This window comes from Geobacillus sp. FSL W8-1251, assembly GCF_038005945.1.
Taxonomy (GTDB): Bacteria; Bacillota; Bacilli; order Bacillales; family Anoxybacillaceae; genus Geobacillus; species Geobacillus stearothermophilus.
Genome location: NZ_JBBOUF010000001.1, coordinates 823,874 through 937,379 on the forward strand (window position 1 = coordinate 823,874; position 113,506 = coordinate 937,379).

116 protein-coding genes, 1 tRNA gene, 8 pseudogenes, 2 riboswitches and 1 other annotated feature (2 of these 128 cut by a window edge) are annotated in these 113,506 nt (G+C 50.4%); of the genes and pseudogenes, 36 read left to right on the forward strand and 89 right to left on the reverse strand.

Annotation, left to right across the window (positions count from 1 at the left end; genetic code table 11):
- The 12 genes and pseudogenes from NSS88_RS04190 to NSS88_RS04245 form a co-directional block, all read right to left on the reverse strand.
- Window positions 1-427 carry the 5' end (the start) of a Cof-type HAD-IIB family hydrolase gene (locus NSS88_RS04190; RefSeq protein WP_049624222.1) on the reverse strand. The gene continues 434 nt to the left of window position 1, outside the view, so 427 of the gene's 861 nt are visible here — the first part of the coding sequence; the start codon lies at window positions 425-427; its stop codon lies beyond the left edge, outside the window.
- 266 nt (window positions 428-693) lie between these two features.
- The gene (locus NSS88_RS04195; protein WP_049624221.1) at window positions 694-2,130 is read right to left on the reverse strand and encodes a glycoside hydrolase family 1 protein; all 1,437 of its coding nucleotides are present in this window, start codon (window positions 2,128-2,130) and stop codon (window positions 694-696) included.
- A gap of 33 nt (window positions 2,131-2,163) precedes the next feature.
- Window positions 2,164-3,825, reverse strand: coding sequence for a lactose-specific PTS transporter subunit EIIC (locus tag NSS88_RS04200; protein ID WP_061580648.1), 1,662 nt, complete (start codon window positions 3,823-3,825; stop codon window positions 2,164-2,166).
- A gap of 25 nt (window positions 3,826-3,850) precedes the next feature.
- Window positions 3,851-4,171: a PTS lactose/cellobiose transporter subunit IIA gene (locus NSS88_RS04205; protein ID WP_049624219.1), complete on the reverse strand. Its 321-nt coding sequence runs from the start codon at window positions 4,169-4,171 to the stop codon at window positions 3,851-3,853.
- Between the two features lie 202 nt (window positions 4,172-4,373).
- A pseudogene (locus NSS88_RS04210) lies at window positions 4,374-4,841 on the reverse strand (IS982 family transposase); the annotation flags it as partial.
- A 409-nt stretch (window positions 4,842-5,250) separates the two neighbouring features.
- Window positions 5,251-5,574 carry a PTS sugar transporter subunit IIA gene (locus NSS88_RS04215; protein ID WP_081106630.1) on the reverse strand — a complete coding sequence of 108 codons (324 nt, stop codon included), beginning with the start codon at window positions 5,572-5,574 and terminating at the stop codon, window positions 5,251-5,253.
- Window positions 5,575-5,617: 43 nt separating this feature from the next.
- Window positions 5,618-6,571 (reverse strand): 1-phosphofructokinase, encoded by a 954-nt coding sequence (gene pfkB / locus NSS88_RS04220; protein WP_049624218.1) that lies wholly within the window; start codon window positions 6,569-6,571, stop codon window positions 5,618-5,620.
- Window positions 6,572-6,585: 14 nt separating this feature from the next.
- Window positions 6,586-7,446: a tagatose bisphosphate family class II aldolase gene (locus NSS88_RS04225; protein ID WP_049624227.1), complete on the reverse strand. Its 861-nt coding sequence runs from the start codon at window positions 7,444-7,446 to the stop codon at window positions 6,586-6,588.
- Window positions 7,447-7,472: 26 nt separating this feature from the next.
- Window positions 7,473-7,991, reverse strand: coding sequence for a galactose-6-phosphate isomerase subunit LacB (lacB, locus tag NSS88_RS04230; protein WP_049624217.1), 519 nt, complete (start codon window positions 7,989-7,991; stop codon window positions 7,473-7,475).
- Between the two features lie 14 nt (window positions 7,992-8,005).
- On the reverse strand, window positions 8,006-8,434 hold the full coding sequence (gene lacA, locus NSS88_RS04235; RefSeq protein WP_049624216.1) for a galactose-6-phosphate isomerase subunit LacA: 429 nt from the start codon (window positions 8,432-8,434) through the stop codon (window positions 8,006-8,008).
- A gap of 21 nt (window positions 8,435-8,455) precedes the next feature.
- Window positions 8,456-9,208, reverse strand: coding sequence for a DeoR/GlpR family DNA-binding transcription regulator (locus tag NSS88_RS04240; protein WP_049626027.1), 753 nt, complete (start codon window positions 9,206-9,208; stop codon window positions 8,456-8,458).
- Window positions 9,209-9,790: 582 nt separating this feature from the next.
- Window positions 9,791-10,957 (reverse strand): IS256 family transposase, encoded by a 1,167-nt coding sequence (locus tag NSS88_RS04245; protein WP_055358127.1) that lies wholly within the window; start codon window positions 10,955-10,957, stop codon window positions 9,791-9,793.
- 223 nt (window positions 10,958-11,180) lie between these two features.
- On the opposite strand from NSS88_RS04245, the gene NSS88_RS04250 reads away from it, so the two are divergent.
- Window positions 11,181-12,368: an IS701 family transposase gene (locus NSS88_RS04250; protein ID WP_033015014.1), complete on the forward strand. Its 1,188-nt coding sequence runs from the start codon at window positions 11,181-11,183 to the stop codon at window positions 12,366-12,368.
- A 68-nt stretch (window positions 12,369-12,436) separates the two neighbouring features.
- On the opposite strand, the gene NSS88_RS04255 is transcribed toward NSS88_RS04250, so the two are convergent.
- The 9 genes from NSS88_RS04255 to murB form a co-directional block, all read right to left on the reverse strand.
- Window positions 12,437-12,931 (reverse strand): GNAT family N-acetyltransferase, encoded by a 495-nt coding sequence (locus tag NSS88_RS04255; protein WP_015374232.1) that lies wholly within the window; start codon window positions 12,929-12,931, stop codon window positions 12,437-12,439.
- A 25-nt stretch (window positions 12,932-12,956) separates the two neighbouring features.
- Window positions 12,957-14,084: an o-succinylbenzoate synthase gene (menC, locus tag NSS88_RS04260; RefSeq protein ID WP_055358051.1), complete on the reverse strand. Its 1,128-nt coding sequence runs from the start codon at window positions 14,082-14,084 to the stop codon at window positions 12,957-12,959.
- Window positions 14,081-14,920 (reverse strand): GNAT family N-acetyltransferase, encoded by an 840-nt coding sequence (locus tag NSS88_RS04265; protein ID WP_055358050.1) that lies wholly within the window; start codon window positions 14,918-14,920, stop codon window positions 14,081-14,083. Before NSS88_RS04265 ends, menC begins: the two co-directional genes overlap by 4 nt.
- A complete protein-coding gene (locus NSS88_RS04270) occupies window positions 14,895-16,064 on the reverse strand; it encodes a M20 peptidase aminoacylase family protein (RefSeq protein ID WP_049626376.1) in 1,170 nt (389 codons plus the stop codon). The genes NSS88_RS04265 and NSS88_RS04270 overlap by 26 nt, the downstream gene beginning before the upstream one ends.
- A 116-nt stretch (window positions 16,065-16,180) precedes the next feature.
- A complete protein-coding gene (locus NSS88_RS04275) occupies window positions 16,181-16,606 on the reverse strand; it encodes a threonine/serine exporter family protein (protein ID WP_061580681.1) in 426 nt (141 codons plus the stop codon).
- A 12-nt stretch (window positions 16,607-16,618) separates the two neighbouring features.
- Complete coding sequence (locus tag NSS88_RS04280) at window positions 16,619-17,362, reverse strand: threonine/serine exporter family protein (protein ID WP_061580683.1); 744 nt, start codon at window positions 17,360-17,362, stop codon at window positions 16,619-16,621.
- A gap of 839 nt (window positions 17,363-18,201) precedes the next feature.
- Complete coding sequence (locus NSS88_RS04285; RefSeq protein ID WP_055358048.1) at window positions 18,202-18,828, reverse strand: VC0807 family protein; 627 nt, start codon at window positions 18,826-18,828, stop codon at window positions 18,202-18,204.
- Between the two features lie 45 nt (window positions 18,829-18,873).
- Window positions 18,874-19,410 (reverse strand): diacylglycerol/lipid kinase family protein, encoded by a 537-nt coding sequence (locus NSS88_RS04290; protein ID WP_235468447.1) that lies wholly within the window; start codon window positions 19,408-19,410, stop codon window positions 18,874-18,876.
- 97 nt (window positions 19,411-19,507) lie between these two features.
- Window positions 19,508-20,422 carry a UDP-N-acetylmuramate dehydrogenase gene (gene murB, locus NSS88_RS04295; protein ID WP_015374224.1) on the reverse strand — a complete coding sequence of 305 codons (915 nt, stop codon included), beginning with the start codon at window positions 20,420-20,422 and terminating at the stop codon, window positions 19,508-19,510.
- A gap of 523 nt (window positions 20,423-20,945) precedes the next feature.
- Here murB and NSS88_RS04300 point away from each other — a divergent pair.
- Entirely contained in the window at window positions 20,946-21,548 is a 603-nt protein-coding gene (locus NSS88_RS04300; RefSeq protein WP_235468445.1) for an IMEF encapsulin system ferritin-like cargo protein, read from the forward strand.
- Between the two features lie 15 nt (window positions 21,549-21,563).
- A complete protein-coding gene (locus tag NSS88_RS04305; protein ID WP_055358046.1) occupies window positions 21,564-22,418 on the forward strand; it encodes a family 1 encapsulin nanocompartment shell protein in 855 nt (284 codons plus the stop codon).
- 170 nt (window positions 22,419-22,588) lie between these two features.
- Here NSS88_RS04305 and NSS88_RS04310 read toward each other — a convergent pair whose 3' ends face one another.
- Window positions 22,589-23,053 carry a hypothetical protein gene (locus NSS88_RS04310; protein WP_011230416.1) on the reverse strand — a complete coding sequence of 155 codons (465 nt, stop codon included), beginning with the start codon at window positions 23,051-23,053 and terminating at the stop codon, window positions 22,589-22,591.
- A 136-nt stretch (window positions 23,054-23,189) separates the two neighbouring features.
- On the opposite strand from NSS88_RS04310, the gene NSS88_RS04315 reads away from it, so the two are divergent.
- Window positions 23,190-23,543 (forward strand): 2Fe-2S iron-sulfur cluster-binding protein, encoded by a 354-nt coding sequence (locus tag NSS88_RS04315; protein ID WP_049626477.1) that lies wholly within the window; start codon window positions 23,190-23,192, stop codon window positions 23,541-23,543.
- A 129-nt stretch (window positions 23,544-23,672) separates the two neighbouring features.
- Window positions 23,673-24,209, forward strand: coding sequence for an HD domain-containing protein (locus NSS88_RS04320; RefSeq protein ID WP_013146000.1), 537 nt, complete (start codon window positions 23,673-23,675; stop codon window positions 24,207-24,209).
- A 169-nt stretch (window positions 24,210-24,378) separates the two neighbouring features.
- On the opposite strand, the gene NSS88_RS04325 is transcribed toward NSS88_RS04320, so the two are convergent.
- The 5 genes from NSS88_RS04325 to asnB all read right to left on the reverse strand — a co-directional run bounded on the left by NSS88_RS04325 (window position 24,379) and on the right by asnB (window position 30,763).
- Window positions 24,379-24,624, reverse strand: coding sequence for a gamma-glutamylcyclotransferase family protein (locus NSS88_RS04325; RefSeq protein WP_310794013.1), 246 nt, complete (start codon window positions 24,622-24,624; stop codon window positions 24,379-24,381).
- Window positions 24,578-24,730 (reverse strand): hypothetical protein, encoded by a 153-nt coding sequence (locus NSS88_RS04330; protein ID WP_023633957.1) that lies wholly within the window; start codon window positions 24,728-24,730, stop codon window positions 24,578-24,580. Before NSS88_RS04330 ends, NSS88_RS04325 begins: the two co-directional genes overlap by 47 nt.
- A gap of 200 nt (window positions 24,731-24,930) precedes the next feature.
- Window positions 24,931-25,971 carry a ribonucleotide-diphosphate reductase subunit beta gene (locus tag NSS88_RS04335; RefSeq protein WP_055358094.1) on the reverse strand — a complete coding sequence of 347 codons (1,041 nt, stop codon included), beginning with the start codon at window positions 25,969-25,971 and terminating at the stop codon, window positions 24,931-24,933.
- Between the two features lie 74 nt (window positions 25,972-26,045).
- Window positions 26,046-28,328 (reverse strand): ribonucleoside-diphosphate reductase subunit alpha, encoded by a 2,283-nt coding sequence (locus tag NSS88_RS04340; RefSeq protein ID WP_061580682.1) that lies wholly within the window; start codon window positions 28,326-28,328, stop codon window positions 26,046-26,048.
- A gap of 130 nt (window positions 28,329-28,458) precedes the next feature.
- Window positions 28,459-28,654: riboswitch (cobalamin riboswitch) on the reverse strand.
- 201 nt (window positions 28,655-28,855) lie between these two features.
- Entirely contained in the window at window positions 28,856-30,763 is a 1,908-nt protein-coding gene (gene asnB, locus NSS88_RS04345; RefSeq protein WP_049625525.1) for an asparagine synthase (glutamine-hydrolyzing), read from the reverse strand.
- 286 nt (window positions 30,764-31,049) lie between these two features.
- Here asnB and NSS88_RS04350 point away from each other — a divergent pair, with 286 nt between their 5' ends.
- A complete protein-coding gene (locus tag NSS88_RS04350) occupies window positions 31,050-31,940 on the forward strand; it encodes a C39 family peptidase (protein WP_341083230.1) in 891 nt (296 codons plus the stop codon).
- A gap of 128 nt (window positions 31,941-32,068) precedes the next feature.
- Window positions 32,069-33,655, forward strand: a complete 1,587-nt coding sequence (locus tag NSS88_RS04355) for a multicopper oxidase family protein (RefSeq protein WP_049625050.1) — start codon at window positions 32,069-32,071, stop codon at window positions 33,653-33,655.
- Window positions 33,656-33,850: 195 nt separating this feature from the next.
- Here NSS88_RS04355 and copZ read toward each other — a convergent pair whose 3' ends face one another.
- The 8 genes and pseudogenes from copZ to NSS88_RS04395 all read right to left on the reverse strand — a co-directional run.
- Window positions 33,851-34,054: a copper chaperone CopZ gene (gene copZ, locus NSS88_RS04360; RefSeq protein WP_033015735.1), complete on the reverse strand. Its 204-nt coding sequence runs from the start codon at window positions 34,052-34,054 to the stop codon at window positions 33,851-33,853.
- A gap of 21 nt (window positions 34,055-34,075) precedes the next feature.
- Window positions 34,076-36,472 carry a heavy metal translocating P-type ATPase gene (locus NSS88_RS04365; RefSeq protein ID WP_064213583.1) on the reverse strand — a complete coding sequence of 799 codons (2,397 nt, stop codon included), beginning with the start codon at window positions 36,470-36,472 and terminating at the stop codon, window positions 34,076-34,078.
- Between the two features lie 15 nt (window positions 36,473-36,487).
- Window positions 36,488-36,799: a metal-sensing transcriptional repressor gene (locus NSS88_RS04370; protein ID WP_013523213.1), complete on the reverse strand. Its 312-nt coding sequence runs from the start codon at window positions 36,797-36,799 to the stop codon at window positions 36,488-36,490.
- A gap of 148 nt (window positions 36,800-36,947) precedes the next feature.
- Entirely contained in the window at window positions 36,948-37,499 is a 552-nt protein-coding gene (locus NSS88_RS04375) for an NADPH-dependent FMN reductase (protein WP_049625055.1), read from the reverse strand.
- A gap of 136 nt (window positions 37,500-37,635) precedes the next feature.
- Window positions 37,636-39,078: a glycoside hydrolase family 1 protein gene (locus tag NSS88_RS04380; protein ID WP_014195217.1), complete on the reverse strand. Its 1,443-nt coding sequence runs from the start codon at window positions 39,076-39,078 to the stop codon at window positions 37,636-37,638.
- Between the two features lie 115 nt (window positions 39,079-39,193).
- Window positions 39,194-39,394, reverse strand: coding sequence for a hypothetical protein (locus tag NSS88_RS04385; protein WP_094239759.1), 201 nt, complete (start codon window positions 39,392-39,394; stop codon window positions 39,194-39,196).
- 30 nt (window positions 39,395-39,424) lie between these two features.
- Window positions 39,425-40,615, reverse strand: a pseudogene (locus tag NSS88_RS04390) (FAD-dependent oxidoreductase); the annotation flags it as partial.
- A gap of 7 nt (window positions 40,616-40,622) precedes the next feature.
- Window positions 40,623-41,003 (reverse strand): annotated as a pseudogene (locus NSS88_RS04395) (electron transfer flavoprotein subunit alpha/FixB family protein); the annotation flags it as partial.
- 214 nt (window positions 41,004-41,217) lie between these two features.
- Here NSS88_RS04395 and NSS88_RS04400 point away from each other — a divergent pair.
- Window positions 41,218-41,532 carry a hypothetical protein gene (locus tag NSS88_RS04400; protein WP_049625046.1) on the forward strand — a complete coding sequence of 105 codons (315 nt, stop codon included), beginning with the start codon at window positions 41,218-41,220 and terminating at the stop codon, window positions 41,530-41,532.
- Window positions 41,533-41,691: 159 nt separating this feature from the next.
- Here the strand turns inward: NSS88_RS04400 and NSS88_RS04405 are convergent.
- Window positions 41,692-41,946 (reverse strand): annotated as a pseudogene (locus tag NSS88_RS04405) (IS982 family transposase); the annotation flags it as partial.
- Window positions 41,940-42,077: pseudogene (locus NSS88_RS16710) on the reverse strand (IS982 family transposase); the annotation flags it as partial. The pseudogenes NSS88_RS16710 and NSS88_RS04405, both read right to left, overlap by 7 nt.
- A 184-nt stretch (window positions 42,078-42,261) precedes the next feature.
- Between NSS88_RS16710 and NSS88_RS04410 the strand changes: the two are divergent.
- A complete protein-coding gene (locus NSS88_RS04410) occupies window positions 42,262-42,534 on the forward strand; it encodes a DUF3986 family protein (RefSeq protein ID WP_033026638.1) in 273 nt (90 codons plus the stop codon).
- Between the two features lie 358 nt (window positions 42,535-42,892).
- On the opposite strand, the pseudogene NSS88_RS16715 reads toward NSS88_RS04410, so the two are convergent.
- Window positions 42,893-43,090, reverse strand: a pseudogene (locus NSS88_RS16715) (IS1634 family transposase); the annotation flags it as partial.
- 414 nt (window positions 43,091-43,504) lie between these two features.
- On the opposite strand from NSS88_RS16715, the gene NSS88_RS04420 reads away from it, so the two are divergent.
- The 3 genes from NSS88_RS04420 (at window position 43,505) to NSS88_RS04430 (ending at window position 46,782) form a co-directional block, all read left to right on the forward strand.
- The gene (locus tag NSS88_RS04420; RefSeq protein WP_050367390.1) at window positions 43,505-44,680 is read left to right on the forward strand and encodes an ISL3 family transposase; all 1,176 of its coding nucleotides are present in this window, start codon (window positions 43,505-43,507) and stop codon (window positions 44,678-44,680) included.
- A 129-nt stretch (window positions 44,681-44,809) separates the two neighbouring features.
- Window positions 44,810-45,298 carry a PH domain-containing protein gene (locus NSS88_RS04425; RefSeq protein WP_055357889.1) on the forward strand — a complete coding sequence of 163 codons (489 nt, stop codon included), beginning with the start codon at window positions 44,810-44,812 and terminating at the stop codon, window positions 45,296-45,298.
- Entirely contained in the window at window positions 45,295-46,782 is a 1,488-nt protein-coding gene (locus NSS88_RS04430; protein ID WP_011886990.1) for a PH domain-containing protein, read from the forward strand. Before NSS88_RS04425 ends, NSS88_RS04430 begins: the two co-directional genes overlap by 4 nt.
- Window positions 46,783-47,022: 240 nt before the next feature.
- Here NSS88_RS04430 and NSS88_RS04435 read toward each other — a convergent pair.
- Window positions 47,023-47,095, reverse strand: a tRNA-Val gene (locus NSS88_RS04435).
- A gap of 252 nt (window positions 47,096-47,347) precedes the next feature.
- On the opposite strand from NSS88_RS04435, the gene NSS88_RS04440 reads away from it, so the two are divergent.
- Window positions 47,348-47,971 (forward strand): HD-GYP domain-containing protein, encoded by a 624-nt coding sequence (locus NSS88_RS04440; RefSeq protein ID WP_233434087.1) that lies wholly within the window; start codon window positions 47,348-47,350, stop codon window positions 47,969-47,971.
- Between the two features lie 251 nt (window positions 47,972-48,222).
- On the opposite strand, the gene metC is transcribed toward NSS88_RS04440, so the two are convergent.
- Entirely contained in the window at window positions 48,223-49,401 is a 1,179-nt protein-coding gene (gene metC / locus NSS88_RS04445) for a cystathionine beta-lyase (protein ID WP_121650154.1), read from the reverse strand.
- 3 nt (window positions 49,402-49,404) lie between these two features.
- The gene (locus tag NSS88_RS04450) at window positions 49,405-50,508 is read right to left on the reverse strand and encodes a methionine biosynthesis PLP-dependent protein (RefSeq protein ID WP_049624138.1); all 1,104 of its coding nucleotides are present in this window, start codon (window positions 50,506-50,508) and stop codon (window positions 49,405-49,407) included.
- A gap of 199 nt (window positions 50,509-50,707) precedes the next feature.
- Window positions 50,708-50,818, reverse strand: a riboswitch (SAM riboswitch).
- A 193-nt stretch (window positions 50,819-51,011) separates the two neighbouring features.
- On the opposite strand from NSS88_RS04450, the gene NSS88_RS04455 reads away from it, so the two are divergent.
- The 3 genes from NSS88_RS04455 to NSS88_RS04465 are packed head-to-tail and all read left to right on the forward strand — an operon-like array spanning window position 51,012 to window position 52,734.
- On the forward strand, window positions 51,012-51,740 hold the full coding sequence (locus NSS88_RS04455) for an alpha/beta hydrolase (RefSeq protein ID WP_341083248.1): 729 nt from the start codon (window positions 51,012-51,014) through the stop codon (window positions 51,738-51,740).
- 38 nt (window positions 51,741-51,778) lie between these two features.
- Window positions 51,779-52,303 carry a YjcG family protein gene (locus NSS88_RS04460; RefSeq protein ID WP_049624140.1) on the forward strand — a complete coding sequence of 175 codons (525 nt, stop codon included), beginning with the start codon at window positions 51,779-51,781 and terminating at the stop codon, window positions 52,301-52,303.
- Window positions 52,300-52,734 (forward strand): GNAT family N-acetyltransferase, encoded by a 435-nt coding sequence (locus tag NSS88_RS04465; protein ID WP_033015695.1) that lies wholly within the window; start codon window positions 52,300-52,302, stop codon window positions 52,732-52,734. The genes NSS88_RS04460 and NSS88_RS04465 overlap by 4 nt, the downstream gene beginning before the upstream one ends.
- Window positions 52,735-52,851: 117 nt before the next feature.
- On the opposite strand, the gene NSS88_RS04470 is transcribed toward NSS88_RS04465, so the two are convergent.
- The 3 genes from NSS88_RS04470 to NSS88_RS04480 all read right to left on the reverse strand — a co-directional run bounded on the left by NSS88_RS04470 (window position 52,852) and on the right by NSS88_RS04480 (window position 53,701).
- Window positions 52,852-53,109: a stage VI sporulation protein F gene (locus NSS88_RS04470; RefSeq protein ID WP_033015693.1), complete on the reverse strand. Its 258-nt coding sequence runs from the start codon at window positions 53,107-53,109 to the stop codon at window positions 52,852-52,854.
- 126 nt (window positions 53,110-53,235) lie between these two features.
- On the reverse strand, window positions 53,236-53,388 hold the full coding sequence (locus NSS88_RS04475) for a YjcZ family sporulation protein (RefSeq protein WP_080986155.1): 153 nt from the start codon (window positions 53,386-53,388) through the stop codon (window positions 53,236-53,238).
- A 76-nt stretch (window positions 53,389-53,464) separates the two neighbouring features.
- Complete coding sequence (locus NSS88_RS04480) at window positions 53,465-53,701, reverse strand: hypothetical protein (RefSeq protein WP_015374185.1); 237 nt, start codon at window positions 53,699-53,701, stop codon at window positions 53,465-53,467.
- A gap of 128 nt (window positions 53,702-53,829) precedes the next feature.
- Here NSS88_RS04480 and NSS88_RS04485 point away from each other — a divergent pair, with 128 nt between their 5' ends.
- Window positions 53,830-54,150: a thioredoxin family protein gene (locus NSS88_RS04485; RefSeq protein WP_049624141.1), complete on the forward strand. Its 321-nt coding sequence runs from the start codon at window positions 53,830-53,832 to the stop codon at window positions 54,148-54,150.
- 139 nt (window positions 54,151-54,289) lie between these two features.
- Here NSS88_RS04485 and NSS88_RS04490 read toward each other — a convergent pair whose 3' ends face one another.
- From NSS88_RS04490 to NSS88_RS04540, 11 genes and pseudogenes are all read right to left on the reverse strand, one after another.
- A complete protein-coding gene (locus NSS88_RS04490) occupies window positions 54,290-54,460 on the reverse strand; it encodes a hypothetical protein (protein WP_183084369.1) in 171 nt (56 codons plus the stop codon).
- Window positions 54,461-54,480: 20 nt separating this feature from the next.
- A complete protein-coding gene (locus NSS88_RS04495) occupies window positions 54,481-55,341 on the reverse strand; it encodes a DUF421 domain-containing protein (RefSeq protein ID WP_049626174.1) in 861 nt (286 codons plus the stop codon).
- A 12-nt stretch (window positions 55,342-55,353) separates the two neighbouring features.
- The gene (locus tag NSS88_RS04500) at window positions 55,354-55,560 is read right to left on the reverse strand and encodes a DUF1657 domain-containing protein (RefSeq protein ID WP_011230357.1); all 207 of its coding nucleotides are present in this window, start codon (window positions 55,558-55,560) and stop codon (window positions 55,354-55,356) included.
- A gap of 12 nt (window positions 55,561-55,572) precedes the next feature.
- A complete protein-coding gene (spoVAE, locus tag NSS88_RS04505) occupies window positions 55,573-55,929 on the reverse strand; it encodes a stage V sporulation protein AE (protein WP_033015689.1) in 357 nt (118 codons plus the stop codon).
- Window position 55,930: 1 nt separating this feature from the next.
- On the reverse strand, window positions 55,931-56,944 hold the full coding sequence (spoVAD, locus tag NSS88_RS04510) for a stage V sporulation protein AD (RefSeq protein WP_049626173.1): 1,014 nt from the start codon (window positions 56,942-56,944) through the stop codon (window positions 55,931-55,933).
- Window positions 56,944-57,423, reverse strand: a complete 480-nt coding sequence (gene spoVAC, locus NSS88_RS04515; RefSeq protein WP_033015685.1) for a stage V sporulation protein AC — start codon at window positions 57,421-57,423, stop codon at window positions 56,944-56,946. The genes spoVAD and spoVAC overlap by 1 nt, the downstream gene beginning before the upstream one ends.
- Window positions 57,424-57,434: 11 nt before the next feature.
- A complete protein-coding gene (locus tag NSS88_RS04520) occupies window positions 57,435-57,911 on the reverse strand; it encodes a YhcN/YlaJ family sporulation lipoprotein (RefSeq protein WP_049624146.1) in 477 nt (158 codons plus the stop codon).
- Between the two features lie 97 nt (window positions 57,912-58,008).
- Window positions 58,009-58,215, reverse strand: coding sequence for a DUF1657 domain-containing protein (locus NSS88_RS04525; RefSeq protein WP_033015681.1), 207 nt, complete (start codon window positions 58,213-58,215; stop codon window positions 58,009-58,011).
- A gap of 159 nt (window positions 58,216-58,374) precedes the next feature.
- A pseudogene (locus NSS88_RS04530) lies at window positions 58,375-58,577 on the reverse strand (holin).
- Between the two features lie 27 nt (window positions 58,578-58,604).
- Window positions 58,605-58,835, reverse strand: coding sequence for a hypothetical protein (locus tag NSS88_RS04535; RefSeq protein ID WP_049624147.1), 231 nt, complete (start codon window positions 58,833-58,835; stop codon window positions 58,605-58,607).
- A gap of 273 nt (window positions 58,836-59,108) precedes the next feature.
- Complete coding sequence (locus NSS88_RS04540) at window positions 59,109-59,438, reverse strand: spore coat protein regulator protein YlbO (RefSeq protein WP_047817949.1); 330 nt, start codon at window positions 59,436-59,438, stop codon at window positions 59,109-59,111.
- A gap of 154 nt (window positions 59,439-59,592) precedes the next feature.
- Here NSS88_RS04540 and NSS88_RS04545 point away from each other — a divergent pair, with 154 nt between their 5' ends.
- Both NSS88_RS04545 and NSS88_RS04550 read left to right on the forward strand, forming a co-directional pair.
- A complete protein-coding gene (locus NSS88_RS04545) occupies window positions 59,593-60,309 on the forward strand; it encodes a hypothetical protein (RefSeq protein WP_049626172.1) in 717 nt (238 codons plus the stop codon).
- A gap of 102 nt (window positions 60,310-60,411) precedes the next feature.
- Entirely contained in the window at window positions 60,412-61,179 is a 768-nt protein-coding gene (locus NSS88_RS04550) for a hypothetical protein (RefSeq protein ID WP_033015674.1), read from the forward strand.
- Between the two features lie 473 nt (window positions 61,180-61,652).
- Here the strand turns inward: NSS88_RS04550 and NSS88_RS04555 are convergent, their stop codons facing one another.
- Window positions 61,653-62,003: a DUF1360 domain-containing protein gene (locus NSS88_RS04555; protein WP_033015715.1), complete on the reverse strand. Its 351-nt coding sequence runs from the start codon at window positions 62,001-62,003 to the stop codon at window positions 61,653-61,655.
- Between the two features lie 505 nt (window positions 62,004-62,508).
- Complete coding sequence (locus tag NSS88_RS04560) at window positions 62,509-63,687, reverse strand: RNA-guided endonuclease InsQ/TnpB family protein (RefSeq protein ID WP_011231306.1); 1,179 nt, start codon at window positions 63,685-63,687, stop codon at window positions 62,509-62,511.
- Between the two features lie 13 nt (window positions 63,688-63,700).
- On the opposite strand from NSS88_RS04560, the gene NSS88_RS04565 reads away from it, so the two are divergent.
- The 3 genes and pseudogenes from NSS88_RS04565 to NSS88_RS04575 form a co-directional block, all read left to right on the forward strand.
- Window positions 63,701-63,964 carry a hypothetical protein gene (locus NSS88_RS04565; RefSeq protein WP_049625205.1) on the forward strand — a complete coding sequence of 88 codons (264 nt, stop codon included), beginning with the start codon at window positions 63,701-63,703 and terminating at the stop codon, window positions 63,962-63,964.
- Between the two features lie 179 nt (window positions 63,965-64,143).
- The gene (locus tag NSS88_RS04570; RefSeq protein ID WP_152908477.1) at window positions 64,144-64,647 is read left to right on the forward strand and encodes a hypothetical protein; all 504 of its coding nucleotides are present in this window, start codon (window positions 64,144-64,146) and stop codon (window positions 64,645-64,647) included.
- A 74-nt stretch (window positions 64,648-64,721) separates the two neighbouring features.
- Window positions 64,722-65,402: pseudogene (locus NSS88_RS04575) on the forward strand (glycosyltransferase); the annotation flags it as partial.
- Window positions 65,403-65,605: 203 nt separating this feature from the next.
- On the opposite strand, the gene NSS88_RS04580 reads toward NSS88_RS04575, so the two are convergent.
- Entirely contained in the window at window positions 65,606-66,016 is a 411-nt protein-coding gene (locus NSS88_RS04580) for a CotO family spore coat protein (protein WP_049626048.1), read from the reverse strand.
- 119 nt (window positions 66,017-66,135) lie between these two features.
- Entirely contained in the window at window positions 66,136-66,912 is a 777-nt protein-coding gene (fabI, locus tag NSS88_RS04585) for an enoyl-ACP reductase FabI (RefSeq protein ID WP_055358270.1), read from the reverse strand.
- Window positions 66,913-67,110: 198 nt separating this feature from the next.
- Between fabI and NSS88_RS04590 the strand changes: the two genes are divergently transcribed.
- Together NSS88_RS04590 and prpE are read left to right on the forward strand one after the other, a co-directional pair.
- The gene (locus NSS88_RS04590; RefSeq protein WP_055358271.1) at window positions 67,111-68,286 is read left to right on the forward strand and encodes an FtsW/RodA/SpoVE family cell cycle protein; all 1,176 of its coding nucleotides are present in this window, start codon (window positions 67,111-67,113) and stop codon (window positions 68,284-68,286) included.
- 146 nt (window positions 68,287-68,432) lie between these two features.
- Window positions 68,433-69,170: a bis(5'-nucleosyl)-tetraphosphatase PrpE gene (gene prpE / locus NSS88_RS04595; protein ID WP_341083281.1), complete on the forward strand. Its 738-nt coding sequence runs from the start codon at window positions 68,433-68,435 to the stop codon at window positions 69,168-69,170.
- Between the two features lie 394 nt (window positions 69,171-69,564).
- On the opposite strand, the gene NSS88_RS04600 is transcribed toward prpE, so the two are convergent.
- The 4 genes from NSS88_RS04600 to NSS88_RS04615 form a co-directional block, all read right to left on the reverse strand.
- Complete coding sequence (locus NSS88_RS04600; RefSeq protein ID WP_341083284.1) at window positions 69,565-70,479, reverse strand: RluA family pseudouridine synthase; 915 nt, start codon at window positions 70,477-70,479, stop codon at window positions 69,565-69,567.
- Between the two features lie 156 nt (window positions 70,480-70,635).
- On the reverse strand, window positions 70,636-71,451 hold the full coding sequence (locus tag NSS88_RS04605) for an NAD kinase (protein ID WP_033015662.1): 816 nt from the start codon (window positions 71,449-71,451) through the stop codon (window positions 70,636-70,638).
- Entirely contained in the window at window positions 71,448-72,086 is a 639-nt protein-coding gene (locus NSS88_RS04610) for a GTP pyrophosphokinase (RefSeq protein WP_033010443.1), read from the reverse strand. The genes NSS88_RS04605 and NSS88_RS04610 overlap by 4 nt, the downstream gene beginning before the upstream one ends.
- Window positions 72,087-72,230: 144 nt before the next feature.
- On the reverse strand, window positions 72,231-72,608 hold the full coding sequence (locus NSS88_RS04615; RefSeq protein ID WP_055358026.1) for a UPF0738 family protein: 378 nt from the start codon (window positions 72,606-72,608) through the stop codon (window positions 72,231-72,233).
- Window positions 72,609-72,743: 135 nt separating this feature from the next.
- Here NSS88_RS04615 and NSS88_RS04620 point away from each other — a divergent pair, with 135 nt between their 5' ends.
- The 4 genes from NSS88_RS04620 to spxH all read left to right on the forward strand — a co-directional run bounded on the left by NSS88_RS04620 (window position 72,744) and on the right by spxH (window position 75,356).
- Window positions 72,744-73,334, forward strand: a complete 591-nt coding sequence (locus NSS88_RS04620) for a CYTH domain-containing protein (protein WP_033010440.1) — start codon at window positions 72,744-72,746, stop codon at window positions 73,332-73,334.
- Window positions 73,331-73,954 (forward strand): lytic transglycosylase domain-containing protein, encoded by a 624-nt coding sequence (locus NSS88_RS04625; protein WP_049625211.1) that lies wholly within the window; start codon window positions 73,331-73,333, stop codon window positions 73,952-73,954. Before NSS88_RS04620 ends, NSS88_RS04625 begins: the two co-directional genes overlap by 4 nt.
- 102 nt (window positions 73,955-74,056) lie before the next feature.
- On the forward strand, window positions 74,057-74,470 hold the full coding sequence (locus NSS88_RS04630; protein ID WP_033015658.1) for a globin domain-containing protein: 414 nt from the start codon (window positions 74,057-74,059) through the stop codon (window positions 74,468-74,470).
- Complete coding sequence (gene spxH, locus NSS88_RS04635) at window positions 74,463-75,356, forward strand: ClpXP adapter protein SpxH (protein WP_033015657.1); 894 nt, start codon at window positions 74,463-74,465, stop codon at window positions 75,354-75,356. The genes NSS88_RS04630 and spxH overlap by 8 nt, the downstream gene beginning before the upstream one ends.
- 334 nt (window positions 75,357-75,690) lie before the next feature.
- On the opposite strand, the gene NSS88_RS04640 is transcribed toward spxH, so the two are convergent.
- Window positions 75,691-77,058 carry an ISLre2 family transposase gene (locus NSS88_RS04640; protein WP_341083290.1) on the reverse strand — a complete coding sequence of 456 codons (1,368 nt, stop codon included), beginning with the start codon at window positions 77,056-77,058 and terminating at the stop codon, window positions 75,691-75,693.
- A gap of 446 nt (window positions 77,059-77,504) precedes the next feature.
- Here NSS88_RS04640 and NSS88_RS04645 point away from each other — a divergent pair, with 446 nt between their 5' ends.
- Complete coding sequence (locus tag NSS88_RS04645; protein WP_033015654.1) at window positions 77,505-77,702, forward strand: hypothetical protein; 198 nt, start codon at window positions 77,505-77,507, stop codon at window positions 77,700-77,702.
- Window positions 77,703-77,715: 13 nt separating this feature from the next.
- Here NSS88_RS04645 and pepF read toward each other — a convergent pair whose 3' ends face one another.
- The 4 genes from pepF to mecA form a co-directional block, all read right to left on the reverse strand.
- A complete protein-coding gene (pepF, locus tag NSS88_RS04650; protein WP_033015653.1) occupies window positions 77,716-79,539 on the reverse strand; it encodes an oligoendopeptidase F in 1,824 nt (607 codons plus the stop codon).
- Entirely contained in the window at window positions 79,539-80,867 is a 1,329-nt protein-coding gene (locus NSS88_RS04655) for a competence protein CoiA (RefSeq protein ID WP_033015650.1), read from the reverse strand. Before NSS88_RS04655 ends, pepF begins: the two co-directional genes overlap by 1 nt.
- 189 nt (window positions 80,868-81,056) lie before the next feature.
- Window positions 81,057-82,565, reverse strand: coding sequence for a cardiolipin synthase (gene cls / locus NSS88_RS04660; RefSeq protein ID WP_049626046.1), 1,509 nt, complete (start codon window positions 82,563-82,565; stop codon window positions 81,057-81,059).
- Window positions 82,566-82,661: 96 nt separating this feature from the next.
- Complete coding sequence (gene mecA, locus NSS88_RS04665) at window positions 82,662-83,342, reverse strand: adaptor protein MecA (RefSeq protein ID WP_033015647.1); 681 nt, start codon at window positions 83,340-83,342, stop codon at window positions 82,662-82,664.
- A 210-nt stretch (window positions 83,343-83,552) separates the two neighbouring features.
- On the opposite strand from mecA, the gene NSS88_RS04670 reads away from it, so the two are divergent.
- Entirely contained in the window at window positions 83,553-84,212 is a 660-nt protein-coding gene (locus NSS88_RS04670; protein ID WP_049626045.1) for a TerC family protein, read from the forward strand.
- A 50-nt stretch (window positions 84,213-84,262) separates the two neighbouring features.
- Here NSS88_RS04670 and spxA read toward each other — a convergent pair whose 3' ends face one another.
- Window positions 84,263-84,661 (reverse strand): transcriptional regulator SpxA, encoded by a 399-nt coding sequence (gene spxA, locus NSS88_RS04675; protein WP_011230318.1) that lies wholly within the window; start codon window positions 84,659-84,661, stop codon window positions 84,263-84,265.
- Window positions 84,662-84,959: 298 nt separating this feature from the next.
- Between spxA and NSS88_RS04680 the strand changes: the two genes are divergently transcribed.
- Window positions 84,960-85,142 (forward strand): hypothetical protein, encoded by a 183-nt coding sequence (locus NSS88_RS04680; protein ID WP_049626044.1) that lies wholly within the window; start codon window positions 84,960-84,962, stop codon window positions 85,140-85,142.
- 87 nt (window positions 85,143-85,229) lie between these two features.
- Here the strand turns inward: NSS88_RS04680 and NSS88_RS04685 are convergent, their stop codons facing one another.
- Genes NSS88_RS04685 through opp3C form a run of 3 tightly spaced genes read right to left on the reverse strand, consistent with a single transcriptional unit; the run spans window position 85,230 to window position 88,263 of the window.
- Entirely contained in the window at window positions 85,230-86,165 is a 936-nt protein-coding gene (locus NSS88_RS04685) for an ABC transporter ATP-binding protein (RefSeq protein ID WP_033015644.1), read from the reverse strand.
- Window positions 86,158-87,219, reverse strand: coding sequence for an ABC transporter ATP-binding protein (locus NSS88_RS04690; RefSeq protein ID WP_049624938.1), 1,062 nt, complete (start codon window positions 87,217-87,219; stop codon window positions 86,158-86,160). Before NSS88_RS04690 ends, NSS88_RS04685 begins: the two co-directional genes overlap by 8 nt.
- Before the next feature lie 21 nt (window positions 87,220-87,240).
- Complete coding sequence (gene opp3C / locus NSS88_RS04695) at window positions 87,241-88,263, reverse strand: oligopeptide ABC transporter permease (RefSeq protein ID WP_049624937.1); 1,023 nt, start codon at window positions 88,261-88,263, stop codon at window positions 87,241-87,243.
- A gap of 260 nt (window positions 88,264-88,523) precedes the next feature.
- Here opp3C and NSS88_RS04700 point away from each other — a divergent pair, with 260 nt between their 5' ends.
- Window positions 88,524-89,960 carry a DDE-type integrase/transposase/recombinase gene (locus NSS88_RS04700; RefSeq protein WP_341082940.1) on the forward strand — a complete coding sequence of 479 codons (1,437 nt, stop codon included), beginning with the start codon at window positions 88,524-88,526 and terminating at the stop codon, window positions 89,958-89,960.
- Window positions 89,961-90,202: 242 nt separating this feature from the next.
- Here NSS88_RS04700 and opp3b read toward each other — a convergent pair whose 3' ends face one another.
- Together opp3b and NSS88_RS04710 are read right to left on the reverse strand one after the other, a co-directional pair.
- Complete coding sequence (gene opp3b, locus NSS88_RS04705; protein ID WP_049626098.1) at window positions 90,203-91,135, reverse strand: oligopeptide ABC transporter permease; 933 nt, start codon at window positions 91,133-91,135, stop codon at window positions 90,203-90,205.
- Window positions 91,136-91,262: 127 nt separating this feature from the next.
- Window positions 91,263-92,915 carry a peptide ABC transporter substrate-binding protein gene (locus NSS88_RS04710; RefSeq protein WP_049624936.1) on the reverse strand — a complete coding sequence of 551 codons (1,653 nt, stop codon included), beginning with the start codon at window positions 92,913-92,915 and terminating at the stop codon, window positions 91,263-91,265.
- A gap of 434 nt (window positions 92,916-93,349) precedes the next feature.
- Here NSS88_RS04710 and NSS88_RS04715 point away from each other — a divergent pair, with 434 nt between their 5' ends.
- Together NSS88_RS04715 and trpS are read left to right on the forward strand one after the other, a co-directional pair.
- Entirely contained in the window at window positions 93,350-93,724 is a 375-nt protein-coding gene (locus NSS88_RS04715; RefSeq protein WP_049624935.1) for a DUF3899 domain-containing protein, read from the forward strand.
- A 50-nt stretch (window positions 93,725-93,774) separates the two neighbouring features.
- Window positions 93,775-94,008: a binding site (T-box leader), on the forward strand.
- Window positions 94,009-94,058: 50 nt separating this feature from the next.
- Entirely contained in the window at window positions 94,059-95,045 is a 987-nt protein-coding gene (trpS, locus tag NSS88_RS04720; protein WP_033015631.1) for a tryptophan--tRNA ligase, read from the forward strand.
- A 61-nt stretch (window positions 95,046-95,106) separates the two neighbouring features.
- Here the strand turns inward: trpS and NSS88_RS04725 are convergent, their stop codons facing one another.
- The 5 genes from NSS88_RS04725 to NSS88_RS04745 all read right to left on the reverse strand — a co-directional run bounded on the left by NSS88_RS04725 (window position 95,107) and on the right by NSS88_RS04745 (window position 99,438).
- On the reverse strand, window positions 95,107-95,847 hold the full coding sequence (locus NSS88_RS04725; RefSeq protein WP_049624649.1) for a YjbA family protein: 741 nt from the start codon (window positions 95,845-95,847) through the stop codon (window positions 95,107-95,109).
- An 85-nt stretch (window positions 95,848-95,932) separates the two neighbouring features.
- Complete coding sequence (locus NSS88_RS04730) at window positions 95,933-96,139, reverse strand: hypothetical protein (protein ID WP_033015628.1); 207 nt, start codon at window positions 96,137-96,139, stop codon at window positions 95,933-95,935.
- Between the two features lie 136 nt (window positions 96,140-96,275).
- The gene (locus tag NSS88_RS04735; protein ID WP_049624650.1) at window positions 96,276-97,079 is read right to left on the reverse strand and encodes a DUF2268 domain-containing protein; all 804 of its coding nucleotides are present in this window, start codon (window positions 97,077-97,079) and stop codon (window positions 96,276-96,278) included.
- 144 nt (window positions 97,080-97,223) lie between these two features.
- On the reverse strand, window positions 97,224-98,462 hold the full coding sequence (gene fabF, locus NSS88_RS04740; RefSeq protein ID WP_049624651.1) for a beta-ketoacyl-ACP synthase II: 1,239 nt from the start codon (window positions 98,460-98,462) through the stop codon (window positions 97,224-97,226).
- A gap of 43 nt (window positions 98,463-98,505) precedes the next feature.
- Entirely contained in the window at window positions 98,506-99,438 is a 933-nt protein-coding gene (locus NSS88_RS04745; protein ID WP_049624652.1) for a beta-ketoacyl-ACP synthase III, read from the reverse strand.
- A gap of 258 nt (window positions 99,439-99,696) precedes the next feature.
- On the opposite strand from NSS88_RS04745, the gene NSS88_RS04750 reads away from it, so the two are divergent.
- Window positions 99,697-99,948 (forward strand): hypothetical protein, encoded by a 252-nt coding sequence (locus tag NSS88_RS04750; RefSeq protein WP_033015622.1) that lies wholly within the window; start codon window positions 99,697-99,699, stop codon window positions 99,946-99,948.
- A gap of 165 nt (window positions 99,949-100,113) precedes the next feature.
- Here NSS88_RS04750 and NSS88_RS04755 read toward each other — a convergent pair whose 3' ends face one another.
- Window positions 100,114-100,854 (reverse strand): alpha/beta hydrolase, encoded by a 741-nt coding sequence (locus NSS88_RS04755; protein WP_049624653.1) that lies wholly within the window; start codon window positions 100,852-100,854, stop codon window positions 100,114-100,116.
- A gap of 133 nt (window positions 100,855-100,987) precedes the next feature.
- Between NSS88_RS04755 and NSS88_RS04760 the strand changes: the two genes are divergently transcribed.
- Window positions 100,988-101,176 (forward strand): YjzD family protein, encoded by a 189-nt coding sequence (locus NSS88_RS04760; protein WP_049626102.1) that lies wholly within the window; start codon window positions 100,988-100,990, stop codon window positions 101,174-101,176.
- A gap of 262 nt (window positions 101,177-101,438) precedes the next feature.
- Here NSS88_RS04760 and clpB read toward each other — a convergent pair whose 3' ends face one another.
- From clpB to argC, 9 genes are all read right to left on the reverse strand, one after another.
- Window positions 101,439-104,027, reverse strand: a complete 2,589-nt coding sequence (gene clpB / locus NSS88_RS04765) for an ATP-dependent chaperone ClpB (protein WP_049626103.1) — start codon at window positions 104,025-104,027, stop codon at window positions 101,439-101,441.
- A 107-nt stretch (window positions 104,028-104,134) separates the two neighbouring features.
- Complete coding sequence (locus NSS88_RS04770) at window positions 104,135-104,314, reverse strand: YjzC family protein (protein WP_011230299.1); 180 nt, start codon at window positions 104,312-104,314, stop codon at window positions 104,135-104,137.
- Between the two features lie 184 nt (window positions 104,315-104,498).
- Entirely contained in the window at window positions 104,499-105,437 is a 939-nt protein-coding gene (gene argF / locus NSS88_RS04775; RefSeq protein ID WP_341083317.1) for an ornithine carbamoyltransferase, read from the reverse strand.
- The gene (locus tag NSS88_RS04780; protein ID WP_339240234.1) at window positions 105,434-108,562 is read right to left on the reverse strand and encodes a carbamoyl phosphate synthase large subunit; all 3,129 of its coding nucleotides are present in this window, start codon (window positions 108,560-108,562) and stop codon (window positions 105,434-105,436) included. Before NSS88_RS04780 ends, argF begins: the two co-directional genes overlap by 4 nt.
- On the reverse strand, window positions 108,555-109,619 hold the full coding sequence (locus NSS88_RS04785; protein WP_339240232.1) for a carbamoyl phosphate synthase small subunit: 1,065 nt from the start codon (window positions 109,617-109,619) through the stop codon (window positions 108,555-108,557). The genes NSS88_RS04780 and NSS88_RS04785 overlap by 8 nt, the downstream gene beginning before the upstream one ends.
- Window positions 109,620-109,707: 88 nt before the next feature.
- Entirely contained in the window at window positions 109,708-110,868 is a 1,161-nt protein-coding gene (locus NSS88_RS04790; protein ID WP_049624660.1) for an acetylornithine transaminase, read from the reverse strand.
- Between the two features lie 3 nt (window positions 110,869-110,871).
- Window positions 110,872-111,651 carry an acetylglutamate kinase gene (argB, locus tag NSS88_RS04795; RefSeq protein ID WP_049624661.1) on the reverse strand — a complete coding sequence of 260 codons (780 nt, stop codon included), beginning with the start codon at window positions 111,649-111,651 and terminating at the stop codon, window positions 110,872-110,874.
- 12 nt (window positions 111,652-111,663) lie between these two features.
- Complete coding sequence (gene argJ / locus NSS88_RS04800) at window positions 111,664-112,896, reverse strand: bifunctional ornithine acetyltransferase/N-acetylglutamate synthase (protein WP_121678243.1); 1,233 nt, start codon at window positions 112,894-112,896, stop codon at window positions 111,664-111,666.
- 17 nt (window positions 112,897-112,913) lie between these two features.
- Window positions 112,914-113,506 carry the 3' portion of an N-acetyl-gamma-glutamyl-phosphate reductase gene (gene argC / locus NSS88_RS04805; protein WP_049624662.1) on the reverse strand. Its footprint extends 442 nt past the window's final position, so 593 of the gene's 1,035 nt are visible here — the last part of the coding sequence; the start codon falls outside the window, past its right edge; it ends in the stop codon at window positions 112,914-112,916.

The following is a 113,506-nucleotide window of genomic DNA, read 5'->3' on the forward strand; positions in this document are numbered from 1 at the left end:
CGATATCCGCATGATGTCTGTAGTAGTCTTTATCAATAGCAGGAGATGATTTTGCCAATTCGTCAATCTCGTTGTATAGAAAACTCTTTGTATCTTTTTCCATGAATATACCTTGATCGGTATAAAGTTCAACGGGTATCTCATATTGACGGAGGGCGTTAATTATTTCCAGGACCGTTTGCTTGTCTAAAAACAATTGTTTTAAAAAGCCGTTATCGTAAATGCTTGAACCATTCCCGCTGATAATTGGTAAATGAAGCTTATATGGCTTTAAAATATGCAAAATATCATCATGATACCTTCCAGAACAAATCGCAATATGATGGCCCTGCTTCTTCACTTCCAGGATTGCCTGTAGATTTTCATCGCTGATCGAACCATCGCTCGATAACAATGTGCCGTCCATATCAATGGCGATTAATTTCATGAAAACATCATTCGCTTTCTTTGTATTTTTGTTCCATGATAAAAATAGACCCGCACACCATAAGATAAGAGTTTTTGATAAACTTTTCGTATGGTGGCGGGTCTTACCTTAACAATTCTATCTATCTAAAATACTTCATTCGACATAAGCTATTTGTTACGATTCTTCAAGGGTTGAGTGAGTGATTTTGTCCAAATTGGAGGTCCTTCCGGGAATGCTGCTTGCATATATACGTACATGAACATTCCCGAAAGTTTTTTTATTTATTAGAGCTCTTCACCATTCGTTTCGATGACTTTCTGATACCAGAAGAAGCTGTCTTTCTTAATCCGTTCCATAGATGCGTTATCGTCCACATCACGATCGATATATACGAAACCGTAACGTTTTTGATACCCGTTTAACCAGCTTAATACGTCTGAGAATGACCATACAGTATAGCCGATCACGTCTGAACCATCGGAAATTGCATCCCGAATCGCGTTAATATGATCTCTTAAATAGTTAATTCGATAATCATCGTGGATTCTGCCGTTTTCCACAGTATCAAATGCTCCGAGACCATTTTCTGTAATTAATACAGGTAAGTTGTAGCGACTGGTGATTCTTGTGATGGCAATTCGTAAACCGGTCGGATCGATCGTCCAGTCCCAATCAGTTTTATCGGTGAATGGATTATCGACAATCCGATAAAGTCCCGGAATTCCTTTTTCCGGTGTCGTTCCTTTTTCACCGGTATTGTTAATTGCATAGTTCATTTGCACACCGTCGAGGGGATTGTAAGCAACGGTTGCTGTTTGATAGTAGTTGATACCCATAAAATCAGGTTTTCCTTTGGCAAGGAGCTCGAAGTCGCCTTCCTGGATATCCGGTGTCAAACCATTTTCCTCTAAATAACGCCATGCTCTTTTCGGATATCTGCCATGTACGTATACATCCATCCAGAAGTAATTGTGGAAGTCATTCGCATCGTCTGCTGCCAGTACATTTTCTGGTTTCGTATCTACAGGGTAGTACGGCATATAGGCAAAGCTCGGTCCAATTTTTCCATCTGGAACATATTTGCGGAATTCGTTTATGACAGCCGCATTGGCGAGATTGGCAATATGGTTTGCATTATACATTCTTTTTCTATCTTGTACTTTAGGAGGGTGGAGAGCAGATTCATAGCCATGCCCGATAAAAATATTTTGTTCATTTAATGTTACCCAGTATTTTACACGGTCTCCGTACCGTTTAAATAATGTAATCGCATAGTTTTTAAAGTCTTCGATGATTCTTCTCGATTCCCAACCGCCATATTCATCTTGTAGAGCTTGCGGTAAATCCCAGTGATAAATCGTTAATACTGGTTCGATATTGTATTTGAGTAATTCGTCGATTAAACGATCGTAAAATTCCAGTCCTTTTTCATTTACCTCGCCATATCCTTTAGGATAAATACGTGGCCAGGAAACAGAGAAACGGTATGCTTTAAGACCTAATTCGGCCATTAATTTTACGTCTTCTTTATAGCGATGATAGTGGTCAATCGCTATATTACCGGTTGTGTTTTTGTAAGTATTTCCAGGGGTCTGAGAAAATGTATCCCAGATGGACGGTCCTTTTCCATCCTCATTCCAGGCCCCTTCTATCTGGTAGGCTGCCGATGCAGCCCCCCATAAGAAATCTTTCGGGAAAGGTTTTTTCTTGAGATGCTCCATTCTAAAATCCTCCTAATTTATTAATCAATTTTATTAGTTGTTAAATTGTTTTAATACAAAGTCAATCGCTTTCTTCGGATTGTTTGTCAATTCGATATATTCTTGACCACTGGTCGATACGAGTTTAATTCCTAAACGATCCGTATCTTTCTTGATCACTTCGTAGTTGGAAGCAACTTGTGGTGCGAGAATGACTAAATCAAAGTCTTTCAAAATATCATTGTGAGAACCGTATGCACCTGCTCCTGCAATAATCGGAACATTATATTCTGCAGCGGCTTTTTTTAATGCATTGGCGAGTAAACCACTAGTTCCACCACCGGCACATAAGACAAGGACGTTTTTCACATCTTTCTTTTGTGCAGCGACAACTTCATCAAGCGCTGTATCTACTTCAGCCGTAACTTCTTCTTCATCTGATTCTGCAGTTTCCAGTTCTTTTTGATAGATTTCATTATCGTAAGCTTTAAAGAATGGATAGTAGATGAGGAAGTCAACAACCAGTAACAGGATTGCTAACACAAAGGATAATCCTGCAAAACCGGTACCCATTACTAATCCTAACGGACCGGGTGTTGCCCACGGTAATACGTAAATGAATCCATTCATATTTAAAACATCAACGAAAAATTTGAAGAGCCATACGTTTGCAATTGGTGCCAGGATAAATGGTACAAAGAATACCGGGTTTAAGACTAACGGTGCACCGAATAAGATCGGTTCGTTAACACCGAAAAGTACAGGAATCGTTGCTGCTTTACCGATTGCCCGGTTTTGTTCTGATTTGGCTAAGAATGCAAACATTAATGTAATGATTAATGTTGCACCGGTTCCACCTAAAGTGGCGACGAAATATTGTAATCCAGGAGCTAAAACGTGTGAAGCGTGTTCACCAGCCTGGAATAATTTCAAGTTTGCTTCGATATTCACATAGTAAATTGCAGTAACAGCAGGTTCAACAATGGAAGGACCGTGAATACCGATAAACCAGAAGAAGGCCATGGCTCCGTAAATGAGCGCCAGTCCTAAATATCCATCAGCAGCTGAGAACAAGGGTTGGAAAAACTTAATAACTCCTTCTGCAAAGTTCATCCCGGTTAAGTTTCTAAACACCAAATCAAATAGCCAGAAAAATAATGTAGATAAGGCAAATGGAATTAAGTCCTTGAATGTTTGGGCGATATTTGGTGGTACTTGTTCCGGTAATTTGATCGTTATATCGTTTTTCACACAAACTTTATAAATATTACCAACGACAAATGCCGAAATGAAAGCTGTAAGTAATCCAGCAGATCCCATATAGCCACTGGAAAAACCGCCTTCAATGGCATCTGCGGAAACGAGCAAGAAACCAACAATGGAAGCTAACATCGTAGAAATATTGTTGATTTGGTTGTTACTCGGTAAATCCCGGTTAAATGAGTCGGTTAAATATTTTGCCGTTGTGGCAGTTACCAATACGGCCAAAATTCCCATTGAATAATTGTAGGCTTTTAACAGAATTGCTTCGATGTGTTCAGGCCAGTAGAATCCGAAAACATTTGGTACGAAAGCCACTAACATAAAAATACTGGAAAATAAGACAACAGGCATGGATGCGATGAAACCGTCTTTTACAGCTCTCAAATAGACGTTTCGAGAAATTTTTTCAAAAAAGGGTTTCATTTTTTCGATTTGTGCAACTAAGCCATTCATTTTTTCCCATTCCTTTTCATGATTTTTATGAATTGTGATCTTTTCGGTAAATATTTATTAAATGCTGAACAATATCACTTAACAACAATGTCGTCATTAAATGATCTTGTCCATGGACCATGATGAAACCTAATTCTAAATCTTCGCCACTAGCTTCAGCTGATAAGACTTTCGTTTGAGCATTATGAGCTTTATTTAAGCTCTCTCTTGCTTCTTCGATTAACTGATCAGATACATCGAAGTTGCCATTTCTTGCTTCGTTGATTGCGTTGAGTAGCTTTGATCTTGCTTCACCGGCGTAGGAAACAATTTCAAAGCCTACTAAATTCACTTCCGTTTTATTCATGTTGTTTCTCCTTTCTAAAACATGTTTGCTATTTTTTGTATTTAATGTAAAATTTGAAATTTAATAATGTAACAGAAGCTGAAAAGAAAAACTATAATAAAATTCAAACAATTCACCGCAAAAATCACGTTTGGAAAGGAAAATTATGGTAACAACTGCTTATATAATTGCCTATTATTATACCCGTGGTGCTAGTTGAACTTTAACGCTCAACTAGCCCAAGAATTACGAGTGAATAAGCTAGTAAAATGCTATCCAAAGCTGATTCAAATCCAGAAACAGAGTTGGCTCGAATCTCTGTGATCCGGTACTGATCAATGAGAACTGAAAACACGGTTTCAATGACTTTGCGCTTTCGTTTCATCCATCGTTTCCATGCTTTCGATTGATGGATTTTCTGGTTTTTCCGAACGGGCGTCCAAAAAGTGATCATGTATTCATCATACAGCTTCTTTTGCAAGTCTTGGCTCACATATCCTTTGTCACCAAGTGTATACGGATGAGGAAGTTGGGCCATCACGGTTTCCGCAGCTGTCCGGTCGTGACAGGATGCTTCGGTGACGACATATCCCATCGGAAGCGCTTGGTCAGTGATCTGGAGATGAAGCTTAAACCCATAGTAAGCCATCTTTTTGGATGCACAATACCCGATATCTGCGATTCCTTGAAACTCCAAATAAAGTGAAAGTGGGAGGAGTTCAGTTCAACGGATACAAAACGGCTTAAGCGCTTTCTTATAACCCATACAGAAATTCCGAAAGGATAACGATATTTTTTAGGTGCTCTTTTAAAAATTCTCCCTAATTTTTTTGACTTTCTCATTTCAAAGCATCCTAATGTTTCTAAATTCTATAGAAACACTTTGGTCAGTTAATGGCTTACTTACTGATTTTCATTGATCACAAACAATACCAAACGAATGTTATATAACTTCACTGAACAGCATGACCAAAAGATGTCTCACCGCATGAATTGATTTTTTGTCTGATGTCCCTTATAATTAAAACTATCAGTGACTTGTTTTCTCTCAAACTACCTGTTTTTCACTGGATTTGTTTTGCACTGCATTTTTGTATTCTTCATTTCTTTTTTTCATTTGTTTTACATACCAAGCTTTTGAATTTTATATCTTTCTCTAATTTTACAACAACAAGTTTTTTGCAGTTACTGTATTCAGGTTCTGAGTGTGGGATTGCCACGTTAGGAAGATTTTCTCCAACCACACTTAAGTCTATTCCGGTAGGATATTTTTCTTCTCTCTCCACAATAGATTCAATGAACCCTTCTTTAACTAAACCATTTTCCAACAACTTACGACCAATTTTTCTTAATATTTCCTCCTTGCTCTCAGCGTTTTCAAAGAAGATTAATTCTTTATTTAATAATTCACTAATTACTTTCATCCTTCTATCACCTCCTCGATATTACAATACATCCAACTTTCAATTACCTTATTGATTTTCCACTTAAGGAATAAATTCTATCTACTATCATTTGATTGATAATATAGTCAATTTGATTGGTATCAATAAACCCCGTCTTTTCTTCGATAGCATTTAACGTTCCGAAAGCATTGCCATAGACCAATACTTGTTCAGGACTATAATTTCTCTGAAGGGCGACAGCGAATCCAGCGACCATAGAATCCCCTGATCCAACCGGATTGACCGCTTGGACCTTAGGTGGTGTAATTTTGTAAAAAACTCCTTGATGATAGGCAATCGATCCTCTTTGTCCTAATGAAACGACAATATATTCGATTTCATATTCCAATAAAGAATTTTGGATGGCTTCGATGACTTCTTCATCCGTTGTCACTTTTCGATTGCATAGTTGGGATAATTCATCGAGATTCGGTTTAACTAAATATGGCTTCGCCTTTATTCCTTCTCTCAAAGCTTCTCCACTTGTATCCAAAATAAATTTTTTTCCTTTTTTATTCGCAATCTCAATCAATGTTCGATAAAAAGACGGTTTTAACCCTTTTGGCAAACTTCCCGAAGCTGTAATGACATCGGCACCGTTGATGAGGTCTTGATAATTCTCAATAAATTTTTTTGCTTCTTCTTCTGATATCGCCGGTCCTTCTTCTAAAATTTCTGTTTGTTGTCCATCATGGAGAAGAGCTATGCAGTTTCTTGTGTTTCCCTTAATATCAACAAACCGATGTGGAATTTGGATGGAATCAAGCTCGTTTCTTATAAACTGTCCGTTTGTTCCACCGAGAAATCCCGTTGCACAAAGACTTTCATTTGTGCAACGGATAACCCGGGAAACGTTTAACCCTTTTCCACCAGCGGTTTTGATCACACGATTGCATCGGTTCACTTCGTTGATATGAAAGGAAGAAAGATGATAGCTCATGTCAATAGCCGGATTTAATGTGATCGTCAAAATCATCCATCTCACCTTTTTCAATAACGATTGACACTCATGCACATTTCGATTTTTTCTTTAACCACTTGTTTCATAGCTTGCTTGGCCGGTTCCATATATTTTCTTGGATCATTTGCATTAGGATGATCGATTAAATATTGTCTTAACGCATTGGAAAAAGAAATTTTCAATTCAGTGGCGATGTTGACTTTACAGCATCCTAATTCAATACATTTTCGAACATCCTCGAATGGGATGCCAGATGCCCCGTGCAAAACAAGAGGCACACTTACCACTTCACGAATTTCTCGTAATCGATTAAAATCTAATTTAGGGGCGGACTTGTAAAGACCATGAGCTGTTCCAATCGCAACCGCTAAAGAATCAACACCCGTTCTTTCCACGAATTCTTTGGCGGCTTGCGGGTCCGTATAATAAGAATCAGCATCATCTACCACTAGATCATCTTCTTGTCCGCCCAATCTTCCGAGTTCCGCTTCAACGGTTGCTCCATTAGAATGAGCCAACTCCACCACTTGTTTGACTACCTGAATATTTTCTTCAAAGGGGAGATGAGAACCATCGATCATGACAGATTTAGTACCCAATTCAATCGATTCCTTAATATCTTCGATGTTTTCATGATGGTCAAGATGAAGTGCAATCGGAATCGAGTATTTTTTGGCGGCCGTTTCGGCAATGGCTTGGATGTAATCTCGGCCCGCATACTTAAATGTGCCCGGTGTGGCAGCTAAAATCACCGGCGATCTTAATTCAGATGCTGTTTCGACGACCACTTGAATCGTTTCCAAGTTGTGAATATTAAATGCAGGAACCGCATAACCCTCTTTTTGAGCTTTTAATAACATGTCTTTTGTGTTGACTAAACAATTGAACATAATGATTGCCACCTTCTTGTTTTTCATTATTCATTCGGGTACTCGCCTTTTTCCCATTTTTCTAAGAATTCATCAAAAAAGTGTTCATCCCCGATCGATGAGTCCTCCTCAATCAATCCATCGATTTTTTCTATCCATTTCTTATTTTTTTCTGTTTCTTTATACTCTGTTTCAAGAAAGACGTCGATAATATTTTCCATCAACCCGATGCCTGTAATTCGTCCCCCCATTCCAATGACATTGGCATTCAATTGTTCTCTCGCATATTTGGCTGTGGCTACATCTCGAACCAATGCGGCTCGTATGCCTTTTACTTTATTAGCGCTCGTCGTAATGCCAACACCGGTACCGCAAATAACAATGCCTAAATCCGCTTCGCCATTTACAACTTTCTCGGCTGTTTTTTTGCCATAAATCGGATAATGAGTTCTCACTTTATCATAAGTACCATTATCAATCACTTCATAGCCTTTCTCTTTTAGATACTCAACTAAATGATCTTTAATTTCTGTGACAATATGATCGCAACCTATCGAAATTTTCACCGAAATCCCCCCATTTATGCCATTTTATTTAGCATATCCACGCGAATTTGATGTCTGCCACCGGAGTATTCCCCTTTGATGAAGGCATCGACGATCGATTCAGCCAACCGTTTTCCCACAATACCAGACCCCATAGTAATCATCGAGGCGTTATTATGCTCCCTTGTCATCTTGGCAGAATGTTCATCCGAGACTTCAGCACAAATAATGCCTTTATACTTGCAAGCCGTCATAAATGACCCAGCTCCATATTCGTCAATCGCAATTCCTCTGTCAGCCTCATTAGCTAAAATCGCTTTGGCTACACGAGTAGTCGATTCAAAAAAATCCAAATCATTTTCCGGCGTTTTATCTATCACTTTATGACCTTTGAGACTTAAATACTTTTTCAAATGTTCTTTTAATTCAAAACCGGCGGAATCTGCACCTATCGCAATCTTCATGTTGGGATCCTCCCTTACTTTCTATTTAATAATTTTGGTCCATTTCTTATAGTACTCTTCTATTTGGGGACTAATTTTCGTGTCTGTGATAATCGCTGTCACATTTTTTACATCATAAAAGGTACAAAATGCTTCCACCCCAAATTTAGAATGGTCAGCTAAAATGTATTTTTCTGCCGCATTGTCTAAAATGATTCTTTGTCCATTGCCTTCCTCTTCATTGGCTGTAGTCACTCTTGTATCAATGATTCCGTTTGTGCCGATAAAAGCTTTATTTACTTTGATCTCGCTTAATAATTTATTGGCAAAATAACCAATAAAGGTTCCTGTTCTTTCTCTAAATCTTCCACCGATTAAAATCACATCATACCGTGAATCGTGCTTAAAACGGTTAAAAACCGTAATCGAGTTGGTGATAACATCCACATTTTCTGCCTTGACATAATCATAAATTAATTCATTCGTCGTTCCCGGCCCAATAAAAACAATATCATGATCGCAGATTAATTCCGCACATTTTTGAGCAATATGTTTTTTCTCCTCTACATTGATCGTTTGTTTCTGAACATGGGATAACTCTACATAAGGGATGGTACCTTTCTTCTTCGCACCCCCGTGAACCCGCTCAATTAAGCCTTGTTCCTCAAGAGCATTCAAATCCCTTCGAATCGTCATTTCAGCGACATTCAATCGCTCCGCCAATTCCGAAACCTTCACGACATCTTTTTGACTAATCACATCTAAAATGAGCCGGTATCTATCCTCTTTTAACATCGTCACCTCCCTCCTTTCACAGTTCGAAAATGTTCATTTTTGTTATAAAATGTTTGTTTCTGTTTACATTTATTTTATAACGAAAACGCTATAATTACAACGATTTTTTGTTTTGTTCAACCTTTTGTCAAAAAACAGACTGGTACCGTCAAGAAGTTTGTTTCTGTTTACATTTATTATTTTATAACGAAAACGCTATCATTACAACTATTTTTTGTTTTGTTCAACCTTTTGTCAAAAAACAGACTGGTACCGTCAAGAATTTTGTGTAATGTAATGGGGTAGGGTTTCTCTGAAATGGATTTGGAATGAATAGGGAACTAGTTTCCTCCACACAGGAGACTGAATATTCAGTCTCTTGTGTGGAAAGGGAGAATCCCCCTATTTCCTGAATCCGTGACAGCAGCTCATCAAAAGCACCGGAAAACGTAATCATATCAAGGGTTTAGCCCAGTTTCGGATGTTCACTTATTGAGTGAAAAGCAAAAAGTGTGATATTTGTTGATTTATCAAGCTTTCTCAGCAGTTTGAACGCGTTTTTATCACGGATTCAGGCCTATTTTGTTTATTTACAGTATTTGGTTAATGATAACGTTCTTCAAACATTCGCTCGAGGGCTTCCTGCGCTTCGGCAAATCCTCTTAACTTTCGCCCTGCCCATTTCTCATTAAAATCTTGAATGGTTAAATACACGACTTTTTCCGCGGCTTCTAAACTGCTCAAACTGTTCATCGGCTTTAGACGTTTCCGAATCTCTTTGATCGTTCGTTCGATGACATTCGTCGTGTAAATCACACTTCGAATACTGCTTGGATAATCCATAAATGTAAGGAGGACATCCAACTCATTGGCCCAAGATTGAACTTCTCTTGGATATTTGCTGGACCATTTCGACTCAAACTGTTGAAACATTTGTAACGCCATCTCCTTATTCGGCGCGCGATAAATCAGCTTGAGATCCTCGGCCACTTCGAATTGGTCTTTTTTCCGAACACGGCTGAGGGTGTTGCGGACTTTGTGCACGACACAGCGCTGCACATCGGCTTTCGGATACACCGACTTAAAGGCTTCCTCCAGCCCCGGAAGGCCATCGAAGACGCCAAGAAGCACTTCCTTGACGCCTCTTTGGTAGAGGTGTTGAAGAATTTCCTGCCATACATAGGCGCTTTCTTGTCCTCCCACAAAGAAATCAAGAATTTCGCGATATCCTTCTTCGTTCACCCCTAACACCACATAAATGACTTCTTTCTCCACGGTTTTGCGACGAAGTTTTACGTATAAACCATCCAAATATAAGACGGAATAACGCTTGTGCAGTGGACGAGTGTGCCATTTCTCGATGTCTTCCTTCACTACATCGGTAATACGGCTGATCGTTGCAGGAGAATAGGCATTGCCTAAAATTCGTTCAATAAACTTGCCAATTTCACGCGTACTCATGCCACTTTGATACATCCTGATGATGGCTTCCTCAAGCCAGCCGGTGTGCCGTTGGTAAGGGGCAAACAACTGCGTTTGAAATTCCCCGTTTCGGTCTCTTGGAACCAAAAGACCCTCAATCCGGCCATATTGCGTATCTAGATTTCGCTGATAGTAGCCGTTTCTCATATTCGGCGTTCCAGCCTGTTCGATTTCAAGGAAATGTTTGATTTCTTCCCGCATAATCAGTTCTAATTTTTCTTTTACAAACTGACGAATGGCATTTTCCAGTTGATTTGCCCAGTCTACATTCGGTATACTTTTAGACATAGGTAGGGTTCTCCTTTCTCTAAGATTTTTGGTCCAATCAGAGAATACCCTACCTTTTTTCTTTTGTTCTAGCAAAATGCTTTACACAAAATTTTATACATCATCCTGTAGATGAGCAAATTCACTGACATAAATTGACAACTAAACAAAAAAGGAGACATGAACCCGATTCCTTGGTTAGAATAGATGTACCACCAACTATCCACAAGGAGGTTCATGTCTCATGAATAGATTAGCACATCACCAAGGAATCCACAAGTTTTTCTTCACGCTGGGGTTGACGCTGCAGCTTTCCAAACCGGTCATCAAGCATCTCATTCATATTGTCGATGCCTTGACCACCAAGGGATTCTCGGGAACATTGACTGATATTCATTACTGGAGCTTTCATCCGAATCATCGAACGACGCTCCGTCACTTTTTCACGAAAAGCCCTTGGAACGAGGAAAGGCTGCTTGGGAAGCTTCAAGAGTGGATCCTTTCCCAGGTCGAACGACTGGCCAAACGGAAGAATCAACCCCTTTTTGTTTCGATTGATGATACGATTTGCCAAAAAACAAAGCCTTCGTCACGGGCTGTGCACGCCATTCAAGGGTGCGACTGGCACTACTCGCATAAAGATCATCAATCGGTCTGGGGGCATTCGCTCGTTTGGCTGATGGTGCACACCTTCACGCAGGCGTTCCCATTTGCGTTCCGCCTGTATGACAAGAAAGCGGGAAAAAGCAAGATCGACCTGGCGATCGAGATGCTTTCCTCGCTCAAGGTGAAGCGGGCTCAGCCGGTGTATGTGCTCATGGATTCGTGGTATCCGTCCAAAAAGCTCATCGAAGCCTGTCTGAAACAGGGATTCCATGTCATCGCGATGCTCAAGACGAACCGGATTCTCTACCCGAAAGGCATCGCCATCCAAGCCAAGCAGTTTGCCCGCTATATCGAGTCCAAAGACACCCGCCTCGTCACGGTGGGGCAGGAGCGTTATCGCGTGTATCGCTATGAGGGGGCCATCCATGGCCTCGATGACGCGGTGGTGCTGCTGGCTTGGAAGGCGGATCAGCCGATGGCGCCGGAACATCTTCATTGCATCTTGAGCACCGACCGGGAACTCGGGGACGAAGACATCTTGCGTTACTACGCCCAGCGCTGGACGATCGAGTGCTTTTTCCGGCAGGCGAAAGATCAACTGAAGCTGGATGGATACCGCGTTCGCCACATTCGGGCGGTGAAACGGTATTGGGCGGTGGTGCTGCTCTCCTGCGTGTACAGCATCGCCGAATCCCGCCAAAACCTCTCCACCGGGCTGGAGCTTCTTCGGTCGCGGAAAGACCACAGCGTCGTCGAGTTCATTTATGACGCTGCAAAGCAAGATATTCCCATTGATGTGATCAAAAAACAGCTCCGTATCGCGTAAGGGGTACCCTGTTTGTCTCTCTAACCATGGAAATTATTGTAATGAAAAATGCTCATCTACAGTTAGCATTATAACAGTTTGTATAGGTAATATTCATTTACAAATTCCCCATTCACTCTTAACGATTGAACTCTCTCGCCTTCTAATACGAACCCCATCTTCCTATATAAGTTGAACGCCTTATCGTTCCCTTTCATGACCGTAAGTCCTAATCTCAAAATTCCAACTTCCTTTGCCCACTCAAACGCTTTGTTGAATAGTTTCGTGGCAATGCCCTGTCCTTGATAGTCTTCAAGAACTCCCAAAACAACATTGGCAGAATGTCGATTTCGTTTTACATCGCCTCCTATGACAGCAAGGAACCCGACAAGCTTGTTTTCCGTTTCAGCAACAAAGATCATTTTATTCGGCTCAGACAACATTCTTTCAATCGATTTACTTTGTTGCTCAACCGTTGTTTGCCGTTCGCCAGGCTCAAATAACATAAAACCAGATTCATCAATTTTTTTGCACAACTCCAAGAAATGTTCCGCATCGCGAACTTCAATCGGTCTGATCATCATTTTTTCTTTCTCCCTTTATCATCCTTTATGCCGTCGCCGTACGGTGAAACACCTTCGCAAACTGCGTATACCGCTCCACTTGGCGGCGGTCGACGTCATAGCCGATGCCGGGAGCGTCCGGCACGCGGATCAAGCCGCCGTGCACCTCAACTTCCGGCGTGATGATATCCCGCTCCCAATAATGCGACGACGCGGCGGTGTCGCCGGGAAGGGTGAAGTTTTCCAACGTCGTGATCGCGATGTTGTGGGCGCGCCCGACGCCTGCTTCCAGCATCCCCCCGCACCAGACCGGCGCACCGCGCTCAGCGCAAAGATCGTGGATGCGCTTCGCCTCGCCAAGCCCGCCAACGCGCCCGATTTTGATGTTGATGATGCGGCAGCTGCCAAGGTCAAGCGCCTTGCGCGCATCGTCATAGGAACGAATGCTTTCATCAAGGCAAACCGGCGTCTGAAGAAGCGGCTGCAGCCGAGCGTGATCGACAAGATCGTCAGCGGCGAGCGGCTGCTCGATCATCATCAGCCCGAATTCATCGAGCGCTTTCAGCCGATCCGCATCGGCAAGCGTATACGCTGAATTGGCATCGGCCATAAGCGGCACGTCAGGAAACGCGCGCCGCACGTCGCGGATGACATCAACGTCCCATCCCGGCTTGATTTTCACCTTGATCCGCCGGTACCCTTGCGCCACATACCGTTCCATCACCTGAAGCAGATCGGCAACCGTCGGCTGGATGCCGATGCTGACGCCGACTTCAATGTCCTTTTTCGTTCCTCCGAGAGCTTGAGAAAGCGGAACGCCGAGCCGCTTGGCGTACAAATCCCATACCGCCCCCTCAAGCGCCGCTTTCGCCATGTTGTTTTGGCGGATGGCAGAAAAGCGCTTTGACAGCTCCTCCGGGTGGTGAATCGGCTCAGCCAACGCAAGCGGCACAAGGAAATCCTCGAGCATATGCCAGTTCGTTTTCACCGTTTCCTCGCTGTACCACGGGGCGGAAAATGCGACCGATTCGCCCCAGCCGGAAACGCCGTCGCCATCGACAACTTCCACTAAAATCAACTCTTTCCTTTGAAACGTGCCGAAGCTCGTCGTAAACGGCGCCTTCAACTCCATTTGCAAATGGCGCAATATGACGTACTCGATGTTGATCGTCATTCTTCTTCCCCTTTCTGCTGCCATCGTTCACTCCGCCGCTTCCATATGTAATAAAGCACCCCTTCCTCCAGGCAGCGCCAAGCGCCGGCGGCAATCCATCCTTCCGCAAGCAGCCGCTGAAACAAGGCGCGCGTCGCCAGCCGCCACTCAAGCGCCAGCGCGAAATCCTGCTCTTTCAGCTGCGGAAAGTCAAGCGGGATGGCTGTCAACAGCAACGGCGCCGCTGTTCCATCGATGTCTCTCAGCACCGGCTGCAATAGGCCGTCAGCCCTTTGCCCTGCCTCGAGCACCGTCAGACTTCTGGCCTTGAGAAGATCAGCTTTAGCCAAGCTCCGCTCCCCGGTCGGACGCTCATCAAGCCGCCATTCGACGATGAAGCGGTCAGACGGCAGTTGACCGTTCAACGCGTCATTCATTTCGCCGTAGCAGTTTTCCACATACTCGACGCCAACAGCCCCAAGCTTCGCCAAGTTCAAATAGCCGTTGCGGCTTTGCAGCGGGTCATACGTCCAGCGGATGACTCGGTAGCCGCGCCGCCGCGCTTCTTCCGCCTGCTTCCTTTTCAGACGGTAGCCGATTCCTCGGTCGCGAAAGGAAGCATCAATCCCCATCATATGGGAACAAAGATACACTTCCCCGTTTCGAAACCCAGGGAAGCTATACACAAAGCCGACGAGTTTCCCGTCCATATACGCGCCGATCACAATGCCGCCGTTTTTTGCCGCCGTCAACGTTTGATGGAGCGGAACCGGCGCTGTTTTCCAAATCTCCTCCTCAAGCTTGGCCATCTCTTTCAACTGTTCGATCGTCTCAATGATTTGCAGTGACAGAGACACGCCCGTTCTCCCCCTGCAGCGCAAACGTCGCAAACGTATTGATGACCGTTCGCGCCAAAATTTCCACACCGGAAAGCAAATCATCGCGCCGGAACGTCATGTTCGGGTGATGGAGCCCCGGACGCAAGTCGCAGCCCAATCCGAGCATCGTTGTTTTCAGCTCCGGTTTTTGAAAGGAATAAAAATGGAAATCCTCTCCTCCCGATGTCACAACCGGCGGAACGCATTTTTCCGTCCCCAAGGCCGCGATAATCGCCTCCTCCATCATCCGCACCGCATCTGGATCAGGATGAGCGGCGACGATGCGCGTCCGTTCCACTAGTTCAATCTCCGCCCCATAAATGGCAGCGACCCCGTTGATCACATGACGCAGCCCTTCAACGAGCCGCTCCATCGCCTCGTTCGTTTGCGCCCGCAAATCAAGGGAGAATTCCGCGTAGTCCGGGATCGTGTTCGCATCTTTTTCACCGGCGTGAAACTTCGTCATTTTGATCGACGCCGGCACTTGCGGATCAATATGAATTTTGCCGAGCTCTTGCACAATGGCGCTGCCGACTTCAATGACATTGACGCCTAAATGCGGCCGCGCCGCGTGCGCCGCCACACCGCGGATCCGCCCTTCGATGCATTGCGCCGCCCCATGGATGATCGCCGGCGCCGCATATCCGCCTTTCACTTCTTGAATCGGCCGCAGGTGAACGCCGTATAAAAACGACACGCCGTCGACCGCTCCTTTTTCGATCAGCTTTAACGCCCCTGTTCCTTTCTCCTCGGCCGGCTGGAACAAAAACCGGAGCGTCCCCGGCGGCTCATAGCCGATGCGGCGAAGCAGCTTCGCCACCCCGAGCACGATCGTCATGTGGGCATCATGTCCGCACGCATGGTTCGGCTGCCAAACGCCGTTCACTTCTTGCCAAAGCGCATCCATATCGCTGCGCACCCCAACCGTAAACGGCCCGGCGCCGATTTCCGCCACCACACCCGGGCAATCGGCAAACGTCCGCACCCGATATCCTTCGCGCTCCAACTCTCGACGGAGAAATTCAGTCGTTTGCCACTCTTCCCAGCTGATTTCTGGATGGCGGTGAAGGTGATCGAAAACCTCCCATAGCTCCGCTTTCATCTGCTCGATAATGTCTTTCATTCCGCTCTCCCCCGCTGTTTCAAAATCGATAGAAAAAACATCGTTATATTCATTATAATATTCAGACAAACAAATACAACGATAGGCAAATGATTGGAAAAAACAGACACGTGCCATTACGGGCGGCGCTTTACCAGCTGGTTGACGACCTCAGAAAAAATGAGCCCCATCGCAATCGCCCCGGAAATCATGAACGCTTTTGCCGCTAGTGAAATGGCCGCATTGTAATCGTTCATGACAACATGGCGCATCGCCTCAAACGCTGTTCCGCCCGGCACAAGGGGAATAATGCCAGAAACGATAAAAATCGTCGCCGGCGTTCGATAGCGGCGGGCGAACCCGTTGCTTACAAAAGCGACGAAAAACGCCGCTGCAAACGTGGCGATAACACCGTCCACCCCCGACCGGGCGGCGGCCATATACATCGCCCAGCCGCTCATGCCGACAAATCCGCTGTGCGGCAGCAATCGTTTCGGAATATTGAAAATGACGCCAAACAGCGATGACGCCACAAAGCTAAGCAACAGCTGCACAATCATCATCGGTACTCCCTGCTAACGAATCGATAAAATAAAGGCAATGCCGGTGCCGATCGCAAACGCGGTTAAAAACGCCTCAGCACCGCGCGACAAACCGGCGATCAAATGGCCGGCCATTAAATCGCGCACCGCATTGGTAATCGCCAGCCCCGGCACGAGCGGCATCACCGAGCCAATCATCATGTTTCCTACGTCCCTGACAAATCCGGCACTTTCCATCAACAGCACGATCCCACCGGCGACAAAAGCGGAAAAAAATTCAGCGAAGAATCGGATTTTCACGAACCGATGCATCATTTCAAAACACCAAAACGCCATTCCACCAGAAAGAAGGGAAGGGAGAAAATGATTCATGCCGCCTAACAGCGAGGCAAAACAAGCGCTCGCCGCCGCTGCGGCAACGGTTTGCTGCCAAAGCGAATAACCGAGTGGCAGCTGCTGAACGCGTTCCAGTTCTTTGCGCGCTCCGTCGAGCGACAGTTCGCCGCTGCTGATGCGGCGGGAAATGTGATTGACAAGCGCCATCTTGGATAAATCGGTCGAACGCTCGGAAATGCGAATAAACCTTGTTACATTCGTTCCCTCAACGGAAAACATAATGCCCGTTGGGGTCACATAGCTGTGAGAGCGGGAAACACCGAACGAAGCGGCGATGCGCCCCATCGTATCTTCCACCCGATACGTCTCTCCGCCGCTTTCAAGCATCAATTTTCCCGCTAATAAACAAACCTCAACAATATCATCCACCCGCTCCGTCATAACCGGTTTGCTCCTTTCGTTTTCGCCCGGCATGGCATTGGCCATCCCGTTTTCCCCTGCCGGGCGCTCATCGCAAAAACAAACTCCCACCAAACAAATTGGCAGGAGCCGCCTCGGATATCGTCTTTGTCAAACTTGTTTCCATTATAACAAACAAGCGGTTGACTGCCAAACCGTGAAGGAACTCTCACCATTTCCCTTTCTTTCCTATTTTTCTGTTTCTTTCGCCTGATTTTTCGCTCTCACAGTCGAAAAATAGCGCACCGGCGGAAGACGAGACAGCGGTTCAACAAAATGAACAAACGAACACCAGCACAAAAATCGAAACGAACTCGTCCCCCACGCAAGCGATCAAGATAGAAACAAAAGGGAATATGTACCATAAAACTGCTGCCAGCGCCAAAGCAAACGGTCAAAAACACCAAGCGGCGGTTGCTGTGAACAAACAAACAGAGTCTCGTGTCTCGGTTTCCCATTCACAACAACTGAAGCAGGCAGCTGCACCGCAAGTGAAAGCCGACCATCCGGCAGGCCAAGGGAAACAGAACAAGCAAGAAAACAATAGAAAATGAGTTCCGAATGACATACTCCCGCCACCTGCGTATTATGAGTTCTTCATTTAAAATGAGAAAGGGGCTGACCCAAAAGGCTGTCTGACTTCAAGATAGACACGAAATATAGTGCGGAAGAAGCGGTCAATGCCGTATATAGAGAGACGAAAGGGGGTGTCCTGATCCTTTTGGGACACCCTCTTGGCGTTTGGCCATGTGCAACGCCGCTCCCTTTTCCCTGTTTCTTCAGTTGTCCGTTTTGCTTTCGACCGCTTCTCTCCTTTACGCTCACGTCGAATGATGGCGGTTCTCCCGCTCCGAGATGATTTTCGAAATACGCACAAACCCCAACATACAGAGAATCGTGATCCCCCAACCAATGCCTTCGCGAATGACAATCGCACGGTCAAACGCTTCGACGTCGTAGCGAACGATCAAGTACGCCTTAATCGCCGCCAACAGCCCGTCGCGCAAAGCAAAACCAACAGTGATCCATTGAAAAAGTGAAAAGACATCACGTTCCAAAAACCGTCTTTTCATGACCGAGCGCGGAGCCCCCTGCATTTCCACAAAATCAAGAGAAAAATAAAGCAACAACGGGCGCTTGACAACGACCGTCACCAAAAAAAAGACAGACAAAACAATCGAGTACCAGACGTCATTCCATAACATCTGCAACGCAGAGCCAGCGAATATGTTCAACAGCGTACTAACGGCCAGATTAACAATCAAAAACGTGCCGGACCATTGCACTTTGCGAATACGCCAATAGCGATAAACGGTATAAACCGCTCCCGGCACGGTACAAATCAACATCGCCCCGTACTCCCCAACCGGGCTGCGCAATGCATGCCAAAGCACGATCGGAAACACCACATAGAATACGACATCAAACATGACCATCCGCTTCCCCACCACTTGTCTCCTCACTCTCCCTTTCTCTTTTCACATACGCCCTCATCATTCACCGAGTTCCGCGCCAATGACTCGCATCCTTTTAGCCTCAATCCAAGCCGACACCTCTCCCACCCCCGCTTCTTCTCCATCAGCGTGAACGGGGACGGGAGCGGCGGGGCGAATGTGCACGTTCCGCCCGGCAAACACGGAAACTTCTTTCATTCGCACATGCCCGCCCCAAAATACGGTTAAAAACAGCCCAAGAATTTTCCAACGCTGCATCGGCCCGACGACCGTCACATGAAGCAAGCCGTCATCACCCCGGGCGAACGGGGCGATGCGCATTCCCCCACCGTAGTATGGGTGATTCGAAACCGTTGCCAGCCAGGCCTTCAAAAACGAATAATTCTGTCCATCCACACAAATATCAAGGTCAACCGGTTGATAGCGAAACAACTCTCTTACTAAATAAAACACATAAATGAACGAACCGAGTCCAAAACGATTCAGCCTCCCTTTCCATTTTGAACGGTTGGCCATGCGGGCGATATGGGCGTCAAAACCGCAGCCGACGCTGTTGGCAAACGCGCCGTCGGGCACGGATAATCCCTTTTCTTACCTATTGGCGGTTTGTTTCATTTTTCCTCTCGGCGAAATAAGAAAAATCCGAACCCGCAAACCGGATTCGGATCAGTCATCATTCCTCACCGATAATTTTCACTTCCAGCTCTAAATCAACTCCGAACTTCTCCTTTACGGTTTTGCGCACCATGTCGATCGTCGCGATGTAATCGGCAGCCGTCGCATTGTTTTTGTTAATGATGAATCCGGCGTGCTTCGTCGACACTTCCGCACCGCCGAATCCTTTTCCCTGAAGGCCGCTGTCTTGGATAAGCTTGCCGGCAAAATAGCCCGGCGGCCGCTTAAACACGCTGCCGACCGACGGATACTCAAGCGGCTGTTTCGATTCGCGCTGAAATGTTAAATCATCCATTTTCGCCTTGATTTGTGCATAGTCGCCCGGCTGCAGGGAAAAGACGACTTCAAGCACAATATCATGCGTCCGGCTGATGATGCTTGTTCGATAACCGAGCTCCAGTTCCTCGTTTGTCAATGTTTTCAACTCGCCGGCGAGCGTCGCCACCTTGACATGGTCAAGCACATCTTTCACTTCCCCGCCGTACGCTCCGGCGTTCATCATAATCGCCCCACCGACCGACCCCGGAATGCCGCAGGCAAACTCCAACCCGGTGAGATGTTGTTCGAGCGCGAACCGCGACACCGCTTTAATATCCGCCCCGCTTTGGGCGATCACGTTGTTTCCTTCACGCCAAATGCGGTTGAGATGCTTCAGCTGCATGACAATGCCGCGCAGCCCGCCGTCGCGGATGATGACGTTCGAACCGTTGCCGAGAAGGGTAAACGGCAGGCCGTACTCCTCTTTCAGCCGCAACACCTCGATGACTTGCTCGTACGTTTCCGGCCAGACCAGAAAATCAGCCTTGCCGCCGATCCGCACTAATGTATGGTTTTTCATCGGCTCATCGCGCAGGACGTTTCTTTCCCCACAAATCTCTACGAGTCTTTGATAAATATGTTCCGCACGTTTCATCGTTCTGTCTCACCTTCTTCTCTCATTCCATGCCGCTTGGCGGCATTCATTCCACATCGTTTCCATTATCGCCGGAATCGCGCCGCATATCAAGTGGGCAATGTTCCTTATTCTGTTTTATTCGGGACTGGGCGGAAAGGTGACGTTTTTGCCGGACGGAAAAAGCAATCTACAGGAAACGGAGCACCCTTCGCGTGCAGAAAAGTGGAGCGGTCTGTCCGCTGAAAAAACGGAACCGCGTTACGCGATCCAAGATCAACCCCCATCACCTTTGTTTCGTGTCGCGGTTCCACTTCAAATGTGACCGCAACAGCCAAGTACCATTTCTTTCTCCTTGCAACGATTACATGGTATCGTTTTTTTTCATCATCATTCAATTATGAAGAAAACGGCTCGCTTTTATCCCCCCCTCGAGGAGTGGGCTTTCTCGCTCGCTGATCTGTAATGCGGACGAGAGCAAAGAGGTTTACAATCATATACATATGGAAAAAATGGTAACAACCATTTCATGGGAGGGAGTCCATTGCACGACGCACACGACGCATTAGCAGAGGTCAGCGCCATTCTCGGCCGGTCGAAAGAGGCGCTCAGCCAGTTTCAAGCGATTTTAGAGCCGACAATTGAACAAGCGGTTGATGATCATGAACGGCTGTATTGGCATCATATTTACGAAGAAGAGGAGCACCGATTTGACCGTTTGGCCGCCCTGCTTCCAAAGTTGGAGGAGGCATTGGCGGACGAAGCGTTCTTATCGCGGGAAAACGGCGACTTTTTGCGCCTGTTGCAAGACATCAGCCTAGAAAAATTCGGCTTGCACAACTTTTTGGAGCATCTCGATTTGTCGTTGTTTCATTATAAAGGGACGGAACATGAACCGGCGATTGCGGCACTGCGCGACATGACCGCTGCGGACTACCAACAGATGAAAGCCGCTCTCGAAACGCTCAACCGTGCGCTCGATGCGCCATTGTCTTTCGACGCTTCAGTGCCGACGGACGAAAAAGAGCATCAAAAAGACCATTTGAAACTGGCTCAGTACGCTGTCCCTCCTTCCGACCCGGCGCCTGTCCGCCCATCGATCGGAACGAGACGGCAACTGACAGTCGGCAGCTTAAAACACGGATAAGAAAGGAGAGGAAACATGGATAAAATGAAGCTGTATCCAGAAGCCCCGCTCACAAGCAGCCAATGGGGCGAGCTTGACGAACTGGTCATTGAAACGGCGCGGCGCCAGCTCGTCGGCCGCCGATTTATCGATTTGTACGGTCCGCTCGGCGAAGGTGTCCAGTCGGTCGCCAACGATATTTATATGAACCCGGAACAGGGGGACATGAGCTTCCACGGCAAAGAGCTGAGCCTTTCCGAGCCGGCGCGCCGCGTGCATTTAACGATCCCGCTTTTGTATAAAGACTTTATTTTGTACTGGCGTGACATTGAACAGGCGAAACAGCTCGGCAGCCCGATCGACTTTTCCGCCGCCGCCAACGCCGCCCAGCAGTGCGCGCTGCTCGAGGACGATTTGATTTTCAATGGTTCAACTGAATTTGATGTGCCGGGCATTATGAACGTCAAAGGAAAAATCGCCCACATTCGCAGCGATTGGATGAAATCGGGCAACGCCTTTACTGACGTCGTCGAAGCACGCAACAAGCTGCTTCAGCTCGGCCATACCGGCCCATACGCGCTCGTCTTGTCGCCGGAATTGTATGCGTTGATCCACCGCGTCCATGAAGGAACGCACGTGCTTGAAATTGAGCACATCCGCGAGCTGATGACCGCCGGCATTTACCAAACTCCGGTCATTAAAGGCAAACGCGGCGTCGTCATTGACACCGGCCGGCAAAACATCGACCTCGCTGTCGCGGCCGACATGCAAACTGCGTTTTTAGACACAGAAAATATGAACTACCTATTCCGCGTCTATGAGTCCGTCGTACCGCGCATCAAACGTCCAAGCGCCATCTGCACGCTCGAGGATCCGAACGAGTCAGCATGAGCAGCGCCTGATCCGGAGAAGCGACACGCGGGCTTCCCTTGCCATCAAACAGCAAGAACGGCATATGGCCAGCGATCCGCGCCATGAAAACGAGGCTACAGCAAATTCCCTTTAACGAAGACGCGCCCGGACGATAGGGGAGATCGCCGGGCGGTTTCTTGATTTTCCCATTAAGCGGTGCGGGCCGTTTGTCCTTGAACGTTGGAGACGAGCAGCGACAATTCGGGGCTGAGCGCCTCAACACCGATGTCATCGATAATCATTTTCGCTTCCCGCCAAAAATGAACGGTATAACTGCCTTCATAAATCTCAAAGAGGCGTTTTAAATAGCGCCGCTTGTTGTTGATGGCTTCCCGTTTATAAGCGGCGTTGTTCAGCTCACGAATTTTTTTATGTTCAGGCGCAGAGATGACGCTGATGTCATGAACGTTGACGATGAGCCGTTCCCCTTGTTCGGTCACAAAACCGACCGAATAGTATTGGGCGCCTAGTTGATCGATATGAACGATGCAGACGTTTCGATATTCTTCGCCGGAACGGAGGCGGAGAAGCGCCGCTTCCACCGCGCCGCCGACTTTTCGCTCGTTGGCCAAAATCGCTTTCATATCGCGCAGTCCGTTCATCGGAATGCCCATGGTGTCTCCCCCTTGTCCCTAGCCAAGATGGCGTTTTCGCAATTCCTTTTACTATTATGATACCAATCATTCATTCGGATGTAAATGAGATTCATTTTCAAACTAACCATGTAATTTAAAGGAGATGTGTAAAAAAATGGATAAAACATTCACGGTCGGCTCACTGAAGCCTGCCGTCCGGCCATCGGAGCGCTCCATTTCTGCCGCGCCGCCTAAGCCCGATGGGCCGTCCGCCGTGCGGCCGTCTGTCATTCAAATCGAACAAAAAGGGAAAACGTTCACCGTGCAGCCAGCCCCCGGCGTTTCGCTTCTTGACGCCGCCCTAGGACAAGGTGTTCTGCTCGATCACAAATGCAAAAAAGGAACGTGTGGCCGTTGCATGGTCACCGTTCTCGCCGGCGCTCACCTTCTCGCTCCGAAAACGCGGCGCGAGCGCGAAAAAACGGATCAACCAGCCAAACGGCTTGCCTGCCAAGCACAAATCCAATAAGCCGAGCGCTATTTTAGCACGATCGGCTTATTTTTTCCCATGCAACCGCTCCCACCTACTTTCTCTCATTGCCTGACTCTTTACGCCATGGTATGATGGTGAGAAATACAAAAAACGGAGGGGATGCCTATGAGAACGGTCACCTTAACCGACGTCTTTGCCCATCCGATTGCGCAAAAATATTTAAAACGATCCGGCCTCGCCCACGCCATCACCGCGGCGTACCATGCCTACCACCTTGCCCTCCGCCACGGAGTAAACGTCGACTTGGCGACAAAAGCGGCACTGCTTCATGATATCGGCCATTACACATGGTACAAAAACGGCCGTTGGGACTACGAACAATACCGGCAAAACGACATCCATGCCATCAAAGGGGCCGAGCGCGCCCATAAGCTGCTGATCCGCCTTGGCGAACATCCGCAAAACGCTAAGGAAATTGCCCTGGCGATTTTGCTTCATACCGATTCCTACCTTCCAGAAGGAGAATGGAAACGAACGCCGCTTCAAGCCATCGTCAAATGGGCCGACGAAGCCGACGAGGAGCCCGGCGGCCGCCACCATTATCGAACGATCAGCGACGACTTAGCGTGGAAAAAAATCCGCCAGCTCGACGAACTCGTCAGCCGTCAGCACGGAAAAGAGCGACTCGGGGATATTGTTTGACCGCTTGCCTTGATGTCGCCATTCCCCTTGAACAGACGCGAAACATCGCCACGAACAATGTATGCTCTGAACGGAAACAGCTCACCCTTTCATCAGGTGGGCTGCTCGCGCGCCAGCGACACAGAACGATACACACCATCGAATGCCCTCTTATATCCTCATCGTCCACTCACGCTTTAAGTTTGGCGTGTTGCTCAAGCCACTCTTTTCGTTCTGATGGGTACACGTACGTGTAACACGTGTACTTCTCGCCATCAGCATCTATGGCGGTCACGGTGATCCGTTCATAATGGTTAGGCTGTCCCGGGCCGTGATACCCTTCAAGCTGGTCAAGTATGGCAAGCGCCGTTTCCGGGTCGCCAAGCTGGTTATAGGCGATGGCGCTTGAACCCAGCTGAGCGAAACGTTGAAAAATCGCTTCCCCCCCTCTTCAGCCATACCTCGTCATTGTCGTGCTCCTCTTCCACGAGCCACTGATTCAATTGCTCGCGCAGCCGTTCGATTTCCTGTTTTTTCCCCACTTCTCCCGTCCCCTTTCGCATTCAAAAGCAAGTTTTTTCTCATTATACCAAGGTAAGGCGCCCAAGCCTACCGTCCGACAACAAGCCGCAACATCTCTTTTCCTTTTCTCTTCCCCATTGTATAATGCAGCGAGAATCCCTCCGTTAATCATGTTTTCCGGCAAAAAACCGCGTTGGACGATGCCCCAACGCGGTTTTCCTTACAGCTCATCAAACCCATTATCCACTTGCACTTTCGTATATTGGCGCGGTTTTTGCTCGAAGAAGTCTGATTTGCCGAGGTCGACTTCTTCATACGCTTTAATCCAGCGGAGCGGGTTCGTCCGATAGCCGTCAAACGGGCGGTCAAAACCGAGCTGATGAGCGCGGACGTTGGCGTAAAACTTAATGTACGCTTCCAAATCAGCCAAGTCGATGCCATCGATGTCATTCCCGATGATTTCCCCGGCCCATTCGATTTCCAGCTCAGCCGCTTTCGTAAACGTTTCACGGACAAAATCGGAAAGCTCCGGCGTCCGATACTCCGGGTATTCGTTCAACACTTCCTTGAAAATTTTTGTAAACAAATCAACATGAATGTGCTCGTCACGGTTGATGTAATTGATCATCGTGCTCGTCGCCACCATTTTTTGCTGGCGCGCGAGGTTGTAGAAAAAGGCGAACCCCGAGTAGAAAAACAATCCTTCTAAAATAACGTCAAAGACGATCGACCGCAGCAAGTTCTCCACGTTCGGCTCTTCCGCAAACGCCTTGTAGCCGTTCGTCACAAAATCGTTCCGCTTGCGCAGCGTCGGTTCGTTTCGCCAAAAGTCGAACACTTCATCTTGCTTTGCTTTCGGCACAAGGCTCGAGAGCACGTACGAATACGAATGGTTGTGAATGACTTCCTGCTGGGCAAGCATGATCATCAAGGCATTGATGCTTGGATCGGTAATGTAATCCGCCACACGTCCCGCGTAATCGGTTTGAATGCTGTCAAGCAGCGCCAACAGGCCGATGATTTTCAAAAACGCCTCCTGTTCGCGGGCGGTCAGCTGCGGAAACTGCTTCACATCTTGGGCCATATTGATTTCAAACGGTGTCCAAAAGTTGGCGAGCATTCGCTTATATTTCGCATACGCCCATGGGTAGGCGATATCGTCCCAGTTCAACACATTCGAGCAGCGGCCGTTGATAATGCCCGTCGAACGGTTCGGCGCCTCTGGATCCATAATCGGCCGTTTGACTAAGCTGATTGTCATGATCCATTCCTCCCTTTCAGCTAAGCTTCGGCGTGAATCTTTCCCCGGAATCGGCAACGTCTGGGGGAAGACCGTCAGCTCGCGCAAGAATCGCACTCGTCGATCGTCCCCGATGTCGAACGCACGTAATACGTCGTTTTCAGCCCCGACTTCCACGCCGTCAAATGCAAATCGAGCAGCTCTTTTGCCTTAATCGTGTTCACGACGTAGAAATTAAAGGAGATGGCTTGGTCGATATGGCGCTGGCGGGCGGCGTTTTGCTTGATGCTCCAGCGCTGGTCGATATGGTACGCCGATTTGTAATACCATGTCGTCTGTTCGTTTAAATCCGGCACCGTAACGGGAATCTTATAATCTTTCTTTTCCTCGGCGTACACTTTTAAGAAAATCGGGTCAATGCTCGCTGTACTGCCGGCGATGATCGACGTCGAGGCGTTCGGCGCCACCGCCATCACATAGCCGTTTCGCATCCCATAGCGGGCCACGTCTTGCTTCAGCCGATCCCAATCCAATTCACCGTGGCTTTCGTAGCCGCGCCGCTCAAAATAAGCGCCTGTCTGCCAATCCGATCCTGGAAACGCCGGGTAGCTCCCTTTCTCTTTGGCGAGCTCCATGCTCGCTTGAATCGCCAAATACGCGATCGTTTCATACAGCTCGTCGGCATAGCGGACCGCTTCGTCCGACTCCCAGCGAATGCCTTTTAACGCCAACAAATGATGCCAGCCAAAGGTTCCAAGCCCGACAGCGCGGTATTTTTCGTTCGTCAGGCCGGCTTGCAGCACAGGGATATTGTTTAAATCAATGACATTATCGAGCATCCGCATTTGAATCGGGATCAGCCGCGCCAAAACGCCGTCGGTCACCGCCCGCGCCAAGTTGATCGACGATAAGTTGCAGACGACAAAATCGCCTGGGATTTTCTCAATGATGATCGTCCCGTCTTTCACATATTGCCGCTTCGTCACTGTCGGGCTTTGGTTTTGCGCGATTTCCGTGCAAAGGTTGCTGCAGTAGATCATCCCGAGATGGCGGTTCGGGTTTTGCCGGTTCACTTCATCGCGGTAAAACATAAACGGCGTCCCCGACTCGAGCTGGCTGCGCATAATGCTTTTCATCACGTCGATCGCCGGCACTTTTTCTTTCGACAGCCTTGGTTCGTTGACGCATTGCCAATATTTCTCGCGGAAACTCCCGCGCCCTTTTTCCTCATCATAAAAATCTTCCAAGCTAAACCCCATCACCTTCCGCACTTCATGCGGATCAAACAAGTACCAGTCGCCGCGCTGTTCGACTTGCTCCATGAACAAATCAGGGATGCACACGCCGGTGAACAAATCATGCGTCCGCAGCCGTTCGTCGCCGTTGTTGAGCCGCGCATCGAGAAACGCAAAAATGTCTTTATGCCATACATCTAAATAGACGGAAATGGCTCCTTTTCGCTGTCCCAACTGATCGACGCTCACCGCTGTATTGTTCAACTGCTTCATCCACGGGATGACGCCGGAGGAGACCCCTTTGAATCCTTTGATGTCGCTGCCGCGCGACCGGATTTTGCCTAAATAGACGCCGATGCCGCCGCCCGATTTCGACAAATTGGCGATGTCGGTGTTGCTGTCATAAATTCCTTGCAAGCTGTCATCGACCGTATCGACAAAGCAGCTCGACAGCTGGCCGTACGACTTCCCAGCGTTGGCAAGCGTCGGCGTCGCCACGGTCATGTATAAGTTGCTTAACGCCCAATACGCTTCCTTCACGAGCGCAAGGCGCCGCTTTTGCGGTTCATTCGCCATGAGCGTCATGGCAATGACCAAAAACCGCTCCTGCGGCAATTCATACAACCGCCGCTCATAATCGCGCGCCAAATACCGGTCCGCGAGCGTGCGCAGCCCAATGTACGTAAACAGCTTGTCCTTCTCCGGATCAAGAAACGCACCGATGGCGTCGACTTCTTCTTTCGTATAACGTTCAAGCAAGAACGGACTGTACACCCCTTGTTCCGTCAGCGCAACAAGCAGCGAGTAGAAATCGCCATACCGCTCGCGTTCATCGTACCCGCGCTGCCGCGCCGCTTCACGGTACAATTGCCGCAAATACAGCCGGGCGCACACAAACGTCCAGTCCGGCTCCTCTTCATCAATGTAAGAAAGTCCTTCCAAAATAGCCGTTTGGTGCAGCTGTTCTACCGTGACGGACTCCTTTCGGCTAAGAAGCTGCCAAACACGCTCGACGTATTCATCAAGCGACAGACGGCCGAATCCAGCGGCGGCTTGCCCAATCAGCGACACAAACTCTTCACGTGAAAACGAAACCGACTTCCCTTGATCATCGAGGATGACCGTTTTCGTCAATGTGGTCATTCGTTTCTTCTCTCCTTCCATAAAAAAATCCGCTCGGGCAGGCGAGCGGATGAAACGACAGACGAAAAAAGGCAGACGAACCCTTTGTTCTTTTCCCCTATCGTTTCATCTTCTCACACCCCGAAGAACATGAAACGTTCCAAGCAAGGCAGGTCTCCTGACTCGTGCATCGTCCTACTTTGGGGCCTTCCCAGCGGCGCGCCGAACAGCTCTTGCCGCCAGTGGCCATCCCATTTCGTCCGCACATACAGTTGCGGGGGCAGTTCCGGATTCGCACCGGATTCCCTATTAAGTCCTGATGGACACCGTTGCTTGGCAGAACAATATGTAGTTGTAAAAAAAGACCTCAAAACCAATATATAGTAGTTTAGCATCCTGATGGAACAAGCATATACCAAAACCGGGAAAATTGCAAGAGCGGGAGAAAGCAAATTTTCTCTTTCGCTTCGCCAAAGGCAAGGAAACTGTCCGCACCATCGAAAAAGGCGTTCTAGGTGTCGCCCTTAGAACGCCCTGTCGTTTCCCTGCTACGCCTCCAAAACAGACGCTGGCCGCTCCTCGCTTTGTGCGGATGAAGCAAAATCGTACTTCTTTTCCACATACACTTGATGCCAAACCATAAACGCCAACACCGTCCACAGCTTGCGGCTGTGGTCCGCCTTGTGGCGGGCATGTTCATCCAGCAGCCGATAGAGCACGTCCTTATGGAACAGATGATCAGTTTCGCTTTCGTTGATGAGCTGTCTCGCCCAGTCATACATTTCGTTTTTCAGCCAGTGGCGAATCGGCACGGGGAACCCTAATTTTTTCCGGTTTAACACATGATCCGGCACGATGCCTTCGGCGGCTTTACGTAAAATATATTTCGTCGTACCGTTGGCTATCTTCATATCAGGGGCGATTTGCCTAGCAACCTCAAATACCTTTTTGTCTAAAAAGGGAACGCGCAGCTCAAGCGAATGGGCCATCGTCATTTTGTCCGCTTTGACTAAAATATCGCCCCTTAGCCATGTATGAAGATCAATATACTGCATCCGGTTGACGGGCGGGTCATGAAGCGTTTCGCGGTAAAACGGAGCCGTCACCGCCGTATATTCGCACCCTCCTCGGTACGTTTTGAGCAGCGCCGCTTTTTCCTTTTCGCTATAGATTTTGGCATTGCCGACATACCGCTCTTCAAGCGGCGTCGTGCCGCGCTCCAAAAAGCTTTTTCCTTTCATTCCGTCCGGAAGCAGCTTCGCGATCATCCGCAACACCGCTTTTACGATGTTTGGCATACGCACAAACAGCCGCAGCGACTCTGGTTCGCGGTAAATGTTGTAACCGCCGAACAGCTCGTCCGCCCCTTCGCCAGAAAGCACAACCGTGACATGCTTTCTCGCCTCACGAGCGACAAAATAAAGCGGCACCGCCGCAGGATCGGCAAGCGGATCGTCCATATGCCACATAATTTTCGGCAGCTCTTCCATATACTCCTGCGGTGAGATGACATAGCTAATGTTGTCTACCCCAAGCTTCTCTGCCGTTTCTTTTGCGACATCGATTTCACTGAACCCTTCCCGCTCAAATCCGACGGAAAAGGTCTTCAGGTGCGGATGGAATTGTTTCGCGATGGCGACGATGAACGATGAATCAATGCCTCCCGACAAAAACGCACCGACCGGCACATCGCTGCGCATATGGACGTTGACCGAATCAAACAGCGCATCGCGGATTTTCTTTACAAGCTCCTCTTCCGATTGGCGAATGGGGTCGAAGGATGCCTTCCAATAACGATGAATCGTGAGCGGTTTTCCGACTTGTTTCTTGAGATAATGCCCCGGCTCCAGCTTGTAAATGCCGGCCGACATCGTCAGCGGCTCAGGGACATATTGGAATGTTAAATAATGCTGCAGGGAATCGCCGTTTAGCGACTCCTGTCCCAGAGCGAGCAAGATGCTTTTCTTTTCCGAAGCGAAAAACGTGCAGTCTCCTTGCTCCGCATAAAAAAACGGCTTAATGCCGAACGGATCCCGCGCCGCAAACACCGTTTTCTCTTGCTTGTCCCAAATGACAAACGCAAACATCCCGCGCAGCTTTTCGACCGCTTTTTCTTTTTCCGCGCTGTAAAGGGCGACAATCACCTCGGTATCCGAATGCGTCGCAAACGAATATCCTTTCGCCGCCAGCTCTTCCCGCAATTCAAGATAGTTGTAAATTTCCCCGTTAAAAATGATCCAATATCGATCGTTTTCATAAGACAGCGGCTGATGTCCCGCCTCCAGATCGATGATGCTCAGCCGCCGAAAGCCAAAACTCACGTAGTCATCAAAAAAATACCCCTCATCGTCGGGGCCGCGATGGGTAATCAGGCGGTTCATCTCCACCAACGTTGTTTTCCATGTTTGCTCAATCGCTCTCGGGCGATCATGAATACAGCCAATAAAACCGCACATGGCGATGATTGTCCCTCCACTTTGCTAAGAAGAATTCAAAAACAACACCAAAAACCTTTTTGTTTAAAACTAAAATGATTTATACAAAGACACTTTCATTCTATCATACACAACATCAAGTTTCAAAAACAATCTGTTTCCATTTTTTCAGGAAAACTGCTTGCAAGATTTTCAGTTTCTCATAATATTAACGATAAAATATGGAGAAAGTGTGAATTTCACCATTTTTGCACATCGATCTGTTACTATAAAAACACACACGTGTTATAAAGGAGTTGAGAATGGCTTGTTAGCGTTTATCCTTTTTTTGACTTTTCTCATCGTTTCCCTTTGTTTTGTTCTCTTGAGAAGACCTCTGAACGGGAGGATGAATCAACGGTCGCTCGGATTGTATATTTCGTGTTTCTTGCTATTGGCCGCCTCATTATCCTATTATGCAAGTTCGGCCCAGATAGGCGATGCCATCAAAGCCTTCATACAGAACAGAAACAGCAGAGAAACCGACCCGTCCCCGAGCAATCAAGCAAAGGAGGCGAATCGATCAGTTGCCTCTTCAAAGAAACAAGCGCTAAGGACATCCGTCCTGATTGACGCCCCCCTTTTGTCTCAACTTCCGGAACTGCCAAGAGGATGCGAAGTAACCAGCTTGGCCATGCTCTTGAATCATGCCGGCATTCGCGTCGATAAGATGACGTTGGCGAAACAAATCAAGAAAAATCCTACTCCGTATCAAGTGCGAAATGGCCAAGTGTTTTACGGCCACCCAAATGAAGGGTTTGTCGGCGATATGTATACGTTATCGAAGCCTGGATACGGCGTGTACCATAAGCCGATCAAGCAGTTGGCTGAGCGGTACTTGCCGAACCAAATCATCGACTTAACAGGGCAATCGTTTGAGAACATCTATACATACTTGGCCAAAGGCACACCGGTTTGGGTGATCACCAACACCACCTTTCGTCCTCTTCCTCCCTCTGCCTTTCGGGAATGGCAAACCCCGCAAGGCCCGATCAAAATCACGTACCGGGAACACGCGGTGCTCATTACGGGATACGATGAGCAGTACATTTATTTCAATGATCCATTGACCGCTGTCAAAAACCAAAAAGCGCCGAAACAAGACTTTATCGACGCTTGGGTTCAAATGGGACGGCAGGCGATTACCTACCACCGTTAGACATCGGTGAATCCGAATCGCTTGCCTTTTTTACATTTCAGTTGAACGATTTTCTCCATACATTTTGCACATCTATTTTTTATCATATCATTGCATCTCCCACTACAAACTTAAGGAGGGAAAACGACATGAAAAAATGGCTGCTTGGCGCCATTTTCGCAGGAGTAGCAGCGATTGGCGCAGCTTGCTCAAATCCATCTTCCATGCAGGGACACGACATGTCCGGCATGAATATGGAAAAAGAAAATACTTCCGCTGAAACGAGCAAGCAGCAATTACCTTTGGCAACCAATACAGAAGTATTATCCGGGAAAGAAATTCACCTTACTGCGAAGGAAGCGTTATTACAAATCAACGATCAAGTCAAACTCCCGGTCTACACGTACAATGGATCGGTACCCGGTGCGCAAATCCGCGTAAAGCAAGGGGATAATGTGAAAATTGTTTTAAAAAATGAATTGCCAGAACCGATCACGATTCACTGGCACGGCTACCCTGTTCCAAATAACCAAGATGGAGTACCGGGTGTCACGATGGACGCCATTAAACCGGGTGAAACGTTTACGTATGAATTTACAGCAACCGTGCCGGGAACGTATTTTTATCATTCCCATCAAAAAAGCGCCGAGCAAGTGGACAAGGGATTATACGGTACATTAATCGTAGAACCGAAAAATGAAGAAAAAGTCGATCGAGATTACACGCTTGTATTAGATGAATGGATGAGCGACCCGGACGCCGAAAGCCATATGGACATGAATATGAGCGGCATGGATCATAGTAATATGAATAATGGAAATAGCTCTGATAATCAACAAATGGATATGAACAGCATGGGCCATGATATGAATATGTATGATATTTTCACGATTAACGGGAAAAGCGGTTCCGCTGTCAAACCTTTAAAAGTGAAGAAAGGCGAAAAGGTGCGGCTTCGCCTTGTAAACGCAGGATACATGGCCCACAAACTTCACCTGCATGGTCATGAGTTTAAAATTGTCGCAACTGACGGGCAGCCGTTAAAAGATCCGCAACCAATCAAAGATGAACTTTTAAGTATTGCTCCGGGTGAGCGCTACGACATTGAGTTTATCGCCAATAACCCGGGTGAATGGTTACTAGAATGTCACGGAAATATGAAAGGTACCGATGGCATGAAAGTGAAAATTCAATACGAAGGACAAGCAAACAATACGGACAAAGCGAACGCAAAAGAAAATCTCCCTGTGGTAGATATTACAAAATACGGAAAATATGAGACAGGTCCATTTACGTTAGACCAAAAATATGATGTAGAGTATACAATGGATTTAGGAACGGCCATGGGCAAAAATGGCATGATTTTCACGATTAATGGGAAAACGTATCCTGACACAGCGCCTATTCATGTGAAGACAGGAGATTTCGTAAAAGTAAAAATCGTGAACAATTCACCTACGGATGTACATCCGATGCATTTACACGGCCATTTCTTCCAAGTGTTAAGCAAAAACGGCAAGCCGGTCACAGGCTCTCCATTGATAAAGGATTCCTTAAATGTAAACCCTGGTGAAGAATATGTCGTCGCGTTTAAAGCGGATAATCCGGGAAATTGGATGTTCCATTGCCATGACTTGCACCATGCTTCAGCCGGAATGGTCACACAAGTAAAATATACCGATTACAAATCGGACTATACCCCAGATCCGAATGACACAACGAATAAAGGTGAATAAAAAAGCTGAAGGGGCTGACCCAAAACACAAATGCGTTTTGGGTCAGTCCCTCTTTTTTTCCGCGCTTGTTACTTTCATTATAACATCTCGCTTTCTCGATATTCTTCAAGAAGAGAAAAAACTTTCCCCAGCCGAGACCCGCTACGTTCTAGATAAAAAAGTGCCCCGTCATCACTTCGGGGCACCTTCCGTATGTTATTTCACATCATATCCTTGCTCTTCAATCGCTTCTTTCAGTTTTTCTACGCTGACCTTTGTTTCATCATACTCCACATCGACAGTTCCTTCTTGCAAATGCACTTCTACACGGCCGACGCCATCCAACGCTTGAAGGGCATTGGTCACCGCTGCTTTGCAATGTCCGCATGTCATTCCTTGTACTTGTAATGTAATGGTCATCGTCCATTCCTCCTTGAATGTTTATAGTTTCACGCGTTTCAAACGAAGCGCGTTTGTCACAACCGATACAGAGCTGAATGCCATCGCCGCTCCCGCGATCCATGGCTCCAATAATCCGAAAGCGGCGACCGGAATGCCAATCGTATTATAAAACAACGCCCAGAACAGATTTTGCCGAATGTTTTTCATCGTTTTGCGGCTCAACTCAATGGCTTTCGGGATATGGCGCAAATCGCCGCCGACCAAGGTCACGTCCGCGGTCTCGATGGCGACATCAGCTCCCGTGCCAATCGCCATCCCAATATCCGCTTTCGCAAGAGCTGGAGCGTCATTAATGCCATCACCGACCATCGCCACACGTTTTCCTTGCTTTTGCAATTCCTCGACGATGTTCGCTTTGTCTTCCGGGAGCACCTCGGCGTACACATGCTCAATGCCGACTTCATTGGCGATCGCTTCCGCTGTCCGTTGATTGTCCCCTGTTGCCATATAGACATCGATGCCCATTTGTTTTAATGTTTGAATGGCTTCTTTGGAGCTTTCTTTTACCGTATCCGCGACCGCAATGATGCCGGCAAGCTGTCCATCGATGGCAACGAGCATCACTGTTTTCCCTTGTTTTTCAAGCTCTACCATTTTATCTTCATGCACAGAAATCGCTACAGAGCGTTCCTTCATCAATTTTCGCGTCCCAATAAGGATGCTTTTTCCGTCAATGACCGCTTCAATTCCGTGGCCGGTAATGGCGGAGAAGTGCTCCAATGGCTTCAGCGAAATCGCTTGTTTCTTCCCGTATTCCACAATCGCATGAGCCAGCGGATGCTCCGAAGCGCTCTCGGCGGAAACCGCATAATCGAGCATGTCCTCGCGGAAGGCCAGCACATCGGTGACTTCCGGTTTTCCTTTTGTCACGGTTCCTGTTTTATCGAGTAATACGGCATTGATTTGATGCGTTCTCTCTAGGTACTCACCTCCTTTAAAGAGAATTCCCTGTTCTGCCCCTTTGCCGGTGCCGACCATAATCGATGTCGGTGTGGCCAAACCGAGCGCACAAGGGCACGCGATGACAAGAACGGCGATGGCCGCCTCAAGCGCTTTCGCCAAATCACCCGGCGCAGCAAAGAAGTACCAGATCATAAATGCAACAACCGCAATTCCGACAACAATTGGTACGAAAATACCCGAAATGACATCCGCCATCCGCTGAATCGGAGCTTTCGAACCTTGTGCCTCTTCGACGATTTTAATGATATTGGCAAGTGCTGTATCTTTTCCTACTTTTTCTGCTCGAATGGTCAGCACCCCATTTGTATTCATGGTCGCTCCGATCACATAGTCGCCTTCCTTTTTATCAACCGGAATCGATTCACCGGTAATCATCGATTCGTCTACGGAGGATGCTCCGGCGATGACCGTACCGTCCACCGGTATTTTTTCTCCTGGCTTGACAACAATCGTATCGCCGATCACCACTTCCTCGAGCGGAACTTTTCTTTCTTCCCCATGACGGATGACAGTAGCTTCCTTTGCCTGCAAGCTAAGGAGCTTTGAAATCGCTTCCGTTGTCCGCCCTTTCGCAAGAGCCTCAACGTATTTGCCGACAAGCACAAGCGTAATCAAGACGGCGCTTGTTTCAAAATACAACCTTGGCATATATTGAGGATTCCCAAGCGTTCGCAACGCTTCATACAAGCTGTAAACGTACGCGGCCGATGTTCCAAGCGCCACTAGGACGTCCATGTTCGCGCTCTTGTTTCGCAACGCCCGGTACGCCCCGACATAGAAAGGACCGCCGATGTAGAACTGAACCGGTGTAGCGAAAAGAAGCTGGAACCACGGGTTCATCAACAGATGCGGCATCGGCAAGCCGATATCAAACGGCATATGGGCAAACATCGTATAGAGCAGCGGCAACGATAAGATGATGGAAATGGCAAGTTGCCGTTGTTTTTGTTTCAACCGCTCTTCTTTCCGGCCAGCATCGTCTTGTTCTTCGTTTCGAATTTGCCCCTTATACCCAAGCTTTTTGATTTTCTCTAAAATGTCTTCGACAGATGCAACACCCTCCTTGTATTCGACCACCGCGCTGTTTGTCGCCAAGTTGACAGCAGCGCTTGTCACACCTTCCATCCGATTTAACCCTTTTTCAATCCGCGTCGCACAGGCCGCACATGTCATTCCTTCAATATCAAGCGTCACTTTTTCCGTCGCAACGCCATACCCCAAATTCTCAATTTTCGTTTCGATATCGGCGATCGTTTGTTTTGATGGATCGTATTGAATCGTGGCTTTTTCCGTGGCCAAATTGACATGGGCTTTGACGCCATCCATCTTATTTAATACTTTCTCAATCCGATTGGCGCACGCGGCACATGTCATGCCGGTCACCTTCAGCGTCACGGTTTTCGGCTCCCCCATTTCCCGTTTCCCCCCTTACTTTGAAAATTGTTTCATCACATCCATCAATTCGCGAATCGATTCGTCTCCGCTCCCTTCACGGATCGCTTTCGCCACGCAATGGCTCACGTGGCGTTCAAGCAGCTGCAGCCCGACTTGGTTCAACGCCGCTCTGATCGCAGAAATTTGCACTAAAATATCGATGCAATACCGATTGTCCTCCACCATTTTTTGCACCCCGCGCACTTGTCCTTCGATGCGCTTCAAGCGCTTGATAATGCGTTCGATTTCCTGTTCCGTTCGTGGAACCATTTTTTTATCCACATGATGATCTTCATAATGGTTCATCAAACATCACCTCTTTTCATTACATTATACCGGTAATGGGTATAAAACGCAACATAAGCTCCTTAATACAAATCATGCCCACCATCATCAAGCCAATTGTTCAGCTGACTCGGACTCATTGCCTACCGAAAGAAAAAGCGAACGGTGCTCACCGTCCGCTTTGGGCAATCCATTGAACAAACCGTTCGATCACCTGATCCAACAATTGGATCGTTGCTGCGTCCGTCAATTGCCCCGATTCATCGAACTTTTGGTTCACAAAATTAATCAATACCTCGTTCCCGGCAGGCGGCAACACTTTCGCAGCCAGCCCCGGGCTTTGCAAGATTTGGCGCAAATGAAGCTGGGCTCGGATTGTTCCCATCATCCCTGTCGATACTCCGACAATCATCACGGGTTTATTGACCAACACTTTGTCCACACGCGACAGCCAATCTAGCGCGTTTTTCAGCACGCCGGGAACGGACCAATTGTACTCCGGTGTCACGATCAAAACCCCGTCCACATCCGCCACTTGCCGCTTGAATGCCGCCACGACTTCGGGCGGATCGAGTTCATCGTCTTGATTGTAATGCGGCAAAGCGCCGATATCGGCAATGTCCAATTGGAATTTGTCTTTGTACCGTTCTCGCATAAACTCCGCTAATTTCCGGTTATATGAGTCTTTTCGCAAGCTTCCGACAAGAGCCACAATGTTCATCATTTTCGTCCTCCTTCAAATGGGGTTGATGGTCAATTTCCCCCGCAGCGCAAGGCGAGCGCGCATTCCCTTACTATTTTGCCATTCGATTCCATCAGCTGCCTTTTGCTTCAAATTCCCCTTGCGGTCATTCCCATTATAACTCTTCCCCGTTCGTCGCGATGACGTTTTGATACCAATCAAACGACTTTTTCTTTCTCCGCTCGAGCGTGCCGCTGCCGTCATCGTGTTTATCGACGTAAATCAACCCGTACCGTTTTGAAAACTCGCCGGTCGAGGCGCTCACGAGGTCAATGCAGCCCCATACGAGATAGCCAATCAATTCGACGCCATCGGCGATCGCTTCACGCGCTGCTTCGATATGACGGCGCAAATAGTCAATGCGGTAATCGTCGTGAATCGAGCCGTCTTCTTCCACTTTGTCATGCGCCCCAAGCCCGTTTTCCACAATAAAAAGCGGTACGCGATACCGATCGTACAACCGGTTTAAAATGATGCGCAGCCCTATAGGGTCGATCTCCCAGCCCCAGTCGCTCGCTTTAAGGAACGGGTTTTTCACCCCATCAAATACGCTGCCGGGGATGAGCTCATCATCCATCTTGTCTTTTTTCTGGGTGACGGACATATAGTAGCTTAAACCGATATAGTCGACCGTATGCTTCTTGATCAGTTCCAAATCCCCGTCGCGAATATCGAGTTTCACCCCGCGCTCGTCGAACACGCGTTTCATAAAGGATGGATACTCGCCGCGCACTTGAACGTCGGCGCAAAAGAAATTCAACAGCCGCTCCTCTTCAAGTGCATGCATGACGTTTTCTGGATTGCAGTCGTACGGGTACACCGGGGCGGCGAGAATCATGCAGCCGATTTTTGCGTCCGGAATGATCTCGCGGCACGCCTTCACCGCCAGGCTGCTGGCGACAAATTGATGATGGAACGCTTGAAACAACTCTTGATATTTCGTCTCTTCGCTTTCCGGCACAAATCCCATGCTCATGAGCGGAAAATGGAGCGCACCGTTTATTTCGTTAAACGTCAGCCAATATTTCACTTTATCTTTATAACGCTGGAAAATCACCTTGGCGTAACGTTCAAACAACGTTACCAGTTCGCGGCTCCGCCAGCCACCGTATTCTTTGGCCAAATGGAGCGGCATTTCATAATGGGAAATCGTCACCACCGGCTCAATCCCGTATTTATGTAACTCATCGAACACCCGATCATAGAAGGCAAGCCCTTCTTCATTTGGCTCAAGCTCGGTGCCGTTCGGGAAGATGCGCGTCCAGGCGATCGATAGGCGGAACGCTTTAAATCCCATCTCAGCAAACAGGGCTATATCCTCTTTATACCGGTGGTAAAAGTCGATCGCTTCATGGTTCGGGTATGTGTACTTCTCCTTATCAATGGCAAACTGCAACCCTTTTTCCCTAAGCAGTTGTTGCCTCATCTTTCCTCCCGGAAGCACATCGGCAATGCTTACCCCTTTGTTTCCTTCGCCAAATCCTCCTTCGATCTGGTTGGCCGCCGTCGCTCCTCCCCATAAAAAGTTGGTGGGAAACGCCTCGTTCGTTGTAACCACTAGTCAGTCCCTCCTGTGCAAGTATTCCTCCCCACTAGCTTACCACAAACGCCGCTCCGCCTACACCGACGAATGCTTCATTCCGCTGTTTCTTCTCCCCCATAAAAAACCACCCTTACAACAGGTGGTTGACATCGGAAGAAACACGAATCGTTTGCCTTTTCGTCAACTCCACATCGACCGTTAACAGCTCTTTTTTCTCCCAACTGACGAAACGGTCTTCCCATAACACGTGGCAAGAGTGATCATTCATTTCAAGCACGATTCCCCTCGCCCCATCACAGGCAAAAATGACACAATCCCCGATGTGGAACATAACGATCACCCTAGCCGAAAGACGATCCCGTGCCCCATCGACCGTAAACATGTGGCTGGCCGCCCGGTTGAGCAGCGGAATGTAGCGTTCAAAATATTGCGGGAACGCATCAAAATGATGGGTTGCATCTTTATACTTCTTCAAGTCTTGGACAATAAAGCTCTCCATCAGTTTCAGTCGATAATGGTCAAGCATGCTCTCCGAGAAATCGTTGTACGTTTTTGCCATAATGATCGTTTCGGCTGCCAGGCGTCCGGAAGTCATCGCCATGTTCGATCCTTCGCGGTGAATGGCGTTGACGAGCTGAGCGGCATCCCCAACGACAAGCACACCGTCCCCGACCACTTTCGGCATCGAGTGGTAGCCGCCTTCCGGGATCAAATGCGCCAAGTACTCGACCGGCTCGCTCCCTTGGAGATACGGCCGGATCATCGGATGGTTTTTGACATATTCGAGCAGCTCGTACGGTTTGATTTTATGTTTGATCAGCCCGGAAAGCAGCATGCCGACGCCGATGCTTAAGGTGTCTTTATTGGTGTATAAAAATCCGGTTCCTAATATGCCTTTTGTTGCATCGCCGAGCAGCTCGATCGTGCATCCTTGCTCCGGATCAAGGTTGAAACGTTCTTCGATCACTTTTTTATCGAGCTTGACAATGTCCATCACTGCGAGCGCGACTTCATCCGGCCGCCATTCGCGGTGAAACCCGAGCTGTTTCGCCAAAAGCGAGTTCACGCCGTCCGCCAGCACGACGACATCGGCATACACCTCGCCGTCCGGGCGGTCGGTGCGGACACCGACGACGCGGCCTTTTTCAACGATGCATTCGAGTGCCACCGTTTCACAAACGAGCAACGCCCCTTGTTCGACTGCTTTCTCGGCAAACCATTGGTCAAACTTCGCCCGCAAAACGGTAAAGTTGTTGTACGGCTCGCGTCCCCACTCCAATCCTTTATAGCTGAACGTCACCGCCGACTCTTTATCCATCAGCATAAACCGCTGCTCAACGATCGGCCGCTCGAGCGGGGCCTCTTTATAAAACTCCGGAATAATGCCTTCCATCATTTTTCGATAGAGCACGCCGCCCATGACGTTTTTCGATCCTGGATATTCGCCGCGCTCAAGCAATAATACGTTGACCCCGGCTTTGGCAAGCTCATAGGCGCACGCCGTTCCGGCCGGCCCCGCTCCGACGACGATACAATCAAATTTTTCAGGCATGGCGGATTTCCTCCTCGATATCAAGAATCGTCGTATCCGCCGTCAGTCCGGTCGGCAAATCAGTGGCAATGGCGCTCGCCAAGTCTTTCCCTGTCGGCGTCGCCCCGTACAGCAGCACTTCCGGTTTATACTTTTGACAACAGTCAAGCAAAGCGCGCATATACGACTCGGTCCGGTAATGGGCAAAAATCGGATCGTCGTATACATAAACGACACCCGCCCCATAGGCAAACAACGTCGACGCAAGCGGTTTGACACCACTTCCAATCAGCACTCCGCCAAGCTCGGTGCCGCGTTTATCCGCCAGCGTCCGCCCGGCTCCAAGCAACTCCAAGGAAACAGGAGTCACCTTCCTCTGATAGAAACAAGCATTCCTATTGCCTAAAATGGCCTCAAAACTGTCGAACTCGGGTTATATTTGTTAAAAATTACAAAAAATAAGCCGAGCCACCTGTTCCCTCAAAACGCCACCATGATCATGGACCAATCACGACGCCGCAACTCAAGCCAACCATCCATTAACAGAGAAAAATCTTATTCAAAACGTCCTTTTCTTTTCCCTGCTTCACGTCGTATAATCAAAAAAGAGGAGGGGAACAAGCATGGAGCGCGATACGGTGGTGAAAGAAGTGGTCGAGGCGCTGAAAATATTTTCCCGCGACATCCGCACCCAAATTGACGAAATGGGAAGTCAGCTGAGAGCGGAAATGCAAGAAACGGCCAACCAGCTGAGAGCGGAGATGCAGCAATTTCGCGCCGAGGTGAACGAGCGGTTCGACCGACTCGAACAAAAATTCGCTGGCTTGCGCGTAGAGCTGACCGAAACGCAAGAAACCGTCCATTTCCTCGCGTCCAAAACCATCCAGCACGAGAAAAAACTTCACCATTTGGCCAAGCAGCTTGAATCCATTCGCTAGTTTTCCTTCATCCGAAAGCCGCGTTTGACTGCGAGTCAAGCGCGGCTTTGATTTTTGCATCTCGGCTTCTTCGATCCCGATCAAATCCCCTCCTGCCCGGCCGCGCACGAAGACGGAAGAGAAGCTGATGATTTATCCACCCGTGGTGCTAGTTGAGCTTTAGCGCTCAACTAGCCCAAGTGTAACCAGGGAATAAGCTAACAATATACCGTCTAGTGCCACTTCAAATCCGATAATCGAATTGGCTCGGATCCCCGTGATGCGATAGTGGTCAACCAGAACCGAGAACACCGTCTCGATCACTTTGCGTTTTTGTTGGATCCACTGCTCCCATGTCTCAGACGCACGATGTTTCTGGTTTTTTCAAGACGGAGTCCAAAGCGCCATTTGGTATTCTTCGTACAGCCTTGCTTGACCAAATGGCGATTTCGACGATGAAGATGCACCTGAATGCATGAAAGTCGAGCAGAAACAAAAACGAAAATGGCGGCATATTGCTTTTGAATCTTGGCTCGATCTGTAGTAAAATGAAAGTGCTCTTGCATGGGGATTATCCTTTCGAATGGCAGGTCGCACTTTCATTCTACAGGAGATCCGCCAGCAAGGGCTATTTTTATGCTTGCTCAAGTTTATCTAGCACCACGGGTTATCTACATTATCATGTAGCTCCTAATATGAAAAAACATCACTTCATATGGTAATCAAATCAATTATAGGGAGTGAATAAACGTGAAATTTGATCCAAATCAGCATCTTCATTTAGGATATTATGAGAACAATGTTGATTTAGAAGCAGTCGCATATAAAATTCAGAATGAAAATAAATGGGTAGTTTTTTTAGATAATGAACAAGATACTACATTAGTTAAAAAAATATTAGATAAGTATGATTTCCATGAAAAATATGGTTACAAGATTTTTACTGTTGATGCAGATGATTTATCTTATGAAGTCGGAAGTAAGCTATTTGAAGAATGGTTAAAAGCAAATAATATAATATAAGAAATAAGGAACGAATTTGCTAACGTAACTTCATCCATGCCCCAAGTGATGAAAAACACTTGGGGCATTTTTCAATTCTAATCGTATACCCGAGTTCGACAGTCACTAGGCAAACAAAATGCCTCTCGCCCCTTGATACAAAAGGGATCGGAGGCATTTGGGCACACTTCGGGCGTGTATCTAGGCGCGAGGGTGGATGCCTAGAATCTTTGGAGGAGGTTCCAGCCCTAGAGCCGCAAGGAATAGCGCTTGTTTGGCCGTCAGTTCTGTTCGTTGATAAAGGTCGCCGTTTTTTGAAGAAAAATGTCCAAGCATGAGACGCTCGCATTCGTCTCTTACTTTCGGCCACGATTCATGAGTCAGGGGAAAGGAATCGCGAAATGCTTTTGGCCAGACGCTCCAAGACGGCGCGATCCACTTCATCTTCGCGACCGAACGAATCCATCACCTTCGCTTTCGCCTATTTGGCCTTTGGATCCCATTCATTATGAGCAAGCTGGGGATCCGCCACAGTCGTTCCGTCTTTGTTTTTGCGTGTCACTCGTCGTATGTACATGCCTATATTATAAGCGATATTAGGCTTTTTTTAAAGGATAAATTATGAATTCGTGTGCCTATGAAATTCAGTGTTTTTTTCTAGGATCCGCATCGCGAAATCTTTGATATAACAGCATTTTGGCCATTTTCATTTGCCTAAAATGGCCTCAAAACTGTCGAACTCGGGTTTTTCATCTCATACTCATATCCTGTGGGCTATGCGAAGAGCAAAAATGTATCTCATAGCCCAAAACATTTCCTTCAAAGATCTCTCACTTTTCGAAATAGCTGTTTTACAAAAATTTGGCTCTTCACCACAAGTTGTACTTGATCATTGAAGATCGGTGTGCATAGAGAAAATAGAGGGTACAAAAAATGCGAATTTTCCTGTATGGTAAAGGTGTCCAAACCAAACCATTGGAGGAAAATTCGCATGTACGCTCAGTTTATCAAAGAACTCATCGATTTACCAGATGTTTTGATTCAAAAGGTGCGAAAAGAAGAAGAACGTTGGATTTTCGAACTTTCTCTTCCTGAACAATGCCCGTTATGTCCTGTTTGCTTGAAACGCACGATCAAAATGACAGGAAAAAAGAAGCAATGGATGCATGGGTATGCTCAACGGATCGGCATCTTTTGGGTGGAACTCCCTGTGGAGCGTAGACGTTGTTGTACATGTGGCATGACATTCAGCACGTCTTATCCCGGAATTTCCCCTCGAAGTGCAGCGACGGATGCGTTTCAGCAATGGGTGGCGCAATCTTGCATCGGAACATCCATTCAGGCGGTGGCTCGTATGCTCAAGCTTCCGTACACGACCGTTGAACGCTGGTTTTATACCCATGCCCCTTCCTTCCTATCGAATGACATCCAACCAAAGGCAGTTTGTGTCGATGAGTTTGCGTTTCGAAAAGGACATGATTACGGAGTGGCAGTCATGGATGCCGAAACGGGAGAAGTGTATGCCGTTGAAGCAGGAAAGAACGAGGAAGCCATTGGACGTGTGTTGGCTCCTGTGTCTGGTTCTGTTCAGTATGTCGTGAGTGATTTGGCTCCAGCGATGAAAAAAGCCATTCAAGGGGTGTGTCCGGAAGCGAAGCATGTGGTCGATTATTTTCATGTGATTCAATTGTTTACGGAAGCGTTGGATCGATGCCGCAAATCCTTCGGAAAAGGGAACAAGAAACATGGGCATGTTCGGCATGTTTGCCGCTTATTGACCCAGTGCCCCGAGAAACTCACCGAGGAGGAGCGCCAAACGGTGCGGGAGTGGCAGAAAGAGAGTGATTCCTTGCAGGCTGTCTATCAATCCCTTCAACATTTTCGTTATGTATCCAAAAGCCAAAACGAGCGACAAGCGAAACGTCGTTTGAACGCCTGGGTTCATCGGTATTTGTTTTGTCCTTGTTCTGCTGTTCGCGCCATCGCAAAATCACTCGTCAAACGAACAGACGAAATCATATCGTGCATTTTATCCCCTTATTCAAATGGGAAAATGGAGGGAACAAATAACAAGATCAAGCTGATGAAACGTCGGGGATACGGATACAGAAATATCCAGCGTTTTGCATTGCGGGTTCGGCTAGAAACAGCTAACATACTTTCATGACAGGTGCAAGTACAACTTTTGGTGATGAACCAAAAATTTCAATCACAGCTTATTCAAACGAAACTTTTTTTATCACTTACCGTAAGTGAAATTGCATGGATAATTTTCCAACTTAAAGGAGAGAACCGTATGGAAGTACAGTATCAACAAATCTCACCTAAAGCGATGAAGGTGCGCAATTTAAATGAACTGATTACATCACTCATTTCCCTTGTCGTTATAACTGGACTTTATTTTTGCACAGATTATTTTAACTGGTGGAACTGGCTACGGTATGTTTGGATCGCCCTGTTTATCATTACTATCATTGGTATTCCGTGGACGTATTTTGTAAGCTCACCGATATACTATAAAACATTTCGATACGGGCTAACGGATGATTTTTTATACATTAAAAGCGGGGTTTGGACAAAAGTGGAAGTTGTAGTGCCGATGACAAAAATACAATCCATTGAATTGATTCAAGGCATCATTATGCGAAAATATGGTGTCCACTCCATTGAAATTAAAACGATGCAAGGCGGCGTTACCATTCCACATATTGAGGAAGAAGTTGCCATAAAGCTCCGCGATGATATTTCGAAGCTTGCCCGTTTAAAGGAGCTTGATGAAAGATGACGTTTCGCTATTCCAAGCTAAAACTATTCTATGACATGCTAGACCTTATCAAAAACAATCTGTTTATACTGTTCATTTTATTCCTAAATGCAGGTAGTAACTCTATGTTCATGAATATTGTGCAATGGGGTGCGATTGCGGTTTTCGGATTCAGTTTCCTGTTTCGCATCTATGAGACATTATTTACTAAAGTGGTATTTGCTGAAGATGGTATTCATATACATAAGGGCCTATTTTCTAAATCAGAGCAATTTATACCGCGCGAAAAATTTGAGAATGTGCAAACGCAGGCAAATGTTTTGCAACGATTATTTGGCGTACAATCGATCACAATGGAAACAGGTGAAGCGACTAGCGATGTGACATTGAAATTTGTAAGCAAAGCAGATTGCATCAAGATAGAGGATTATGTTTTACGAAATGGGAATCAAGAGAAACAGGTTGGGGAAGCCATCCATGGATCTGAACGTCAAGTTCTTTTTACTACTACCATTCGTGATATTTTGAAAGCGTCCCTTTTGTCTTTCAGTTTTTTAGCCATCATTCCTATTGGCTTAAATATATGGTCAGATGTACATCCAGAGAAATACATTAATGTAGATACGGTGATGTCTCATCTTTCAGGATGGCTGCTCATCTTGCTCGTCTTACTTGCCGTATTCGCAGCTGTCGGTATCGGCGTCTTTAAAACGTTTAATAGCTACTATCAATATACCATTTCAATGGACAATGAACGCATTTATGTACAAAAAGGCTGGCTTTCTAAACAAAGCTTTTCCATTCGTAAAGACAAAGTACAAGCGGTCATTTACAAACAAAACGGCTATCAAAAGTTGCTCGGTGTGACAACCATTAAGCTGATTTCAGCAGGGGAAATTTTGCCGAGTGAGGACCAAAACCTTAATGAATTTTTCCCGTACTTACCGACGGAAAAAGCACATGAATTAATAGCCATCATGCTGCCAGAATTTCAACTGCGTAGTATGACACATTATGCATCCCCTAAAGCAAAAAAGTTGATTTGGCTTCGGCCGCCTATTTTTGCAAGCCTCGTTGCTGCCATTGGATTTTGGAAACCACTTTTCTTTATTCTTGGTGCGATTGTGTTGGTGTTTACTTATATCAACCGCATTCGAGAATACCGTCATACAGCGTTTCGGTTAGAAGATACACATGTGCAGCTTCGCTCAGGTGCCTTTACAGTAGAAACACTCGTAACGAAACGCGCAAAGTTGCTTGAATTGCAATTTGAGCGTTCTTTGCTACAGCGAATGTTTGGTGTCATGAGTGTAAAACTGACCAATCGTGCACACCCGGTTCACGTAACAACGTTATTAGATATCGATTCTTCTCTACAGCCGTTGATCACCTCTTGGTTTGAAGCGCGCACAAAAGATGTGGAGATTGATCCACATTCACAGTACAGTTCTTTAAAGCAAGAGGCTTGTCCGATTCCTTCTTACGTTGAAGTGAATAGCAAATAAATCACCTACCAGCAGCATATGAAATGATGCTGCTTTATTTTTTCAAAAACATCATGATAGTTAACCATTTATATCTTAATTGAAAAGGAAGCATCCAATCAGATCGATGCCCTGCTATCAAAATCAAACGAAAAATGCTTCGGTACCAAAATGGCACGACCGTCATTTGAGTAAATGCTATAAAAAACGAAAAGCTTGAAATCCTTGATATATGCAAGGATTTCAAGCTTCCCACTTTAGTGATTCCGACTGGGCTCGAACCAGCGACCTCCACCCTGTCAAGGTGGCGCTCTCCCAGCTGAGCTACGGAATCATATTTTGTTGTTCGCTATCGAACACATTTTTAATTATATAGACGGGCAAGTTGGTTGTCAACAACTTTTTTAAAAAAATCGCTATTCATGATGAAAAAAGGAAAGGTGCCTTCCCCGAAAGGAATAATGCGTGTTGGAACGGTTCGACATCGTATTTTTTCTACATTCTGATTGTTCTATCAAACGAGAATTTGCTTGCAAAGGCTGGGGGAATTGATGAAAAACGCCCGCCGCTTCCGGTGTCGCTCAAAATGAAACTGCAGCTGACGGTCTTGTTCAGCAGCACATTTCCTGTCTCATTGTTCAGCTTAGCGACGGAAATCAAATGGTCGCTCGCCGGACCGAGTGCATCCCATTGGTCGTATTGGCCCTGGGCAGCCGTGATTTTGCTGTTTTCGATCGCGTTTTCCGTTTTCTTGACTCGCTTGTTGGTCGATGAGATCCATGAGCCGGTCAGTGTGCTGTTAAGTCATATGAAACGGGCGGAAAACGAAACGTATAAACCCGTCGCCCACAATGTGTATACCGATGAATTTGCCTATTTACTTCGCGGATTTAATCATATGATCGACGCTGTGCATCGACGCGACCGAACGAACAAAGAACTGCTCAACCGTTTCATCACTGTCCTGACAGCGGCGCTTGACGCCCGCGATCCTTATACAGCTGGGCACTCGCTGCGCGTGGCCCGTTACGCACTCGCGATTGGGGAAAAGCTTTCCCTTCCGAATGAACAGCTTGATGCCTTGTATCGTTCCGCTCTACTGCATGATATCGGAAAGATCGGCGTTCCCGATGCCATTTTGCGTGAACTACCCACCACCTACGCTTCGCTTAGAGGTGGGGGCTTCAAGCGACTTGTGTGTGTTCGCTGAACGGTAAGCCACACACAAGAACCCTTTACGCTTCCCTTCGTTCCGAAGGTGTCCGTTCTAGCCATATTCTATCCTATTCGTTGGCTAACGCCAACCGACATTCATCTCCCACTTTCACTGGTGCTGGCGCACCTTCACGTTTAGAAGTAGGAGACTTCTTTCGGAGGGAAGTTAAAAGAGGAGCGGCTGTTGTCAACCTCAGCGGCATCTTGACCCGCCCGCCGAGCTGTGAAGGCTTGGCGGGCTGATGGCTATGGCGTTGAAACTGACGGCCGCTCCTGAACAAACGACAACGCCTGCTCAAAATCGGCGATCAAATCGTTGACATCCTCAAGCCCGACGCTCAGCCGCAACAAGCCGTCGGTAATGCCGCGCCGGAGCCTCTCTTCTTTTGGCATCGCCGCATGCGACATTTTCGCTGGGTGCGATAAAATTGACTCGACCGCCCCAAGGCTGACAGCAAACACCGGCAAGCGGACGTTTCGGACGAACGTCCGAGCCGCTTCTTCATCGGCTAAACGGAACGACAGCACAGCGCCAAACCCGGCCGCCTGATGGCGCTGGATGTCATGGCCTGGGTGGTGCGAAAGCCCTGGATAATACACATCTTCCACTTTCGGATGGCGCGCCAAATACTCAGCGATGGCCAGGGCGGATTCGGACGACTGCTTCAGCCGAACGTGGAGCGTTTTTAATCCCCGCAGCACAAGCCACGCATCTTGGACGCCAAGAACGGCACCAAACGCGTTTTGCAGTTTGTACAGCTCTTTTCCCAACTCTTCATCTTTCACCACGGCCAATCCGGCGACGACGTCGCTATGGCCGGCTAAAAATTTCGTGGCGCTGTGAAGGACAATATCGACGCCAAGGTCAAGCGGCCGCTGCAACGCCGGCGTCATGAACGTATTATCCAAGAATGTCAAACAGCCATGCGCCTTCGCCAACTTGACGACGCCTTGAATATCGGTCACTTTTAACAGCGGATTGGACGGCGTTTCCATATAAATGACTTTCGTGTTCGGACGAATGTTTTCCGCTACTGTGTTTAAATCTGTCATATCGACAAACGTATGCTCGATGCCAAAGCGGGTCAACACTTCCGTGATCATCCGGTACGTGCCGCCGTAGACGTCTTCGGTCACGAGGACGTGGTCGCCTCGGGACAAGAGCAAAAACGCCGTCGAAATGGCCGCCATGCCAGAAGCGAAGGCGAATCCGCGCGTTCCGCCTTCTAACGCCGCGATCGTTTCCTCAAGCGCCTCGCGCGTCGGGTTGCCGGAGCGGCTGTAGTCGTATTTGCCGAACGTGGCGAAATCGAACTGATGGAACGTGGAGGCGTGCTGGATCGGCACGCTCATCGCTCCCGTGTGGCGATCGACTTTCCATTCATTATGGAGCAGTTTCGTTGAAAACGACCATTCCCGTTCCATCGCTTACACCTCTTTCATGTGTTTGAACGCTTGCGCCAAGTCGGCGATTAAATCATCCGCATGTTCGATGCCGACCGAGAAGCGGAGCAGCCGGTTGCAAATACCGTTTTGGATGCGGATTTCCTCAGGAATGTCCGCATGCGTCTGCGTCGCTGGGTACGTAATAAAGCTTTCGACTCCGCCCAGGCTTTCCGCGAATGTAATGAGGCGCAAGCTTTTTAAAAACCCGTTCACCCACTTTTCATCGGCAATCCGGAACGACAGCATCCCGCCTCTCCCCGGATACAGCACATCAGTGACATCTTCATGTTCGCGCAAAAAGGCGCTGATGCGCTTGGCGTTTTCTTCATGCTGGCGCATCCTTAGCGCCAGCGTTTTCATCCCGCGAATCAACAGCCACGAATCAAACGGCGACAACACCGCGCCGATGGCGTTCTGATACTCGGTCAGGCGTTGACAGAGCTCCTCGCCCTTGGCGACGACAAGGCCAGCCAACACGTCGTTATGGCCGCCTAAATATTTCGTGGCGCTGTGGATGACAATATCGGCGCCTTGTTCGATTGGGCGTTGGAGCACCGGCGTGTAAAACGTGTTATCGACGATCAGCAGCAGCCCATGCCGTTTGGCGAATTCGGAGACGGCGCGGATATCGGTCTCATGCATAAGCGGGTTCGTCGGTGTTTCCAGGAAAATCGCTTTCGTTTTTTCGGTGATACACGCTTCCACCGCAGCGAGATCAGCAAAATCGACGTAATGAAAGCCGAGACCGTACTTGCGCCAGCCGCGCTCAAACAGGCGGTACGTCCCGCCGTAAAGGTCGGCCGATACGAGAAACTCGTCTCCGCTCTCAAACAAGGCGAGCACTGTCTGAATGGCGGCCATGCCGGAGCTGAACGCATAGCCTTGGTCGCCGCCTTCCAGTCTCGCGATCGCTTCTTCGACGATTTTGCGCGTCGGGTTGCCGGTGCGGATATAGTCAAACCCGGTCGACTCCCCGATGCCGGCATGACGGTAGGCGGTGGAAAAATAAACTGGCGGGTTGACCGTCCCCGTCACCGTTTCGCTCCGGTTGCCAATTTGCGCTAACAACGTTTCTAGTTTATCCACCTCATCTCTCTCCTTCTGTTGAAAATTCCATCATGGATCAACGGCCAACCACTTAACGCCCAACGAAGCGCCGCTGTTGGTCAAGCAGCAGCCGAGGGCCTTGATCCTCGACGCCTCTCGGTTGAGGGAGCGGCCGCTTGAGTAAATAAAAAAAGTCTTCTAAGAAGAAGACTTTTCCATACGAACATGGTCATGCTTCTTCTTATCTGCCGAATTGAATGCTCAATTCGCTGGATTTAGCACCTGGCCGTCGGGCGGCTGGTTGCTGAAGCTTCATTGGGCCAGTTCCCTCCGCTTCTCTTGATAAGAACCGCTGCGTATTTAATTTTGTTAATTGTTAATTTATTAAAAAATGTAACGCATTCCGGTCATTTTTGCAAGTCATTTTTTTTGCCGGCACCAATGTTCGGCAAGTTCACGAAAAATTCGAGCCCTTCGTTAACATCTTTTTGCCTAAATATGTTACAATAACAAGTGAACTTGCGCTTTCATGGAGGATGATCATGGCGACAGCATCAGGAACGATGCGCGATTATACGCTTTACAGCAGGGAGCTGCAAGAAGAAATCGGGTTGCTTGTCTACTTGCCAAGCGATTTTTCTCCGTTGCATAAATATTCTTTATTAATCGCGCAAGACGGCAAGGATTATTTTATGTACGGAAAAATCAAAAGCGTGATCGAGACGCTCATGGACGAAGGAACGATCGACCGAACGATCGTTGTCGGCATCCCGTACCGGAACGTCAGCGACCGCTACGAGAAATACCACCCAGCCGGTCGAAAAAACGAAGCCTATATCCGCTTTTTGGCCCATGAGCTCGCGCCGTTTTTGGATCGCGAGCTGCCGACGTATCAAATGGGCAAAGGACGAGCGCTGATTGGCGATTCGCTGGGAGGAACCGTGTCGCTTCTAGCCGGTCTGTTGTATCCGCATACATTTGGAAAAATCGCCATGCAGTCTCCTTACATTGACGACTCGGTGCTCGAACGCATCCGCGCGTTCCGCGCCCCGTCGCTTCTTTCCCTTTACCATTCCATCGGCGCAGAAGAAACGGCGGTCAAAACGACGGACGGCCATGTACGCGATTTTATCACCCCGAACCGGGCCGCACGGGACTTATTGATCGAAAAGCGGTTTTCCTACACGTACCATGAATTTGCCGGCGGGCATGCATGGACGTATTGGCAGCCGGATGTGCCCCGGGCGGTATCGGCCATTTTGTCGCTGTAAATAACGGCAAACGAACCATCTGAAGGAGGGAAAGCGGAATGAAGTACGTCATTGTCATTTTTCCGCCAAAGCGGATTCAAGACTTCGCCAACTCGTACCGGAAGCGGTACGACAGCCATTACGCCCTCATCCCGCCGCACATTACATTAAAATACCCGTTTGAGGCGGATGAGGAGCAAATCAAAGAAATGACGAAAGAGCTGCGCCGCATCGCAGCGGAAACGGAGCCAATTCCGATCAAAGTGACGAAATTCAGCTCGTTTTACCCGACAAGCCACATCATTTATTTGAAAGTCGAGCCAAACGAAGTGCTGGAACGGTTGCACGAGCAGCTGCACAGCGGCTTGTTTGCCGGGGAGCCGGAATTCGTGTTCGTGCCGCACATTACAATTGGCCGCGATTTGCCGAATGCGGAATACGCTGACGTCTACAGCCAACTGCGGCTGCAAAACGTCCATTTTGAAGAGACGGTCGACCGGTTCCACCTTCTTTACCAGCTCGAGAACGGATCATGGACTGTCTATGAAACCTTTATCGTTGGAGGAAAGGAAACGGGAGAATGAACGTCGCCATTGGAACAACGGAAGACCGCGCGTTGTATGAAGACGCGTTGCGCGTCCGTCGGATTGTATTCATCGAAGAGCAAAACGTGCCGGAAGAAGAAGAAATCGATGCATTTGAACATGAATCGTTCCATCTCGTCCTATACGATGGCGAACAAGCAGTCGCAGCCGGCCGGTTTCGCCTGGTCGATGAAGGGGTTGGCAAAGCGGAGCGCATCTGCGTTTTGCCGGCTTACCGCGGCCGCGGCGTCGGCCGGATGGTGATGGAGGCGTTGGAGCAGCTTGCGAAAACAAAAGGGGCGAAAACGGCGAAACTGAACGCCCAGACGCACGCAGAACCGTTTTACCAAAAGCTCGGCTATACGACCGTCTCCGGCGTCTTTATGGACGCCGGCATCCCACATGTCACGATGGTGAAATCGCTCGAATGATGGCCATAGAACAGCCTCGTCTACACTGATCCAAGGCTTGGGATCATCGAACATCGTTTCGCTCTCCTGAGCCAAGCAGAGCAAAAGGGAGCTGTGCGCACGCAAGCTCCCTTTTGCTTACTTTTTGTTGTTCAACATATTGGCGATCGTGTTCAAATCAATTTGTTTGCCGTTATGGACGATCGCCTTGACGATTTGGTCCTCAAGTTCTTTTGGCACTTTCCGGTTGGCAATTTGCGCCACCCGCTTCACCACTTGGCGCACCGTTTTTTCATCGCTGAAATTGGCGTTTTGCAGCGAGTTGGCGAGCTCAAAAACGTCTTTCATATTGACACCTGTTTTCTGTTCGATGTTTTTAAAAAATTGCTGATCCATCGTTCTGCCTCCTTCTCCCTGCTATATCGTATGATGCTCCCGCCTCGGCGTGCATCAAATTAGGGAAAGAAAAATACGAGCCGCTCCGTGGCGCCGAAACGGCCCGTATCCCATTCGCTTTTTCCGTTAGGCGACAAATGCCGCGCCGACAATAATCAACAAAATGAACAACACGACAATCAGCACAAAGCCACCGCCATAGCCACCGCCATAGCCACCGCCATAGCCACCGCCATAGCCGTAGCCGTAAGGATAACCATAACCGCAGAAGCCCATCATAATGTTCACCTCCTTCTCCGTTTACTGTATCGTATTCACCGGCTTAGCGGAGCGTATGGGCGCAAAGGCCATTTTGTCATCCAAATCGGCGGAACAGCTCGGCAAATTCCCGCTCCTTCTTCGCAAACCATTGCTCGATGTAGTCCAAGTTGCCTTGTACACTTTTTAAAAATCCATTGTTCAATTTTTCGATTTCTTGCAGCTGTTTGTTAAAGTCCTTTCCCCATTGTTCAAACAGACGGATGAACGTTTCATGCCCTTCTTTGCGCGACGCAACCCAATTTTCGAGCGCTTTTTCCAACTCTTTGCTCACACTTTCCCCTCCTTTCTTACTGTTGTATGCAAAAACGACTGCCCGAGGTGAAGGCGTCCCCGTTCTTTTTTTGCCTTGCCATATGGTAAAGTAAAGATGAACGGCAACATGAAAGGGAGGGAACGAATGTGAGACAAATTGAAACAGTTGAGCAATTCGAGGCGGCCATTTCCGGCGATAAGCCAGCGATTATGAAGTTTTACACAACTTGGTGTCCAGACTGCGTGCGCCTGAACATGTTCATCGATGACATCATCCGCGATTACGGGCAGTACGACTGGTTCGAAATCGACCGAGATCAGTTTCCAGATATTAGTGATAAGTACCAAGTGCTTGGCATTCCAAGTCTTCTTGTGTTCCGAAACGGGGAAAAAATCGCCCATCTGCATAGCGCTGATGCGAAAACGCCGGAAGAAGTGCGCGCCTTTTTGCAGTCCCTGCCGGAGTAAGACGGGGCGGCATCCTTGCCTCGCCAGAGAAGAAGGGCAACAAAAAGAGGCTGTCCGAGAAGGAAGCTTTCCTTCTCGGACAGCCATGCGAATGAACAGACAGCTCCTTATGGATCGCTGATTGTGGAAACGGAAACCGTCAATATTCAGTTTCGTCGTAGTCTTTCGGCTGGCGCATCAGCTGCGGGCTGTCAAACATGAATTCAATCGAAATTTCCTCATCGGTCGTCCGCGTCCGCTCGGAGCGGTCGTTTGGTTTCAATTGGACTTGAATTTCCTCATCCGTCGTTTTTATCCGTTTGTCTTCCATCGTCTTTTACTCCTGTGTCATCAGTTTCGCAAGAGCGGTTCGACTTTTTGCACAAGCTCTGCCATTTTTGCGGCGTTTCGTTCATACAGCGCCTTCGCCTCTTCGGAATTCGTCTGCAACGCATACAGCTCCAGATCAGCCTGCATTTTTTTCATCGCGGCCAAGAGCAGCTTTTTCTCCTGCGGCTCGGCAATTTGGATCTTATCATCGTACAAATCGATCGTCAGCTGTCCGTATGAATCGACTTGGGCGTGAAACACATTTTCAATCGCCACTCCTTGTTTGTCAAGCTGTTCCTTCAGCCAGCCGCGGCTAAGCCCCATCGTAGCGAGTGGCTCATCCAAAATCATGCCGTCCATAATGACCGTTTGCGGCTCTTTTTCCCGCGGTGGGTTTGGGAACACATCTCCGACGGTGAGGGGCTGCTTTTCCCGCTTCAGCAACACGTTCAAGTCGCCGTTTGGCTCAAGCACCGCAAACTCGACGTCGGCGACGCGGAACACATCTTTTTTGCGCAGCTGTTCGAGCAGCTCGTCAACCGTATATTTCTCCCGTTTCAAGTTTTCCTCTAAAATTTTGCCGTTTTTAATAAAAACCGTGGAATTGCCCTCGACAAAATCGCGAAATTTCTTGTTGCGCAGCGAGAGACGAGCGACAGCCACTGGAAACAGCGACCAAATCAAAATGCTGGTGATGCCTTCTTGCAACGAAATTCCTAAATCGACCGACATCGTTCCAGCAATATCGCCGACGGTAATGCCGACGATGTATTCAAAAAACGACAATTTTGATAATTGCTTTTTGCCGAGAATGCGGGTGATCACAAACAACCCGATTAAAATGCAAATCGAACGAATGGCGGTTTCTAACCATATAGGCATCGATCATGCTCCTTACTTTCCGTGATATTGCGGCTCCTCGAACTCGAGCCGGCCGATCCGGTCTTTGATGTCCGCGATGATCTCCTCTGTCGCAAGCATCGCTTCATGAAACGTCCGCTGCGCCGTTTCATCCTGGGAAGTGAGCGCCAGCTGTTGCAGCCCAGCGTGAATGCCTTTTAAGCTCGCCAACGTTTGTTTCACCTGCGAAGCAACGGTCATGGAAGATCCCTCCTATCCTTTCGGGCGGAACAAGAGCGCCCCGATAAACCCAAAGACGATCGCCGCGGAGATGCCGGCGCTCGTCACTTCAAACATGCCGGTCAATACGCCGATAATGCCGTGTTTTTCCGCCTCTTGCATCGCGCCGTGAACGAGCGAGTTTCCAAAGCTCGTAATCGGAATCGTCGCCCCGGCGCCAGCAAAATCAATGAGCGGCTCATACAAACCGAATCCATCCAAAATCGCCCCGACGACGACGAGAATCGTCAACGTATGCGCAGGTGTCAGTTTAAACACATCCATCAAAATTTGCCCGATCACGCAAATCAGCCCGCCGACGACAAACGCCCAAAAAAACATGGCCAACACGCTACGCCTCACCTCCGTACTCGATCGCCACCGCATGGGCAATGCACGGGATCGTTTCGTTTTGCTGAAACGACAATGGCGATAACAGCGCCCCTGTCGCCACCGCCAAAATGCGCTTCAGTTCGCCGCGGCGCATCCGTTTGATGAGATGCCCGTAAACGACGACAGCGGAACAAGCCGCCCCGCTCGCTCCGGATAAAACCGGCTGTCCGTCACGGTAAATGAGAAGTCCGCAATCTTGGTAGCGCTCTTCATCGATGTCAATGCCGTGCTGACGCAGCAAGTCAAGGGAGACTTGGCGTCCGATTCGCCCTAGATCGCCGGTGACGATCAAATCGTAATACGATGCATCGATTTGCATGTCGCGCAAATGCGCCTCAATCGTATCGACCGCCGCCGGCGCCATCGCTCCACCCATGTTGAACGGGTCGGCAAGCCCCATATCCACAACGCGGCCGATCGTCGCTGCCGTCACGCGCGGCCCGTCCCCTTTCGGGCTGACGATCGCCACGCCAGCTCCCGTTACCGTCCACTGCGCTGTCGGCGGCTTTTGCCCGCCGTATTCGGTTGGATAGCGGAACTGCTTTTCGACAGCGGTGTTATGGCTTGACGCACCGGTTAAGATATAGTCTGCCCCGCCATAGTTGGTAATAAAAGCGCTGAGCGCAAGCCCTTCCATGGAGGTTGAGCAGGCGCCAAAAATGCCAAGGTACGGCATGCCGAGCGTTCGGGCGGCAAAACTTGTCGGCGTCATCTGGTTGATCAAATCGCCGGCGATGAGAAACTGTACTTTTTCCTTCTCTAATCCGGCCTTTTCCATCGCCTGAAACGCTGCTTCTTCCATGAGCACGCGGTGCGCCTTCTCGTACGACTCCTCTCCGAGCCATAAATCTTCGTGAAGAAGATCAAAGTCTTCCGCGAGGCGGCCGTTCGCCTCAAACGGCCCGCCGACCGCCGCTGTTGCGATGATTGCCGGCTTGTTCGCAAACACCCATGTGCGGTGCCCTTTCAGCATTACAATCCCCCCCACTGGGTCGCAATCGTTTTGACAAGAGCGATAACAAAGGCGGAAAACGTACCGAACAAGATGACCGATCCGGCGAGCTTGAACATGTTCGAGCCGACGCCTAACACAAATCCTTCCGTCCGGTGCTCAATCGCCGCCGAGATGACGGCGTTGCCAAACCCTGTCACCGGCACGGCGCTTCCCGCCCCAGCGAATTGGGCGATCCGGTCATAAACGCCAAACCCAGTTAAAATCATCGACAAAAAGATCATCGTCGCCACCGTCGGATTGCCTGCCGTTTGCTCGGTGAAATCAAAGAAGTACATATAGAAATAAGAGATCGCCTGCCCGATCGTGCAAATGATTCCGCCAACGAGAAACGCGCAAACACAGTTTCGAACAATAGGACGCTTCGTTTCCCGCTCTTTTTCGAATAAATGATATTCCTGCTGAACCGGGGTCAGCTTTTTCCGTTTTTCATTCGCCATAATGACACCTCTTATGTTTGCTCTTTGCTTAGCTTTTCAATGCGCTTGATTTCCCGATTGACTTTTCGTTCATCCCAGCGTCGATTGTCCATGTTGGCTTTTAATTCCTTCGTCTTCCAAAAAATTTTCAAATCGCTCGAGGAAACAACATCATAGCCAGGAAACAGGTCGCGCAGTTTTTGGTCAATGTCTTTCTCAATTTGTTTTCGACTCCACCGCTTCATATGGGGAATTTGATAAGCAATGAGCAACCGATCCACGCTGTTGACCGCCACCACGTCCCGAACATCGTCGCGCCCGCGCAAATAGCTGGCCGCCCGCTCGGCCGGACCTTGGTTCAGCTCCGCATGTTTCGCCGTCCCGGACGTTTGGGTTCTCAGTAGGTTTGCCCCTTGCAGCGATTGTTTTTGTTCCGTTTCTTCTTTGGCGCAGCCGCCGACCGCGATCATCGCAACGACGGCCGCCAACCACCATTTTTTCATCTTCATCAACCCATTCGTTTTTATGTATTTCCGCCAAGTCGGGAAAGGTTGGCGTGCTGTGCCAACCTTTCCGCCTGAACCATCCCATTCGCTTCAGCGAAGGTTATTGTTGTTTATATTGTGGCTCTTCGTTTTGAATTTCTTGCATGCGCGAGTTCACCAAATCAACGACCGCCTGCGTTTGTTGGGCAGCTTGTTGGTAAAGCTGTTTCGCGGCTTGGTTTTCGGTTTGCAAAGCAAACGTTTCGAAGCTCGCTTGAGCCGATTTTAACCCCGCCAATGTTTGTTTCACTTGTGTTGCAACCGTCATGATTCATGTCCTCCTTATATGGTGTAAGATTGGTGGTGACAATGTTTAGAATGGTTTTTTCGCCGCCAAATTATAATTGTCATTTTCTGCAAAACGTTCTGTCGCCTTTCCAGCCTTTCCGGGCACAAAAAGGGCGCCTTCTGCAGGCGCCCATGCGATTTACGACTTGTCATCAATTTTATCGGAATAACCGCGGCCGAGCGACGGTTGTTTAAAATACCGGCCATCACCAAAATGCTTAAGAAGGCATGGTACAGTTGTTCATATTTGCCAAGATCAATGTCGACGCCGAATGTCTCAAGCGCAATCACGGCAAACGATCCGATTGCCAGCCAAAGCCCGTAATTTTTAAAACGCTCCACCGTTTGCGTCCCCCATTTGCTTTATGGCTAGATCCACGAAAACGGTCTCTGTTCTCCTTCGTTTCGATCATAGCCTCCTTCACCATGTTCTTCCTTATCCCGGTCCCGCGCATCTTCAACGGCTTCCATTTCCGTATCATCGCGGTGCGGGAACAACCATGGATCGCGGATGCGGCCGCGCGGCATAATGACGATGTCATCGGCATGAATGATCAATTTATCGACATGAATCACTTTCGCTTTTTTCCGATCCGACATGCCCTTCCCCCCTTCCTTTCGCCTAGTTGCACTGTTAGACTATGCAAGGAGAGGAAGCGGAGTATAGGCGCTTCTCACGGATTTGTGCTATTTCTTTACGACCGGCGGCCGGCCGCAGCCGCAGCCTCTCGGGCGCCGCACTGGCTGGGTTGTTGAGGTGAGCGCCCAAGCCGTCGGTTTGGGCGAGATTGGTTTCGTCATGGCCTCATCCCTCCAAATGAAAAAAATGTATGGCTACTGCTATTGTATGGCCCTATCGGCCAAGGGTGCGCCTCATTTTTCCTTGCGCTCGTCCGGGTGGGGCACAATCGCGTTTTCTTGGCGCAGCGTACGGAAAAACCAGCTGTCCGGCCGTTCTTCGTCACGTACTCCTCCCGTCTCTCCTTGCAGCTGCTGCAGCTGGCGGCGAAGTTCGTCGTTTTGTTTCATCAGCTGCTTTATTTGCTCATAACGTTGCTTGCTTTGGTAAGCCAGTTCCCTTAACACTACATTTTCTGCCTCTGCTTCTTCGAGCCGGCGCTCCAGCTCAGCAATCCGCTCAGCCAGCCGCCGTTCATCTATCCCTTTTGTTCCTGCCTTCGCCGCTCCCCGTTGTTCTCTCATTCGTCATCTCCCCCTTTATTTCATCGTCCGGCAGACGCCTGCCGATAAAAAATCCGCATCTGTCCCAACACATTTACCTATATCATTCATAGTATACAGTAGTCCCAAACCATTAGGCGTTGGGGAACAAATGAACGATAGGAGGAACGAGAAAATGGGCCATTACCATCGCGATACGGAAAGGGTATGCATCAGAACACGCAAAATTTATGACTGGGTGACGCGGCAAATCGACGTGCCATTAAAAAGCTTCAGCGGCGATGATTTGGAAACGATTTTCCCATCGGACACTTGTCCGGGAGACGGGACGATTTGCGACTTTTTGGCAGCGCAAAACATGGACCCGCAAAACTTTGCCATTCGTTGTTTCTTGACAGACGCTGCCGGAAATCCAATCGATCCGGTTGTTGACCAGGATGCGCTGATTTGCCAAGAAATCATGCAGCCAAACGGCCGGCAGCCCGTCAACGTCACCCTTCCTTCCGGGGAGACCGTGACATTGCAAAAAGTCAAAGCGCTCGTCAAAGGACACGTCGTTGTGCAAATTGTCAGCCCGACCGGCACGGTGATTTGCCAATCGGCGCCGATTCCGTTTGCCACGGCGCAAACATTCATCTTATGCGCTCCGGAAGGCACGCAGCTCAATTGCCATATTTCCTTCTTTGAATGCGATACAAGCTTAGTTTGCACGGACAACTTCACTCAACTCGACGTTTCCATCACCTTATGCCTTGAAGTCCAAGTGGAAGCTGACGTCAAAATCGAAGTTGAAGCCCGCTTCTGCCAACCGCGCGAAGAACTTGCCGAAGCTACGCTGTGCCCGACAACCAAATTCCCGCCACAATGCCCGGACGTATTCCCAGCAATGTAACGTCCCGCACCACTTAGGCTGTTGTTCTCAACAACAGCCTTTTTTATATGGCACTTGCCTTCCGCGTATACATAAGATAAAAATGGAAGGAGTGGAAAACGAGTGAAAAATGCGAATGATGACCGGCACCTCCGCCTGCAGCAACAAATTATTCACTACCGGTCTGAAGCCGCCTCGTGCAGGCAACAGATCAAGCAGCTTGAGGCCGAACTGGAAAAAGAAAAAATGCGCAGCGCCTATCTAAAAGAAAAATTGCGTGAAGCCGAAACAGTCAACGCCGAAATGTACAAGAAAAAGATCGCGGCCTTGGAGCGCCAGCTTTTGTTGTATGAAATCGCGCTCGAAGAGGCAGAGCATCGCGTCTCCGGACCGCAACAAACCACCGGCGCCGATCCAGCCGCTTCCGTGCTGGCGCTGTTTCATTACTCGGTTATGATCCCGACGCACCTTGATGAAGAAGAAATTGTCGTGATTGGCGACTTCATCATCCGCAACAGCGGAACCGCGCCGCTTCACCATCCGGTCGTCTGCCTCCGCATCTCGCCGCCGAAAGCAGCGGTGCTGAGCGGAAAAATTGCGCTCCCCCAAAGCGGGCGCGCCGCACAGGAGGGGCTGGCTGACAGCGGCGCCGAAGGTTGGACGTTCATCCAAGAAAACTGGCGGGAAAAAGTGCGGCAAAACGGCGAATATTGGATTGCCCCGCTCCATGGCGTCCCCATTGAACCAGGTGAAGAACGGCGCTTTTCCCAGTTTGAGATTGCGGTTCGACCGTCCGGCAACGTCCGCTCCCTGACAGTCGACGGCTTCGTATATGGCGCTGAACTGCCCAAAGGAGCCGCCGCGGCCAACCGCATCGCCGTCCAATGGTAAACGGAGCCCGCCCCATCCAATGGAGCGGCTGCTTTTCCCGGCCGGCTTCAGCCGGCCTCGTCTTGTCGGCAGCAACGATCTTTGCTTGACAGCAGCAGCGGGGGCATGATGCTTCAAGTGTCCAAGACCAACCGAAACACAATCTCCCACCGGCGGAAGCCGTCGGCCAGCCATCCAGGCGGCAGCTTTCCGCTACAGCCGGTCCGGATGACGCAAGCTATATAGATGCAATTTAAAGCTTTAACATTTTTCGTCTTTGCCGGTCATTGCATCCGACTGTCGAGTGACCGAACAACGCCGCTTAAAGACCCATGAATGGGTCTGTGAAGCGAGTCGTTGTTCGGTCTTCCGTCACGCTAAGGCGTGACGGAGGCAAGCCGCACGCTTGCCTTCGACAGTCGAAAATGGGCAAACCACTTTTCTGTCAAGGATATGTTAAACTTCTTTGTTGCATCTATATAGCATCTCTCCCCTTACGAGAGCCACTTGCTGACAACCGTTTCAATCAGCGCCGCCCCGCCGGCGACTGCGAGCAGCACGATCAGTGGCTGGAAAACGGCCGGCCAAGCAACAACCCCAATATAACAAAACGCTGCACACCATATCCCGGTGCACCAGTAGCAACTTAGCAGTTCGCCGATCCAGCGCCGCAATCCGCTGCCCTTCAAAATGAGAAATACTTCTTTTCTTCCGTCCGGAAGCTCCTCCTCCACCCATTCATGGAAAGGCCGGCGAAGCCAGGCGGTGATCGTATCGTATACGATGAGCCTCGTCAGACGAAAGCTGGCTAAACAAAGAAGAATAAAGGAAAACGGGTCATCCACGTTCCTCTCCCCTTTCCGCTCGCTGCGGCCGCAAAAGGAGGCGTGCGCTTTTTCCGCCTCCTCGGCCCGGCAGCAGGCGAACCTGCTCCGGTGCGGACGTTTACCCAAACGCTCTCCTACGCCAATCATATGATGGAGTATAGGTTTTTAACACAAGAGACAAGAAAGGAGGCGACACAATGTACCGTGTCTTTTTTGAGCGGCGGCCGACCCGCCCCCGCCTTTCCCGCGCCCTGTACGACCAGCTGACGGCGCTCCCGCCCAACACAGAAGTGAACGTGCACACGGTCAAGGAAACATACTACAATGCAGTTTTTCTCGGTTATGAACCTCCCCCACTTATCGAAGTGGGGGTTTCCTGTTTCCCCTTCGGAGGTGGATGCATGATAGGCTGGTTGGCAGCCTATCTGCAGGCAACACCTGGCACCCGTCCCGTTGGGAGCCACAGGCAACATGAGTATCCATGATACTCAAGGGCGGGAACTCGCCATCTACGACTTCATACCTAAGCAATCCGTCGATACGTAAACGGTTTGACCGTAAATTCCAATGGGCGGATTTCACCATAATATACTTTGGCAAATAAATTCATTGCCCCATGGATATCACGGTGTCGTTTGTACCCGCATTGACATGTATAATTTCTAGAAGAAGATTTATTTTTCTTCCCGCAAACAGGGCATGTTTGCGAGGTATAACTTTCATCTTTTTTCTCGATTTGAATTCCTTCGGCATTCAATTTGTATTTGAGATAATCAAATAATTTTCCAAACGACCAATTGGATAATTTCTGATTGGTCTTTTTGTTTCGTTTCTTTTTCGTATTCCGTTGGATTCCTTCGATATCTCCAATGACGACTTCTTTCACTTGGTTTTCCAAACACCAACGAACAAATTGTCTCGTGGTTTTGTGCAGTGCATCCTTTAGTTGTGCCTCTGATTTCGAAAGTACATATTGTTTCGCCCGATTGTACTTTTTCCATTGTTTGGAGCCTTTTTTGCATCTGCTCATGAGTTTTTGCAGTTCTTTTAATTTCTTGTTTCTCAACCGATGAATGCTTCTTATTTTTCTTCCCGTGATAATGAGGCTTTCCCCATTTTCACAAATGGCTGCGATGGTGTGAATTTCCCCTGGGTCAATAGCAACACGGTTTTTACATGGATTTTCTTTTGGTTTTTTCCCATCTTCATACGATAAACAAAGCCACAAACCACGGTCATAGACCAACTCGATTTCTTTGACTTTTCCGTTTGGAAGTTTCTCTTTGTCGATTTTCACCACCAAAGGAGATTGTCGTTTTCGATTCCAAATTCCTAGCGACAGTTCCAACGTTCCGTCTTCATGCAAAACAAACCCATCTTTTGCCCATTTCGTGTTGAAATGTTTTTTCTTTTTGTATGGATATTTGATTTTTTCTCCTTTTTTCCGTGCTTCTTTTGCCCCATCACGGGCAAAGATATATTTATGCACAACCGCCTGGATGCTTTGGCTGTGGATAGAAAAACGACCTTTTGTTGCTTTTTGCAGTTCCGTTTTGGTTATCCATTTTCCTGTTTCCAAATGATGTTCTTTTGCCAAACGAAGGCATTCGTTCCAAACTTCTGCGGAGATACGATTGCATTCAAATAGTTTTTGGATAACTTCTTTCTTTGCCCGAAAACGGGTTTTCAGCGTTCGATACATGGTTTCACCTCCTATGTTTATTGTATTCTATTGCCATCCAAAGAAGAAAGAGAAAAACAGAAAAACCGAACGCCATTCATCCCCCACCTGTAGAGGGGGGGACTTCTGGCTGATTTATGTTAAACCGCGAACCAACACTGTTTCGTTGCTTGTTGACCGCTTTTATGAAGAGGGAGGGCGCACACTGGCCATCAATGCGGCCGCCATCGCCTCGATCGATCTCCCCGCTTCCATGCGTTCCGATTCACAAAAACAGCTCGAGGACGAGGAAGAATAATCAAGAAAAGCCTTGCCGGCCAGCGCCAAAGAGCGCGGTCGGCCTTATTTTTTGCCGCCCCTTTTCGCCATGGCCTAGTGCACCTGTCTATACCAACTCGTTTCCCTTTACATACACTCTTATTAACCGACCATTGGCGCTAGGAGGAACTGATCGTGGCCTCAAAACGATCCCGCCTGTTGTTTGAAGTGTTGCACAGCTACGGCCTGTCGGAAACCGAGGTGGATATCGCCGGCGAGCTAAAAAAGGAAAAAGTATGGCTTCTGCAAAACAAAAAAACGGGTGAGAGGTGCGTACTAAAACGGCTGAATGAGGATAAAACACCTTTCCCGATTTTGCTTCATTCCAAACTATATGAAACTGGATTTCACGTCCCAAAAATGATCCGGACAAAAACAAAGCAACCTTACGTTCAACGAAAAAACCACTATTACTACTTGATGGAGTACGTTTCCTCAAGCGGAAGCAAGCCCTCATTCCAGCAACGGATTGAATGGTTGGCCCGTTTTCACAAACACAGCCTATTCGACGATTGGATCCCTCCCCATTCGCCGTCCTTCCCCGAACCGACCGACATACTGGATGCACACCGGGAAACAACGTGTCCAAAAGAATTCGGTCATTATTTGAAATCTATTTCTCCATTTGTCCGCTCTATGCTTCGTATCAAAGCGTCTACTTAGCCGATGCTATGTTTCCGCATATGTTTTACAGCGAAATCATCGGCCAAGGGACGCGAAAGCAGGCGACAGGCAGCCAACCGCCGTTGGCGCGCGTCCATTACGAAGCCATGGCGGCAGGCCTTCCGATCGTCACGACAGCCAGAGGCGGCAATCCAGAAGTCATTTTGGCGAATGAAAATGGCCTGATCGTGGAAAACCCAGAGAACCCAAGCGATTTCGCCGACAAGATCGCCCAAATATTATCCAATACATCTTTGATGAAAAGAATGGGCGAAAAAGGACGCGAGCTGGCTGTTTCGCTGTATCATTGGGAGCGGGTCGCTTCGGAGTTATTGGAAGTGTGGGAGCAAGCCAAAGAATTCGAATCAACAGCTGCTCTCACAACAGAACTGCAAACAGAAGAGGCATTCGGACAACCGGTGTCGCCTCAAACGGACCCAAAAGAAACGGAACGGTCGAAAAAGAATACAGCGGCGCGGACAATGCCTCCCAAAACAGAAAAAGCGAATGTGAAAAACGAAAAACGGAAGAAAAAACGTGCCGCCCCACTGGCAGACGATCAACAGAGCGCCAAACAAAAAGAGGCGAGGGCGTCACAAACCGAAAGCGCAAAAGGCGCTCCTGCCCCCCAGAACGTGCAAACCGGCCGCCATTCGAAACCTTTTACTATTGCAAGCGGCAACCGACAGATGCCAGGCTCGGCGACAAAAACGCATTTGAACCGCAAACGGGCTCAAGCAAAACATGATGGATGACAAGCCTTTTGTAATTGCAAGCCTTCCGGGCGCAAATGGACCATCGTCAGCAAGAAAAGCGGCAAGCCTCAAAAAATAAACCGCAAGCCAAATGGGAATGTCTCCTGCAACAGTGAGGGGGCGGCATGAACTATGGCCATCCCTTTCCCGACGATGCACCGCATCCGGGCAACGCTGTGCTTCGACGCGGGAAAGGGAAACCGTTATGGCACAAATCCGATCATCGTTACGGAAACAAGTGCGGCGCGGCCGATAACGGTTTCGTTCCCTCGCTCGTCGGCGATCACCAATTCATCCGCTGTGCATTGCTTCAGCACACCTTCATAGCTTTGCTCCTGCGTGACAAACTGACATTTAAGCGGCGGCAAATGGCCGGGCAGCTCCGCCAAAAAGGCCAGCCGTTCGTCGAGCGCCATCGCTTGGAATTCTTTTTTGGCAAAAAATTCAGTCGGTTCCTCCTCGCCGCCTCGTTCATCGTTGGAATTTCCTTCCTCTTCCTGTTGCGTTCGGCTAGTCCACATAAACGTTTCTTGCATATGCGCCGCCGCCCGCATCGCTTTTGGCTGCACAATGTAAAGCAATGGCTCCGTCTCCACAACGTTTTGTTTCCGCACGTCGATCCCCCTTTTCCATGCTTGCCTTACCTTATATATGTATGCCCATGATCTCAATAATTGCCCAAGTCAAGCAAAAAACAGCCGCTCCATCAACAGGAACGGCTGCTCGCACGTTTTTAATATCCTAAAATGTGGTATCCCGAGTCGACGTGAATAATTTCCCCGGTGATGCCGCGCGACAAGTCGCTGAACAAAAACAGCACCACATCGCCGACTTCTTCCTGCGTCGTCGTCCGGCGGAGCGGAGCGCGTTCTTCGATTTGCTTTAAAATCGAGTTGAAATCGCTCACCCCTTTGGCCGACAGTGTGCGAATCGGTCCAGCGGAAATGGCATTGACGCGGATGCCGTATTTGCCCAAATCGTTCGCCAAATATTTCACGCTCGCATCAAGCGACGCTTTCGCCACACCCATAATGTTGTAGTTTTGCACGACGCGCTCGCCGCCTAAGTACGTAAGGGTGACGATGCTGCCGCCTTCCGTCATCAGCTCTTTCGCTTCACGAGCCACCGCGGTGAGCGAATACGCACTGATGTTATGGGCGAGCAAAAAGCCTTCGCGGCTGACATTCATATACTCACCGCTCAAGTCTTCTTTATTGGCATAGGCGATGCAATGAGCGACGCCGTGGATGACGCCGACTTGTTCTTTGATTTGCGCGAAACATTGAACAATGTCTTCGTCTTTTGCCACATCGCACGGCAGCAGAAGGGAGCGTTCATCCCCAAGCGTATCGACCAGCACCCGCACCTCTTTTTCAAACCGCTCGCCGGCATACGTAAACACCAACCGAGCGCCGGCAGCATGAAGCGAACGAGCAATGCCCCAGGCGATGCTTCGTTTGTTCGCCACCCCCATCACGACATATGTACGTCCTTCCAATGATAAGACCATTCGTTCATCCTCCCAATTATCATTTATTCTTAGCACCAGGTGTTAATTCTATTATAGGCGATGCGGCAAACAATGTAAATGCGCGCTTTCTTTTTGCCTTTTGGCTCCTTCATGCTGCCGGCGGTTTTTCCCACTTTGCAAAACCGACTCAATTCGCTAATATGGTATATGGTACATTTGAATGGAGAGGATCGTTCCATGGATCATGACCGTTTTTCCCAATCGAAGCTTGATTATCACTTATTATTTCTTTTATTCTTAATGGCCGTGGTGAGCGCCATCGCCATTCACAGCGCGGAGCCGATGCTTCCCGAGAAGCTGCAGAACGTCAACTTCGCTTCCAAGCAGCTGCAATGGTACGCCATCGGCGCTGTCGTGATCGCCTTGACGATGATCATTGACTATGATCGGCTGTTTCAAATCGCTTGGTATTTGTATGGATTCGGGATGTTGCTGTTGCTTGGGCTGGAATTGAACGTCCCAGGATCAGTAACCATTAAGGGGGCGACGAGTTGGTATCATCTACCTGGAGGAAACTTTCAGCCATCCGAGCTGATGAAAATTTTTATGATCATCGTCCTAAGTCGCATCATCGTCAACCATCGGGAAAAATATCCCGAACCGACGATCAGCGATGATTTTAAATTGCTTGGCAAAATCGCTTTGACCGTCTTGCCGCCGCTCATTTTGCTCGCCAAGCAGCCAGACATGGGCATGTCGATGGTGTTTATGGCCATCACCGCCACCTTGGTGCTCGTTTCCGGCATCCGCTGGCGCATCATTTTCGGCATCGTCTTTTCCGGAGTGGCGGCCGTGGCATCCATTGTATTCATATACTTTTATTTTCCGGACTTTTTTCATAAATATATCATTGAAGAAGATTACCAATTAAACCGGTTTTACGGATGGCTCGCACCGTATGAATATTCGACCGACCAAGGGTTTCAGCTCATCCGTTCGTTGATGGCCATCGGCTCGGGGGAGCTGTACGGGAAGGGGCTCGGCAATTTACAAGTGTACTTGCCTGAAGCGCATACCGACTTTATTTTCGGGGTTATTGCCGAACAGTTCGGATTTGTCGGCTCAAGCATCGTCGTGTCTCTCTTTTTCCTGCTCATTTATCGCATGATCCATATTGCCTTGGAGAGCAACGATTTATACGGCAGCTATTTATGTGCCGGCGTCGCGGGCATGATTACGTTCCAAGTGTTCCAAAACATTGGCATGACGATTGGACTTTTGCCGATCACGGGGTTGCCGCTTCCGTTCATCAGCTATGGAGGAAGCTCGCTCGCCACGTACATGCTGGCGATCGGCCTTGTCTTAAATGTCCATTCGCGGACGCGGAAATTTATGTTCGCGAGCGATGAATAGCCGCTTGCCCATTACCGGCAGGCGGCTTCGTTTTTGCCGGCCGCCACCCATTTTGCGGCTGTCCCGGCGCAATCTCCTCTTTTCTTTCTATTGTCTGACGGACATACTGGTAGTATACCGACCATAGTCAGAAAGGAGAGCATCCTATGGCCATTGACATTATCGGCGATATTCATGGCTGTCGCCGAGAATTTGTTGCGTTGACAGAAAAACTAGGGTATGTATGGAACGAAGGGATTCCCGTTCATCCTGGCGGCCGAAAGCTCGGCTTCGTCGGCGATTTGACCGACCGCGGTCCTGAATCGCTGAACATGATCGAGATCGTCTCCGCCCTTGTCGAGCGAAAGCTGGCTTACTACGTGCCGGGCAACCATTGCAATAAGCTGTACCGCTTCTTTTTAGGGCGCAACGTGCAAATCGCCCATGGTCTTGAGACGACCGTCTCCGAGTACCGCACCTTGCCTCCAAGCGAACAGGAGATGATCCGCCGCAAATTTATCCGCCTGTATGAGCAGGCGCCCCTGTACGCCGTTTTGGATGAGGGGCGCCTTGTCATCGCCCACGCCGGCATTCGCCATGATTATATCGGGCGGACGGATCAAAAAGTCAAGACGTTCGTCCTATACGGAGACATCACCGGCGAAACGAACCCGGACGGGACGCCGGTGCGCCGCGACTGGGCGAAACGGTATCACGGCAGCGCATGGGTTGTGTATGGCCATACGCCTGTCAAAACTCCGCGGTTTGTCGGACGAACCGTCAACATTGACACCGGCTGTGTGTTCGGCGGTGCGCTCACTGCATTGCGCTACCCGGAAATGGAGACCGTCTCGGTTCCGTCATCGATGCCATACGTTCCGGAAAAATTCCGTTCGTTCCCGTAACCGGCGCTTCATCCTATTTCGCGCAGGAGACTCCCACTTCAACGACCAAAGGGAGTAAGTGGGAGAGGAATGCGCGTTCCCCTTTTCTTTTGTGTATGATAGAATAAAGGCGTGGAGAAAACCGTTTAATAAAGGCACTCCAATAACGGCTACTCGATGTATGGAGTTGGTTACAGGAAACGTTGTAACCGTAAAACATCGAGCGTAGATCCGTCTGTTGTGTGTGGAAGCCAAGTACTGCCAACAGACACACCGAGAGAATCGGTAACGATGCAGGCATGACCTGCGTCGTTGGGTAGTTGTCAACCTGCCCTGATGCAACCCCAAGTCAAGGAAGGAGGACGAAGTCCGCTTGTACTTCTGGGGAGTTGCAAGCCCCCACTTCAAGCGTTAGCTAAGTGGGGGTAGTTGACGAGCGCACCGTTTCAATGAGATGCGCCATGTCCCCGGGAAGCGGAGCGGCAAATGTCAACCAGCGGCGCGCAAACGGATGGAAAAACGAGAGCTGACGGCTATGGAGCGCCTGGCGGTCGATCATCTCCCGACTCCCGCCATAGAGGTCATCCCCAGCGAGCGGATGGCCAACATAAGCCAAATGGACGCGGATTTGGTGCGTACGTCCGGTTTCAAGCTGCAGCGACACGTGCGTATAGCCGCGAAGCCGCTCGAGCACCCGGAAATGAGTGACCGCCGGCTTGCCGTCCTCCCGCACTTCGCGGGCGATGATGCTGTCTCCCCGGCGGCCGATCGGCGCATCAATCGTCCCTTCGTCATCAACCATGACACCGTGGCAAATGGCCTCATATGTGCGCGCCACCTTCCCTTTTTGCTGGAGCGTGGACAACAAATGGTGAACGTGGCGGTGCTTGGCAACGAGCACAAGCCCGGACGTGTCGCGGTCCAATCTTGTCACAATATGGACGGTTGAATCGAGCCGCTGCCTTCGGTAATGGTGCAGCAGGCCGTTGGCAAGCGTTCCGCCCGGATGATGGCGCGACGGGATCGTGGCCAACCCGGCCGGTTTGTCAACGACAAGGATGTAATCATCTTCGTACACGATATGAAGCGGCATCTCTTCCGGATCCATCCAATCGCTCGTCCGCTCCGGCGGAAACACAACCGACAGCGTCTCACCGGCGCGCAGCACATGGCGGACGGTGACGGACCGACCGTCAACCAACAGCGCCCCGCCATGGAATTTAATATCGGTAAGCGCCGTCCGCGAAATGCCGTTCTCTTGCAAAAACTGGCGCAGCAGCTTTCCGTCGTGCTGTTCATCGATGGAAAAGGTCATGGTAAACGGCGGCAATGTTCGTCACCTTTCTGATCAAAAATCTCCGTCTTGCTCATCGTGTTCCATCCACTTTCCTTTGACGCCGCTAAAACGGAATCGGCATCCGCGCCAAAAGACCATCACCTCGCCGCAAACGGGAAGCGTTGCCTAACCAAGGAGGCGGGTTTTCCCTCAGTCGGCGATAAACGAGTCGCGCACCCGTCGCCAAAACGGAAACGGCCGAAAGCGGGCGAAACGCACCTTTTCATCGGCCACCCGGCATTGAATCGACTTCACTTCTTTATGCAACAGTGACAAATGGTCGATCGTAATTTGAAAATCGACGTGGTTGACCGGCTTGAGTAAACACGTATGGTGCGCCGGCAGCACGAGCGGCGAACCGATTGTCCGAAACACGCGGTTGTTGATCGACGCCATCTCGGTCACTTGAATCGCCTCAAGCGAAGGATGCAAAATCGCGCCGCCGAGCGCTTTATTGTAAGCCGTGCTGCCGGTCGGCGTCGAAATGCACAACCCGTCGCCGCGGAACCGCTCAAACAAATCACCGCGAATTTCAACATCCATGACGAGCGTCCCACTCACACATTTCACCGTGCATTCGTTGAGCGCTAAATACTTCGCCTCGCGCCCACCGTTAATGTAACGAATCGTCACCTCAAGCAGCGGGTACTCCACCACTTGATACGGTGTTTTGGCGATGGCAATCACGAGTTTTTCGATTTCTTCCGGCACCCAATCGGCATAAAAGCCGAGATGGCCGGTATGGACGCCGACAAACGCCGTCTTGTCCAACCGATGGCAATAGCGATGGAACGCGTACAACAGCGTTCCATCCCCGCCGACGGAAATGACCAAATCCGGCGCTTCCTCATCATAGCGCAAATCAAAATCAAGCAAATACGTCTTCATCTTCTGCGCGAGGGCGTTCGACACATCATCCCCTTTTGACGTAATGGCGAAGGCCAGCGGCGCATCAGTTCGTTTCATTGTCCTTCCCCTTTTGCTTCTTGTTTTCGTGAAAAGGCGGCCTGCGCTTCTTGAATTTCAACGCGGATTTTCGACATTTCCTCATCGAGGCGGTAGGCAGCCTCCGCCGCGCGCTGCAGCCGGGCTTTAATATCTTCCGGAAAGCGGCCGCTGTATTTGTAGTTCAGAGAGTGTTCGATCGTCGCCCAAAAGTTCATCGCCAGCGTGCGGATTTGAATTTCCGCCAAAATATTTTTCTCGCCGCGGATCGTCTGCACCGGATACCGAATGACGAGGTGGTATGAACGATAGCCGCTTTCTTTCTTTTGCGTGACATAGTCGCGCTCCTCGACGATTGTAAAATCGTTGCGCTGGCGCAGCAGCTCGACGACCGTTTTAATATCGTCGACAAACTGGCACATGATGCGCAGTCCTGCAATATCTTGCATCTCTTCCTCGAGGCGGTCGAGCGGGATGTTTTTCTTTTGCGCCTTGTCTAAAATGCTGGCAACCGGCTTCACGCGTCCGGTGACAAACTCAATCGGCGAGTGCGCTTCAATCATCTCAAACTGGGCGCGAATGCCTCGCAACTTTACTTTCAGCTCTTCGACTGCCTGCTTATACGGGGCTAAAAACAAATCCCAATGGTTTACCATCGTACCACCTGCCTATCTATTTTCAATTTCCTGACAGCCTGGGCCAAGAGAAAGCATCCGCACCTTCCCAGCGCCGCTTTGACGGTAAGCGGCCTTGGGCGCGCTCCGCCTCCCCTCACGCCCAAAGGCAGGCAACCGGACGGCTCATCCGGTAAAAAACATCTCTTGTACTGCTCGTTCAAGCGCCTCGCCATAGTTGGCGTTGCCGCGAATATTTTCAAGCAAATAAGACAGTTCATCGTGAAACTGTTCAAGCTCAAGCGTCCTCTCTCCACATCGAAGCCAGACCGGCTCCTTGGCGTCAAGCGCCGCCTTTAGCTCAGGCCACCACGGCTTCGGAACCATGACATATAGAAAGCGATCCTCGGTTTCCAATATATACACAAACGCCAATGCATCTGAGTCAACAAGCATATGGCGCTTCGGCATAACACCGGCGGGCAAAACAAGCGCATCATCAACCTTCAGCCAGAGCCGGCCGTCTTTTCGCTCTGCCCGCTCGACGATCCATTTTTCGTTCATGCTTTCTCTCCTTCCACACCAACCATCCGCCCTTTATTTTACCATATTCAGCCTATGCGGGCGAAATAATTGATATTCGCCGAAAAACAGCTGATAATAGAGGGAGACGATGATCTTTCCCGAGGGAGATTTACGATGCATCAAGAGGTCGAAATCGAATTGAAAAACTTGTTAACGGCAGCGGAATTTGCGGCCGTCCGCGCCGCCTTCCGGTTGGATGATGGCGCTTTCTTCCGCCAGGAAAACCATTACTTTGACACTCCGTCATTCGCCTTAAAAGAACGGGCGGCAGCGCTGCGCATCCGGGCGAAAGAAGGGCGGTTTACGCTGACGCTGAAACAAACGCGGGCGGATGGGGCGCTTCTCGAGACGCACGTGCCGCTCACCCCTTCCGAAGCGGAGGCGCTGCTCACGGGCGTGCCGCTGCACGGAACGATCGCGGCCTTGCTTGCGGAACTGGGCATTGATCCATCCAACGTGCGCCATTTCGGCTCTCTTGTCACCGAACGCGCCCAATGGCCGTACGAAGGCGGTACGCTTTTCCTTGACCGCAACTTCTACTTGCAAAGCGAAGATTACGAACTTGAGTATGAAGTGGATCACGTGGAAGCGGGTGAAAAGCGGTTTTTGCGCCTGCTTGAGGCGCTCGGCATCCCGCGCCGCCCGGCGCCAAACAAAATCGCCCGCTTTTACGCCCGCATGAAAGAAATGGAGGAAAGACGATGACCGTTTCGCCATTAAAGCTGCTCATCGAATGGCAGGCACTCAATGCGTTCTCACCCGGACGCTCCAGCCTGTTGCCATCGCCGGTGCCATCCTTGTTTTCAAGCTTGCTTGCCGAATCTCTCAGCCGCGGTGAGGAATCTTCTGCCGAGGCGCCTCAAGCTGCCCTAAGCGGTCAGCCCCCGGCGCCCGCCGGCCATCGCAGCGCCCCGCTCGAACATGAAGCGGGTGCTGCAACCAACTCATCTTCTTCCATCGATGCTTTCATCGCGGCGGCAGCGGAAAAATACGACGTTGACCCGCAGCTCATCCGCGCCGTCATTCGCCATGAGTCAAATTTCCGTCCCGATGCGAAAAGTCCGGCTGGAGCGTTTGGACTCATGCAGCTCATGCCAAGCACGGCAAAAATGCTCGGCGTCCACAACCCGCTTGATCCGGCGCAAAACATCGACGGCGGCGTAAAATATTTGCGCCAGCTCCTTGACCGGTACAACGGGAATATCACTCTCGCCTTAGCCGCCTACAACGCCGGGCCCGGGCACGTCGATCGCCATGGGGGCGTGCCGCCATTTGCCGAAACGCGGGCGTATGTCGAACGCGTGTTAAAAAGCTACCGCACATAAACGAGCGGCGCTCGAGTCACTTTGTTTGAGATCCATGCGTGCTGTTGATAAAATAGCAATCAAACGACAACGAATGATTTTCAAACAAAAGGAGCATCCGCGATGGGTGAACAATGGCAAACTCTTTATGAGGCGATCGGCGGAGAGGAGAAGGTTGCGAAACTTGTCGAAGCATTTTACCGTCGCGTGGCCGCGCATCCGGACTTGCGGCCCATTTTCCCTGACGATTTGACGGAAACCGCCCGCAAGCAAAAACAGTTTTTAACACAATATTTAGGCGGCCCCCCTCTTTACACGGCAGAGCATGGACACCCCATGATGAGGGCGCGCCATCTCCGCTTTGAAATCACGCCGAAGCGGGCGGAAGCATGGCTTGCCTGCATGCGGGCAGCCATGGACGAAATCGGCTTGTCCGGGCCGGCGCGCGAACAGTTTTATCACCGGCTCGTACTCACCGCCCATCATATGGTCAATACCCCAGATCATCTGGACAGAAAGGAGCATACCCTTGAGTGAGAAGTTTGCTGGGAAGACGACATCAACTTGCTACCCTTCCCAGCCGCTAGGCAACACGAACAAACCGCTCGAGCTGTATTTGTTTATCGATCCTTTATGCCCGGAATGCTGGGGGCTTGAACCAGTCATCAAAAAACTGACGATCGAATACGGCCGTTTTTTTACCTTAAGGCACATATTGAGCGGAACATGGGCGACATGGGGCGCGCACAAAGGAACAAAGCCGGAGGCAATGGCCAAAGCATGGGAATGGGCGGCTTGCCGCACCGGCATGTCATGCGACGGCAGCGTTTGGCTCGAAAATCGGATTTCAAGCCCGTTCGCCCCATCGCTCGCCATTAAAGCGGCGGAAATGCAAGGAAAGCGGGCCGGCCTCCGCTTTTTACGCAAGCTGCAAGAACAGCTCTTTCTCGAAAAACAAAATGTCTCTGATTTGTCGGTGCTCGCCGAATGCGCCGCCGAAGCTGGTCTTGACGTCGATGAATTTCTGCGCGACATGCACTCTCCGGGAGCGGTAAAAGCGTTCCAATGTGATTTGAAAATCACGTCGGAAATGGATGTCGACGAAATACCGACGCTTGTCTTATTTAATGAAAACATTGAAGATGAAGGCATTAAAATTTCCGGATGCTATCCGTATGACATTTACGTCGAACTGATCGCCGAAATGCTTGGCTTCCATCCCAAGCCGTCTCCTCCCCCTCCACTGGAATCATTTTTAAGCCATTTTAAGTCCGTCGCCACGAAAGAAGTTGCCGTTGTGTACAATTGGACCATCCAAGAAGCGGAAACGGAAATGAAAAAGCTGCAGCTGAAACAAAAGGTCGAGCGGGTGCCTGTCAAGCATGGAACGTTTTGGCGCTATATCGAAAAAGCCCGCCTGTAGCGTGCGACCGACAAGAAAAGGCCCGGCCGAAGCCGGGCTTTTTCTTGTTGCCAAGACAACAAAGGGGATGGGAGAAATTGTTCACGGTCAAACAAAGGGGTATCAGGTTTAGGTTTTGTCTTCCGTTCATATCTATATCTTAACAAACGGCCGATCAAATTGTCAACCCATTTGCTCGTTTGTGAGTCAGTCAAGACTTTGTGGAGAACATTTTTTCGGTTCACTACGGGCGTTGTCAATCACTAGTTAGCGAACCATTTTCAGGAATTCATATCGTAAGCGCTTTCGGACTCTCATCCCTCATCTTGAGGCGATGATACGATATTCCATTTTTTTACACCCAACCACCATCCCGGAGCGCCGACAACGCTTGATGGATCGGCGTCCCGGATGACTGTTGCAGACACGGTAGATTCTGACGCACCACATCTGCCCATAACCGTCCGGCCTTCCGTTTGGCCTGTTCGATCCGCTTGGACTTTGTTGAGGCCGAGGCCGCCGTTCGGGTCTCTTCTTCCTCCACCAACTGCCCATTTCTCCGCCAAATCCCGTCGATTCGGGCTGCCATCGCCCTCAGAAACGCCCGAAGCCCTTGGTCTTTCCAGCTGCGGCGGGATTTCACCCGATGCGCAAACCGGCTCATCACGCTCTCGGCGTGGCCCATCGGACGCATGCCGGTCGTCTCCACCCCTTGCTCCGACAGCCACTCCCGATAGTCCCGGATGCATCCCGGCATCGACTCGATCCGGCGGATCATGGCAGCCATCTGCTTCTCTTTCGCTTCGTCCTCCAACGTGCCGACCGCGCTGTTCAGCTCCACGAGAAGCCCCTCTTCGTCTTGTTTCGCCAGCTTCTTCCGCACCTCCCGCCAACGCGGATGGCCGGACAGACACTGACGCAGCTCCCGCGCCACATGAAATCGATCCAGCTGAAAGCACGCCCGCTTCCCAAAATACTCCCGGCAGGCCGTGATCCACGACGCCGCGTCGCCGTTGATGACCAACAGGTCTTGGCACGGATCATAGGCATATTCCTTCATCAGCCACTCCTCAAACTGTTCCCACACGTCCCCCGTCCCTTCATGGAGGTAGTGGCGCCGGTTCACCAGCTCAAGCTGCGACCCGTTTCGTCTCCATCCCTCGTGAACCGCCAGGATTTTCTCTTCTTTCGCCCGTTTCCCTTTCCCCTGGCGGGAAATAAACAGTCCATCGGCCTCCACAAACAGCACCCGGCCGTGCCGTTTGGAAACAGGGTGATGCAGCGAGACAGGGGCCTCCAGCACCAGTTGGCGAATCGCCTCGTGGCTGAGGACCGCATACCCCACGATCGACTCCAGCGTGCGAGCCGCTTTGCGGTAGGAAGAGCACTCGACGGCCAACTCGACCGCCGTTTCCTCGAGGCAAGGGCTGATCGACTGCGCTCCATCAAAGCCCAGTTCGGCATCCAGCAAGAACGTATACGCCCCCGTTTGTCGATCATAGTAGTAGTTCCATCGGAACGTCACTTCCCCAAACAGCGTTTGGATCGTAGTCGGCCGTTTGTCTTTCAGCTGATACCGGCGCTTGTCCCGCGCTTCCGCCAGTTGTTGATCAATCTCCTCCAAAAGGGCCGCCAACAAGACAGCGAACACCTTTTGAAGAGTTCTGACTAATTGTTCCTCCAGCTCTTTTAATAAAGGCCATTCTGTGGTAAGATGTTTCATGGACTCTCTCCCTCCTGTTTTCGGTTGATGTTGACAATCACCATCATAGCAGGGAGAGAGTCCTTTTTGCATGACATTTGCTTTTTTCTACCGCGCTTCGCTTGGTGGCCCCGACGAGCGTCGCGAACAAAAGTTCGCAACCCTCGTCGGGGATCATTTCGGAATGTCACCCACAAATATTTTACTCACACCTCGTTTGTTCACATTATTGTCATAATTCTCCTACGTCATGATCAGGCAGACAAACAGCATATAATCAACTAGGCTCTTCCCCAAAAGTTGTACTTGTTTTTTTTCTGAACATACCCTATTTACGCTTGTGAGGGAAAATCAACAAATCAGTGATTTTTGCACATCTTTGTGCAGGAAACCGTATTGCTTGTCAAGTACATGTTGTGGTGAAGAGCCATCAACTAAAGCAAATGGGAAGAGGGGGGGCCATCGCCATGAAGCAGCGCATCGTCTTATCCCTTTGGGCGGCGGCATCCACTGCCGCCTTTATTCTGAACTTGTTGGGCCTCATGCAGCTCCTTCCGCTTTGGGCGACCATGCCGCTTTTGTTTCTCTCCTTGCTTGGATTGGCGACAACATGGAACCGCCGCCATCAGTTTCGTGGATTTCCATCCAAACGAATGCGGCTGTAGCGCCGCATTCGTTTCATTTCTCAAGCAGCTGCTCCATCTCATCAAGCTTCTCCGCAAACACTTGGCACGCTTGGCGGATCGGCTCGGCGCTCGTCATATCAACGCCGGCTTTTTTCAGCACTTCGATTGGGTAGTCCGAGCTGCCGGCTTTTAAAAAGTCAATGTACCGTTTCACCGCCGGTTCGCCTTCCTCTAAGATTTGTTTGCTGAGCGCTGTTGCCGCGCTGAAGCCGGTCGCATATTGGTACACATAATAGTTGTAATAAAAATGCGGAATGCGCGACCATTCCAAGCCGATTTCTTGGTCGACCACAATCTCATCGCCAAAATACTTTTTGTTTAAATCATAATAAAGCGAGGTGAGCGTCTCAGCCGTTAACGCTTCGCCCTGTTGCGCCTTCAGGTGGATCAGATGCTCGAATTCCGCAAACATCGTCTGCCGAAAGACAGTGCCGCGGAATCCCTCAAGATAATGGTTCAACAAGTACAACCGTTTCTTCTCATCATCAATCGTTTTCAGCAAGTGATCGTTCAAGAGCGCTTCATTGCACGTTGACGCCACTTCAGCGACGAAAATCGAATAATGGGCGTACGGATACGGCTGCGTTTTGCGCGTATAGTAGCTATGGACCGAGTGGCCAAACTCATGGACGAGCGTAAACAAGTTGTGAACGTTGTCCTGCCAATTGAGCAAAATGTACGGATGGGTGCCATACGCTCCCGACGAATACGCACCGCTCCGCTTCCCTTTGTTCTCGCGCACATCGACCCAACGGTTGTCAAGCCCTTCTTTGACGATCGCTACATACTCCTCGCCGAGCGGCGCCAGCCCGTCAAGCATATATTGCTTCGCTTCCTCGTACGTCACGTCCATTTTCACATCTTGCACAAGCGGCGTGTACAAGTCATACATATGGAGCTCGTCAAGCCCCAACACTTGTTTGCGCAGCCGCACATAGCGATGCAAAAGCGGCAAATGTTCATGAACCGTGGCAATCAAGTTGTCGTACACGCTCTCCGGGATGTTGTTGGCATCGAGCGCCGCTTGGCGCGCCGATTCATAACGGCGGACGCGGGCAAAAAAGTTATGTTTTTTCACCGTTCCGGCAAGCGTGCTGGCAAACGTGTTTTGAAACTTTTCGTACGTATGGTACACCGCATGGAACGCATCGCGGCGGACACGGCGGTCCGTGCTTTCTAAAAAGCGAATGAACCGGCCGTGCGTGACTTCGACTTCCTCACCGTTTTCATCGATGATCGTCGGAAACGTCAAATCAGCGTTGTTCAACGCGCTGAACGTGTCGGATGTCGCCTGCATCACCTCGGCCGCCTGCGCCAAGATCGCCTCCTCTTCCGCCGACAGCACGTGCGGGCGCTGGCGCGTAATTTCGTCTAACGCGTGCGCATACAAGCGAAGCGGCTCGTATTGTTCCAAAAACGAGCGCAGCACCGCTTCATCGATCGCCAAAATTTCCGGCACGATAAACGCCATCGCGCTCGATGCTTCGCTGTACAAGCTTTTCGCCCGGGCGTCGAGCCCTTGGTAAAACGAGTTAGTCGTATCTTGATCATAGCGCATATGGGCGTATGTATACAGCTTGCCGAGGCGCATCGATACGTCATCTTGGTATTGCAATGCTTCATACAGCACTTCCGGCGATTCGCCAAGCCGCCCTTTGTATTCGCCAAGCTTTGGAATCAGTGCCTTCACTTGTTTGAATTCTTCTTCCCAGGCGTCATCGGTAGGAAAAATGTCCTCAAGCCGCCACGTTTCTTCCACGGGAATCTCGCTTCGCAGCGGCAGCGACTTTTTCGCTTTCTTTTCCTCCACCGTCATCATTCCTCCTTATCCAAATAATCGATACACGAATTATTATTCACCATTCCGTTCATCTTTTCCTGTTTTCTGCTCATTTTTTCCACTCTCCCGAACTCAAGTGTTGACCAATAGCAGCTAAGCGCCGACGTTTGGTGAATTTGCTCAAGAAGCGCAGCATCTTGATGAATCATCTGATCGACGGTCGACGGAAACGACAGCGGCTTCACCAAATGAAGCTGGTCGCCCTCTTCGCGGCGGAGATAGCCGAGCAGGCTCAACCAATGCAAATACTCGCCGACGGCCTCACGATACGTATCCCGGCCGACAAGCGGCAGCCGGCGCGGAACAAGGCGGCCGGTGCGGATTTTGTCATCGAGCCACTGAAATAAAGATACTGCCGTTGCCGGCCGTCCGGTCTTTCCAAGAAGAAACAAAAGGACATACGTTTGCCAAATGAACGGCGCCGTCTCCCATAAATACCCCCGCGGCACTGGCCAGCCTGCTTCGGTCGGAAACAGTGACGGAACGATGCCCGCCTGGTAAAAATCAGCACAAATGCGGCGCACGGTTTGGTTCGGATAAAGCGGAAACGTCCGCCGCCATTGTTTTTTTCGTTCGAGCCATCGCTCCCAAAACTCGGATGGAAGCGGCAGCGGGCAGGGGGCCATCCAATCGGGGAACGAAAACGACGAAAGCGGAATTGAATCGACCACGGCCAATGTTCGCTGCACCGATAGCGGCAACGGGCGAAAAAGACGGATGAAGCGTTTCGTCTCTGGACTGTAGTACCATATATGTGGAACGACTGAATGTGGAGCGCGATGGGCAAACAACCATTGAAACCGGGAGAGTTGCACTTCCCCCGAATATTTTGGCGAACGCCGCAAATGATGGGCTCCTAACACCCACAACGGGCGGATGCCAAGGAGACGGTAGCCGTCATTGCGTTCGCGAAACAGCGATTCATCGATCGTGGAACATTGGTATTCGAGGGCATAAAGGTGTGGGCCATGGCGGAACAATACGTCAGGACGCTGCTTGATGGCGGGCAAATACGGCTCGAGCTTCGCCTCCATGCCTTGGCGAATGAGCCACGCGAATAAGTCTCGCTTCCCAGTTAAGTGACGCTCCGACTCCGGTTCGTGCTCGACCGGGCAGGCCGCCCCTTTTCGATGGGCGAAATGCGGCAAACGGTAGCGGCCCGACCGGAGCACCACTTCTTGACGGCACGCGGGACAAAAAAACGGTTCCTGTCGTTTCAGGCGCATCAGCCCCTCTCGTTCCCATCTTTCCGCCCCGGCAAGCGAAACCGTCCTGCCATCAGCGGCGAGAGCGACAAACAACATGATCACTTCCTTTCCAGTAAAAAATAGTTGTCCGTGAGCGGGAACAGCTGGAATTGTTCTCTGCTGCCCCCCCTTCACCGTTCGGTTCTTCCCTTTTATTCGTTGACCATCGCCGGTTTTCCTGCCCAAAGCCAAACTGCGTCGAAAAAAGTCCGCCGATTCGGCGGACTGGCGTTTACAAGCGGTTGGTTACAACAGAGGCGACAACAGCCGGGAGACCGATTCAGCGATACGCACCCGGAACGGGCGCTGTTGAAACTGTTCGTAGTCGATCATGGAAGCGTGGCGAAAATCTTCCAAAAAGTCGCGGACGAGTTTATGAATGCTGTCGGTATAATACAAAAAGGCGTTCACTTCAAAGTTTAAATGGAAACTGCGCATATCCATGTTCGCCGTGCCGATCGAGGCGAGCTCGCCATCGACGACGATGACTTTGCTGTGCAAAAACCCGCGTTCATACTCATAAATTTTTACCCCTGCCTCGAGCAGCTCGGGAAAATACGAGCGCGAAGCGTAAAAAACGATTTTTTTGTCCGGCCGCTTCGGCGCAAGCAACCGCACATCAATGCCGCTTAGCGCTGCCACTTTCAGCGCCGTCAAAATGTCTTCATCCGGCACAAAATACGGCGAAGCCACCCAAATCGACCGTTTCGCTGCTGTGATCATAGCAAAATACAGCTGCTTAATGACCTCCCACTTTTGATCCGGACCGCCGGCGATGAGCTGGACGCCGCCTTGCCCTTCTTCTACAATGCGAGGCGGCGACAAGTAGTCCGGCGTCAGCAGCCGCTCTCCCGTCATATAATACCAATCTTGCAAAAAAATAAGCTGCAACGTCCGGACTGCTTCGCCCCGGATCAACAAATGCGTGTCGCGCCAAAATCCGAAATACTCGTTTTTTCCTAAATACTCGTCGCCAATATTCAGCCCGCCGACAAAGCCAACACTCCCGTCAATGACGATGATTTTCCGGTGGTTGCGGAAGTTGATTTGGTTGCTTAAAAACGGCAGGCGCACCGGCGAAAACGGGATCATCTCAACCCCGGCAGCGCGCAGCTCTTCGATATAATCGTTCGACAGCTTCCAGCTGCCGACAGCATCATACAAAAAACGGACGCGCACACCTTGACGCGCTTTTTCCATCAAGACGCGCTTCAACTGTTGGCCGATTTCATCATGACGGACAATATAATATTCTAAATGAATATGGTGTTCCGCTTTTTCCAGTTCAGCAAAAATAGAAGAAAATGTCTCCTCTCCGTTCGTCAACACCGCCGTCTGCGAAGCAAGCGAAACCGGATGCTGGCCGATGCGATAAGCAAGGCGCAAAAGCGGACGCTGATGGGGCGCCATCGGCAGCCGTTCGACGGCAATCGGCGACGGCTCTTGAAACTTGAGCAGCACCGCCTCATCAAAATCGGCTTTCTTTTTATAGCGCCGTTGTTGCCAATAGTTGCGTCCGAACAATAAATAAAACAAAAAGCCGACAATCGGAAAGCTCCCCAGCACCGCCAGCCAAGCGATCGTGTGCGCCGGCTTTCGATTCTCAAGAGAAATGACCAGCGCAATAAAGATGACGGAACAAGACATCAATACGCTGAAAAGACCAAGCAGCTTCCCTTCCCAAAACCCGTTCGTCAATGCCAGCAACGCGCCGACAATGACGACGAGAATCGCCACTCTCGATGTGTTTCGCAACAAAACCCCTCCACCCGGCTCTTCATGATGGCCGTTTTTCTTCCGCTAACGTAGAAAACGCCGATTTCTGGCGGCGAAATCGGCGGAATGGAAACATTATAAGGCTGGAAAATACGTTTTGATCGTTTCAAGTGCATTGTCGCCCATAATTTCAGTCCCGTATTCTTCAAGTCGATAAATCGTCAGCTGGGAATCTCTTCCGTATTCCAACAGAAGGCTGAGCATATTGTCCACTTCCTGCTCGGTGTAGCGCTCGTCAAACTCCACGAACAAGTAATAGCGGCCTTCAAATTGGAACAGGCGATTCGACAACCGAGAGAAGTCAGCGCGATGGGCCAAGGAAATGACATCCTCGATATCCTTGAACGAAAGGATGAATTGAAGGACATCTTGCTCTTCTCTCTCCTCGGCGTCCCCGTTTTGACCAAAGTGGAAATGGTGGCCGAACAGCGATTCCACCTTTTCACCAGCTGACAACGAAAACTCGCGCCATTTCTCTTCTGGAAGCGGCAGCTCGAGCTTGCTTCCGTCTTTGGACAACTGCGCTTTCGTCACGACGACTTCAAGACCTTTTTCGAGCGCCTGCACTTGGATCCAAAGCGGGCCATCGAGCGAAAAATCGCTTTCCCCATGAACTTCATCCATCATTTCCCAAAATAATTCTTCGCTTCGTTCCCGATTGTACCAAATTTCCTCGCGGTCAAAGCCGCGCTCCTCTATATCAACATAGGAAATGTAGAACTTCACCGTATGTTCATTGATGCGTTCGATTTCCATTTCTCAACTCTCCCTTCTAAAACAGAGAAGTAAAAAAGGAAGGGATTGTGCCCCTGAAACTATTTAAATCAAAACTTATGATCTTGTACTTTTATTTTATGATAAAAAGCGAAAGAAGGAAAATAAAAAAACGCATTTTAAAAAATTGGTTATGAAACCGGCCATGCCCTACTATAATGATGATGAACACGAACGGAATGAGGGACGCCTATGGTGGATGAATACATCGTTTCTATCTTGCTGATTATCGGCATTGATGTCATTCTTGGCGGGGACAATGCGGTTGTCATTGCGTTAGCGAGCCGCAACTTGCCGGAACAAAAGCGGAACATCGCCATTGTCCTCGGCACGGCGCTGGCGATCGCCGTCCGCATTTTGCTGACCGCAGCGGTCGTATGGCTGTTGACCATCCCGTTTCTGCAGCTAGCTGGCGGCCTCCTCCTGTTTTGGATCGCCTTGAAGCTCATGGGGAAAAAAGACGAAAAACATGCCGCCATTAAAGCCGAACCGTCGCTTTGGAAAGCCGTCCAGACGATCGTCGCCGCCGATGTCGTTATGGGCATGGACAACGTCATCGCCATCGCCGGAGCATCCCAAGGCCATATGGGGCTTGTCATCTTTGGCTTTCTTTTTTCTGTTCCTATCATCATTTTAGGCAGCAAAATCATCCTTTATGCCATGGAACGGTTTTCGTTTCTGATTTATGCCGGCGGCGCCCTTTTGGCATACACAGCCGGAAACATGATCACTGCCGAAGAGCGGCTGCGTCCGTTTTACGACCCGCGCTGGGAGGCGTTGTTTCCGGTCTTAACGGCCATTCTTGCCGTTTTGCTCGGCTTGGCGGCCCACCGCCGGTCGCGCGCCACATAAAGCAAATGATAAAAAACTTCTACATGGCAGACCATGTAGAAGTTTTTTTATTACCCGTTCACCAGCCGCTGCGCTTCACGAAGCTGATACGCCCGCACTTTGCGCGGCAGAAAGCGGCGGATTTCATCTTCGTTATAACCGACTTGCAGCCGCTTTTCATCAATGATGATCGGCCGGCGCAAAATTCCTGGGTTTTTCTGAATCAGCTCGTACAAATCTTGCAGCGGCAAAGCTTCCAAGTTAATGTTCAGCTTCTGGAATACTTTCGAACGGGTCGAAATGATTTCGTCCGTTCCCGTTTCCGTCATCCGCAAAATTTCTTTAATCTCTTCAACCGTGAGCGGTTCAGAGAAAATATTGCGTTCTACATAAGGAATATTGTGCTTCTCGAGCCACGCCTTCGCCTTCCGGCATGACGTGCAGCTCGGTGATGTGTATAGCTTGACCACTTCGATCACTCCTTTTGACAAGGAATCCCTTGCTTCCCTCGTCCGTCAGACGACAGACGTGCACCGCTATGCCGGTTTGACGTCTGACAGCATAGCGACACGGCCTGGACGCCAGTCTGGCGATCAGCCGCTTTGCCAATCGTTTGCAAATTGAAATGACTTCAACATAATATATTATACAATACATCGGCCAAGAAAGATATAGTTTTTCGATGATAAATGCAATTTTCTTTCCTCTTCCAAAGTGAAGGCAAATCCTCTACAATCAAAGTAGAAAAGGAAAAGGGAGGAAGAACCGATGGCCGGCTATTTCATCGACTTTGCCATTGCTTCGGCATTGATCGTCGTCCTCACCGCATTGATGGGGAATATCAGCAACACGATCGGAGAGCGGTTGTTCGGCCGAAACAAAAGTGGAAAGCATGTCGAGGCCTCCCGCCGCATCCAACAAGGATGGAAAGTCGTCGGGGGAAAAAAATAACGCGCCAAAACAGGCGCATAGGTGGGCGCCGCTCTTTCACCGTTCGCATCATGCAGCGGTGAAAGAGCGGCGCTTTTTTCGATTCGGCTAGGCATACATCGCCCGATACCGCTTATACTCTTCCTCCGAACAAAGCACAAAATGGCCAGGCGTAATTTCGCGGAATTCAAGTTCCTCTCCATCTTTGTAGCCATGTTGCGCCGGATCGTAAACGATCCGCTTGCGCGTCCGCTCCGTTTCCGGATCAGGAAGCGGAATGGCCGACAAGAGCGCCTTCGTGTATGGGTGGATCGGATTGCGGTACAGCTCTTCCGATTCAGCGAGCTCGACCATTTTCCCGAAATACATCACGCCGATCCGGTCGCTGATGTATTTGACCATCGACAAGTCATGGGCAATAAACAAGTACGTCAACCCTTTTTCACGCTGCAGGCGCTTCAGCAAGTTGACGACTTGCGCCTGAATGGAAACGTCCAGCGCCGAGATCGGCTCATCGGCGATGATGAATTCCGGTTCGACGGCGAGCGCCCGGGCGATGCCGATCCGCTGGCGTTGCCCGCCGGAAAACTCATGCGGATAGCGGCTCGCATGCTCGCGGTTCAACCCGACCGTCTCAAGCAGCTCATAGACGCGCTGCATCCGCTCCTCTTTCGTTTTCGCCAATCCGTGGATGTCAATACCCTCAGCGATAATGTCGGCGACCGTCATCCGCGGATTCAACGACGCATACGGATCTTGGAAAATCATTTGCATTTTTCGGTTTAACTCTTTCAGCTCTTTTTTTGATTTTTTGCCGTGTACGTTAACGCCGTTAAACAGTACTTCTCCGTCTGTCGCCTCATACAGCCGAATGATCGTCCGCCCCGTTGTCGACTTGCCGCAGCCCGACTCGCCGACAAGGCCGAACGTTTCTCCTTTATAAATGTCAAACGTGACGCCGTCGACCGCTTTCACCACCTCGCCGCGGCCGGCCGGGAAGTATTGTTTTAAGTTTTTCACTTCAAGCAGCTTTTGCTTAGCCACGCGGCTTCCCTCCTTTCCGGGCGACGATGTCAGCAAACCGTTTCATCCGTTCGCGCACGATCGCCGGCGGTTCCACTTTCGGTGCCTTTTCATGCAACAGCCATGTCGCCGCATAGTGCGTATCAGACACTTGGAACATCGGCGGCTCGAGCTCATAGTCGATTTTGAGCGCATACGGATTGCGCGGCGCAAACGCATCGCCTTTTGGCGGATTTAACAAATCCGGCGGCGAGCCCGGGATCGAATACAGCTCCGTATCTTTATGATCAAGGCTCGGCATCGAGGCGAGCAATCCCCAGGTGTACGGATGTTTCGGATTGTAAAAAATTTCATCCACCGTGCCGATCTCCACGATTTTCCCGGCATACATCACCGCCACTCGGTCGGCCATGTTGGCGACAACCCCTAAATCATGGGTGATGAAAATAATCGACATGCCGAGCTTTTTCTGAATGTCTTTCATCAACTCCAAAATTTGCGCCTGAATCGTCACATCCAGCGCGGTCGTCGGTTCATCAGCGATCAAAATTTTCGGATTGCACGCCAAGGCGATGGCGATGACAACACGCTGGCGCATTCCGCCGGAAAATTGGTGCGGGTATTGCTTCATGCGCAGCTCGGCGTTTTTAATGCCGACCAGCTGCAATAGTTCAATCGCCCGTTTGCGCGCTTCCTCTTTCGACAGCTTTTGATGTTTTAAAATTGCTTCCATAATTTGCTTTCCGATCGTCATCGTCGGGTTGAGCGACGTCATCGGATCTTGGAAAATCATTGAAATTTTCGCCCCGCGGATCGATTGCATGTCTTTCTCCGACAGCTTGGTCAAGTCTTTTCCTTCAAATAAAATTTCCCCTTGCTTGATTCGGCTCGGCGGCGTCGGCAACAGGCGCATCAACGCTTTTGAAGTCACTGATTTCCCAGACCCTGACTCGCCGACGATCGCCAGCGTTTCTCCCTTATACAAGTCGAACGTGACGCCGCGAACCGCCTGCACTTCACCGGCGTGGATGTCAAAGGAAATATGCAAATCGTTCACCTGCAAAATTTTCTCCATCGGTTTCACCCCTTCCGTCGGTTATTTGCGCATTTTCGGGTCGAGTGCATCGCGAATTCCGTCTGCCACCAAGTTGAAGCTTAAAATGAGCAAGCTGATGACAACGGCCGGAATAATCATTAAATGCGGATATGTTTGGATCGATTTGTATCCGTCATTGACAAGCGAGCCAAGCGACGCTTCCGGCGGACGGATGCCAAGGCCGATAAAGCTCAAAAACGCCTCAGTGAAGATGGCCGATGGAATCGTGAACATCGTCGTAATAATGATCGGGCCGATGACGTTCGGGATCAAATGTTTGAAAATAATCCGTGATGTCGGCGCTCCGAGCGTCCTTGCCGCCAGCACGTATTCCATGTTCTTTAATTTCAACACTTGTCCGCGCACGATCCGCGCCATCGTCGTCCAACCGGTAATGACCATCGCCAGCGTGATGGAAATGATTCCAGGCTCAAAAATCAAAATGAACAAAATGACCATAATTAAATACGGGATGCCGTTTAAAATTTCGATGATCCGCTGCATCACATTGTCGACGCGGCCGCCATAGTAGCCGGAAATGCCGCCGTACGCAATCCCGATCAATAAGTCGATCAACGCCGCCAGCAAACCAATGTAAAGGGAGATACGCGTGCCATACCACGTCCTCACCCACAAGTCGCGTCCTAAGTCATCCGTGCCAAACCAATAGTACTCTTTCACGCCGCGCTGTTTATACACATCAACGCCGCTCGCATCCCGGCCGTCAAACGGAAGCCAATGAATATGTTCAAGCACCGGGATTTTCGGTGGAAGTTTCGCATGCCGCAAGTTTTGATCTTTATACGTCCGGTCGCTCGCCATCGGGGCGATGATCGCCATGAGCGCCAAGATGATAATCATCACGAGCCCGACGATCGCTGCCTTGTTTTCCCGAAGGCGAAGCCAAGCATCCTGCCAAAACGTCAAGCTTGGACGATTGATTTTTTCCTGCTCACCAACGTTCGGCGGGGCGGGCTGAAACCATTCCGGTGACAGTTGTTCGTATTGTTGTTTCGCCATCATTTTTTCCCTCCCGCTAACCGGATGGTATTGTCAAAAGTGTATCCTCCACACTCACGGTTTTCCCTTGAGTTTCAACGGTTGAACGAAAAAAAGCTTGCCACCCCCGTTGTTTTCGGGGTATTGTCAAAAGTGTATCCTCCACACTCACGGTTTTCCCTTGAGTTTCAACGGTTGAACGAAAAAAAGCTTGCCACCCCCGTTGTTTTCGGCCATCATTGAGGTAACGACACCCAACAGCCAAAACAAAGGAGTGACAAGCTTTGTTACCTCAATTATTAGCCTATTTGCTCGAAATAATCAAGACCCAATATCAAATCATTGTGTATTTGATGGGTGTGATCGTGGGAAAATCCTTGAATCTCGAGGACTTGGACGAACCCATCCAAAAGCCGTACCGGAAACTTCAGGTCGATGACCTTCCGATCATCGATGTGCCGGAAACCCTTGATTACCGGAAGCTGTTGGCAGACTATGAAGCCCAGCACGGACGTCCTTTACGGCCCATCCAGCGCCGCGCGAATGCGAAACACCGTGTTCCGGATTCGTTGACCTGCCCTCGCTGCCAGGCTCCCTCTTCTTACCTGTACGCCAATAACGGCGGAAAAGGGCAATACCAATGCAAAGTGTGCCAGTGCCGGTTCAACCACCGAAATCGGTTCACCAAGCAAGCGGTCTTTCGCTGCCCGCACTGCAAAAAGACGCTGGAAAAGATCAAGGAACGCAAAGAATACCACATCTATAAGTGCAAGAACAACGATTGCCCGTTTTACCAGGCCAACCTTCGCCGGATGACCAAGAAGGAGCGCCAACAGTTTCAACAGGATCCTCAAGCCTTCAAGGTGCGGTATTTGTTTCGAGAGTTCTTGTTTGACTTTCTCCCGTTGGCTTCCTCGTCGCCCATCCAACCGAAGGTCGATTTGTCCCGGCTGGCTGCGTCGCCGCACGTGTTGGGGCTCGTGTTGACGTACTACGTCAACTTTGGGATGTCCTCGAGGGAGACCGCCGCCGCCATGAAGGACATCCATGGCGTCTCGATCTCCCATCAGACGGTGCTCAACTACGCCAACAGCGTCGCGCTTTGGATCAAGCCCTTTGTCGACCGGTTCCCGTATGAGCTGTCCGGTTCGTTTTGCGGGGACGAGACGTATATTCGCGTCAAAGGGCGCTGGCATTACCTGTTCTTTATGTTTGATGCCGTCAAAAAGATCGTGCTGTCGTATCGCGTCTCGCCCAAGCGGGACACGCTCTCGGCCATCCAGGCCATCGATGATGTCCTGCGAAAGCTGCCGTCCCTCCCAGACGACTTGTCGTTTGTCGTGGATGGCAACCCGATTTACCGGCTGGCGCAACACTTCTTCGCCCAGCACGGGATTTCGTTTGACGTCCGCCAGGTGATCGGCCTAACCAACGAAGATCCGGTCTCGGAAGAGTTTCGCCCTCTCAAACAGATCATCGAGCGATTCAACCGGACCTTTAAAGGCAACTACCGCCCGACCCATGGGTTTGGTGCGGAAGAAGGCTCGGTGTCCTTTGTGACGCTGTTTGTGGCGTATTTCAACTTCCTGCGCCCGCATAGCGCACTCGAAGGCCGGGTCCCGGTCGTCATCCCGGAACTGGCGGATCTTCCGCATATGCCGGCCCGGTGGACGAAGCTCATCGCCATGGCACAAGCGTTTCTCCAACAAGAGACGGCCTGACTTTTTTGTCCGCCGGAGCCCGTTGAACAGAACTCCTGCCGGATTCGGCGAAGCGAACCCTTGACCAACCGAACACCGCCAAAGGTAAAATTCGGTCATGGCAAGGGCGGCTTTCCTATTGCCTTCTTTTTGTCCCCGTCGCCCTTGACGACTCTTTCCCACCTTTGGCGGGTGTTGGTCAAGGGCGAATCCGGCCCTCCGCATGCCCCACGATGCTCAATGGGATGATCTGTGTGGAGTTTTCATAGAACTTTTGACGCTACCAACCGGATGCGTGGGTCGACAACCCCGTACAACACATCAACGATGAATACTGCCAAAATCAACAAGGCGGAATAAAACAACGTCGTTCCCATAATAACCGGGTAATCGTTCAGTTCAATCGAACGGACAAACTGTTCCCCAAGACCAGGGACAGCAAACAGTTTCTCAATGACAAGCGTTCCCGTCATTAAATTGACGGTCATCGGTCCTAAAATGGTAATGACGGGGATAAGCGAGTTGCGGATGGCGTGCTTGATGATAACCCCCGCCTGGCTGATCCCTTTCGCCCGAGCCGTCAAAATGTAGTCAGAGCTTAACACTTCCAGCATTTCTGTGCGCATAAAACGGGCGATGCTAGCGATGACCCCGACAGACAGCGCCAATGTCGGGAGAATCGTATATTTGAAGCCTTCCCAAAAAGCGACCGGAAGCCATTGCAGTTTCACAGCGATAAAATATTGCAAAAACCCCCCTAACACAAACGACGGAATCGAGGCGCCCAACACCGCAATGACCGTAGCGGTGTAATCTTCCCAATGATTATGTCGAATCGCCGCGACAATTCCGAGAATCAACCCAACGATCGTCCCAAACACAATCGCCTGAAACCCGAGCTGGGCCGACGGGCCGATTCGATCGCTGATGAGCTCTGTCACGGGGCGGTTGTCATATTGGAACGATACCCCCAAGTCTCCTTTCAACAAATTCCCTAAATATTGAATGTATTGAACCGGCACGGGCTTATCCAATCCGTACTCTTTTAAAATAAGCGCCTTCTGTTCCGGCGTTAATTTCTCTTGGTTCTGAAGCGGCGAACCAGGCAACAGCTTCATTAAAAAGAACGTCAACGTCGCAATGATAAACAACGTGATAATCATATAAACGAACCGCTGAAGCGTATACCGCGCCATGACCGCACCTCCTCTGCTTTTCTATAATCTTCGTTGTTTTTCGACATTTTTCGCCTTGGCAGGCAAAAGGAGAGTATATGCCTAGGCATATACTCTCCTCCTCATTTTCATTCAAGAGAACAACGGATTACTCGACATACGCCCATTTCAAGCTGTAGTCGGCGCCGAATGTATGCGTGACGAAGTCTTTGACATACTCGCGTTGCAAATAGGCAGCGCCGCGTTGGTACAGCGGAGCGATCGGCATTCCTTCAAAGACGATTTTTTCTGCTTTCAGCATCGCATCCCAACGAGCTTGCTGATCGTTGGCAAGCGTCGTTTGCGCGTCTTTGATCAGCTTGTCGTATTCAGCGTTCGACCAACCCGTTTTGTTGTGCGGGCTTGTCGACGTCCAAAGCTGCAGGAACGTCATCGGGTCTTGATAGTCCGGACCCCAGGCGGAGAACGACAAATCATATTGCATGTTGCTTTCGAGCTTCAGTTTTTGCGCGAACGGCTGCTGTTTAATGTTGACCGTCAAGCCCGGCAAGTTTTGCTCAAGCTGCGCTTTGACGTACTCGCCGATTTTCTTCGCGTTGTCGGTGTCATAGTTCAGCAATTCAAGCGTAAATTTGTCTTTGCCCAGCTCTTTTTTCGCTTGCTCCCACAATTTTTTCGCTTCATCCGGATTGTAATTGACCAAATCGCCATTCACATCGCGGAAGTCTTTGCCATCCGGACCGGTGACGAAGTCTTTCGGAACGGTGAACTTCGCCGGAATCGAACCGTTGTTCAAGAGCGTATCGACCATCGCTTGCGTGTCGATGGCCATCGCAATCGCTTTGCGGGCGTTGACGTTGTTCAACGGTTCTTTTTTCGTGTTCATGCGCAGCCAATAGAGCGACGGATCCAATTTCGTATGGAAGTTTTTGTCGTTTTTGTACTTATCCACGAACTCCGCCGTCAAGCCGACGCGGTCCGCTTGTTTTGTTTCATACAAGTTGACGGCTGTCGCCGTGTCTTTCACGACTTTCACATTGACTTTTTCCAGCTTGACGTTGTCTTTGTCCCAGTAGTTCGGGTTTTTCGTATATACCCAACCTTGTTCGTGCTTCCACTCGCTCAACACGAACGGGCCGTTGTACAATGTTGTATTCGCCTCCAATCCATATTTGTCGCCTTGAGCTTTGACAAATTTTTCGTTTTGCGGCATAAACGTGCCAAACGCTGTCAAGCCGACGAAATACGGAACTGGGTTTTTCAGCTCGACTTTAAGGGTGTAGTCATCAAGGGCTTTGACGCCGACTTGGTCAAGCGGCACCTTGCCTGTGTTGGCTTCTTCCGCGTTTTTAATGTCGTACATGATGTACGCATATTCCGATTTCGTCTTCGGATCAAGCACGCGCTTCCAGGCGAATTCGAAATCGTGCGCCGTCACCGGATCGCCGTTGGACCATTTCGCATCTTTGCGAAGCTTGAATGTATACGTTTTGCCGTCTTGGCTCACTTCATAGCTTTCCGCGATCCCTGGCACCGGCTTGTTGTCTTTGCCTAAACGGTACAGACCTTCCATGACGTTGTTCAACACGATAAACGATACTTGGTCGGTAGCGAGCGCCGAGTCAAGCGACGGGATCTCTTGGCTTTCAAGCAAGTTCAGCACCTGCTCCTTTTTCTCCGCCGGCTTTTCGCCGCCCTGGCCGCCTTGAGCGTTGTTGTTGTCCTTGCCTCCGCCACACGCCGCGAGGAACGTTGACAGCGCGAGAAGCAGGACGAGGAAGAAAGAAAATCGCTTCTTCACTAAAAACCCCCCTTAGGTTTATGTAGTGTATTACAAATCTTCTGAACCGTTTGATTTCAGAAGATTGTACTTACATCGCTTATTATATCCTGTGATAGTATATTTGAAAAGGATTTTTTATTTCCTTAAAATAAAAAAATTCAAACTACTTACAAACGGGAGAGGATCGGATTGCATTTACACCTGCATTGTAACGACTTTTGCCACCATTGTAAACAAAAAAGTAAACAAAAAATTTCTGCCTACAGAAAAAAGAAAACGCTTACAATATGATTTTTTTTGCCCTTCCTTTCAGCTTCGAAGCAAATCTCTCCTGAACTTCCAGGTTATTCTATATTTTTCAATATAATTTTGTTAATAATTTTGACAATCTTCCCGCCCACATGATTTATGATAAAATAAGCAGTGAGAAGGGAAAGGCGGGAACAGACGATATGAAACAAACGGCTGTGCGGACTGGATGGCTCGTCGTTGCGATGCTGGCGGCAAGCGCACTCATCGTAATAGGGCAAGGAGCATGGAGTACGGTGGCCTTTATTAACGTTTCGTTTTTGCTCTCCCTTTTGCCTCTGTCGCTCGGCGGGCTTTTGTTTGTTTATGAACGCGGGTTTTTCAACGGATTCGCATACGGGTTTCGCCGATTGCGCAGAAGCAGCGCGAGGGTGGAGCGGTATCTTGAGGAAGCGGCAGCAGAACATGAATCGGATGAGCTGCTCGGTCCGCGGCGTTTCGCCATCACGTATCCGCTTCTCTTTTCTGGTCTGCTTCTGTTTTTGGCGATGATTGCCGCCGGATATGCCGTGCAATAAGGTTGCAACAGCTGAATGTTTTCCGTATAATATAAGGCAAATCTAGGATCAGCCGAGCGATGAGAAAGAAGAGTACATATTGGCGATGCCTTCAGAGAGCTTGTGGAAGGTGCGAACAAGCGGCTAGCCATATGGAATGGGCTTTCGAGCTTCCCGCCGAACCGGCGACGCAGTAGGCGAGGACGTTCCCCGCGTTACAGGGGGCCATGCGCAAAGCATGGGCTGAGCGATTGCGCTTTTCCGCGCAATAAGTAGGGTGGCACCGCGGTCCTACCGTCCCTATCAGAGGGCTGGCAGGGCCTTTTTTATTTTTGGCTTGAGGGAGTGAAGATCGATGAAAACCATTTTTTCCGGCATTCAGCCAAGCGGCGTCATCACCATTGGCAACTATATTGGGGCGCTGCGGCAGTTTGTCGAGCTGCAGCATGAATACAACTGCTATTTTTGCATCGTTGACCAACACGCCATTACCGTTTGGCAAGACCCACACGAACTGCGGCAAAACATCCGCCGCCTCGCCGCTTTGTATTTGGCCGTCGGCATCGACCCGACGCAAGCGACGTTGTTCATCCAGTCAGAAGTGCCGGCGCACGCTCAAGCCGCTTGGATGCTGCAGTGCATCGTTTATATCGGTGAACTTGAGCGGATGACGCAATTTAAAGAAAAATCGGCCGGCAAAGAGGCGGTCAGCGCCGGGCTGCTCACGTACCCGCCGCTGATGGCCGCTGACATTTTGCTTTATAACACCGACATCGTCCCGGTCGGCGAAGACCAAAAGCAGCATATCGAATTGACGCGGGATCTGGCCGAGCGCTTCAACAAACGGTATGGCGAGCTGTTCACGATCCCTGAGGCGCGCATTCCGAAAGTCGGCGCCCGCATCATGTCGCTTGTCGACCCGACGAAAAAAATGAGCAAATCCGACCCCAACCCGAAAGCGTACATCACACTGCTTGACGATGCGAAAACGATCGAGAAGAAGATCAAAAGCGCGGTCACCGACTCGGAAGGAACGATTCGCTACGACAAAGAAGCGAAGCCAGGCATTTCGAACTTGCTCAATATTTATTCGACCCTATCCGGTCAATCGATCGAGGAGTTGGAGCGGCAATACGAAGGAAAAGGATACGGCGTCTTCAAAGCAGACCTCGCTCAAGTCGTCATCGAAACGCTTCGACCGATTCAAGAGCGGTATCACCATTGGATGGAAAGCGAGGAGCTTGACCGCGTGTTGGATGAAGGGGCGGAAAAAGCAAATCGGGTTGCATCGGAAATGGTGCGCAAAATGGAGCAAGCCATGGGGCTCGGGCGGCGGCGGTAAATAGCCGCATCCAGCGAAGCCATACAAAAACGGGCAGGCGCCTATCGCCTTGGCCCGTTTTTTAATTGACTTTTGGTTCTTGCTCCATTTCCCACAGTTTTTCGAAAAATGGCTGCCCTTTGATCAAGTTTTCGCACAGCTGCTCATGCCGTTCGGACCACCCGTATTTCGTCTCGTTATACAATTGTTCCCACGCTTCATCAAAAGACATTTTTTGAATAGCGGCGTATTTTTCCGGCGCCCATTCCGTATACCAATAGCGCATCTGGGCAGTATTTTTTGTCGAATAAAGCTGGTCAAGCGCCATAAACAACAGCTGTTTCAACTGCCGCTCTTTGCGCGTGAGTCCGCACATCAGTTCCGGAGCCGGCGATAAAATGTGGTATTCTTTTTCATACCTCGGCAGCGGATAGTCCCGTTCCTCCGCTTCGGCCGCCACTTCGTAGACGAGTTGTTCCTGACGCGGAATGAGACGGCTTTTGCGAATCGGGATTTGATAACCGATTGTATCGACAGCCAAAACGCCGGCGCCGTCCGTGACAACGAAACAATAGTCCAGCTGAATGCGTTCATGGTTTTTGCGGACATACGCCTTCTGATGTACATCGTCTAGCAGCGGTTTTGGAAGATCGGACAAGCTGTTTTCAATGTAATGAAACAGGGCCGGGGATACTTTTAACAGCGGCACTTGGTCGAGCAGCTCGATTTGATCGTCCTTGCGCCATTCATGGAAATGACAGACGTTGTATCCGTTCTCTTCTCCTTCAAACCAGTTGACCCAAATGTCGTGCAGATAAAGCATGCGAGACCCCTCACTTCCAGACGTGTTTGTCCATCAGTATAGGCAGAGGGTGGGAATTTTATTCCATTTCGTCCTCTTTTCCCCTCTAGGGGCTGCGGCTTGGAAACGTCAAGCTCCCCCACATCAAAAGAAGGCCAATAGGGAATAAATAACATTCCACCCTTGTCGAAATATAAGATAAGTATTCGTAAAAACCACGCTCTGGAGTGATGATGTTCAAATAGGCGATCACCATCATGCCGCCGACGACTGAAAAACCGAAACCGACCAAATAAAAAAACAGGCGGACCACCGGGCTTTCCCTTCCTTCTTGTCCACGTCCTTGTTCTACATATATGTCGGCGCCATGGACAACATGCCTGTTTGCGCCCGATGCCCCTAAGATTCTTGTGATAACCGGACAGCGGCGTCCGCCATGCGGTTTCGAGCTAAGACGCTCCTTGCTGTTTGCCTGAAAAGCCCGCCAACTCCGCGATGTCTTTCGCTTCCATCTTCATCAATTGGGCGAGCGAATAGCCTCTTTCTAGGCAACGACGGATGATGGCATACCCAACGGCATAGCCCCCCATTTTCGGATGCCATCCAAGCCCGTACAAAATGCGGGAAGTATGCGGATGCGAAACGGGCAAATGTTGGTTCGGGACAATATAACGCCGCCAAAACCGTTCCATCTCCCGATCGGTGTAATACTTCGTCCATCCCGCACACTGCTTGACGCCGACTGTCTCGGTGACGGCATGCTCCGCCAATCCTTCCATCACGACGGCATCCAGCAACGTCGCATCTTCGCCTTCGTTCGGCAACTGCTTGAGACGGCATACATGGTTGTATTCATGCGCCACCAACGCGGCGATCTCCTCGTCGCCATGATCCGGCAGCAAGAAGAAAAACAATTTATCAGCAAACGCCACCCCGCCTTTTCCTTGGAATTCGCGCACAAGCTTCCAGTTTTCGTCATCGGCCGGCAGCAAACATACCGGAACGTCTGGCCCCTTCCATATCCCCCGTTGCCGTTCATACAAACGGCCAAGACGTTCCCAAAGACGGCGCTCTTTCATCTCCGGCAAAAGCCGCTCGGCCTGTCGAGTGCTTCGGTACATGCCATACAGCCGTAAATAGCTGTAAATCTCACGCGCCGACGCTCCTTTAAAAAACGAACTCAACCTCCCGCACAACAGGAGCGGGTCCCCCTCATCCTCTTCCAGCCATCGATCGGTTGGAAGCAATCCCATCGCTTTTCCCTCCTTTTCTCTTACGTTATGTCGGCAGGGAAAAGACGGTGAAACAAAACAAAAAAGAGAGCCTGACGCTGAACCGAACCCGCCGTTAGTCACGCGTTTTCAGCTCTGCTCAACCAAGGCTCTCCTTTTCATCCATTACACATATTTTTTAAAAATCAATGTCGCATTATGGCCGCCAAATCCAAATGAGTTGCTTAAGACCACACGCACGTCTTGCTTGCGCGCTTCATTCGGCACATAGTCGAGGTCGCATTCCGGATCCGGTGTTTCGTAGTTGATCGTCGGCGGAATGATGCCGTCGCGGATCGCCAGCACGGAGAAAATCGCTTCCACCGCGCCGGTCGCCCCGAGCAAATGCCCAGTCATCGACTTCGTCGAGCTGACGGCGAGCTTATAGGCATGATCGCCGAATACTTCTTTGATCGCCTCCGTCTCATACTTATCATTGTACTCGGTGCTCGTGCCGTGGGCGTTGATGTAATCAATGTCCTCCGGCTTCAAGCCGGCGTCTTGAAGCGCCTGGCGCATCGCCCGCACGCCGCCTTCGCCGCCCGGCGCCGGCGCGGTGATATGGTACGCATCGGCGGTCGCGCCGTAACCGACAATTTCGGCGTAAATCTTCGCGCCGCGGCGCAGCGCGTGCTCCAATTCCTCCAAAACAACGATTCCTGCTCCCTCACCCATGACGAAACCGTCGCGGTTTTTGTCAAATGGGCGGCTCGCCGTTTTTGGATCTGGATTGGTTGAGAGAGCCGTATTGGCGCAAAAACCGGCGAACGACATTTTCGTAATCGGCGCTTCCGTTCCCCCCGCGATCATCACATCCGCATCGCCGCGCTGAATGACCCGAAACGCATCACCGATCGAGTTCGCCCCGGTCGCGCAAGCGGTGACCGTGCACGAATTGATCCCTTTCGCTCCAAGGATGATCGATACTTGCCCAGCGGCCATATCCGGGATCATCATTGGCACGAAAAACGGGCTCACTCGGCGATAACCGCGCTGCTGGAAAATTTCAAACTGCTGTTCAAACGTCTCCATACCGCCGATGCCAGAACCAATCCAAACACCGACCCGTTCAGCGTTGCTTTCATGAATGTTGAGATTGGCATCTTTGACCGCCATAAGCGCCGCAGCGACGGCGAATTGGGTAAATCGGTCCATCTTCCGCGCCTCGCGGCGGTCGATAAACAGCGACGGATCGAAGTCTTTCACTTCCGCCGCCACTTTTGCCGGAAAGTCGTCCGGATTGACGCGGGTGACAATGTCGATGCCGGACTGGCCGGCGATGATGTTTTTCCACGTCGTTTCTGCGTCATTCCCAAGCGGGGTGACGGCGCCTATGCCTGTCACGACGACTCGTCTTTTTTCCATCGTTTCCGTCTCTCCTTTTTTTATTTCGATAATATCCGTGCCGTTAACGGCCCCAGCGCAAGGCGATCGCGCCCCACGTCAGCCCGCCGCCGAATCCGACCATAATGATGAGATCATCGTCACTGATTTTACCCGCTTCCAGCTCTTCTACAAGCGAAATCGGAATAGATGCGGCCGACGTGTTGCCATATCGGCGGATCGTCGTCGATATTTTCTCTTCCGGCAGCTCGAGCCGCTGTCTGGCCGCTTCGACGATGCGAATGTTCGCTTGATGAGGAATGAGAAAGTCGACATCGTCTTTCGTGAGCCCGGCTTTTTCAAGCACACGCACGCTTGATTCTCCCATTTGCCGGACGGCGAACTTGAATACTTCACGGCCGTTCATGACGATATATTCGTCTTTGTATAAATGTTTTCCTCCTGTTCCGTCAGCTCCCAACTCAAAAGATAAAATCCCGCGCCCGGGCGACACCGGACCCATGACGACCGCTCCGGCGCCATCGCCGAACAGCACCGCCGTGTTGCGGTCGGTCCAATCGGTGATTTTCGATAGTTTGTCTGCCCCCACTACTAATATATACTTGTAGGTGCCTGTGTCAATAAATTGGGCGGCCGTGACCATCCCGTACATAACCCCCGCGCAGGCAGCGCTAATATCAAGCGCAGCGGCGTTGACGGCGCCAAGCCGCTCTTGCAGCATGCAAGCGACCGACGGAAACGGACGGTCCGGGGTGACGGTGGCAACTAAAATGAGATCAATATCCTTCGCCTCAATGCCAGCGTCTTGAAGCGCCCTTTCTGCGGCAAAATACGCCATATGGGACGTATCGATGTCATCCGGAGCGATGCGGCGCTCCTCGATCCCGGTGCGCGTCCGGATCCATTCATCCGATGTATCCATCATTTTTTCCAAATCAAAGTTGGTCAACACTTTTTCCGGCACATAGCGGCCGACCCCGATAATTCCTGCTCCCATATCATTCATCTCCTTTTTCTTTCCCAAAATGGCAAAAAAACGCTCACGCTGACAACCAAACTTGAATGTACAATCAGTCTACATTACCAATTATTATTACTTGGTACTAATTTTAGCCGAAAGAGCGTGGATGCGCAATAAAAAACGAAAGTTGAACCAGCGTTTTCCGTTCCCCTAAGGCATTTGTCCAAACCGCTTTTTCCTTTCTGCCATACAATACAAATACGAGCGACCATCGCATGAAAGGGAGGATCGCCCATGGCCAACGGCGAAGCACAAGAACAACATCGCGAACGGCAAGACCATTTTTCCCGCCTAATGTTCGGATCTTTTCCTTCTCGCACAACCGGCGAGCGCGAAGATCAAGGGAGCGAGGCAGAACCGCCTTTACTGCCGAACATCGATTTCATGAAGCTGTTTGAAAACGTCAATACGCTAGCCGACTCATTGCAACAATTAAAACCGCTCGTGAAAAAGATCACCTCGCTCGTCGACTTATTGAAAAAATAGCAGAGGCTGATCCAAAAAAGCGGTAATACCCCTATCTGAGGCAACATGGAAAAATAGACCACCTTGAAAACCCGGTACAACCACGGGGGTCAGAGGTGGTCTTTTCAATACTTGGGTGAAATTTCATCAAAAAGGAGCTTTTGAGTCAGCTCCTGCCCTTGTCGTTTACGGGAGTTCATTGTATTGGCAGAAAAATTGCCCGATTTGCCGAGCCAGTTGGCGCCGTTTCTCCGGCAGCTCGTAAACGACGCGCACCCGGTTGTTTGTCGTTTTCATCCATTGTTCATATTTACGGCTATGCAAGGCGGATGGATACGGGCTCACTCCGGCCAGCTGCCAAATCGTCACCGGAACGTCATGAGGACTGAGAAAGAGGGACGGAACAGCCTCGGGCACCTCCTCTTCTTTCAAGCCATAGGCAGTCGCGATTTCCCTCACCATCCGCCGGTACACGAATGGATGTTCCTGTTCATAGTCAAGCTGGGCGCGTACGTCAAGGCAAGGGTTGATCATGGCGACGGCGCGGATTTGACTTGGCATGGCGCCAAGCAGTTGCAAAGCAACGAGCGCGCCCATTCCTTCGGCAACGATATAGATGCGCTGGTTCACAATTTCGCTTTTCAACACCGAGTAAATGAGCTGGCGCGCCAGCCGGACCGCTTTCGGACTCCCCCAATGCCAGCCGTACAAATGGGACGAAAAGACCGTATACCCACGTTCCAACCAATCTTCCAGCCATTGGCGCCGCCCCGGATGCTCGAGCCAAAAACTCGTCTGTTCGTTCACAAAATGGTCGCCGTCGCCTATTAAAAAAAGGGCAAACCCATTTGGGCGCTCCGGCACGTGAACGATGCACCCTTGCTCATCGAGTTGAAAAAACCGCCGTTGTCCTGCCATCGTTTCCATTCACCCTTGTTTGGCAATGCATAATGGTACAGTATACGATATGCGCGGCCAAAAAAAACGTCCGGGTATATGCCTACGCGACAAATTGTGATAAGATAAGAAAAGGAATGACGAGAAGACGGGAGGAACAAAGATGCGCTTGTTTTGGACGTTTTTTTGGACGTTTTTGCTCGTGCAAATGGCGACGTACGTCATGGGCTCGATGCAAGGGACCGGCTATGATTTCGCAACCGGCGCCTTGCTCGGCGTGATCGTGACCGTTTTAGTCCTTGTCGTCGCCGCTTTGATTCCGGACGAGCCGGCTGGGGATCATCGCCATTGATCATTCTCCTCATAAGACAACGCCTTGGGTTGAAAGTCCCAAGGCGTTGTTTTTGTCATCGAGAAGCCCCATTCCAACACGTATATAGGCGTAAGTCGAGGAGGGATTCCATCTTGATGGGTGTAGGTTGGTGTTTTCTGCAGCCGGCCACGTGCCCCACAATGCTCAATGAGATGGGCTTTATGGGGGCATAAAAACGTTTGACGCTGCCAGCAAGAAGCGCGTCTCTTCCCCCGGCTATCCCCCGCCTCTTCGACTCGTTTCACGCTGACGGGCGAATGACAAGCCGGCCGTTTTCGGCATCGACCGTGACGGTGCTGTAATCTTTCACCCGCCCAGCGATCAGCTCTTTCGCAAGCGGCGTTTCGATTTGCTTTTGCATAAACCGTTTGAGCGGGCGGGCGCCGTATACTGGGTCGAAGCCCGCTTCGGCGATGTATTGCTTCGCCGCTTCGGTCAGCACGAGTTCGATATGCCGATCGGCCAAACGGGCCGACAGCTCGCGGGCGAACTTTTCGACGATGCCTTTCACTTCATTCATCGACAATGGCTTAAACAAGACGATATCGTCGATCCGGTTTAAAAATTCTGGGCGGAAATGGGCGCGCAGTTGGTCAAACACTTGTTTGCGCGTTTCTTCATCGATGTCGCCCTGTTTGTTTTCCAACAACAGCGGCGATCCGATGTTCGATGTCATAATGACGACCGTGTTTTTAAAGTCGACCGTCCGCCCTTGCGAATCGGTGAGCCGTCCGTCATCGAGCAGCTGCAACAGGATGTTGAACACGTCCGGATGAGCTTTTTCGATTTCATCGAACAACAGAACGGAATACGGCTTGCGCCGCACCGCCTCGGTCAGCTGGCCGCCTTCCTCATAGCCGACATAGCCGGGCGGCGCTCCGATCAAGCGGGAGACGGCGTGTTTTTCCATATACTCGGACATGTCAAGACGGATGAGCTGCTCCTCACTGTCAAACAGCGCCTCGGCGAGCGCTTTGGCCAGTTCCGTTTTGCCGACGCCGGTCGGTCCAAGGAACAAAAACGATCCGATCGGGCGGTTCGGGTCTTTCATGCCGGCCCGCGCCCGCAAGATGGCGTCGGCGACAAGCTCGACCGCTTCGTCTTGACCGATGACCCGTCTATGCAGCAATTCATGAAGGCGAAGCAGCTTTTCCCTCTCTCCCTCGACGAGGCGGGTGAGCGGAATGCCAGTCCAGCGTGACACGATTTCGGCAATCTCTTCTTCCGTCACTTCCTCGCGCAGCAATTTCCCTTCACTTTGCTCACTGATTTCTTGCTCGAGCTGTTTGAGTTGCTTTTCCAACTGCGGAATGCGGCCATGGCGAAGCTCCGCCGCCTTGTTTAAATCATACTCGTTTTCCGCCTCTTCCAGTTCGCGTTTTGCCCGCTCGAGCGCCTCGCGCAAACGGCGGACGCGGTCAAGCGCCTCTTTTTCTTTTTGCCATTGCGCTTTCATGGCGTTCGCCTTTTCACGCAAATCGGCAAGTTCTTTTTGCAATGCCGCCAGCCGATCGCGGCTCGCTTCATCCGTTTCTTTGCTTAAGGCCGCCTCTTCAATTTCCAGCTGCATGACGCGGCGCATCACTTCGTCCAACTCCGACGGCATCGATTCCATTTCCGTCCGGATCGTCGCGCACGCTTCATCGACCAAATCGATCGCTTTGTCAGGCAAAAAGCGGTCAGAGATGTAACGGTCGGACAAAACGGCGGCCGCGACGAGCGCCCGGTCGTGAATTTTCACTCCATGGTGCACTTCATACCGTTCTTTCAATCCGCGCAAAATCGAAATCGTGTCCTCGACACTCGGCTCTTGGACAAGCACTTGTTGGAAGCGGCGCTCGAGCGCCGGGTCTTTTTCGATGTATTGCCGGTACTCATCAAGCGTCGTCGCCCCGATGCAGCGCAACTCGCCGCGGGCAAGCATTGGCTTTAACATATTGCCGGCGTCGATCGCCCCTTCGGCCCGGCCGGCGCCGACGATCGTGTGCAGCTCGTCGATAAACAAGATGATGCGGCCCTCGCTTTTTTTAATTTCGTTCAATACAGCCCTCAGCCGCTCTTCAAACTCACCGCGAAACTTCGCTCCGGCGACGAGCGCGCTCATGTCAAGAGCGAAAATCGTTTTGTCTTTCAACCCGTCCGGGACGTCTTTGCGCACGATGCGCTGGGCGAGCCCCTCGACAATAGCGGTCTTCCCAACGCCCGGCTCACCGATCAGCACCGGATTGTTTTTCGTCTTCCGCGACAAAATGCGGATGACGCGGCGAATTTCGCTGTCGCGGCCGATGACCGGGTCGATTTTTCCCGCCTTCGCTTCGGCGACAAGATCGCGCCCGTATTTGGTCAACGCTTCATAGGTTGCTTCCGGATGTGGACTCGTCACGCGTTGATTCCCCCTTACCTTTCTCACGGCTTCTACCAGTGCTTGCTCTGTCAAGCCAAACGATGCCAGTTGCTGGGCAACCGGCTCGGCGCCATGAGACAGCGCGAGCAGCACATGTTCGACCGATATGTACTCATCTTGCATTCGTTTCGCTTCGTTTTCCGCCCCCTCAAGCAGCCGCGCCAAGGCAGGCGCAACGTACATCTGTCCCTCTCCCGCTCCGTGCACTTCCGGCTTTTGGCGAATCCGGTCTTGCAGCCAGCGGATCGCCTGAGCGCGGTCGGCGCCGCAAAGGGCAAACAGCCGCGGCGCCAAGCCATCTTCTTGCTCGAGGAGCGCCAGCAGAAGATGTTCAACATCAAGCTGTTGATGATGCCGCTCTTTGGCGAGCGACTGCGCCGCCATGAGCGCCTCTTGCAGTTTTTCTGTCAAACGGCTTACGTCCATGCCGTCCCCTCCATTTGACCTTCTTTGACTATAAATCATTATAGCGGATCGCAAAGCGCACGGCAAATGAAAAGCCACTCCATGCTTGGAATGGCTTTTGTTCTGCTTCACGGTTTGCGCAAATACGTCCAATGCCGGTTATGGTTCGACGTTTCTGGAAACGTATCGCCGGCTTTCAGTTTCAGCTTTTTCGGGTGCTTTACATTGTCTCCCGTTTCGCCGATTTCAATATACACGCCGTTGTTCGGCGCTTTATCGCCTGGTTTGAAATGGCGCGGTTGGCCCATTTGTTTCATCCCCCTTGCTTCGATTGCATTTGTTATCATGCCCGGTTTCATCGCTGTTCATAAGAAGGAAAATGATGGAGGATCGCAAACGGAACGCCAAGCTGTTCACAACGAAAAGGAGCTCTCCCCTCGAAATCCTTTTCAAAGTGAAAAAGGAACTCCCGAAACGGGAATTCCCCCTTTGCTATAAAACGGACAACAAAATCGCTTTTTGCGCATGAAGCCGGTTGCCGGCCTGCTCAAAGACGACCGAGTTCGGACCTTCCATGACGCCGGCCGTCACTTCTTCGCCGCGGTGGGCCGGCAGACAATGCAAAAAGAGATAATCCGGTTTTGCCGCTTTGACGAGCTCTTCGTTGACTTGATACGGCTGAAACACTTGCAGCCGCTCAGCACTTTCGCTTTCTTGGCCCATGCTCGTCCAGACATCCGTATAAATCGCATCCGCCCCCGCCACCGCCACAAGCGGGTCGTGCGTCACCGTGACGGCGGCGCCTGTCTGTTCACCGATCCGGCACGCCGCCTCGACATATTCTTTCTTTGGCTCATAGCCCGGTGGACAGGCGATGGCGACATCCATGCCGACTTTCGCCGCGGCCACAAGCAAGGCGTTGGCGACGTTGTTCCCGTCGCCGACATAGGCGAGCTTGACGCCTTGGAACGTTTTCTTCACTTCATAAATCGTCAGCAAATCCGCCAACGCCTGGCACGGATGATCGTCGTCCGTCAGGCCGTTGATGACCGGAACGGACGCATATTCGGCCAACTCCTCGACTTTTTGATGGGCAAATGTGCGAATCATAATGACATCGACGTATTGCGACAAGACGCGGGCCGTATCGGCGATCGTTTCGCCGCGGCCAAGCTGCAAATGGTTTCCGTTTAAATACATCGCCTGGCCGCCAAGCTGAATCATGCCGACTTCAAACGACACGCGCGTGCGCGTTGACGGCTTTTCAAAAATCATCGCCATTGTTTTCCCGGAAAGCGGCGTATACGATACACCGGCTTTTTGTTTCGCTTTTAAATCAGCTGCTAACGCCAGCAAGTCCAAAATTTCTTCTGTCGTGAAATCAAGAAGCGTTAAAAAATCTCTCCCTTTTAATGACATCACTGCATTCATGCGATCACCGCCTGTTCTGCCTGTTTTTTCTTTTCCAACCAGCCATGGATCGGCTGCACGTCAAGATGATCGACATCGAGCGCCTGCAAGAAGAGCTTCAATGTCTCACGTTCCGTGAAGACGAGCAATTGTCGGGACAACGCAGTCATTCGTTTGTTCGCTTCGCCTTCCTCTTTGCCCAAGTCGATCACCGCGAGCGCCGTGTCGCGCTTCACCCAATCGGCAAACGGGACATCAGCGACGATGGTCAGCTGTTTTGCCGTCATCTCCGCCTCCAGCTCGGCATCGATGTTGCCAATGACATAGACCTCGTTCGCGTTCGCTTTCTTTTGCAAATACGGATAAAACGCTTTATACGCCGCTTCCTCCTTCGTTGCGGCGATGCTGATGCCTTCGCCGGTCGATTTCATCTCTGGCCCAACCACCGGGTCAACCCCCGGCAGCTTATGGGTCGAAAAGACCGGATACTTTAACACGGCGTACGGCATGACCGCCAATGCGCGAGCTTTTTCGTCAACGATGTCGACAAGTGATTTCCCAAGCAATAACTTTGTCGCAATTTGCGCCAATGGCACGCCGGTCGTTTTGCTGACGATCGGCACCGTCCGGCTCGCGCGCGGGTTCACTTCCAGAACATATACATTGCCGTCCGCAATGACATATTGAATGTTCATAATTCCTTTAAAGCCGAGTTTTTTCGCAATCCGGCCCGCATAGTCGATGATTTTCGCTTTTTCTTCACCTGTGAGCGTCTGCGCCGGCAGCCAAGCATAGCTGTCACCGGAGTGGACGCCGGCTTTTTCGACGTGTTCAATGATGACCGGCAGCACGATGTCTGTTCCATCCGTCACGATGTCCGCTTCTGCCTCTTTCCCGTCCAAATACGCATCAATCAAAATCGGATAGGTCAACTCGCCTTGCTCGATCAAAGCAGCGAGCTGCGCCTCGCTATGGACGATAAACATGCCGCAGCCTCCGATGACATACGACGGACGAAGCAGCACCGGGTAGCCGATCTCAGCCGCTTTGGCGGCGAGCTCCTCGGCATTGTTCGCCACCAAGCCCGGTACGTGCGGGATGTCAAGTTCCTCAAGCAACTGGTAAAAACGATCGCGGTCCTCGAGCTGGTCAATCATATCGTACGTGACGCCAAGCAGCGGCACACCTGCTTCTTCGAGTCCTTTGACCAAATTGATCGCCGTCTGACCGCCAAATTGAACGATGACATGCTTGATTTGTTCCGCTTCGATAACATCGAGGACGCTCTCAAGCGTCAGCGGTTCAAAGTACAGACGGTCGGCGACGGCAAAGTCGGTGCTCACCGTTTCCGGATTGTTGTTGATCATCACCGTTTCATAGCCCTCTTTTTGCAAGGCGAACACGCTATGAACGGAGCTGTAGTCAAACTCAATGCCTTGGCCGATGCGGATCGGTCCGGCTCCAATGATCAGCACTTTCTCTTTGCCGCTCGGTTGTTTTCGCTCGTCTTCGCCGAAATAAGTCGAGTAGTAATAATCCGTTTCTGAATGAAATTCGGCCGCGCACGTGTCGACCATTTTGTATGACGGCACGATGCCAAGTTCCTTCCGCTTGTTGCGCACGTCAAGCTCCGTCACGCCCCACGTTTCAGCTAAAAAGGCGTCGCTACATCCTTTTTCTTTCAAGAAACGGAACGTTTGCTCCTCAATCGTATCCAACGTTGCAGCCGCTGCCTGTTTTTCAAGGGCGACAAGCCGCTCGAACGAGCAAAGGAAAAAGCGGTCGATTTTCGTCCATTTGTGAATGGCTTCAACCGCCACCCCGCGGCGGAGCAGTTCCAAAATCGCGAAAAAGCGGCGGTCGTCTTTGTCGACAAGCAGCTGTTTCAGCTCATCATTCGTTTTCACCGAAAGCTCCGGCAACAACAGTCCGTTGTTTTTGCCTTCGAGCGACTGCACCGCTTTTTGAAACGCCCGCTCCATGTTACGGTCGATCGCCATCACTTCCCCGGTCGCCTTCATTTGCGTGCCGAGCTTCCGATCCGCGTGCGGAAACTTGTCAAACGGCAAGCGCGGAAACTTGACGACGACATAATCCAAGGCCGGTTCAAAGCTGGCGTACGTCGTTTTCGTCACCGGATTGACGAGTTCCGCGAGCGTATAGCCGACCGCCAGCTTCGCCGCAATGCGGGCGATCGGGTAGCCGGTCGCTTTCGAGGCGAGCGCTGACGAGCGGCTGACGCGCGGGTTGACTTCGATTAAGTAATATTGTTTGCTGTTCGGGTCAAGGGCGAACTGAATGTTGCAGCCGCCGATGATCCCTAATGCGGAAATGATCTTCACCGCCGACGAACGGAGCATTTGGTACTCCTCATCGGTCAACGTCTGCGACGGTGCGACGACGATCGAATCGCCCGTGTGGATGCCGACTGGATCGACGTTTTCCATATTGCAAACGGTAATGCACGTATTCGATTGGTCGCGCATCACTTCATATTCAATTTCCTTAAATCCGGCGACGCTCCGTTCGATCAAACATTGATGAATCGGGCTTTCGTTCAATCCTTTTTCCACGAGCGCGAGAAACTGCTCCATGTTTTCGGCAATGCCGCCGCCCGTCCCGCCGAGCGTATATGCAGGACGAATAATGATCGGAAAACCGATTTGTTCGGCGAACGCGACCGCTTCCTCGACGCTTGTAACAATTTCGCTTTCCGGCACCGGTTCGCCAAGCTCGTGCATCAACGCGCGGAACGCTTCGCGGTCCTCCCCGCGCTTAATCGCTTCAATCGGTGTTCCGAGCAGTCTCACCCCATACTTTTCAAGCACGCCGGCTTCATGCAGCTGAAACGCCAAGTTGAGCCCTGTCTGGCCCCCGAATGTGGCGAGCAGCCCGTCCGGGCGTTCTTTGGCAATAATCGCTTCGACCGCCTCAACGGTGAGCGGTTCAAAATACACGGCATCGGCATGGACATCATCGGTCATGATCGTCGCCGGATTGTTGTTCACTAAAATAACGCGGTATCCTTCTTCCTTTAAGGCGATGCACGCCTGTGTGCCGGAATAATCAAACTCAGCAGCCTGGCCGATGACGATCGGCCCCGACCCGATCAGGAGAATCGATTGAAGCGAAGAATCTTTAGGCATAGACGTTCTCTCCCTTGAACACGGTTTGCAAAAATTCGTCGAAAATATAGCCGGTATCGTGCGGCCCGGGATGCGCCTCCGGATGGTATTGCACGGACAAAATCGGTTTATGGCGATGGACGATGCCCTCGACCGAACCGTCGTTGACGTTGATGAAACGAATGTCAAACGGTTTGCCCACCAAACTGCCTTCTTTGACGACATAACTATGGTTTTGCGATGTCATCATCACGTTTTGTTTCACCGCGTCCCACACCGGTTGATTGGCGCCGCGATGCCCGAAACGGAGTTTTTCCGTATCCGCCCCGTACGCCAAGGCAACGAGCTGATGGCCAAGGCAAATCGCAAGCGTCGGATACCGGTCGATCAGCTGACGGATAGCGGGAAGCTGATGGCGTAACTGTTTCGGATCGCCTGGGCCGTTCGAGAGGACAAGCCCGTCCGGTTTCAGCGCGTCAATCGCTTCCGGCGCCGTATCATGCGGCACAACCGTCACCCGGCAACCGCGCGCAAGAAGCGACTGCAAAATCGATTTTTTATAGCCGAAATCGACGAGCACCAAATGCGGGCCGCCTTCGCCGTATGTTTCGATCGTTCTCGTTGACACCGCGCGCACGGGAAATACTGCTTCCACGCCTCCAACGGCTGAAATCGGCGACAAACTTAATTCCGCCATCATCGTTCCAGCGGTGCGGATTTCTTTCACAAGGGCGCGCGTGTCCATGTGCGTGAGAAGCGGAATGTTCCAATGCTGCAAGTATTCCGCCAGACTGTATTTCGCCCCGTAATGAAACCCTTCTCGGCTCGCTTCGTAGACGACGACCGCTTCGACGTGCGGCCGCTTGCTTTCAAAATCGTTTTCGTTGATGCCGTAATTGCCGATGAGCGGGTACGTAAAAACGATGATTTGGTTTTTATACGACGGGTCGGTCAACACTTCTTGATACCCGGTCATGCCGGTGAAAAAAACGATCTCCCCGCTCACCTTTTCTTCAAGCGGAGCGGCGAGCTCCCCGCTGAACGTTTTTCCGCTCGCCACATGCAAATACGCTTTCATTGGCGCCACCTCATCGTTTGAGTTTTTATAACCGTTCGGGAATTTTTATGCATGAACAAGAATAAAAATTAAGCCGTCGGCCGTCCGTTTACAAGACGGCTGAGGCGTTGGCGTTGTTCAACACGTTTGTCAAAATGTCCACCGCTTCATCGATTTCCGCTTTCGTCACGACAAGCGGCGGCAACAGGCGGATCACGTTCGGCCCCGCCGAAAGGACGAGCAAGCCGTTTTCGTGAATCAATGGCAACAGCGGTGCGACGTCCGTTTGGCACTCGATTCCGACCAGCAGCCCGAGTCCGCGCACGTCCTTGACGATGTCAAGCGAAGCGAGCGCGTCATGGAGGCGTGCAAGCAAATAGCGGCCTTTCTCCTGCACATCTTGCAAAAACGCCGGATCAAACACCACTTCTAACGTCGCCTTGGCGGCGGCCATCGCGATCGGGTTGCCGCCAAACGTCGACCCGTGCACCCCAGGTCCAAACGATTCTTTCAAAAACGCTTTGCCGATCATCGCCCCAACCGGAATGCCGCTGCCAAGCCCTTTCGCTGCGGTGATGATGTCCGGCTCCACATCAAAGTGCTGGTACGCAAACGGCTTCCCAGTCCGGCCGATGCCAGTTTGCACCTCATCGATGATCAAAAGCGCCCCGTGCTGTTGACACAGCTCCGACGCTGTCTGCAAAAACGCCGGGTCAACCGGGCGGACGCCGCCTTCCCCTTGGACGACTTCAAGCATGACTGCCGCCACTTCTTCGCTCATCGCCTGCTTGAGCGCGTCGACATCATTCAGCGGCAAGTGAATGAATTCCGGAAGCAGCGGACCAAAACCGCTATACACTTTCTCCTGCCCGGTCGCCGTCATCGTCGCGAACGTGCGGCCGTGAAACGACTGGCGGAACGTAATGACTTTATGTCTCCCGGTATGTTTGCGCGCCAGCTTCAGCGCCGCCTCGTTCGCTTCCGCCCCGCTGTTGCAGAAAAAAACATAATCGCCGGCGCTGTGGGCGACAAGCAAGGAGGCGACCTCTTCTTGAATCGGGATCGTAAACAAGTTCGAGACGTGCCAATATTGATTCAGCTGTTGTTCAATGCCCGTTTGGACATGCGGATGGCGATGGCCGAGATTGCAGACGGCAATGCCGGAAACAAAGTCGAGATATTGTTTTCCGTTCACATCGGTCACCACCGTCCCTTCGGCCGACTGGACGGCGATATTCCAACGGTTGTAAGTTGGAAACAGCGCGCTCATTATTTAGTAGACCCCCACTTCGTTTTCTTTCCGAATCGTTGTCCCATACCATGTTCCGTTCTGATAAAACGTTGTTTTGCCACTGACGATCATCACTTCCGGCAGCGCATCGGACAGGGCGGAGAGCGCCGCTTTCACTTTCGGAATCATCCCACCCGTGATGACGCCGTCTTCGATCAGTCGTTCAATCATTTCCACCGTCGCCTCAGCCACGAGCGCACCGTCTCGCAAAATGCCGGGTACGTTCGTCACAAACGCGAGCTGGCTGGCGCCGATGGCCGCTGCGACCGCCCCAGCCGCCGTGTCAGCGTTAATGTTGTACGTTTGCCCGTTTTGGTCGATGCCAAGCGGGGAAATGACCGGGATGTAGCCCGCCGCAAGCAGCGTGCGCAACAGCTGGGAACGAACGGTTTTCACACGGCCGACATAGCCGAGTTTGGCCAAGTCGATCGGTTCTGCTTCAAGCAGTCCCCCGTCCACGCCGGAAACACCGACCGCGGGCAAACCGTGCTGCCTGAGCATCGCGACAAGCTGTTTGTTCACTTTGCCGGAGAGCACCATTTCCACAACCGCGAGCACGTCTTTCGTCGTCTTCCGCAAGCCGTTGACAAACTCGCTCGGCACGGACAATTTTTTTAACATGTGTCCGATTTCCGGCCCGCCGCCGTGGACGATGACGACCTCCATCCCTTGTTTTCGCATTGCGTTCACGCTGGCAAAAAAGGCGGGAGACAACTCATCAAGCACGCTGCCGCCGCATTTGATGACGACCGTTTTCCCCATCGTTTTCTCTCCTTACGTCCGATAGCTGGCGTTAATTTTCACATAATCGTATGTCAAATCGCAGCCCCACGCAACGCCGACACCATCGCCTATATGCAAATCGACCTCAATGACGACCGTCTCTTGTTGCAAATACGCCGCCGCTTCTTCTTCCGAGAACGGCTGCGGCTCGCTTCCTTTCAGCATCACCATCGTCCCGATGGCGACATCGACGTTGTCCGGGTTCACTTCGGCATCCGAATAGCCGATCGCGCCGATGATCCGCCCCCAGTTGGCGTCCGCGCCGTAAACGGCCGTTTTCACTAAGTTGGAGCCAACGATTTGCTTGGCGATTTTTTTCGCTTCCTCATCCGTTTTCGCGCCGCGCACGCGCACTTCAATGAGCTTCGTCGCCCCCTCGCCGTCTTTGGCGATTTGCTTCGCCAAATCTTCGCACGTTTTCCGCAGCGCCTCGTAAAAGTATTCCCAGTCCGGATGATCCGGCGTCAACTCATCATTTCCAGCAAGACCGCTTGCCATCACGACGACCATATCATTTGTCGACGTATCGCCGTCGACCGTAATTTGGTTAAACGAAACGTCCGTAATCGACCGCAGCGCCGCGTGCAGCACCGGCGACGAAACATTGGCATCCGTCGTGATGAATGCGAGCATCGTCGCCATGTTCGGATGGATCATCCCCGATCCTTTCGCCGCTCCGCCGACGGTGACCGTTTTCCCGTCGATCGTTGTTTGGTAACAAGCGCGCTTCATCACCGTATCGGTCGTTAAAATCGCCGTTTGAAACGCCTCCGCATCCGCCATCGTCACCCCTGGAACAAGCTGTTTGATGCCGGCGCGAATTTTTTCCATCGGCAAATATTCCCCGATCACGCCCGTTGAAGCGACGGCCACATGGTGCAGCGCCAGGCCAAACTGTTTCGCGCACAACTCGCGCATTTCATAGGCGTCCTTGAGCCCTTGCGCACCGGTGCAGGCGTTCGCGCATGCACTGTTGACGATGACCGCCTGCAATTTTTGTTCTACAGCGAGGCTCGCCTGCGTCACTTTGAGCGGCGCCGCCTGAAAATGGCTTTGCGTATACACCGCCGCCGCCGAAGCGGGCACGTCGCATAGAATAACCCCTAAATCGTTTTTCGAATAGCGCAGCCCGGCACTCACCCCGGCCGCTTGAAATCCTTTCGGCGTAACCACTGTTCCATCGACGACCGCCGTTACTTGCGCCGTTTGTTTCGTTGCTGTCATTGTTCGTTCCCCTTCCCTCACGGATAGATCGGCAAGGATCGGAGGCCCTCCGCCTCATCCCAACCCATCATCAAGTTGAAGTTTTGCACCGCCTGCCCGGCAGCGCCTTTCATCAAGTTGTCGATCACCGACACGACCGTCACCCGTCCCGTCCGCTCATCGTAGGCGAGGCCGATGTCGCAATAATTTGATCCGTACACTTCTTTCGTCGCTGGAAATTGCCCGACCTTGCGAACACGGACAAACGACGAACCTTCATAACTTGTTTTATATAAATCTACCAAATCGTTTGGCGAAATCGATTGTTTCGCCTTCGCATAGATCGTCGCCATAATGCCCCGTGTCATCGGAATCAAATGGGTGCTGAACGTAATTGGCTCCATCGCTTCATTCCACGTTTGCAGCGTTTGCTCAATTTCCGGAATGTGCTGATGGACGTTCACTTTATAAATTTTCACGTTTTCGTTCACTTCGGAAAAATGCGTCCCAAGCCCTGCTTTCCGCCCCGCGCCCGATACGCCGGACTTGGCGTCAACGATGATCGAATCTTCCTGAATCAATCCTTCTTTGACAAGCGGCGCCAGGCCAAGCAGCGTCGCCGTCGGATAAC

Bases quoted from the DNA above. Each gene is read 5' to 3' on its own strand.
- NSS88_RS04455 (WP_341083248.1), top strand. From the start codon at position 51,012: ATGGCGACAGCATCAGGAACGATGCGCGATTATACGCTTTACAGCAGG.
- opp3b (WP_049626098.1), bottom strand. From the start codon at position 91,135: ATGGCGCGGTATACGCTTCAGCGGTTCGTTTATATGATTATCACGTTG.
- NSS88_RS04240 (WP_049626027.1), bottom strand. From the start codon at position 9,208: ATGTTAAAAGAGGATAGATACCGGCTCATTTTAGATGTGATTAGTCAA.
- NSS88_RS04280 (WP_061580683.1), bottom strand. From the start codon at position 17,362: ATGACGGAGCGGGTGGATGATATTGTTGAGGTTTGTTTATTAGCGGGA.
- NSS88_RS04625 (WP_049625211.1), top strand. From the start codon at position 73,331: ATGACCGTTTCGCCATTAAAGCTGCTCATCGAATGGCAGGCACTCAAT.
- NSS88_RS04375 (WP_049625055.1), bottom strand. From the start codon at position 37,499: ATGAACATTGTGGCTCTTGTCGGAAGCTTGCGAAAAGACTCATATAAC.
- NSS88_RS04465 (WP_033015695.1), top strand. From the start codon at position 52,300: ATGAACGTCGCCATTGGAACAACGGAAGACCGCGCGTTGTATGAAGAC.
- NSS88_RS04205 (WP_049624219.1), bottom strand. From the start codon at position 4,171: ATGAATAAAACGGAAGTGAATTTAGTAGGCTTTGAAATTGTTTCCTAC.
- NSS88_RS04310 (WP_011230416.1), bottom strand. From the start codon at position 23,053: ATGGGCATTCCGATGAACGGACTGCGCGATATGAAAGCGATTTTGGCC.
- clpB (WP_049626103.1), bottom strand. From the start codon at position 104,027: ATGGACGTAAGCCGTTTGACAGAAAAACTGCAAGAGGCGCTCATGGCG.
- NSS88_RS04255 (WP_015374232.1), bottom strand. From the start codon at position 12,931: ATGATGATCAGACCGATTGAAGTTCGCGATGCGGAACATTTCTTGGAG.
- NSS88_RS04460 (WP_049624140.1), top strand. From the start codon at position 51,779: ATGAAGTACGTCATTGTCATTTTTCCGCCAAAGCGGATTCAAGACTTC.
- NSS88_RS04225 (WP_049624227.1), bottom strand. From the start codon at position 7,446: ATGTTCAATTGTTTAGTCAACACAAAAGACATGTTATTAAAAGCTCAA.
- NSS88_RS04750 (WP_033015622.1), top strand. From the start codon at position 99,697: ATGGCCAACGGCGAAGCACAAGAACAACATCGCGAACGGCAAGACCAT.
- NSS88_RS04605 (WP_033015662.1), bottom strand. From the start codon at position 71,451: ATGAAACGAACTGATGCGCCGCTGGCCTTCGCCATTACGTCAAAAGGG.
- NSS88_RS04195 (WP_049624221.1), bottom strand. From the start codon at position 2,130: ATGGAGCATCTCAAGAAAAAACCTTTCCCGAAAGATTTCTTATGGGGG.
- NSS88_RS04670 (WP_049626045.1), top strand. From the start codon at position 83,553: ATGGTGGATGAATACATCGTTTCTATCTTGCTGATTATCGGCATTGAT.
- NSS88_RS04715 (WP_049624935.1), top strand. From the start codon at position 93,350: ATGAAACAAACGGCTGTGCGGACTGGATGGCTCGTCGTTGCGATGCTG.
- NSS88_RS04780 (WP_339240234.1), bottom strand. From the start codon at position 108,562: ATGCCTAAAGATTCTTCGCTTCAATCGATTCTCCTGATCGGGTCGGGG.
- NSS88_RS04355 (WP_049625050.1), top strand. From the start codon at position 32,069: ATGAAAAAATGGCTGCTTGGCGCCATTTTCGCAGGAGTAGCAGCGATT.
- NSS88_RS04250 (WP_033015014.1), top strand. From the start codon at position 11,181: ATGAATAGATTAGCACATCACCAAGGAATCCACAAGTTTTTCTTCACG.
- mecA (WP_033015647.1), bottom strand. From the start codon at position 83,342: ATGGAAATCGAACGCATCAATGAACATACGGTGAAGTTCTACATTTCC.
- menC (WP_055358051.1), bottom strand. From the start codon at position 14,084: ATGACGATCAACATCGAGTACGTCATATTGCGCCATTTGCAAATGGAG.
- NSS88_RS04335 (WP_055358094.1), bottom strand. From the start codon at position 25,971: ATGACAATCAGCTTAGTCAAACGGCCGATTATGGATCCAGAGGCGCCG.
- NSS88_RS04640 (WP_341083290.1), bottom strand. From the start codon at position 77,058: ATGAAACATCTTACCACAGAATGGCCTTTATTAAAAGAGCTGGAGGAA.
- NSS88_RS04760 (WP_049626102.1), top strand. From the start codon at position 100,988: ATGCGCTTGTTTTGGACGTTTTTTTGGACGTTTTTGCTCGTGCAAATG.
- lacA (WP_049624216.1), bottom strand. From the start codon at position 8,434: ATGAAGATTGCGATAGGTGCAGATTCCGCCGGTTTTGAATTAAAAGAA.
- pfkB (WP_049624218.1), bottom strand. From the start codon at position 6,571: ATGATTTTGACGATCACATTAAATCCGGCTATTGACATGAGCTATCAT.
- NSS88_RS04790 (WP_049624660.1), bottom strand. From the start codon at position 110,868: ATGAGCGCGCTGTTTCCAACTTACAACCGTTGGAATATCGCCGTCCAG.
- NSS88_RS04785 (WP_339240232.1), bottom strand. From the start codon at position 109,619: ATGAAAGCGTATTTGCATGTGGCGAGCGGAAAAACGTTCAGCGGGGAG.
- murB (WP_015374224.1), bottom strand. From the start codon at position 20,422: ATGAAACGTGCGGAACATATTTATCAAAGACTCGTAGAGATTTGTGGG.
- NSS88_RS04385 (WP_094239759.1), bottom strand. From the start codon at position 39,394: ATGTTCCACATCGGGGATTGTGTCATTTTTGCCTGTGATGGGGCGAGG.
- NSS88_RS04420 (WP_050367390.1), top strand. From the start codon at position 43,505: ATGTACGCTCAGTTTATCAAAGAACTCATCGATTTACCAGATGTTTTG.
- NSS88_RS04270 (WP_049626376.1), bottom strand. From the start codon at position 16,064: ATGAAAGACATTATCGAGCAGATGAAAGCGGAGCTATGGGAGGTTTTC.
- NSS88_RS04630 (WP_033015658.1), top strand. From the start codon at position 74,057: ATGGGTGAACAATGGCAAACTCTTTATGAGGCGATCGGCGGAGAGGAG.
- trpS (WP_033015631.1), top strand. From the start codon at position 94,059: ATGAAAACCATTTTTTCCGGCATTCAGCCAAGCGGCGTCATCACCATT.
- NSS88_RS04610 (WP_033010443.1), bottom strand. From the start codon at position 72,086: ATGGTAAACCATTGGGATTTGTTTTTAGCCCCGTATAAGCAGGCAGTC.
- NSS88_RS04305 (WP_055358046.1), top strand. From the start codon at position 21,564: ATGGATAAAATGAAGCTGTATCCAGAAGCCCCGCTCACAAGCAGCCAA.
- argB (WP_049624661.1), bottom strand. From the start codon at position 111,651: ATGGGGAAAACGGTCGTCATCAAATGCGGCGGCAGCGTGCTTGATGAG.
- NSS88_RS04735 (WP_049624650.1), bottom strand. From the start codon at position 97,079: ATGGGATTGCTTCCAACCGATCGATGGCTGGAAGAGGATGAGGGGGAC.
- NSS88_RS04370 (WP_013523213.1), bottom strand. From the start codon at position 36,799: ATGAACCATTATGAAGATCATCATGTGGATAAAAAAATGGTTCCACGA.
- fabI (WP_055358270.1), bottom strand. From the start codon at position 66,912: ATGGTCTTATCATTGGAAGGACGTACATATGTCGTGATGGGGGTGGCG.
- NSS88_RS04440 (WP_233434087.1), top strand. From the start codon at position 47,348: ATGAAACTGCAGCTGACGGTCTTGTTCAGCAGCACATTTCCTGTCTCA.
- NSS88_RS04620 (WP_033010440.1), top strand. From the start codon at position 72,744: ATGCATCAAGAGGTCGAAATCGAATTGAAAAACTTGTTAACGGCAGCG.
- NSS88_RS04245 (WP_055358127.1), bottom strand. From the start codon at position 10,957: ATGTCTAAAAGTATACCGAATGTAGACTGGGCAAATCAACTGGAAAAT.
- argF (WP_341083317.1), bottom strand. From the start codon at position 105,437: ATGAATGCAGTGATGTCATTAAAAGGGAGAGATTTTTTAACGCTTCTT.
- prpE (WP_341083281.1), top strand. From the start codon at position 68,433: ATGGCCATTGACATTATCGGCGATATTCATGGCTGTCGCCGAGAATTT.
- NSS88_RS04540 (WP_047817949.1), bottom strand. From the start codon at position 59,438: ATGAGAGAACAACGGGGAGCGGCGAAGGCAGGAACAAAAGGGATAGAT.
- NSS88_RS04430 (WP_011886990.1), top strand. From the start codon at position 45,295: ATGACGTTTCGCTATTCCAAGCTAAAACTATTCTATGACATGCTAGAC.
- pepF (WP_033015653.1), bottom strand. From the start codon at position 79,539: ATGACGGTGGAGGAAAAGAAAGCGAAAAAGTCGCTGCCGCTGCGAAGC.
- NSS88_RS04490 (WP_183084369.1), bottom strand. From the start codon at position 54,460: ATGGAAGACAAACGGATAAAAACGACGGATGAGGAAATTCAAGTCCAA.
- NSS88_RS04495 (WP_049626174.1), bottom strand. From the start codon at position 55,341: ATGCCTATATGGTTAGAAACCGCCATTCGTTCGATTTGCATTTTAATC.
- NSS88_RS04565 (WP_049625205.1), top strand. From the start codon at position 63,701: ATGTTTATTGTATTCTATTGCCATCCAAAGAAGAAAGAGAAAAACAGA.
- NSS88_RS04535 (WP_049624147.1), bottom strand. From the start codon at position 58,835: ATGTCGGATCGGAAAAAAGCGAAAGTGATTCATGTCGATAAATTGATC.
- spoVAD (WP_049626173.1), bottom strand. From the start codon at position 56,944: ATGCTGAAAGGGCACCGCACATGGGTGTTTGCGAACAAGCCGGCAATC.
- NSS88_RS04315 (WP_049626477.1), top strand. From the start codon at position 23,190: ATGGATAAAACATTCACGGTCGGCTCACTGAAGCCTGCCGTCCGGCCA.
- NSS88_RS04400 (WP_049625046.1), top strand. From the start codon at position 41,218: ATGGAGCGCGATACGGTGGTGAAAGAAGTGGTCGAGGCGCTGAAAATA.
- NSS88_RS04545 (WP_049626172.1), top strand. From the start codon at position 59,593: ATGGGCCATTACCATCGCGATACGGAAAGGGTATGCATCAGAACACGC.
- NSS88_RS04655 (WP_033015650.1), bottom strand. From the start codon at position 80,867: ATGTTGTTTGTCGCTCTCGCCGCTGATGGCAGGACGGTTTCGCTTGCC.
- NSS88_RS04645 (WP_033015654.1), top strand. From the start codon at position 77,505: ATGAAGCAGCGCATCGTCTTATCCCTTTGGGCGGCGGCATCCACTGCC.
- NSS88_RS04215 (WP_081106630.1), bottom strand. From the start codon at position 5,574: ATGAAAGTAATTAGTGAATTATTAAATAAAGAATTAATCTTCTTTGAA.
- opp3C (WP_049624937.1), bottom strand. From the start codon at position 88,263: ATGATGGCGAAACAACAATACGAACAACTGTCACCGGAATGGTTTCAG.
- metC (WP_121650154.1), bottom strand. From the start codon at position 49,401: ATGGAACGGGAATGGTCGTTTTCAACGAAACTGCTCCATAATGAATGG.
- NSS88_RS04525 (WP_033015681.1), bottom strand. From the start codon at position 58,215: ATGACGGTTGCAACACAAGTGAAACAAACATTGGCGGGGTTAAAATCG.
- fabF (WP_049624651.1), bottom strand. From the start codon at position 98,462: ATGGAAAAAAGACGAGTCGTCGTGACAGGCATAGGCGCCGTCACCCCG.
- NSS88_RS04770 (WP_011230299.1), bottom strand. From the start codon at position 104,314: ATGGGCCAACCGCGCCATTTCAAACCAGGCGATAAAGCGCCGAACAAC.
- NSS88_RS04520 (WP_049624146.1), bottom strand. From the start codon at position 57,911: ATGAAGATGAAAAAATGGTGGTTGGCGGCCGTCGTTGCGATGATCGCG.
- NSS88_RS04365 (WP_064213583.1), bottom strand. From the start codon at position 36,472: ATGGGGGAGCCGAAAACCGTGACGCTGAAGGTGACCGGCATGACATGT.
- NSS88_RS04340 (WP_061580682.1), bottom strand. From the start codon at position 28,328: ATGACCACATTGACGAAAACGGTCATCCTCGATGATCAAGGGAAGTCG.
- NSS88_RS04745 (WP_049624652.1), bottom strand. From the start codon at position 99,438: ATGGGAGCAGGAATTATCGGGGTCGGCCGCTATGTGCCGGAAAAAGTG.
- NSS88_RS04615 (WP_055358026.1), bottom strand. From the start codon at position 72,608: ATGAACGAAAAATGGATCGTCGAGCGGGCAGAGCGAAAAGACGGCCGG.
- NSS88_RS04755 (WP_049624653.1), bottom strand. From the start codon at position 100,854: ATGGAAACGATGGCAGGACAACGGCGGTTTTTTCAACTCGATGAGCAA.
- spoVAC (WP_033015685.1), bottom strand. From the start codon at position 57,423: ATGGCGAATGAAAAACGGAAAAAGCTGACCCCGGTTCAGCAGGAATAT.
- asnB (WP_049625525.1), bottom strand. From the start codon at position 30,763: ATGTGCGGTTTTATTGGCTGTATTCATGATCGCCCGAGAGCGATTGAG.
- NSS88_RS04275 (WP_061580681.1), bottom strand. From the start codon at position 16,606: ATGATGATTGTGCAGCTGTTGCTTAGCTTTGTGGCGTCATCGCTGTTT.
- NSS88_RS04500 (WP_011230357.1), bottom strand. From the start codon at position 55,560: ATGACCGTTGCTTCGCAGGTGAAACAAACGTTGGCGAGCTTAAAAGGC.
- NSS88_RS04680 (WP_049626044.1), top strand. From the start codon at position 84,960: ATGGCCGGCTATTTCATCGACTTTGCCATTGCTTCGGCATTGATCGTC.
- NSS88_RS04475 (WP_080986155.1), bottom strand. From the start codon at position 53,388: ATGATGGGCTTCTGCGGTTATGGTTATCCTTACGGCTACGGCTATGGC.
- NSS88_RS04560 (WP_011231306.1), bottom strand. From the start codon at position 63,687: ATGTATCGAACGCTGAAAACCCGTTTTCGGGCAAAGAAAGAAGTTATC.
- NSS88_RS04725 (WP_049624649.1), bottom strand. From the start codon at position 95,847: ATGCTTTATCTGCACGACATTTGGGTCAACTGGTTTGAAGGAGAAGAG.
- NSS88_RS04690 (WP_049624938.1), bottom strand. From the start codon at position 87,219: ATGGAGAAAATTTTGCAGGTGAACGATTTGCATATTTCCTTTGACATC.
- copZ (WP_033015735.1), bottom strand. From the start codon at position 34,054: ATGACCATTACATTACAAGTACAAGGAATGACATGCGGACATTGCAAA.
- NSS88_RS04470 (WP_033015693.1), bottom strand. From the start codon at position 53,109: ATGGATCAGCAATTTTTTAAAAACATCGAACAGAAAACAGGTGTCAAT.
- argJ (WP_121678243.1), bottom strand. From the start codon at position 112,896: ATGACAGCAACGAAACAAACGGCGCAAGTAACGGCGGTCGTCGATGGA.
- NSS88_RS04200 (WP_061580648.1), bottom strand. From the start codon at position 3,825: ATGAATGGCTTAGTTGCACAAATCGAAAAAATGAAACCCTTTTTTGAA.
- NSS88_RS04425 (WP_055357889.1), top strand. From the start codon at position 44,810: ATGGAAGTACAGTATCAACAAATCTCACCTAAAGCGATGAAGGTGCGC.
- NSS88_RS04590 (WP_055358271.1), top strand. From the start codon at position 67,111: ATGGATCATGACCGTTTTTCCCAATCGAAGCTTGATTATCACTTATTA.
- NSS88_RS04320 (WP_013146000.1), top strand. From the start codon at position 23,673: ATGAGAACGGTCACCTTAACCGACGTCTTTGCCCATCCGATTGCGCAA.